This window comes from Pseudomonas sp. Nvir (assembly GCF_963778085.1).
In the GTDB taxonomy this organism is placed as follows: Bacteria; Pseudomonadota; Gammaproteobacteria; order Pseudomonadales; family Pseudomonadaceae; genus Aquipseudomonas; species Aquipseudomonas juntendi.
On the sequence record NZ_OY970405.1, the window covers coordinates 1,034,444 to 1,146,978 of the forward strand.

105 protein-coding genes (1 of these 105 cut by a window edge) are annotated in these 112,535 nt (G+C 63.2%); 57 read left to right on the forward strand and 48 right to left on the reverse strand.

The features are described from left to right. Positions 1-1,341: the 3' portion of a metalloprotease TldD gene (gene tldD / locus AACG97_RS05040; RefSeq protein WP_009683053.1), read on the forward strand. The gene continues 99 nt to the left of window position 1, outside the view; the window shows 1,341 of its 1,440 coding nt (coding positions 100-1,440); the start codon falls outside the window, past its left edge; its stop codon occupies positions 1,339-1,341. A gap of 114 nt (positions 1,342-1,455) precedes the next feature. Here the strand turns inward: tldD and yjgA are convergent, their stop codons facing one another. Next, positions 1,456-1,977, reverse strand: coding sequence for a ribosome biogenesis factor YjgA (yjgA, locus tag AACG97_RS05045; protein ID WP_009683052.1), 522 nt, complete (start codon positions 1,975-1,977; stop codon positions 1,456-1,458). A gap of 108 nt (positions 1,978-2,085) precedes the next feature. Here yjgA and pmbA point away from each other — a divergent pair, with 108 nt between their 5' ends. The 6 genes from pmbA to AACG97_RS05075 all read left to right on the forward strand — a co-directional run bounded on the left by pmbA (position 2,086) and on the right by AACG97_RS05075 (position 7,439). Further along, positions 2,086-3,432, forward strand: coding sequence for a metalloprotease PmbA (gene pmbA / locus AACG97_RS05050; RefSeq protein WP_047149961.1), 1,347 nt, complete (start codon positions 2,086-2,088; stop codon positions 3,430-3,432). A gap of 229 nt (positions 3,433-3,661) precedes the next feature. Further along, a complete protein-coding gene (locus AACG97_RS05055; RefSeq protein WP_029887554.1) occupies positions 3,662-4,063 on the forward strand; it encodes a hypothetical protein in 402 nt (133 codons plus the stop codon). Further along, on the forward strand, positions 4,056-5,432 hold the full coding sequence (locus AACG97_RS05060) for a class II fumarate hydratase (protein ID WP_232555136.1): 1,377 nt from the start codon (positions 4,056-4,058) through the stop codon (positions 5,430-5,432). The genes AACG97_RS05055 and AACG97_RS05060 overlap by 8 nt, the downstream gene beginning before the upstream one ends. Before the next feature lie 27 nt (positions 5,433-5,459). Then, complete coding sequence (locus AACG97_RS05065; protein WP_125854838.1) at positions 5,460-5,921, forward strand: hypothetical protein; 462 nt, start codon at positions 5,460-5,462, stop codon at positions 5,919-5,921. Position 5,922: 1 nt separating this feature from the next. Further along, positions 5,923-6,534, forward strand: a complete 612-nt coding sequence (locus AACG97_RS05070; RefSeq protein WP_054890014.1) for a superoxide dismutase — start codon at positions 5,923-5,925, stop codon at positions 6,532-6,534. A gap of 11 nt (positions 6,535-6,545) precedes the next feature. After that, positions 6,546-7,439: a ZIP family metal transporter gene (locus tag AACG97_RS05075; protein WP_125854840.1), complete on the forward strand. Its 894-nt coding sequence runs from the start codon at positions 6,546-6,548 to the stop codon at positions 7,437-7,439. A 55-nt stretch (positions 7,440-7,494) separates the two neighbouring features. On the opposite strand, the gene AACG97_RS05080 is transcribed toward AACG97_RS05075, so the two are convergent. The 10 genes from AACG97_RS05080 to AACG97_RS05125 all read right to left on the reverse strand — a co-directional run bounded on the left by AACG97_RS05080 (position 7,495) and on the right by AACG97_RS05125 (position 14,492). After that, entirely contained in the window at positions 7,495-7,767 is a 273-nt protein-coding gene (locus AACG97_RS05080; protein WP_009683043.1) for an HPr family phosphocarrier protein, read from the reverse strand. A gap of 19 nt (positions 7,768-7,786) precedes the next feature. Next, entirely contained in the window at positions 7,787-8,641 is an 855-nt protein-coding gene (gene rapZ / locus AACG97_RS05085) for an RNase adapter RapZ (protein ID WP_009683042.1), read from the reverse strand. A gap of 2 nt (positions 8,642-8,643) precedes the next feature. Continuing rightward, positions 8,644-9,108: a PTS IIA-like nitrogen regulatory protein PtsN gene (gene ptsN / locus AACG97_RS05090; protein ID WP_009683041.1), complete on the reverse strand. Its 465-nt coding sequence runs from the start codon at positions 9,106-9,108 to the stop codon at positions 8,644-8,646. Positions 9,109-9,120: 12 nt separating this feature from the next. After that, on the reverse strand, positions 9,121-9,429 hold the full coding sequence (gene hpf / locus AACG97_RS05095) for a ribosome hibernation-promoting factor, HPF/YfiA family (RefSeq protein WP_003255135.1): 309 nt from the start codon (positions 9,427-9,429) through the stop codon (positions 9,121-9,123). Between the two features lie 79 nt (positions 9,430-9,508). Then, positions 9,509-11,002: an RNA polymerase factor sigma-54 gene (locus tag AACG97_RS05100; RefSeq protein ID WP_054890012.1), complete on the reverse strand. Its 1,494-nt coding sequence runs from the start codon at positions 11,000-11,002 to the stop codon at positions 9,509-9,511. Positions 11,003-11,175: 173 nt separating this feature from the next. Beyond that, complete coding sequence (gene lptB, locus AACG97_RS05105) at positions 11,176-11,901, reverse strand: LPS export ABC transporter ATP-binding protein (RefSeq protein WP_010952146.1); 726 nt, start codon at positions 11,899-11,901, stop codon at positions 11,176-11,178. Next, complete coding sequence (gene lptA / locus AACG97_RS05110; protein ID WP_029887549.1) at positions 11,902-12,426, reverse strand: lipopolysaccharide transport periplasmic protein LptA; 525 nt, start codon at positions 12,424-12,426, stop codon at positions 11,902-11,904. Next, positions 12,413-12,985, reverse strand: a complete 573-nt coding sequence (lptC, locus tag AACG97_RS05115; protein ID WP_029887548.1) for an LPS export ABC transporter periplasmic protein LptC — start codon at positions 12,983-12,985, stop codon at positions 12,413-12,415. The genes lptA and lptC overlap by 14 nt, the downstream gene beginning before the upstream one ends. An 8-nt stretch (positions 12,986-12,993) precedes the next feature. Beyond that, positions 12,994-13,518 carry a KdsC family phosphatase gene (locus AACG97_RS05120; RefSeq protein WP_009683034.1) on the reverse strand — a complete coding sequence of 175 codons (525 nt, stop codon included), beginning with the start codon at positions 13,516-13,518 and terminating at the stop codon, positions 12,994-12,996. Then, positions 13,518-14,492, reverse strand: a complete 975-nt coding sequence (locus tag AACG97_RS05125) for a KpsF/GutQ family sugar-phosphate isomerase (RefSeq protein ID WP_009683033.1) — start codon at positions 14,490-14,492, stop codon at positions 13,518-13,520. Before AACG97_RS05125 ends, AACG97_RS05120 begins: the two co-directional genes overlap by 1 nt. A 247-nt stretch (positions 14,493-14,739) precedes the next feature. On the opposite strand from AACG97_RS05125, the gene AACG97_RS05130 reads away from it, so the two are divergent. The 12 genes from AACG97_RS05130 (at position 14,740) to AACG97_RS05185 (ending at position 24,754) form a co-directional block, all read left to right on the forward strand. Further along, a complete protein-coding gene (locus AACG97_RS05130) occupies positions 14,740-15,549 on the forward strand; it encodes an ATP-binding cassette domain-containing protein (RefSeq protein WP_009683032.1) in 810 nt (269 codons plus the stop codon). Next, on the forward strand, positions 15,549-16,346 hold the full coding sequence (gene mlaE / locus AACG97_RS05135) for a lipid asymmetry maintenance ABC transporter permease subunit MlaE (protein ID WP_009683031.1): 798 nt from the start codon (positions 15,549-15,551) through the stop codon (positions 16,344-16,346). Before AACG97_RS05130 ends, mlaE begins: the two co-directional genes overlap by 1 nt. Beyond that, complete coding sequence (gene mlaD / locus AACG97_RS05140) at positions 16,346-16,831, forward strand: outer membrane lipid asymmetry maintenance protein MlaD (RefSeq protein WP_009683030.1); 486 nt, start codon at positions 16,346-16,348, stop codon at positions 16,829-16,831. Before mlaE ends, mlaD begins: the two co-directional genes overlap by 1 nt. Positions 16,832-16,840: 9 nt before the next feature. Next, positions 16,841-17,488 (forward strand): MlaC/ttg2D family ABC transporter substrate-binding protein, encoded by a 648-nt coding sequence (locus tag AACG97_RS05145; RefSeq protein ID WP_009683029.1) that lies wholly within the window; start codon positions 16,841-16,843, stop codon positions 17,486-17,488. Next, on the forward strand, positions 17,485-17,787 hold the full coding sequence (locus AACG97_RS05150) for an STAS domain-containing protein (RefSeq protein ID WP_009683028.1): 303 nt from the start codon (positions 17,485-17,487) through the stop codon (positions 17,785-17,787). Before AACG97_RS05145 ends, AACG97_RS05150 begins: the two co-directional genes overlap by 4 nt. Positions 17,788-17,904: 117 nt before the next feature. Further along, positions 17,905-18,144: a BolA family protein gene (locus tag AACG97_RS05155; protein WP_003255121.1), complete on the forward strand. Its 240-nt coding sequence runs from the start codon at positions 17,905-17,907 to the stop codon at positions 18,142-18,144. Positions 18,145-18,167: 23 nt separating this feature from the next. After that, the gene (murA, locus tag AACG97_RS05160; protein ID WP_009683027.1) at positions 18,168-19,433 is read left to right on the forward strand and encodes a UDP-N-acetylglucosamine 1-carboxyvinyltransferase; all 1,266 of its coding nucleotides are present in this window, start codon (positions 18,168-18,170) and stop codon (positions 19,431-19,433) included. Between the two features lie 91 nt (positions 19,434-19,524). Beyond that, the gene (gene hisG, locus AACG97_RS05165) at positions 19,525-20,160 is read left to right on the forward strand and encodes an ATP phosphoribosyltransferase (protein WP_009683026.1); all 636 of its coding nucleotides are present in this window, start codon (positions 19,525-19,527) and stop codon (positions 20,158-20,160) included. A gap of 134 nt (positions 20,161-20,294) precedes the next feature. Next, a complete protein-coding gene (gene hisD / locus AACG97_RS05170; protein WP_029887545.1) occupies positions 20,295-21,620 on the forward strand; it encodes a histidinol dehydrogenase in 1,326 nt (441 codons plus the stop codon). A 2-nt stretch (positions 21,621-21,622) separates the two neighbouring features. Further along, a complete protein-coding gene (hisC, locus tag AACG97_RS05175) occupies positions 21,623-22,669 on the forward strand; it encodes a histidinol-phosphate transaminase (protein WP_009683023.1) in 1,047 nt (348 codons plus the stop codon). A 143-nt stretch (positions 22,670-22,812) separates the two neighbouring features. Continuing rightward, complete coding sequence (locus AACG97_RS05180; RefSeq protein ID WP_125920307.1) at positions 22,813-23,460, forward strand: FadR/GntR family transcriptional regulator; 648 nt, start codon at positions 22,813-22,815, stop codon at positions 23,458-23,460. A 13-nt stretch (positions 23,461-23,473) separates the two neighbouring features. Further along, entirely contained in the window at positions 23,474-24,754 is a 1,281-nt protein-coding gene (locus AACG97_RS05185; protein ID WP_110679329.1) for a CynX/NimT family MFS transporter, read from the forward strand. A gap of 80 nt (positions 24,755-24,834) precedes the next feature. Here the strand turns inward: AACG97_RS05185 and AACG97_RS05190 are convergent. Continuing rightward, a protein-coding gene (locus tag AACG97_RS05190) for an IS3 family transposase (protein WP_338463422.1) occupies positions 24,835-26,195 on the reverse strand; the annotation gives its coding sequence in 2 pieces (ribosomal slippage) (positions 24,835-25,727 and positions 25,727-26,195; 1,362 coding nt in all). A gap of 421 nt (positions 26,196-26,616) precedes the next feature. Here AACG97_RS05190 and AACG97_RS05195 point away from each other — a divergent pair. Next, positions 26,617-27,093, forward strand: a complete 477-nt coding sequence (locus tag AACG97_RS05195) for a nuclear transport factor 2 family protein (protein ID WP_054890528.1) — start codon at positions 26,617-26,619, stop codon at positions 27,091-27,093. Then, positions 27,086-27,376, forward strand: coding sequence for a GIY-YIG nuclease family protein (locus AACG97_RS05200; protein ID WP_009687047.1), 291 nt, complete (start codon positions 27,086-27,088; stop codon positions 27,374-27,376). Before AACG97_RS05195 ends, AACG97_RS05200 begins: the two co-directional genes overlap by 8 nt. Positions 27,377-27,472: 96 nt before the next feature. Here the strand turns inward: AACG97_RS05200 and yejK are convergent, their stop codons facing one another. Beyond that, the gene (yejK, locus tag AACG97_RS05205) at positions 27,473-28,480 is read right to left on the reverse strand and encodes a nucleoid-associated protein YejK (RefSeq protein WP_197886703.1); all 1,008 of its coding nucleotides are present in this window, start codon (positions 28,478-28,480) and stop codon (positions 27,473-27,475) included. A gap of 370 nt (positions 28,481-28,850) precedes the next feature. Here yejK and AACG97_RS05210 point away from each other — a divergent pair, with 370 nt between their 5' ends. Further along, complete coding sequence (locus AACG97_RS05210; RefSeq protein ID WP_003255106.1) at positions 28,851-29,132, forward strand: HU family DNA-binding protein; 282 nt, start codon at positions 28,851-28,853, stop codon at positions 29,130-29,132. 50 nt (positions 29,133-29,182) lie between these two features. Here AACG97_RS05210 and rlmF read toward each other — a convergent pair whose 3' ends face one another. The 5 genes from rlmF to AACG97_RS05235 all read right to left on the reverse strand — a co-directional run bounded on the left by rlmF (position 29,183) and on the right by AACG97_RS05235 (position 35,646). Continuing rightward, positions 29,183-30,133 carry a 23S rRNA (adenine(1618)-N(6))-methyltransferase RlmF gene (gene rlmF, locus AACG97_RS05215; RefSeq protein WP_115293429.1) on the reverse strand — a complete coding sequence of 317 codons (951 nt, stop codon included), beginning with the start codon at positions 30,131-30,133 and terminating at the stop codon, positions 29,183-29,185. Positions 30,134-30,295: 162 nt separating this feature from the next. Continuing rightward, positions 30,296-33,142, reverse strand: a complete 2,847-nt coding sequence (locus AACG97_RS05220; protein WP_009687044.1) for a valine--tRNA ligase — start codon at positions 33,140-33,142, stop codon at positions 30,296-30,298. Between the two features lie 184 nt (positions 33,143-33,326). Then, a complete protein-coding gene (locus AACG97_RS05225) occupies positions 33,327-33,668 on the reverse strand; it encodes a hypothetical protein (protein WP_009687043.1) in 342 nt (113 codons plus the stop codon). Positions 33,669-33,673: 5 nt separating this feature from the next. After that, the gene (locus AACG97_RS05230; RefSeq protein ID WP_009687042.1) at positions 33,674-34,102 is read right to left on the reverse strand and encodes a DNA polymerase III subunit chi; all 429 of its coding nucleotides are present in this window, start codon (positions 34,100-34,102) and stop codon (positions 33,674-33,676) included. Between the two features lie 50 nt (positions 34,103-34,152). After that, positions 34,153-35,646: a leucyl aminopeptidase gene (locus AACG97_RS05235; protein ID WP_009687041.1), complete on the reverse strand. Its 1,494-nt coding sequence runs from the start codon at positions 35,644-35,646 to the stop codon at positions 34,153-34,155. A gap of 301 nt (positions 35,647-35,947) precedes the next feature. Between AACG97_RS05235 and lptF the strand changes: the two genes are divergently transcribed. Both lptF and lptG read left to right on the forward strand, forming a co-directional pair. Then, the gene (gene lptF / locus AACG97_RS05240; protein WP_029886778.1) at positions 35,948-37,063 is read left to right on the forward strand and encodes an LPS export ABC transporter permease LptF; all 1,116 of its coding nucleotides are present in this window, start codon (positions 35,948-35,950) and stop codon (positions 37,061-37,063) included. After that, complete coding sequence (gene lptG, locus AACG97_RS05245) at positions 37,056-38,117, forward strand: LPS export ABC transporter permease LptG (protein ID WP_029886777.1); 1,062 nt, start codon at positions 37,056-37,058, stop codon at positions 38,115-38,117. The genes lptF and lptG overlap by 8 nt, the downstream gene beginning before the upstream one ends. Before the next feature lie 214 nt (positions 38,118-38,331). Here lptG and AACG97_RS05250 read toward each other — a convergent pair whose 3' ends face one another. The 13 genes from AACG97_RS05250 to arcD (AACG97_RS05310) all read right to left on the reverse strand — a co-directional run bounded on the left by AACG97_RS05250 (position 38,332) and on the right by arcD (AACG97_RS05310) (position 54,414). Further along, positions 38,332-38,820: an RDD family protein gene (locus tag AACG97_RS05250; protein ID WP_029886776.1), complete on the reverse strand. Its 489-nt coding sequence runs from the start codon at positions 38,818-38,820 to the stop codon at positions 38,332-38,334. Positions 38,821-38,908: 88 nt separating this feature from the next. Then, positions 38,909-39,121 carry a cold-shock protein gene (locus AACG97_RS05255; protein ID WP_003257941.1) on the reverse strand — a complete coding sequence of 71 codons (213 nt, stop codon included), beginning with the start codon at positions 39,119-39,121 and terminating at the stop codon, positions 38,909-38,911. Positions 39,122-39,480: 359 nt separating this feature from the next. After that, positions 39,481-40,602 (reverse strand): glycine cleavage system aminomethyltransferase GcvT, encoded by a 1,122-nt coding sequence (gcvT, locus tag AACG97_RS05260; protein WP_225785871.1) that lies wholly within the window; start codon positions 40,600-40,602, stop codon positions 39,481-39,483. A 27-nt stretch (positions 40,603-40,629) separates the two neighbouring features. Next, entirely contained in the window at positions 40,630-42,006 is a 1,377-nt protein-coding gene (locus AACG97_RS05265) for an L-serine ammonia-lyase (RefSeq protein ID WP_225785870.1), read from the reverse strand. 156 nt (positions 42,007-42,162) lie between these two features. After that, positions 42,163-45,018: an aminomethyl-transferring glycine dehydrogenase gene (gcvP, locus tag AACG97_RS05270; RefSeq protein ID WP_197886589.1), complete on the reverse strand. Its 2,856-nt coding sequence runs from the start codon at positions 45,016-45,018 to the stop codon at positions 42,163-42,165. 10 nt (positions 45,019-45,028) lie between these two features. Further along, on the reverse strand, positions 45,029-45,412 hold the full coding sequence (gcvH, locus tag AACG97_RS05275) for a glycine cleavage system protein GcvH (protein ID WP_009687031.1): 384 nt from the start codon (positions 45,410-45,412) through the stop codon (positions 45,029-45,031). A gap of 326 nt (positions 45,413-45,738) precedes the next feature. After that, on the reverse strand, positions 45,739-46,944 hold the full coding sequence (gltS, locus tag AACG97_RS05280; RefSeq protein ID WP_197886590.1) for a sodium/glutamate symporter: 1,206 nt from the start codon (positions 46,942-46,944) through the stop codon (positions 45,739-45,741). A gap of 166 nt (positions 46,945-47,110) precedes the next feature. Then, positions 47,111-48,619: a sigma-54-dependent transcriptional regulator gene (locus AACG97_RS05285; RefSeq protein WP_047150239.1), complete on the reverse strand. Its 1,509-nt coding sequence runs from the start codon at positions 48,617-48,619 to the stop codon at positions 47,111-47,113. A gap of 518 nt (positions 48,620-49,137) precedes the next feature. Next, positions 49,138-49,506, reverse strand: a complete 369-nt coding sequence (locus AACG97_RS05290) for a DUF5064 family protein (RefSeq protein WP_197886545.1) — start codon at positions 49,504-49,506, stop codon at positions 49,138-49,140. A gap of 56 nt (positions 49,507-49,562) precedes the next feature. After that, positions 49,563-50,492 (reverse strand): carbamate kinase, encoded by a 930-nt coding sequence (arcC, locus tag AACG97_RS05295; RefSeq protein ID WP_197886546.1) that lies wholly within the window; start codon positions 50,490-50,492, stop codon positions 49,563-49,565. A 129-nt stretch (positions 50,493-50,621) separates the two neighbouring features. Continuing rightward, the gene (locus AACG97_RS05300; protein ID WP_197886547.1) at positions 50,622-51,632 is read right to left on the reverse strand and encodes an ornithine carbamoyltransferase; all 1,011 of its coding nucleotides are present in this window, start codon (positions 51,630-51,632) and stop codon (positions 50,622-50,624) included. A 68-nt stretch (positions 51,633-51,700) separates the two neighbouring features. After that, positions 51,701-52,954, reverse strand: coding sequence for an arginine deiminase (gene arcA, locus AACG97_RS05305; protein ID WP_009683387.1), 1,254 nt, complete (start codon positions 52,952-52,954; stop codon positions 51,701-51,703). Between the two features lie 32 nt (positions 52,955-52,986). Next, the gene (arcD, locus tag AACG97_RS05310; protein WP_009683388.1) at positions 52,987-54,414 is read right to left on the reverse strand and encodes an arginine-ornithine antiporter; all 1,428 of its coding nucleotides are present in this window, start codon (positions 54,412-54,414) and stop codon (positions 52,987-52,989) included. Positions 54,415-54,848: 434 nt separating this feature from the next. Between arcD (AACG97_RS05310) and arcD (AACG97_RS05315) the strand changes: the two genes are divergently transcribed. Then, positions 54,849-56,276: an arginine-ornithine antiporter gene (arcD, locus tag AACG97_RS05315; RefSeq protein ID WP_054881592.1), complete on the forward strand. Its 1,428-nt coding sequence runs from the start codon at positions 54,849-54,851 to the stop codon at positions 56,274-56,276. On the opposite strand, the gene AACG97_RS05320 is transcribed toward arcD (AACG97_RS05315), so the two are convergent. The 6 genes from AACG97_RS05320 to gap all read right to left on the reverse strand — a co-directional run bounded on the left by AACG97_RS05320 (position 56,256) and on the right by gap (position 63,005). Beyond that, the gene (locus AACG97_RS05320) at positions 56,256-56,669 is read right to left on the reverse strand and encodes a YbaN family protein (RefSeq protein ID WP_009683390.1); all 414 of its coding nucleotides are present in this window, start codon (positions 56,667-56,669) and stop codon (positions 56,256-56,258) included. The genes arcD (AACG97_RS05315) and AACG97_RS05320 overlap by 21 nt on opposite strands. A 54-nt stretch (positions 56,670-56,723) precedes the next feature. Next, entirely contained in the window at positions 56,724-57,317 is a 594-nt protein-coding gene (locus AACG97_RS05325; protein WP_054881593.1) for a biliverdin-producing heme oxygenase, read from the reverse strand. A gap of 160 nt (positions 57,318-57,477) precedes the next feature. Beyond that, the gene (locus tag AACG97_RS05330; RefSeq protein ID WP_054881594.1) at positions 57,478-60,066 is read right to left on the reverse strand and encodes a TonB-dependent receptor; all 2,589 of its coding nucleotides are present in this window, start codon (positions 60,064-60,066) and stop codon (positions 57,478-57,480) included. Positions 60,067-60,246: 180 nt separating this feature from the next. Continuing rightward, a complete protein-coding gene (locus AACG97_RS05335; RefSeq protein WP_047150079.1) occupies positions 60,247-61,209 on the reverse strand; it encodes a FecR family protein in 963 nt (320 codons plus the stop codon). 90 nt (positions 61,210-61,299) lie between these two features. After that, positions 61,300-61,812, reverse strand: a complete 513-nt coding sequence (locus AACG97_RS05340) for an RNA polymerase sigma factor (RefSeq protein WP_009683395.1) — start codon at positions 61,810-61,812, stop codon at positions 61,300-61,302. A 191-nt stretch (positions 61,813-62,003) separates the two neighbouring features. Next, a complete protein-coding gene (gene gap, locus AACG97_RS05345; protein WP_054881597.1) occupies positions 62,004-63,005 on the reverse strand; it encodes a type I glyceraldehyde-3-phosphate dehydrogenase in 1,002 nt (333 codons plus the stop codon). Here gap and AACG97_RS05350 point away from each other — a divergent pair. The 12 genes from AACG97_RS05350 to AACG97_RS05405 all read left to right on the forward strand — a co-directional run bounded on the left by AACG97_RS05350 (position 63,004) and on the right by AACG97_RS05405 (position 76,569). Beyond that, the gene (locus tag AACG97_RS05350; protein WP_197886541.1) at positions 63,004-63,198 is read left to right on the forward strand and encodes a hypothetical protein; all 195 of its coding nucleotides are present in this window, start codon (positions 63,004-63,006) and stop codon (positions 63,196-63,198) included. The two genes, gap and AACG97_RS05350, sit on opposite strands and share 2 nt — an antisense overlap. A gap of 71 nt (positions 63,199-63,269) precedes the next feature. Continuing rightward, positions 63,270-65,096 carry a phosphogluconate dehydratase gene (gene edd, locus AACG97_RS05355; RefSeq protein WP_009683397.1) on the forward strand — a complete coding sequence of 609 codons (1,827 nt, stop codon included), beginning with the start codon at positions 63,270-63,272 and terminating at the stop codon, positions 65,094-65,096. Next, the gene (locus tag AACG97_RS05360) at positions 65,093-66,052 is read left to right on the forward strand and encodes a glucokinase (protein WP_125855528.1); all 960 of its coding nucleotides are present in this window, start codon (positions 65,093-65,095) and stop codon (positions 66,050-66,052) included. Before edd ends, AACG97_RS05360 begins: the two co-directional genes overlap by 4 nt. A 107-nt stretch (positions 66,053-66,159) precedes the next feature. Beyond that, positions 66,160-66,885 carry a two-component system response regulator GltR gene (gene gltR, locus AACG97_RS05365; RefSeq protein ID WP_054890322.1) on the forward strand — a complete coding sequence of 242 codons (726 nt, stop codon included), beginning with the start codon at positions 66,160-66,162 and terminating at the stop codon, positions 66,883-66,885. Beyond that, positions 66,866-68,320: an ATP-binding protein gene (locus AACG97_RS05370; RefSeq protein ID WP_197886370.1), complete on the forward strand. Its 1,455-nt coding sequence runs from the start codon at positions 66,866-66,868 to the stop codon at positions 68,318-68,320. The genes gltR and AACG97_RS05370 overlap by 20 nt, the downstream gene beginning before the upstream one ends. A 157-nt stretch (positions 68,321-68,477) precedes the next feature. Next, entirely contained in the window at positions 68,478-69,725 is a 1,248-nt protein-coding gene (locus tag AACG97_RS05375; RefSeq protein ID WP_225785869.1) for a D-mannose isomerase, read from the forward strand. Positions 69,726-69,831: 106 nt separating this feature from the next. Next, a complete protein-coding gene (locus tag AACG97_RS05380) occupies positions 69,832-71,118 on the forward strand; it encodes an ABC transporter substrate-binding protein (protein ID WP_054890320.1) in 1,287 nt (428 codons plus the stop codon). A 178-nt stretch (positions 71,119-71,296) separates the two neighbouring features. Beyond that, positions 71,297-72,205: a carbohydrate ABC transporter permease gene (locus tag AACG97_RS05385; protein WP_009683405.1), complete on the forward strand. Its 909-nt coding sequence runs from the start codon at positions 71,297-71,299 to the stop codon at positions 72,203-72,205. Continuing rightward, on the forward strand, positions 72,198-73,055 hold the full coding sequence (locus tag AACG97_RS05390; RefSeq protein ID WP_009683406.1) for a carbohydrate ABC transporter permease: 858 nt from the start codon (positions 72,198-72,200) through the stop codon (positions 73,053-73,055). Before AACG97_RS05385 ends, AACG97_RS05390 begins: the two co-directional genes overlap by 8 nt. A 3-nt stretch (positions 73,056-73,058) precedes the next feature. Further along, positions 73,059-74,213 carry an ABC transporter ATP-binding protein gene (locus tag AACG97_RS05395; RefSeq protein ID WP_047150078.1) on the forward strand — a complete coding sequence of 385 codons (1,155 nt, stop codon included), beginning with the start codon at positions 73,059-73,061 and terminating at the stop codon, positions 74,211-74,213. Positions 74,214-74,253: 40 nt separating this feature from the next. Beyond that, positions 74,254-75,597, forward strand: coding sequence for a carbohydrate porin (locus tag AACG97_RS05400; RefSeq protein ID WP_054890317.1), 1,344 nt, complete (start codon positions 74,254-74,256; stop codon positions 75,595-75,597). A gap of 117 nt (positions 75,598-75,714) precedes the next feature. Beyond that, the gene (locus AACG97_RS05405; RefSeq protein ID WP_115293440.1) at positions 75,715-76,569 is read left to right on the forward strand and encodes a D-hexose-6-phosphate mutarotase; all 855 of its coding nucleotides are present in this window, start codon (positions 75,715-75,717) and stop codon (positions 76,567-76,569) included. Here AACG97_RS05405 and hexR read toward each other — a convergent pair. Next, entirely contained in the window at positions 76,562-77,425 is an 864-nt protein-coding gene (gene hexR, locus AACG97_RS05410) for a DNA-binding transcriptional regulator HexR (protein ID WP_172828429.1), read from the reverse strand. The genes AACG97_RS05405 and hexR overlap by 8 nt on opposite strands. A gap of 211 nt (positions 77,426-77,636) precedes the next feature. Here hexR and zwf point away from each other — a divergent pair, with 211 nt between their 5' ends. The 4 genes from zwf to AACG97_RS05430 all read left to right on the forward strand — a co-directional run bounded on the left by zwf (position 77,637) and on the right by AACG97_RS05430 (position 82,031). After that, positions 77,637-79,106, forward strand: a complete 1,470-nt coding sequence (zwf, locus tag AACG97_RS05415; RefSeq protein ID WP_115293441.1) for a glucose-6-phosphate dehydrogenase — start codon at positions 77,637-77,639, stop codon at positions 79,104-79,106. Beyond that, entirely contained in the window at positions 79,093-79,806 is a 714-nt protein-coding gene (gene pgl, locus AACG97_RS05420; protein WP_054890315.1) for a 6-phosphogluconolactonase, read from the forward strand. The genes zwf and pgl overlap by 14 nt, the downstream gene beginning before the upstream one ends. 17 nt (positions 79,807-79,823) lie before the next feature. Continuing rightward, positions 79,824-80,504 carry a bifunctional 4-hydroxy-2-oxoglutarate aldolase/2-dehydro-3-deoxy-phosphogluconate aldolase gene (locus AACG97_RS05425; protein ID WP_182366766.1) on the forward strand — a complete coding sequence of 227 codons (681 nt, stop codon included), beginning with the start codon at positions 79,824-79,826 and terminating at the stop codon, positions 80,502-80,504. Between the two features lie 531 nt (positions 80,505-81,035). Further along, on the forward strand, positions 81,036-82,031 hold the full coding sequence (locus tag AACG97_RS05430; RefSeq protein ID WP_029887815.1) for an IS110 family transposase: 996 nt from the start codon (positions 81,036-81,038) through the stop codon (positions 82,029-82,031). Positions 82,032-82,372: 341 nt separating this feature from the next. Here the strand turns inward: AACG97_RS05430 and leuA are convergent, their stop codons facing one another. The 4 genes from leuA to AACG97_RS05450 all read right to left on the reverse strand — a co-directional run bounded on the left by leuA (position 82,373) and on the right by AACG97_RS05450 (position 87,595). Beyond that, positions 82,373-84,046: a 2-isopropylmalate synthase gene (gene leuA, locus AACG97_RS05435; RefSeq protein WP_009683414.1), complete on the reverse strand. Its 1,674-nt coding sequence runs from the start codon at positions 84,044-84,046 to the stop codon at positions 82,373-82,375. A 421-nt stretch (positions 84,047-84,467) separates the two neighbouring features. Continuing rightward, positions 84,468-85,295, reverse strand: coding sequence for a M23 family metallopeptidase (locus AACG97_RS05440; protein WP_054890226.1), 828 nt, complete (start codon positions 85,293-85,295; stop codon positions 84,468-84,470). A 3-nt stretch (positions 85,296-85,298) separates the two neighbouring features. Next, the gene (gene xseA / locus AACG97_RS05445) at positions 85,299-86,678 is read right to left on the reverse strand and encodes an exodeoxyribonuclease VII large subunit (RefSeq protein WP_054890230.1); all 1,380 of its coding nucleotides are present in this window, start codon (positions 86,676-86,678) and stop codon (positions 85,299-85,301) included. A gap of 32 nt (positions 86,679-86,710) precedes the next feature. Then, positions 86,711-87,595, reverse strand: coding sequence for a LysR family transcriptional regulator (locus tag AACG97_RS05450; protein WP_144187616.1), 885 nt, complete (start codon positions 87,593-87,595; stop codon positions 86,711-86,713). A 97-nt stretch (positions 87,596-87,692) separates the two neighbouring features. Between AACG97_RS05450 and AACG97_RS05455 the strand changes: the two genes are divergently transcribed. From AACG97_RS05455 to guaA, 4 genes are all read left to right on the forward strand, one after another. Beyond that, positions 87,693-88,448, forward strand: coding sequence for a sulfite exporter TauE/SafE family protein (locus AACG97_RS05455; RefSeq protein ID WP_054890224.1), 756 nt, complete (start codon positions 87,693-87,695; stop codon positions 88,446-88,448). 47 nt (positions 88,449-88,495) lie between these two features. Beyond that, positions 88,496-89,053 (forward strand): hypothetical protein, encoded by a 558-nt coding sequence (locus AACG97_RS05460; RefSeq protein ID WP_054890223.1) that lies wholly within the window; start codon positions 88,496-88,498, stop codon positions 89,051-89,053. Between the two features lie 86 nt (positions 89,054-89,139). Further along, the gene (gene guaB, locus AACG97_RS05465; RefSeq protein ID WP_003255025.1) at positions 89,140-90,609 is read left to right on the forward strand and encodes an IMP dehydrogenase; all 1,470 of its coding nucleotides are present in this window, start codon (positions 89,140-89,142) and stop codon (positions 90,607-90,609) included. Positions 90,610-90,687: 78 nt separating this feature from the next. Beyond that, complete coding sequence (gene guaA / locus AACG97_RS05470; RefSeq protein WP_009683420.1) at positions 90,688-92,265, forward strand: glutamine-hydrolyzing GMP synthase; 1,578 nt, start codon at positions 90,688-90,690, stop codon at positions 92,263-92,265. A gap of 66 nt (positions 92,266-92,331) precedes the next feature. Here guaA and AACG97_RS05475 read toward each other — a convergent pair whose 3' ends face one another. Further along, entirely contained in the window at positions 92,332-93,276 is a 945-nt protein-coding gene (locus tag AACG97_RS05475; protein ID WP_144187618.1) for a helix-turn-helix transcriptional regulator, read from the reverse strand. A 173-nt stretch (positions 93,277-93,449) separates the two neighbouring features. Between AACG97_RS05475 and AACG97_RS05480 the strand changes: the two genes are divergently transcribed. The 5 genes from AACG97_RS05480 (at position 93,450) to tadA (ending at position 97,986) form a co-directional block, all read left to right on the forward strand. Further along, positions 93,450-93,884, forward strand: coding sequence for a hypothetical protein (locus AACG97_RS05480; protein ID WP_144187620.1), 435 nt, complete (start codon positions 93,450-93,452; stop codon positions 93,882-93,884). 19 nt (positions 93,885-93,903) lie between these two features. Further along, positions 93,904-94,563: a hypothetical protein gene (locus AACG97_RS05485; RefSeq protein WP_144187622.1), complete on the forward strand. Its 660-nt coding sequence runs from the start codon at positions 93,904-93,906 to the stop codon at positions 94,561-94,563. Between the two features lie 12 nt (positions 94,564-94,575). Beyond that, a complete protein-coding gene (locus tag AACG97_RS05490; RefSeq protein WP_225785866.1) occupies positions 94,576-96,021 on the forward strand; it encodes a M48 family metallopeptidase in 1,446 nt (481 codons plus the stop codon). A 103-nt stretch (positions 96,022-96,124) separates the two neighbouring features. Then, positions 96,125-97,507, forward strand: a complete 1,383-nt coding sequence (locus AACG97_RS05495) for a multicopper oxidase family protein (RefSeq protein ID WP_182366753.1) — start codon at positions 96,125-96,127, stop codon at positions 97,505-97,507. Next, positions 97,507-97,986 (forward strand): tRNA adenosine(34) deaminase TadA, encoded by a 480-nt coding sequence (gene tadA / locus AACG97_RS05500; RefSeq protein WP_029885514.1) that lies wholly within the window; start codon positions 97,507-97,509, stop codon positions 97,984-97,986. Before AACG97_RS05495 ends, tadA begins: the two co-directional genes overlap by 1 nt. A gap of 109 nt (positions 97,987-98,095) precedes the next feature. Here tadA and mltF read toward each other — a convergent pair whose 3' ends face one another. After that, positions 98,096-99,553 (reverse strand): membrane-bound lytic murein transglycosylase MltF, encoded by a 1,458-nt coding sequence (mltF, locus tag AACG97_RS05505; protein WP_197886710.1) that lies wholly within the window; start codon positions 99,551-99,553, stop codon positions 98,096-98,098. Between the two features lie 356 nt (positions 99,554-99,909). Here mltF and purL point away from each other — a divergent pair, with 356 nt between their 5' ends. Both purL and AACG97_RS05515 read left to right on the forward strand, forming a co-directional pair. Then, positions 99,910-103,809 carry a phosphoribosylformylglycinamidine synthase gene (gene purL, locus AACG97_RS05510; protein ID WP_225785865.1) on the forward strand — a complete coding sequence of 1,300 codons (3,900 nt, stop codon included), beginning with the start codon at positions 99,910-99,912 and terminating at the stop codon, positions 103,807-103,809. 3 nt (positions 103,810-103,812) lie between these two features. Next, on the forward strand, positions 103,813-104,124 hold the full coding sequence (locus AACG97_RS05515) for an NIF3 1 (protein ID WP_009683429.1): 312 nt from the start codon (positions 103,813-103,815) through the stop codon (positions 104,122-104,124). A gap of 119 nt (positions 104,125-104,243) precedes the next feature. On the opposite strand, the gene AACG97_RS05520 is transcribed toward AACG97_RS05515, so the two are convergent. The 3 genes from AACG97_RS05520 to AACG97_RS05530 form a co-directional block, all read right to left on the reverse strand. Then, positions 104,244-106,304: a PhoX family protein gene (locus AACG97_RS05520; RefSeq protein ID WP_115293452.1), complete on the reverse strand. Its 2,061-nt coding sequence runs from the start codon at positions 106,302-106,304 to the stop codon at positions 104,244-104,246. A 143-nt stretch (positions 106,305-106,447) separates the two neighbouring features. Beyond that, positions 106,448-107,002 (reverse strand): L,D-transpeptidase family protein, encoded by a 555-nt coding sequence (locus AACG97_RS05525; protein ID WP_009683431.1) that lies wholly within the window; start codon positions 107,000-107,002, stop codon positions 106,448-106,450. A gap of 22 nt (positions 107,003-107,024) precedes the next feature. Continuing rightward, complete coding sequence (locus tag AACG97_RS05530) at positions 107,025-107,576, reverse strand: NUDIX hydrolase (RefSeq protein WP_029885510.1); 552 nt, start codon at positions 107,574-107,576, stop codon at positions 107,025-107,027. A 124-nt stretch (positions 107,577-107,700) separates the two neighbouring features. On the opposite strand from AACG97_RS05530, the gene AACG97_RS05535 reads away from it, so the two are divergent. The 5 genes from AACG97_RS05535 (at position 107,701) to purT (ending at position 110,984) form a co-directional block, all read left to right on the forward strand. After that, positions 107,701-108,300: a CoA pyrophosphatase gene (locus tag AACG97_RS05535; protein WP_009683433.1), complete on the forward strand. Its 600-nt coding sequence runs from the start codon at positions 107,701-107,703 to the stop codon at positions 108,298-108,300. A 44-nt stretch (positions 108,301-108,344) separates the two neighbouring features. Further along, positions 108,345-108,869, forward strand: a complete 525-nt coding sequence (locus AACG97_RS05540; RefSeq protein WP_029885508.1) for a gamma carbonic anhydrase family protein — start codon at positions 108,345-108,347, stop codon at positions 108,867-108,869. After that, positions 108,862-109,056 carry a DUF1289 domain-containing protein gene (locus AACG97_RS05545; protein ID WP_054914026.1) on the forward strand — a complete coding sequence of 65 codons (195 nt, stop codon included), beginning with the start codon at positions 108,862-108,864 and terminating at the stop codon, positions 109,054-109,056. Before AACG97_RS05540 ends, AACG97_RS05545 begins: the two co-directional genes overlap by 8 nt. Before the next feature lie 202 nt (positions 109,057-109,258). Further along, complete coding sequence (locus AACG97_RS05550; protein ID WP_047150237.1) at positions 109,259-109,726, forward strand: VUT family protein; 468 nt, start codon at positions 109,259-109,261, stop codon at positions 109,724-109,726. 76 nt (positions 109,727-109,802) lie between these two features. Next, positions 109,803-110,984, forward strand: coding sequence for a formate-dependent phosphoribosylglycinamide formyltransferase (purT, locus tag AACG97_RS05555; RefSeq protein WP_009683437.1), 1,182 nt, complete (start codon positions 109,803-109,805; stop codon positions 110,982-110,984). Between the two features lie 99 nt (positions 110,985-111,083). Here purT and AACG97_RS05560 read toward each other — a convergent pair whose 3' ends face one another. Beyond that, positions 111,084-112,382, reverse strand: a complete 1,299-nt coding sequence (locus AACG97_RS05560; RefSeq protein WP_144187637.1) for an MFS transporter — start codon at positions 112,380-112,382, stop codon at positions 111,084-111,086. Positions 112,383-112,535: the final 153 nt, after the last annotated feature.

Here is a 112,535-nt window from a genome sequence, read left to right on the forward strand (position 1 = left end):
GGCATCGACGCTGCCGACCTGTATTTCCAGGGCCAGATTTCGGAAACCTGGGCGCTGGAAGACGGCATCGTCAAAGAGGGCAGCTTCAACCTGGACCAAGGCGTGGGCGTGCGTGCCCAGTCCGGTGAAAAGACCGGCTTCGCCTACAGCAATGCCATCAACCTTGAAGCGCTGACGTCGGCCGCGCGCGCCGCGCGTTCGATTTCCCGCGCCGGGCAGAACGGCACCGTGCAGGCCTTCCGCAGCCCGTCAGTGACCGCGCTGTATGCGGCGGACAACCCGCTCGATGTACTCAGCCGTGCCGAAAAGGTCGAGTTGCTGAAGCGTGTCGATGCCGCGACCCGCGCGCTTGACCCGCGTATCCAGCAGGTCAGCGTGAGCATGGCCGGGGTCTGGGAGCGCATCCTCATCGCTGCAGCGGACGGCAGCCTGGCTGCAGATGTGCGGCCGCTGGTGCGTTTCAATGTGAGCGTCATCGTTGAGCAGAACGGTCGTCGCGAACGCGGCGGGCAGGGTGGTGGCGGGCGTACCGACTACCGTTTCTTCACCGAAGAGCGGGTCATGGGCTACGCCCGTGAGGCGCTGCGCCAGGCGCTGGTGAACCTCGAAGCGATCCCGGCGCCGGCCGGGACCTTGCCAGTGGTGCTGGGCTCGGGATGGTCGGGCGTGCTGCTGCACGAGGCGGTCGGCCATGGCCTGGAAGGTGACTTCAACCGCAAGGGCAGCTCGGCGTTCAGTGGCCGGGTTGGCGAGAAAGTGGCGTCGAGCCTGTGCACCATCGTCGATGACGGCACCCTGGAAGGCCGCCGCGGTTCGCTGAGCGTGGATGACGAAGGTACGCCGACCGAGTGCACCACCCTGATCGAGAACGGTGTGCTCAAGGGCTACATGCAGGACAAGCTGAACGCGCGGCTGATGGGCATGGCAGTGACCGGCAATGGTCGCCGCGAATCCTACGCTCACCTGCCGATGCCACGCATGACCAACACCTACATGCGTGCCGGCGAAAGCGACCCGCAGGAAATCATCGCCTCGGTGAAGAAGGGCATCTACTGCGCCAACCTCGGGGGTGGCCAGGTGGACATCACCAGCGGCAAGTTCGTGTTTTCGACCAGCGAGGCCTACCTGATCGAAGACGGCAAGATTACCGCACCGGTGAAGGGCGCGACCTTGATTGGCAATGGTCCGGAGGCGATGAGCCGGGTGTCGATGGTCGGCAACGACCTGGCGCTGGACAGCGGGGTAGGGACGTGCGGCAAGGACGGGCAATCGGTGCCGGTCGGGGTTGGGCAGCCGACCCTGAAGCTGGATGCGATCACCGTGGGCGGTACCGGCGCGTGATGGCCTTTGGGGCCGTTGTGGGAGCGGGCTTGCCCGCCAGCACCGGCGAAGCCGGTGCCGGGCACCGCGTCGCCTGCTTCGCGGGCACGCCCGCTCCCGCAGGGCCTCAGCCTGTCAGCGCAACCCGCGCTGCAACTCGTCGAGGTCGCGGATGTACTTGAACACCTTGCGCGCGGCGGCCGGCGGTTTGTTCCGCGCCTTCTCGTGCTGGGCATGGCGCACCAGCGAACGCAGTTGCTGGCGATCGGTGTCGGGGTATTCGTTGACGAAGCGTTCAAGGTCTTCGTCGTTACCGTCGATCAACCGGTCGCGCCAGCGCTCCAGGCCGTGGAAGCGTTCGTTGTACTGGCGAGTCGAGCTGTCCATCTGCTCGAGCAGGGCATGGATGGCATCCAGGTCCTGCACGCGCATCAGCTTGCCGACGAACGACATGTGGCGTTTACGCGCACCATGAGCAGTGTGCTTGCTGGCCTCGGCCAGGGCCTTGCGCAGCTCGTCGGTCAACGGCAGGCGGGCCAGGGTATCGGCCTTGAGCGTAGTCAGGCGCTCGCCGAGTTCGACCAGCGCATGCAGCTCGCGCTTGATCTGGGTTTTGCTTTTTTCGCCGTCGAAGGCGTCGTCGTTTGAATCAACCATGGTGGCAGTCCGCTAGAAATCGCCGCCATGATAACCAGTCGGGGGCCGCTTGTCCGGCCCGGTCGTAGAATGACCCTCGCCGAACGCAGAATTTGAGTGGAGAGAACCATGAGTGCAGTCCAGAGCGTAGGTCCGAAAGACCTGCCAGCATTGCAAGAGCAGGTCGAGGCGATCATCGCCGAAGCGCGCCGCCAAGGGGCCAGTGCCTGCGAAGTGGCCGTGTCGCTGGAGCAGGGCCTGTCCACCACGGTACGTCAGCGCGAGGTCGAAACGGTTGAATTCAACCGCGACCAGGGCTTTGGCATCACCCTCTATGTTGGCCAGCGCAAAGGCTCGGCCAGTACCTCGGCCAGTGGCCCGGAGGCGATCCGGGAAACCGTCGCGGCAGCGCTGGCCATTGCCAAGCACACCTCCGAGGACGACTGTTCGGGCCTGGCGGACGCGGCGTTGATGGCCCGGGAAATTCCGGACCTGGACCTGTATCACGACTGGGCTCTCGAGCCCGAGAAAGCCATCGAGATGGCGCTGGCGTGCGAAGCGGCGGCGTTCGATGCCGACCCGCGCATCCTCAATGCCGATGGCACCACCCTCAACACCCACCAGGGCTGCCGCGTGTATGGCAACAGCCACGGGTTCATCGGTGCTTACGCCTCGACCCGGCACAGCCTGAGCTGCGTGATGATCGCTGAAGGCGACGGGCAGATGCAGCGCGATTACTGGTATGACGTCAACCGCCAGGGCAACCTGCTGGCCGACCCGCGCAGCATTGGTGTGCGGGCCGCGCAGCGGGCCGCCAGCCGCCTCGGCGCGCGCCCGGTGCCAACCTGCGAAGTGCCGGTGCTGTTTTCCGCAGAACTGGCAGGCGGTTTGTTCGGCAGCTTCCTGTCGGCGATCTCCGGCGGCAATCTGTACCGCAAGTCGTCGTTCCTCGAAGGCAGCATCGGCCAGCGCCTGTTCCCGTCCTGGCTGACCCTCGACGAGCGCCCGCACATTCCGCGCGCGCTGGCCAGTGCAGCGTTCGACGCCGACGGCCTGGCGACCTATGCCAAACCGTTCGTCGACAAAGGCGAGCTGGTGTCGTATCTGCTGGGTACCTATTCGGGGCGCAAGCTGGGCTTGCCCAGCACGGCCAACGCGGGGGGTGTACACAACCTGTTCGTCAGCCACGGCGTCGAGGACCAGGCTGCCCTGATCCGGCGTATGGGGCGTGGGCTGTTGGTGACCGAGCTGATGGGCCATGGCCTGAACATGGTGACGGGTGATTACTCCCGAGGGGCAGCGGGTTTCTGGGTCGAGAATGGTGAAATCCAGCATGCGGTGCAGGAAGTGACGATTGCCGGCAACATGAAGGATATGTTCCAGCAGATTGTCGCGATTGGTAGCGATCTTGAAACACGCAGCAATATCCACACTGGGTCGGTGCTGATCGAGCGGATGACTGTGGCAGGTAGCTGATTCATTGCCTGTACGGCCCATTCGCGGGCTCGCCCGCTCCCACAGCTTGAAGCCTATGCAACCCCCTGTGGGGGCGGGCAAGCCCGCGAAGAGGCCGGTACAGGCAATAAAGAATTTCCAGTGGAATACAAGACCCGGCCCTCGCGCCGGGTTTTTTCTTTCATCAGCTCCCCTTGAAGTGATTCTATTTATCAATTAATAATGAATATCATTATCCAGTAACTCGGCGATGATGTTCATGAATTCCGTCCTCCGCGAACTGCCCTACCTGGAAAACTGGCGCTGGCTCAGCCGCCGGATCCGCTGCGCGCTCGAACCTGACGAGCCGCGCCTGATCGAGCACTACCTGGCCGAAGGCCGTTACCTGGTGTGCTGTACCGAAACCTCGCCATGGACGGTGGCGTTGACCTCCTTCCGCCTGCTGCTCGACACCGCCTGCGACCGCATGTTGCCCTGGCACTGGCGCTGCCTGTGCCTGGACCAGGCCTGGCGGCCGTTGCTGGACCTGCGCAACCTCGACCGCCAGGCCCAGAACCAGCGTTGGCAGCCCTACGCCATTCAGTTGGCCAACTGCAGCCTGCTGCCGTCGATTTCTCCCGATGAACTGATGCAAGGATTTGATGATGAGTGATACCCGTATCGAGCGCGACAGCATGGGTGAATTGCAGGTGCCGGCCCAAGCCCTGTATGGCGCCCAGACCCAGCGCGCGGTCGACAACTTCCCGATCAGCGGCCAGCGCATGCCGGCCCAGTTCATTCGTGCCTTGCTGCTGGCCAAAGCGGCTGCGGCCAAGGCCAACGTAGAGCTGGAGCAACTGTCCGCCGGCCATGGGCAGGCCATCGTCAAGGCGGTGGAACAGCTGCTGGCGCAGGACTACATCCAGCACTTCCCGGTCGACGTGTTTCAGACAGGCTCGGGCACCAGCTCGAACATGAACGCGAACGAGGTGATCGCCACCCTGGCCAGCCGTGTGCTCGGCGAGCCGGTCAATGCCAACGACCACGTCAATTGCGGCCAGAGCAGCAACGACATCATTCCCACCACCATTCACGCCAGCGCTGCCCTCGCCGTGCATGAGCAGCTGTTGCCTGCCCTGGCGCACCTGGTGCAGGTGATCGAGGTCAAGTCCAGGCAGGTGCATCAGTACGTGAAAACCGGCCGTACCCACCTGATGGATGCAATGCCCGTGCGCCTGAGCCAGGTGCTGGACGGTTGGGCAGCGCAGATCGAAGGTGCCAAGGCGCACATCGAAGCCACCCTGCCAAGCCTGCAGGCGCTGGCCCAGGGCGGCACCGCAGTGGGCACCGGCATCAATGCCCACCCGCAATTCGCTGCCGCTTTCGCGCGCCAGCTCAGCGGCCTGACCCAGGTCCAGTTCACGCCGGGGCACAACCTGTTTGCCCTGATCGGTTCGCAGGATACCGCGGTAGCCCTGTCCGGCCAGCTCAAGACCACAGCGGTGGCACTGATGAAGATTGCCAACGACCTGCGCTGGATGAACTCGGGCCCTCTGGCCGGCCTTGGGGAAATCGAACTGCAGGGTCTGCAGCCGGGCTCTTCGATCATGCCAGGCAAGGTCAACCCGGTCATCCCGGAGGCTACGGCCATGGTCGCCGCGCAGGTCATCGGCAACGACGCCACCATCGCCGTGGCTGGGCAGTCGGGCAACTTCGAACTGAACGTGATGTTGCCGCTGATCGCACGCAACCTGCTGGAGAGCATCGAGTTGATGGCCAACGTCAGCCGCCTGCTGGCCGACAAAGCCATTGCCAGCTTCAAGGTCAACGAGGCCAAGCTGAAGGAGGCGCTGGCGCGCAACCCGATCCTGGTCACTGCACTGAACCCGATCATCGGCTACCTGAAGGCCGCTGAAATTGCCAAGACCGCCTACCAGCAAGGTCGCCCGATCATTGATGTCGCCCTGGAGCATACCCACCTGTCGCGGGACCAGCTGGAAACGCTGCTGGACCCGGAAAAACTCACCGCTGGCGGCATCTGACACTGCCTTACCGCCGAGGAAACAGACATGCAGCACTGGAAACGCACCATGGAACTGGCCAACCGCCTGTTCGAACAAGGCGAGCTGGTCGATGCCCGGGAACATTACCTGCAAGCCCTGGCCCTGGCCCAGGTGCTGTTCGAGCGCTGGCATGACTTCGACGAAGCGGTGGCTGCCCTGGTCGTCGCTCACCATAACCTGGCCGACCTGCACCTGCGCCTGAACCAGCCGCATGAAAGTGCCGATTACCTCTGTGCCGCGCACCAGTGGCTGCTACAGGCCAGCCAGCAAGCCCGCTTGCCACAGGCGCTGCGGGACGCAGCCCTGCGCCACAGTGGGCGTACCTACACCGAACTGCTCGGTTTCATCGCGGAGTACGGCCAGTACCCGCGTACCGAGCGCCTGCTCAACCGCCACAACATCGGCGCCAGCGAACTCGCTGCCCCGGCCGGCGTGGTACCCAGTACTCAAGCCTACGGAATTCACTGACATGCCCCATACCTTGCCTGCTTTGCCTTACGCCTACGACGCGCTGGAGCCGCACATCGACGCGCAGACCATGGAGATCCACCACACCAGGCACCACCAGACTTACGTCAATGGCCTCAACGCCGCCGTCGAAGGCACCGAGTGGGCTGAGTGGCCAGTCGAAAAACTGGTCGCTGCGGTCGGGGACTTGCCGGAGCAGCTGCGTGGCGCCGTGACCAACCACGGTGGCGGTCACGCCAACCACAGCCTGTTCTGGACCGTGATGTCGCCGCAGGGCGGGGGTGAGCCCACGGGCGAGCTGGCACAAGCCATCACCACTCAACTGGGCGGTTTCGACGCGTTCAAGGAAGCCTTCACCAAGGCCGCCCTGACCCGCTTCGGCAGCGGCTGGGCCTGGCTCAGCGTAACGCCGCAGAAAACCCTGGTCGTGGAAAGCAGCGGCAACCAGGACAGCCCACTGATGCATGGCAACACGCCGATTCTCGGGTTGGACGTGTGGGAGCATGCGTATTACCTGAAATACCAGAACCGCCGCCCGGAATACATTGGTGCCTTCTACAACGTCATCGACTGGGCGCACGTGCAACACCGCTATCTCGAAGCCCTGAAGTGAGTCGGACCGGTATGCGCTCAGAGGTCATGTCGGTCAGCAGTGTGCGCCTGTTTCGCCAGGCGCTGGGTGCCTTGCTGTTGCTGGCGGGTACCGCGCTGCTGGCGGCGCGCGGTCTTGCCTGGCTGGACTTGGCGCCGCGCATGCTGCGCGCCCTGGAGGGCGGCGCTTTGTGCGCGCTGGGCACGGCGCTGGGCGCAGTACCGGTGCTGGTCATTCGTAACATGCCGGTGGCGTTGGCCGACACCTTGCTGGGCTTCGGCGCCGGGGTCATGCTGGCGGCTACGGCATTTTCATTGATCATGCCCGGGCTGGATGCGGCCCAGGCCATCGGCTTCAGCCCATGGGGTGCGGGTGGCTTGATCAGCTTCGGCTTGATGTTCGGCGCGTTGTGCCTGTTCCTTATCGACCTCAAGGTCTCCAACGCCTCGCCGCAAGCGCTGGTTGGCAGTACGCAGCAGCCGGTGATCGCCGCGCGGATCTGGCTTTTCGTCATTGCCATCATTGCCCACAACATTCCCGAAGGCATGGCGATTGGTGTGTCAGCCGGGGGTGGCATGGCCGACGCAGACAGCCTGGCCATGGGCATCGCGTTGCAGGATGTGCCCGAAGGGCTGGTGATTGCCCTGGTGTTGGCAGGGGCGGGCATGCCGCGCTTCAAGGCGTTCTTGATCGGCGCGGCTTCGGGGTTGGTCGAGCCTGTGGCTGCGGTGATCTGTGCCTGGCTGGTGAATGTCGCCGAATTGCTGCTGCCCCTGGGGCTCGCCTGCGCAGCCGGCGCAATGCTGCTGGTGGTAACCCAGGAAGTCATCCCCGAATCGCGCAGCAACGGCCATCACCGCCTGGCCAGCCTGGGGCTGTGCATCGGCTTCTGCCTGATGATGGTGATGGATACCGCGCTGTCCTGATCTTTGGTCAGGTTGAAGGGGTGCACACTGTGGGCGCGGTGCAGGGCTTGGAGGCTTACTCGCCTTCGTCGAAGTAGTTGTTGATCAACTCGACCAGCGCGTCCATGGCATCGTTGTCCTGCTCACCCTCGGTATGCAGGTGCACCTGGGTACCCTTGCCAGCCGCCAGCATCATCACGGCCATGATGCTTTTGCCGTCTACCAGTTTGTCCGGAGCGCGGCCGACCCGCACCTGGCAGGGAAAGCGGCCGGCCACGCCGACGAACTTCGCTGCCGCCCGGGCATGCAGGCCCAGCTTGTTGATGATGGTGATTTCGCGGGCGGGCATCGTGGGGCGGATCCTTGGGCTAGAGGTCGCGGTGGCGGACCTGGACGTTTTTCAGGGACTGTTGCAGCAACTGGCCGAGGCGTTCGGTGATGTACACCGAACGATGGTGGCCGCCGGTGCAGCCAATGGCAATGGTCACGTAGGCACGGTTACTGGCTGCGAAGCGGGGTAGCCACTTGAGCAGGTAGCTGGAAATATCGTTGAACATGTCCTCGACGTCTGGCTGCGCGGCCAGGTAGTCGATCACCGGCTGTTCCAGGCCGGAGTGCTCACGCAATTCGGGCTTCCAGTAGGGGTTGGGCAGGCAGCGTACGTCGAACACCAGATCGGCATCGACCGGCATGCCGCGTTTGAAGCCGAATGACTCGACCAGGAATGCGGTACCAGGCTCGGGCTTGTTGAGCAGGCGCAACTTGATCGTGTCGCGCAACTGGTAGAGGTTCAGGCTGGTGGTGTCGATCTTCAGGTCGGCCAGGTCGGCAATCGGCCCCAGCAGTTCGCTCTCCACGCGGATGGCCTCTGCCAGCGAGCGGTCGGCGTTGGTCAGCGGGTGGCGGCGGCGGGTTTCTGAAAACCGCTTGAGCAGGGTATCTTCATCGGCATCCAGGTACAGCACATCGCACTGGATGTGGCGGGCACGGGCGTCGGCTAGCAGCTCGGGGAAGCGCGACAGGTGGCTGGGCAGGTTGCGGGCGTCGATCGACACTGCCACTTTCGGCTGCAGCAGTTCGGTGTTGATCAGTGCATTTTCCGCGAGCTGCGGCAGCAGCCCGGCGGGCAGGTTGTCAATGCAATAGAAACCGTTGTCTTCCAGGACATCGAGGGCGGTGCTCTTGCCGGAGCCAGACCGGCCGCTGACGATGATCAGGCGCATGTTCAGTGCTCGTTCTGTACGTCCAGGACAACCTGGTACAAGGCCTCGTTGCTGGTGGCCGAACGCAGGCGATCACGCACGTCCTTGCGGTCGAGCATGCTGGCGATCTGGCGCAGCAGTTCCAGGTGGGCATCGGTGGCGGCTTCAGGGACCAGCAGGACGAACAGCAAGTCTACCGGCGCGCCATCGATGGCATCGTAATCGATGGGTGCTTCCAGGTGCAGCAGGGCGCTGACTGGCGCGGAGCAGCCTTCAAGCCGGCAGTGCGGAATGGCGATGCCATTGCCGAAACCGGTTGAACCGAGTTTTTCCCGGGCGACCAGCTTTTCGAAGACGACTTGCATCTCCAGTTCCGGCACTTGTTCGGCGATGATGGTGGCGACCTTTTCCAGGGCGCGCTTCTTACTGCCGCCCGGCACGTTCACGAGGGAACGGCCGGGGGTCAGGATGGTTTCAAGTCGGATCATGGATGAGGGGGATCAGCGGGCAGCTGCACCTTGCAGCAGGCTTTGCTGTTTTTCCTTGTGTTTTTTCAGTTGGCGGTCGAGCTTGTCGGCCAAGGCATCGATCGCTGCATACATATCTTCGTGTTCGGCGTTTGCTACCACTTCGCCGCCGGGAATCTGCAGGGTCGCCTCGACCTTCTGCTGCAGCTTCTCGACCTTCATGATGACCTGCACGTTGGTGATCTTGTCGAAGTGACTTTCCACGCGGGCGAGCTTTTCGAGCACGTAATCGCGCAGTGGCTGGGTGACTTCTACATGCTGTCCACTGATATTGACTTGCATACAGCTTCTCCTTTGTTGCCCGTGCATAAAGAGGCAGGTTTTGCACCTGCCCCGCAAACGCTGTGGCAGATCTCAGGGGCTACATCAGTCGCTTGCGCTCACTCGACGGTGCGATGCCGAGAGACTCGCGGTACTTGGCGACGGTGCGGCGGGCCACCTGGATGCCTTGTGCCTCCAGTAAACCAGCGATCTTGCTGTCACTCAATGGCTTTTTCTGATTTTCCGCTGCAACCAGTTTCTTGATGATCGCGCGGATCGCTGTAGACGAGCATTCTCCGCCTTCGGAGGTGCTGACGTGGCTGGAGAAAAAGTATTTCAGTTCGTAGATGCCGCGGGGCGTGTGCATGTATTTCTGCGTGGTCACCCGGGAAATGGTCGACTCGTGCATGCCCACCGCTTCGGCAATGTCATGCAGCACCAGCGGTTTCATCGCTTCGTCGCCATGATCGAGGAAGCCGCGCTGATGCTCGACGATCTGCGTGGCGACTTTCATCAGGGTTTCGTTGCGGCTTTGCAGGCTCTTGATGAACCAGCGCGCCTCCTGCAGTTGGTTGCGCATGAAGGTGTTGTCGGCACTGGTGTCGGCGCGGCGCACGAAGCCGGCGTATTGAGCGTTCACGCGCAGGCGCGGGATGGCTTCCTGGTTCAGTTCCACCAGCCAGCGGTCGCTGTCCTTGCGCACGATCACGTCCGGTACCACGTACTCGGGCTCGCTGGACTCGATCTGCGAACCCGGGCGCGGATTGAGGCTTTGCACCAGTTCGATCACCTGGCGCAGTTCGTCTTCCTTGATTTTCATGCGCCGCATGAGCTGGCTGTAGTCGCGGCTGCCGAGCAAGTCGATGAAATCGCAGACCAGCCGTTTCGCCTCGTTCAGCCACGGCGTGCTGGCAGGCAGTTGGCGCAGTTGCAGCAACAGGCACTCGCCAAGGGTGCGTGCCGCGACGCCTGCCGGTTCGAACTGCTGAATGCGGTGCAGCACCGCTTCGACTTCGTCCAGCTCGATATCCAGCTCCGGGTCGAAGCCAGCGCAGATTTCTTCGAGGGTGTCTTCCAGGTAGCCCTGGCCGTTGATGCTGTCGATCAGGGTCACGGCGATCAGGCGGTCGGTATCCGACATCGGCGCCAGGTTCAGTTGCCACAGTAGGTGGCTTTGCAGGCTTTCGCCGGCCGATGTCCGCGTGGTGAAGTCCCACTCGTCGTCATCGTTGCTCGGCAGGCTGCTGGCGCTGGTCTGGTAGATGTCTTCCCAGGCGGTGTCGACCGGCAGCTCGTTGGGGATACGCTCGCTCCATTCACCGTCTTCGAGGTTGTCGGCACTGACCGTGATTTCCTGGAAGCTGTTGTCCTGAACGTCGGCGGCCGGCTTGTTCTCGGCGTTGTCGGCCATCGGGTCGCTGTTGTCGAAGTCGTCGCCGTCTTCCTGGCGTTCGAGCATCGGGTTCGACTCCAGCGCCTCCTGGATTTCCTGTTGGAGGTCCAGGGTGGAAAGCTGGAGCAGGCGGATGGCCTGTTGCAACTGCGGTGTCATCGTCAGTTGCTGGCCCATTTTTAGGACGAGCGATGGTTTCATGGCTGGGGCTTAATACCTTGTTCGCCGGCGCGCATGCGCCATCCACTACACGAGGGCGCCGGGGCGCCAGATCAAGCAAGTTTTATGCCTTAAATTGTAGCGTTTGCCTAGAGTACGTAACAATTTTAACCCCGGCTTCAGGGCAGGTTGCCAGTACCCCAGGCAGGGGTGGGTCAGAGCCGGAACTCGTGGCCCAGGTAAACCTCTTTGACCAGTTCGTTGGCCAGGATGGTTTCGGCGTCGCCTTCGGCGATCAGCCGGCCATCGTTGACGATGTAGGCGGTCTCGCAGATATCCAGGGTTTCGCGCACGTTGTGGTCCGTGATCAGCACACCGATACCCTTGGCCTTGAGGTGGTGGATGATCTGCTTGATGTCACCGACCGAGATCGGGTCCACGCCGGCGAAGGGTTCGTCCAGCAGGATGAACTTGGGCGCGGTCGCCAGGGCGCGGGCGATCTCGACACGGCGGCGTTCGCCACCGGACAGGCTCATGCCGAGGTTGTCGCGGATGTGGCTGATGTGGAACTCCTGCAGCAGGCTTTCCAGTTCCTTGCGCCGGCCATCGCGGTCGAGGTCCTTGCGGGTCTCGAGGATGGCCATGATGTTGTCGGCCACCGAAAGCTTGCGGAAGATCGAGGCTTCCTGCGGCAGGTAGCCGATGCCGGCGCGCGCGCGGCCGTGCATGGGCTGGTGGCTGACATCGAGGTTGTCGATCAGGACACGACCCTGCTCGGCCTGGACCAGGCCGACGATCATGTAGAAGCAGGTGGTCTTGCCGGCACCGTTCGGGCCGAGCAATCCGACGATCTGGCCGCTGTCGATCGACAGGCTGACATCACGTACGACCTGGCGCCCCTTGTAGCTTTTGGCCAGGTGCTGGGCTTTTAGGGTTGCCATTTACTCGGCCTTCTTCTTGGGCTGGATCACCATGTCGATGCGCTGACGTGGCTGGGTCACGTTACCGCCACGGCCGGCGGTAGCCACCTGCGACTTGGTGTTGTAGACGATCTTCTCGCCCTCGGTGGTGTTGCCTTCGTTCTCGACCTTGGCGCGGTCGGTGAGGATCACGGTGTCTTTTTGCGCCTGGTATTGGATGGTCACTGCCCAGCCCTTCATCTTGTCGGGCTTGGCGGCGCTCTGCTGCTGCTCGAAGTAGGCCAGGTTGCCAACCGAAGTGACCACGTCGATGTCGCCGTTGGCGGCGCGGGTCATGGTCACGGTATTGCCTTTGATCATCATCGAGCCTTGAGTGATGATCACGTCACCGGTGTACGTCGCGACACCCTGCTTGTCGTCCAGATGCGCGTTGTCGGCCTGGATACGGATTGGCTGGTCACGGTCATTCGGCAGGGCGAAGGCGCTCGCGCTTCCCAGTGCTGCGCTCAGGCTGAGCAAAAGGGGGAGGGTTTTAACGAGCCTCATACTGTCCTCTTACGTTAGAGAGCAAGTCCATCTTGCCTTCTTTCAAATACGCTTTCATGCCCTTGCCCGTGGTTGTGCCACCGGCGCCGTCGATTCTAACGGCTTGCTCGGTCTGCGCATATTGCTTCTGCGGGAATACGGTCATGCGTGAGCTGGTGATGATGGTGTCGCGTTGCTTTTCGTCGGTGCGGGCAACGCGGACCTTGTTGATCAGTTCGACCTCGTTGCCGTCCGGGCTGACCTCGGCGCGCTCGCTCTGAACATGCCACGGGTATTCGGTGCCGCGGTAAAGGCGCAGGTCGGGCGTGGTCACCAGGGTAACTTCGGTCGCCTTGACGTGCTCGACCTTGTCGGCGGTCATTTCGTACTGCAATTTGCCGTCCGGCAAGAACTGCACACTATGGGCGTTGATCGCATAGTAGTCGATGGCGCTTTCGTCGACCTGGGCCACAGGCTGGTCGAGGAAGCTTTCAGGGCTGACATTCCAGTAGCCAATGGCAGCGAGCACGGCAGCAATCACCGCCAGCAGCGCAATATTGCGGACCTTCTTGCTGAACATGGGCGGCCTTACAAGTAGTTGGCGTTGGCAGCGTCCAGGGTGCCCTGGGCCTGCATGATCAGTTCGCAGAACTCGCGGGCAGCGCCTTCGCCGCCGCGCGCCTGGGTCACGCCGTGGGCATGCTGGCGAACGAAGGGCGCGGCGTTGGCCACTGCCATACCCAGACCGACGCGGCGAATCACCGGCAGGTCGGGCAGGTCGTCGCCCAGGTAGGCGACCTGTTCATAGCTTAGGCCGAGTTCGGCAAGCAGCCCGTCAAGAACCACCAATTTGTCTTCGCGGCCCTGAAACAGGTGCGCGATACCCAGGTTCGCAGCCCGCCGCTCGACCACCGGGGTCTTGCGCCCGCTGATGATGGCCGTGGTCACGCCCGACGCCATGAGCATCTTGATGCCCTGGCCGTCGAGGGTATTGAAGGTCTTGAATTCGCTGCCGTCTTCGAGAAAGTACAGTCGCCCATCGGTCAGTACGCCGTCGACATCGAACACGGCCAGCTTGATGGCCTGGCCACGTTGCATGAGATTCTGGCTCATCACATAACTCCTGCACGCAACAGGTCGTGCATGTTCAGGGCACCTGTCGGCCGGTCGTCCTGGTCGACGACCACCAGTGCGTTGATTTTGTTGTCTTCCATGATTTTAAGGGCCTCGGCGGCGAGCATTTCGGCCCGTGCAGTTTTGCCATGCACGGTCATGACGTGGTCGATCAACGTGGTATGCACGTCGATATTGCGGTCCAGGCTGCGGCGCAGGTCGCCATCGGTGAAGATACCGGCCAGCTTGCCGTCTGCCTCGAGCACAGCGGTCATGCCCAGCCCTTTGCGCGACATTTCCAGCAGGGCATCCTTGAGCAACGTGCCACGCAGCACCTTGGGCAACTGGTCACCGCTGTGCATCACATGCTCGACCTTCAGCAGCAGCCGCCGCCCCAAGGCGCCGCCAGGGTGCGAAAAGGCGAAGTCCTCGGCCGTGAACCCGCGCGCTTCGAGCAGAGCAATGGCCAGCGCGTCACCCAACACCAGTGCCGCAGTGGTCGAGGAGGTAGGGGCAAGGTTCAGCGGGCAGGCCTCCTGTGCGACCCGGGCATCCAGGTTAACCTCTGCTGCCTGGGCCAGGGTGGAATCCGGGTTGCCGGTAAGGCTGATGAGGGTGATGCCCAGGCGCTTGACCAGCGGCAGCAACGTGACGATCTCGGCCGTGCTGCCTGAGTTGGACAGCGCCAGGATGATATCGTTGCCGGTGATCATGCCCATGTCGCCATGGCTGGCTTCGGCCGGGTGCACGAAAAACGCGGGGGTGCCGGTGCTGGCGAGGGTCGCGGCAATTTTGTTGCCGATATGCCCGGACTTGCCCATGCCAAGCACCACGACGCGGCCCTGGCTGGCCAGGATCAGTTCGCAGGCTTTGACGAAATGCTCGTCGATGCGCGCCAGCAGGCCCTCTACGGCCTCGAGTTCCAGGCGCACGGTGCGCTGTGCGGATTGAATCAGCTCGCTGGATTGGCTCATGTCGATAAAGCACTGCCTGATGAAAAGTCGGCGATTATAGCCGCAATCGACGAAACCCTCACCTTTTCCATCTGCCTGGTCCCGGGCGCGCCAGCCTGTCTCGTAGCTGAACGGGGCATGCATGACCTTGGGGGCGCGCGGGCAGCGGTGCTATAGTTCGCCGCTATTCGGCCTGCCAAGGGCGCGTGTGCCTTCTGCAGGGAGGCTGGCGTCCATAAGGACGAGGCTGCATCAGCAAGGAGTCTAGATGAGTGTGGATAGCGCCTACGCGGTGGAATTGAAGGGTGTTACCTTCAAACGCGGTTCGCGTAGCATTTTCAGCAACGTCGATATTCGCATCCCGCGCGGCAAGGTCACCGGCATCATGGGGCCATCGGGTTGCGGCAAGACCACGTTGCTTCGCCTGATGGGCGCGCAGCTGCGCCCCGCCAGTGGTGAGGTATGGGTCGCCGGGCAGAACCTGCCGACGCTGTCGCGCAGCGACCTGTTCGACGCCCGCAAGCAGATGGGCGTGCTGTTTCAGAGCGGCGCGCTGTTCACCGACCTCGATGTGTTCGAGAACGTCGCATTTCCGCTGCGCGTGCATACCCAGCTTGCCGACGACATGATCCGTGACATCGTGTTGATGAAACTGCAGGCCGTGGGGCTTCGTGGGGCCATCGACCTGATGCCCGATGAGCTGTCCGGTGGCATGAAGCGCCGCGTGGCGCTGGCCCGGGCAATCGCCCTGGACCCGCAGATCCTCATGTACGACGAGCCGTTCGTCGGGCAGGACCCGATTGCCATGGGGGTACTGGTGCGCTTGATCCGCCTGCTCAACGATGCCTTGGGCATTACCAGCATCGTGGTGTCCCATGACCTCGCAGAAACCGCCAGCATCGCCGACTACATCTATGTGGTGGGCGACGGCCAGGTGCTGGGGCAGGGTACCCCCGATGAGCTGATGGGCTCGGACAACCCGCGGATCCGCCAGTTCATGAAAGGCGACCCGGATGGCCCGGTGCCGTTCCATTTCCCTGCGCCTGACTACAGCGCCGACCTGCTGGGGGCGCGTTGATGCGCAGAAAATCCTTACTCGAACGTGTCCGGCTGCTGGGCCGCTCGGCCATCGACGTGGTGGCGGTACTCGGGCGTTCCTGCCTGTTCCTGTTCCATGCTCTGGTCGGGCGCGGCGGCATTGGCGGTGGCTTCCAGCTGCTGATCAGGCAGCTGTACTCGGTGGGCGTGCTGTCGCTGGCGATCGTCGTCGTGTCCGGGGTGTTCATCGGCATGGTGCTGGCGCTGCAGGGCTACAGCATCCTCACCAAGTACGGCTCCGAGCAGGCCGTGGGCCAGATGGTGGCCCTGACCCTGTTGCGGGAACTTGGGCCGGTGGTCACGGCGTTGCTGTTCGCGGGCCGTGCCGGTTCTGCACTGACTGCCGAAATCGGCAACATGAAGTCCACCGAGCAGTTGTCCAGCCTGGAGATGATCGGCGTCGACCCGCTCAAGTACATCGTGGCGCCACGCTTGTGGGCCGGTTTCATCTCGTTGCCGCTGCTGGCGCTGATCTTCAGTGTGGTCGGTATCTGGGGGGGCTCGTGGGTCGCCGTGGACTGGCTGGGCGTATACGAGGGCTCGTTCTGGGCCAACATGCAGAACAGTGTTTCGTTCACTGACGACGTGCTCAACGGGCTGATCAAGAGCCTGGTGTTCGCATTCGTCGCGACCTGGATCGCCGTATTCCAGGGGTACGACTGTGAGCCCACTTCAGAAGGGATCAGCCGTGCAACCACCAAGACCGTGGTCTATGCCTCGTTGGCAGTGCTGGGTCTGGACTTTATTCTGACCGCCTTGATGTTTGGAGATTTCTGATGCAAAACCGCACCCTGGAAATCGGTGTCGGCCTGTTCCTGCTGGCCGGGATCCTGGCGCTGCTGCTGCTGGCCCTGCGTGTCAGCGGGCTGTCGGCCAGCCCGAGCAGCGATACCTATAAAGTTTATGCCTATTTCGACAATATCGCCGGTTTGACGGTCAGAGCCAAGGTGACCATGGCGGGCGTGACCATCGGCAAGGTCACCGCCATCGATCTGGACCGTGATTCCTATACCGGTCGGGTGACCCTGCAGCTGGACAAGTCGGTGGACAACCTGCCGACCGACTCCACTGCCTCGATCCTGACCGCCGGTCTGCTCGGCGAGAAGTACATCGGTATCAGCGTGGGCGGTGAGGAAGACGTGCTCAAGGATGGCTCGACCATTCACGACACCCAGTCTGCCCTGGTGCTGGAAGACCTGATAGGCAAGTTCCTGCTCAACTCCGTTGGCAAGGAACCGAAAGAAGCGCAACCGGCTAATTGAGGAGTTTCCATGATTTCGATCTTGCGACGTGGCCTGCTGGTGTTGCTGGCGGCTTTCCCCCTGATGACCTTGGCCGCGCAGTCGCCGCATGACGTGGTTCAGGGCACCACCACCGAGCTGCTGGGTGAACTCAAGGCCAACAAAGAGCAGTACAAGGCCAACCCACAAGCGTTCTACGACACCCTTGACCGGATTCTCGCGCCGGTGGTCGATGCCGACGGTATTTCCCGCAGCATCATGACCGTCAAGTACTCGCGCAAGGCCACGCCCGAGCAGATGCAGCGCTTCCAGGAAAACTTCAAGCGCAGCCTGTTCCAGTTCTACGGCAATGCGTTGCTGGAGTACAACAACCAGGGCATCGTCGTCGACCCGGCCAAGGCCGATGATGGCAAGCGCGCTTCGGTGGGCATGAAGGTTACCGGCAACAATGGCGCCGTGTACCCGGTGCAGTACACCCTGGAAAACCTGGGTGGCGAGTGGAAGGTGCGTAACGTCATCGTCAACGGCATCAACATCGGCAAGCTGTTCCGTGACCAGTTCGCCGACGCCATGCAGCGCAACGGCAACAACCTGGACAAGACCATCGACGGCTGGGCCGGCGAAGTGGCCAAGGCCAAGCAGGCCGCCGACAACTCGCCAGAAAAGGCGGTGAAATGAGTGAGGCCGCGGTAAGCATGGCTGAGCCGGGCGTGCTGAGCCTGTCCGGCGTGCTGGACTATCGCAGCGGGCCGCAGTTGCGCAAGCAAGGCAAGGCGCTGATCACTGCCAGCCGGGATGCGCAGTTGGTGCTCGATTGCTCGGGCGTGCTGCGCTCCACCAGTGTCGGCCTGTCGTTGCTGCTGTCGTTCATGCGCGATGCCCAGGCCGCAGGCAAGGCCTGTCGGGTGCGGGGCATGCCCGACGACATGCGGGAAATTGCCGAGGTCTACGACCTCGATCAAGTGCTGGCGACCTGATGGCCCGGCACGGATGACGGCCCCTCGGTCAGCGAAGCCCTCGTTGGGCTTCGCAGGCGAGGGGCTTTTTTGTATGATGGCCGACCCGTGCGCATCGGGCGCCGATTGAGGTTGAGCATGCAGGCCGTAGAAGTTAAAAGCTTCCTTGAAGAGAAATTGCCGGGTTCCCGGGTAGAAGTTGAAGGCGAAGGCTGCAACTTCCAGTTGAACGTGATCAGCGACGAGTTGGCTGGCCTGAGCCCGGTCAAACGCCAGCAGGCTATCTATGCTCATCTGAATCCGTGGATCGCCAATGGCAGCATCCATGCGGTAACCATGAAATTTTTCAGCAGCGCAGCCTGGGCTGAGCGCACCTGAGCCAACTTGGCGGCGAGATTCCAATGGACAAACTGATTATTACTGGCGGCGCTCGTCTTGACGGCGAGATCCGTATTTCGGGTGCGAAGAACGCGGCCCTGCCGATTCTGGCGGCGACCCTGCTGGCCGATGGCCCGGTCACCGTAGGCAACCTGCCGCACCTGCACGACATCACCACCATGATCGAGCTGTTCGGCCGCATGGGCATCGAGCCTGTGATCGACGAAAAGCTGGCGGTGGAAATCGACCCCCGCACCATCAAGACCCTGGTCGCGCCTTACGAACTGGTCAAGACCATGCGCGCCTCGATCCTGGTGCTGGGCCCGATGGTCGCCCGCTTCGGCGAGGCCGAGGTGGCGCTGCCCGGCGGTTGCGCGATCGGTTCGCGCCCGGTCGACCTGCACATCCGTGGCCTGGAGGCCATGGGTGCGAAGATCGAGGTCGAAGCTGGCTACATCAAGGCCAAGGCGCCTGAGGGCGGCCTGCGCGGTGCGCATTTCTTCTTCGACACCGTCAGCGTGACCGGTACCGAAAACATCATGATGGCCGCAGCGCTGGCCAAAGGCCGCAGCGTGCTGCAGAACGCTGCGCGTGAGCCGGAGGTGGTCGACCTGGCCAACTTCATCAACGCCATGGGCGGCAAGGTGCAAGGTGCCGGTACCGACACCATCACCATCGATGGCGTCGAGCGCCTGGCGTCGGCCAGCTACCGCGTGATGCCGGACCGTATCGAGACCGGTACCTACCTGGTTGCCGCTGCCGTGACCGGTGGCCGCGTCAAGGTCAAGGATACCGACCCGACCATCCTTGAGGCCGTGCTGGAAAAGCTCAAGGAAGCCGGCGCCGAGATCACCACCGGTGAAGACTGGATCGAGCTCGACATGCAGGGCAAGCGGCCAAAAGCCGTGAACCTGCGTACTGCGCCGTACCCGGCGTTCCCCACCGACATGCAGGCGCAGTTCATCTCGCTGAACGCCATTGCCGAAGGCACCGGTGCCGTCATCGAAACCATCTTCGAAAACCGTTTCATGCACGTGTACGAAATGCACCGCATGGGGGCGCAGATCCAGGTCGAAGGCAACACCGCGATCGTTACCGGTGTACCGGCCCTCAAAGGCGCCCCGGTCATGGCCACCGATCTGCGCGCGTCGGCCAGCCTGGTGCTCTCGGCGCTGGTGGCCGAAGGTGACACGCTGATCGACCGCATCTACCACATTGACCGTGGCTACGAGTGCATCGAAGAAAAACTGCAGATGCTCGGCGCGAAAATCCGCCGCGTACCGGGCTGATCGCCCTCTGGTGCAAGGACGCACCGTTCGAATTGAAAGCGGCCAGGTCCATGACCTGGCCAGCAGTAGCCGCTTAAGGACCGACGTTCCAATGTTGACCATCGCGCTTTCCAAAGGCCGTATTCTCGACGATACCTTGCCGTTGCTGGCCGAGGCCGGCATCGTGCCGACCGAGAACCCGGACAAGAGCCGCAAACTGATCATCCCTACCACGCAGGATGACGTACGCCTGCTGATCGTGCGTGCTACCGACGTGCCGACCTATGTCGAGCATGGTGCTGCCGACCTGGGTGTGGCCGGCAAGGACGTGCTGATGGAGTACGGCGGCCAGGGCCTGTACGAGCCACTGGACCTGCAGATTGCCCGCTGCAAGCTGATGACCGCAGGCGTGGTCGGCGCCCCTGAGCCCAAGGGCCGCCTGCGCGTGGCCACCAAGTTCGTCAACGTCGCCAAGCGTTACTACGCCGAACAGGGCCGCCAGGTCGACATCATCAAGCTGTACGGCTCGATGGAGCTGGCACCGCTGATCAACCTCGCCGACAAGATCATCGACGTGGTAGATACCGGCAACACCCTGCGGGCCAATGGCCTGGAGCCCCAGGAAATGATCGCCACGATCAGCTCGCGCCTGGTGGTCAACAAGGCTTCCATGAAGATGCAGCACGCCCGCATCCAGAGCCTTATCGACACGCTGCGCGCGGCGGTCGAATCGCGACACCGCGGTTAATTCCCTACCGATTGCGCGCGGCCGTTGCTGCCGCGCCCATCTATCCGCGTCATAGCCACTTTTCTCGGGTGCCCGCGCGGATGGACTGGTAGCCTAGGGCGCCTGAGCATTCGCTAATCATCGAGGCCCTCGCCATGACCGTGTCCACTGCAATTGCCCGTCTCAACGCTGCTGATCCGGATTTCGCCCGACATCTGGATCATCTGCTGAGCTGGGAAAGTGTGTCCGATGACGCGGTCAACCAGCGCGTGCTGGACATCATCAAGGCCGTGCGCGAGCGTGGCGACGCAGCGCTGGTGGAGTTCACCCAGCGTTTCGATGGCGTTCAGGCCACATCGATCGATGACCTGATCCTCGATCGCGAGCGCCTGGAGCTGGCGCTGACCCGTATCACCCCCGTACAGCGCCAGGCCCTGGAAAAGGCCGCCGAACGTGTGCGCATCTACCATGAGCGGCAGAAGCAGGATTCCTGGCAGTACACCGAAGCCGACGGCACCGTACTGGGGCAGAAGGTTACCCCGCTGGATCGGGCCGGCCTGTATGTGCCCGGTGGCAAGGCCTCGTACCCCTCGTCAGTGCTGATGAATGCCATCCCGGCCAAGGTGGCCGGCGTGGCCGAAGTGGTGATGGTGGTGCCGACCCCGCGCGGTGAGGTCAACGAGCTGGTGCTGGCCGCTGCCTGCATCGCCGGTGTCGACCGCGTGTTCACTGTCGGTGGCGCCCAGGCGGTCGCGGCACTGGCCTATGGCACCGAAAGCGTGCCACAGGTCGACAAGATCGTCGGCCCGGGCAACATCTACGTCGCCACTGCCAAGCGCCATGTATTTGGCCAGGTGGGCATCGACATGATCGCCGGGCCTTCGGAAATCCTGGTGGTGTGCGACGGTCAGACCGACCCGGACTGGATCGCCATGGACCTGTTCTCCCAGGCTGAACACGACGAAGACGCACAGGCCATTCTGGTCAGCCCGGATGCCGCCTTCCTCGACCGTGTCGCTGCCAGTATCGACAAGCTGCTGCCGACCATGGAGCGTGCGCAAATCATCCAGAAGTCGGTCAACGGCCGTGGTGCATTGATCCAGGTAAAAGACATGCAGCAGGCCATGGACGTGGCCAACCGCATTGCCCCCGAGCACCTGGAGCTGTCGGTGGCCGACCCGCAGGCCTGGCTGCCGCACATTCGCCACGCCGGGGCGATCTTCATGGGCCGCCACACCAGCGAAGCACTGGGTGATTACTGCGCCGGCCCCAACCACGTGTTGCCAACCTCCGGCACTGCACGCTTCTCGTCGCCGTTGGGTGTGTACGACTTCCAGAAGCGCTCGTCGATCATCTTCTGCTCCGAGCAAGGCGCGTCCGAACTGGGCCAGACTGCCTCCGTGCTGGCCCGTGGCGAATCGCTGACCGCGCACGCCCGAAGCGCTGAATACCGCATCCTGACCCAACAGAAGGGGAACTGAACATGAGCCGATTCTGGAGCCCCTTCGTCAAGGACCTGGTGCCTTACGTGCCGGGCGAGCAGCCCAAACTGGCGCGGCTGGTCAAGCTGAACACCAACGAGAACCCCTACGGCCCGTCGCCCAAGGCGCTGGAGGCCATGCGCGCGGAGCTGAACGACAACCTGCGCCTGTACCCCGATCCTAACGGTGACCGCCTGAAGCAGGCGGTGGCCGAGTATTACGGCGTTACCCCGGCGCAAGTGTTTGTCGGCAATGGTTCGGACGAGGTGCTGGCGCACATCTTCCACGGCCTGTTCCAGCACGATGCACCGTTGTTGTTCCCCGATATCAGCTACAGCTTCTACCCGGTCTACTGTGGTCTCTACGGCATCGCGTTCGAGCAGGTAGCCCTGGACGAGCAGTTCCAGATCCGTATCGAGGACTACAACAAGCCCAATGCCGGGATCATCTTCCCCAACCCCAACGCGCCTACGGGTTGCCTGATGCCACTGCAGGCGGTAGAGCAACTGCTGCAGGCCAACCGTGACTCGGTGGTGGTAGTGGATGAAGCGTACATCGACTTCGGCGGCGAAACCGCCATCAGCCTGGTCGACCGCTACGACAACCTGCTGGTGACCCAGACCTTGTCCAAATCGCGCTCGTTGGCGGGGCTGCGTGTCGGCTTGGCCGTGGGGCACCCGGACCTGATCGAAGCATTGGAGCGCATCAAGAACAGCTTCAACTCCTACCCGCTGGACCGTGCGGCCATTGTTGGCGCTGCCGCGGCTTTCGAGGACCGAGAGTACTTCGAGCAAACCTGCCGCAAGGTCATCGACAGCCGCGAGGCGTTGGTTGGCCAGCTACAGGCCAAGGGCTTCGAAGTGCTGCCGTCGGCGGCCAACTTCATTTTCGCGCGCCACCCGCAACAGGATGCCGCCGAGTTGGCAGCGCGCTTGCGCGAGCAGGGCGTCATCGTGCGCCACTTCAAGCAGGCACGTATCGCCCAATTCCTGCGGATCACCATTGGCACGCCGGAGATGAACCAGGCGCTGCTGGATGCCTTGAACTGACCGGGCCCTTTCTAGCGCCTGTCACACCGAGCGCCGCCCGCGCGGCGCCCGGTGCCTACTCAAAAACAATTCTGTGAAGCGTTGCAGCCTATTGATTCAGCGCTTATGGTTGGCCCTAATTCGTCCGATGACTGGATGTATCGATGTCGTTATTGATCAAACGCTCCCTCGTCGAGCAGGCCGTTGAGCAACTGCGTGAGCGCATCGCCCAGGGTGACTGGCAGATCGGCCAGCGCCTGCCGACCGAGCCGGAACTGGCCCTGCAACTGGGCATCAGCCGTAACACCGTGCGCGAAGCCATGCGCGTGCTGGCCTTCAGCGGCCTGGTCGAAGTACGCCAAGGCGACGGCAGCTACCTGCGTACCGCGCAGGACCCGTTGCTGGCGATGCAGGCCATGGCCCGCTGTACCGCCGAGCAGGCCCGTGAAACCCGCCACATTCTCGAGGCGGAGGCGATTGGCCTGGCCGCGCTGCGGCGCACCGATGCAGACCTGCAAGGGCTGCGCGAAGCGCTGGCCGGCAGCGCCGGGCATTTTCATGGTGATGTCGATCACTACATAAGGTGCGACCTGGTGTTTCACCAGCGGCTGGTCGATGCCGCCCACAACCCCGCCCTCAGCGAGCTTTACCGCTATTTCTCCGGCGTGGTCGCGGCGGCGCTGCAGCACAGCATGGCGACCGTGCCCCGCTGCCAGGCCACGTTCGATCTGCATGGGCAGATCCTCGACGCCATCGAACAGCGTGATGCGGACCGGGCCAAGCGCCTGAGCCGTACCCTCATCGAATCCTGACCCCGAGAACACCATGGCTGAGTCCCTACCCCGCAACACCCCACCGCACGCGCGTGACCTCGATGAACTGCTGATCGACGCCGAGGCCGACGACGAGCAAATCCAGCAGCAGCCGGTGCAATTACGTCGGCCGTGGCTGCTGTTGCTCGGCCTGGTGCTGGTGGCGCTGAACCTGCGCCCGGCGCTGTCGAGCATGGCGCCCGTGTTGGGCCAGGTGTCCGAAGGCCTGGGGCTGAACGCTTCGCAAGCCGGTTTGCTGACTACCTTGCCGGTGTTGTGCCTGGGGCTGTTTGCGCCGCTGGCACCGATGCTGGCAAGGCGCTTTGGCAGTGAGCGGGTGATCGTCGGCATTCTGCTCACCCTGGCTTTGGGCATTGTCGTGCGCAGCAGTTTGGGCGTGGCGGGGGTGTTTCTGGGCAGCCTGATGGCTGGCGCCAGCATCGGCATCATCGGGGTGTTGTTGCCCGGTATCGTCAAGCGCGACTTCCCCCAGCACGCAGGCACGCTGACCGGGGTGTACACCATGGCCTTGTGCCTGGGCGCGGCCATGGCGGCGGGTGCCACCGTGCCCTTGGCCAGCCATTTCGGTGGCAGCTGGGCGTTGGGCCTGGGCTTCTGGGTGCTCCCGGCGCTGCTGGCCATGCTGGTCTGGCTGCCACAAGCCCGCCAGGGGCACGGCCTGCACAAGGTGGCATACCGCGTGCGTGGCCTCTGGCGTGACCCGTTGGCCTGGCAGGTGACCCTGTACATGGGCCTGCAGTCGTCGCTGGCCTACATCGTGTTTGGCTGGCTGCCGTCGATCCTGATCGGTCGTGGCCTGAGCCCGACCCAGGCCGGCCTGGTACTTTCCGGATCGGTCATCGTGCAGTTGCTGAGTTCGCTGAGCGCGCCGTGGCTGGCCACTCGCGGCAAGGACCAGCGGCTGGCAATCGTGGTGGTCATGCTGACCACTCTGGCGGGCCTGTTCGGTTGCCTGTATGCCCCGCTTTCCGGGCTGTGGGGCTGGGCCGTGGTGCTGGGCCTGGGGCAGGGTGGTACATTTGCCCTGGCGCTGACCTTGATCGTGTTGCGCTCGAAGGATGCCCACGTGGCGGCCAACCTGTCGAGCATGGCCCAAGGCGTGGGTTATACCCTGGCGTCGATGGGGCCGTTCGCGGTGGGGTTGGTGCATGACCTGACGGGCGGCTGGGCGGCCGTGGGCTGGATCTTCGCTGTGCTTGGGGTCGGCGCCATCGTCTTCGGGTTGGGGGCCGGGCGGGCTTTGCATGTGCAGGTGACCAGCGAAAAAGTCTGAATCTGTGCTGGGCAGCACCGGCCCTGTCGCCGGCAAGCCAGCTCCCACAGGGTGGACTGCCCCCAATAAGTTGGACAGTTTCAGCTAGCAGCCCCTGCAGCATGAGCCCTGTATTTCACAGGGCTCATGCCATTGAGCTTTAGCTTGATGCGGTCATGGTTGTAGTAGTGGATGTACTCATCCAGACCGGCTTTCAGTTCTTCAACGCTCTTGAAGCGCTGCGGGTAGAAAAATTCGGACTTAAGCGTACCAAAAAAGCTCTCCATAGCCGCATTATCCAAGCAGTTTCCTTTACGTGACATGCTCTGCTTCACCCCTTGCTCGGCCAGCTTGTGGCGGTACTGCGAGTGTTGGTAGTGCCAGCCTTGATCCGAGTGGAGTACCAGTTTCGGCTTGTTTCCCAGGCGCTTGAAGGCCTTGCCCAGCATGTTGGTGACCAGCCCAAGGCATGGCCTGCTGGCCACTTCGTAGGCCACAATTTCGGCGTTGTACAAGTCCATCACGGGGGAGAGGTAGACTTTTTCCTGAGCCACTTTGAACTCGGTCACATCGGTCACCCACTTCTGATTCGGGCGCTGCGCGATAAAAGTTCGCTCCAGCAGGTTGGGCGCGATGGTGCCGACGACACCCTTGTACGACCGATATTTTTTCGGCCGCACGAGTGAGCGAAGATCAAGCTCGATCATCAAACGCTCCACCACTTTTTTGTTAACCAAGGTCCCGCCATTGCGGATCACGATCGCAACGCGCCGGTAACCGTAAAGCCCTTTTTCCTCGTGATAGACACGCTGAATCATCTGCTTCAGAGCAGCATGCTTATCAGGTTTGGCCTGCGCTTGAAGCTGGTAATAGAACGTACTGCGCGGCAGATCCGCCAACTCCAGAACAGCGGCCAAGGGAAACCTGTCCTTGAGCGCAGACACGATCAGGGTTTTTTGGGCTGCCTTCGCTCCTGCTTCTTCAACTCTTCCAGCTTTTTTAGGTAAGCGTTCTCCATGCGCAGCCATTCAAGCTCAGCCAGCAACTGGTCGCGGCTTTTATCGGTGTCATCAGAGGTTGTGGGTTTGATGGGGTAAGGCTTTTTCGACATGGCAGCAGGTTTTCTTCTCTTGGGAGCAGGCGAAGCCGGACTTCCACTGTAGTACTGCCGCGCCCAAATGCCTATCTGCGAAGACTGACCAAGACCGAAATGGGCGGCGGTCTGGCGCAAGGAAAGCTGATGCTTGTGCATGTACTCAAGGACTGAGCGCTTATAGGTCGCACTGTACCGCTGGCCTGGTTTACGCAGACTGAACTGGCCATGTTTCTGGAAGCTGGAGACCCAGCGCCGCAGCAGGCTGAAGTCCACTGCAAGTCGCTGGGCTACTTTTCGGAAACCTTCACCACCCTCCAGGTAGGCATGAACGGCGGTAAGCTTGAATTGGTCTGAGTACTTGCTCATATGGACACCCCAAGAAATTGGATTGGTGTCCAACTTCTTGGGGGCAGTCCAGGGATCGCCTTAGGGCTGACAGGTGTTTGTCAGAAGATATGCAGCGCCTGTTAGAGCGAGCGCCGCCCGCGCGGCGCAATCGCGAGCTGCGCTCGCTCCTACGTTTGTTTCGGGCCAATTATTCCTGTGGGATTCGCGCGCGAACGCCTTGGTGCATGCCTCAATATCGCGCCGTACAAACAAGGCGGGCGCGCGCGCCTGTCACAGGCGTTACTGGCCCGAAACAAACGTAGGAGCGAGCGCAGCTCGCGATTGCGCCGCGCGGGCGGCGCTCGATCTCACAGGCGCTGAAGATGCTGCGGCGGAAGCTGGCATAAGCAACCGGGTCAGATTATCGTGCTGCTTTCGACCCCAGGATGGACCAGCCCCCATGAGTGACGCCCACCGCGATTTGATTACGCGCTTCTACCAGGCCTTCCAGCGCCTGGACGCCGAGGCAATGATCGCCTGCTACAGCGACGATATCGTTTTCAGCGACCCGGTTTTCGGTACGCTGCGTGGCAAGGACGCGGGCGACATGTGGCGCATGCTGACCACGCGCGCCAAAGACTTCACCCTCACCTTCGACAGCGTACGCGCCGACGAGCGCAGCGGTGCCGCACACTGGGTGGCGACCTACCTGTTCAGCCAGACGGGGCGGGTGGTGGTCAATGATATCCAGGCACGCTTCATCATCCGCGATGGCTTGATCTGCCAGCACGACGATACGTTCGACCTGTGGCGCTGGTCGCGGCAGGCGTTGGGCATGCCAGGGGTATTGCTGGGTTGGTCGCCGCTGGTGCAGAACAAGGTTCGCGCACAGGCCTTCAAGGGGTTGCGCGCGTTCCAGCAGGCCCAGGGTGTGTGAAGCTGCCCCCGCAGGCGTTGGCAAGCCTTGGTATGTCTACCTGGTCAGGGCGGCCAACGGTTCGTTGTATTGCGGGGTCAGCGATGACCCGCAGCGGCGTTTTCTGGCCCATCAGAAAGGGCGGGGGGCACGGTACTTCAAGACCAGCCCGGCACAGGCGCTGGTGTATGTCGAGCAATGGCCGGACAAGGGCGAGGCATTGCGCCAGGAGCGGTTGGTGAAACGGCTGCGCAAGTCGGCGAAAGAGGCTTTGGTGGCGGCTTATCTGGTGGGTTCGGCTTGAGGGTGCCGGGGCCGCTTTGCGGCCCATCGCGACGCAAGGCCGCGCCTACAGGAGGTCGCGATGCGTGCAGGAGCAGGTCGCCCGGCCCATGGGCCGTCAGTCCTTGCGTCGCTTCAGCTGGTCCACCAGGGTGGTCGGCAGCCCCTTGATGATCAGGGTGCCGGCGGCCTCGTCATACTCCACCTTGTCGCCCAGCAGGTGCGCCTCGAAGCTGATCGACAGACCTTCGGCACGCCCGGTAAAGCGACGGAACTGGTTGAGGGTGCGTTTATCCGCCGGAATCTCCGGCGACAAGCCGTAGTCCTTGTTGCGGATATGGTCGTAAAACGCCTTGGGCCGGTCTTCGTCGATCAGGCTGGACAGCTCTTCCAGCGTCACCGGTTCACCCAGTTTGGTCTGGGTAGTGGCGTACTCGACCAGCGTCTGGGTCTTTTCGCGGGCGGATGCTTCCGGCAAGTCTTCGCTCTCGACGAAGTCGCTGAAAGCCTTGAGCAGGGTGCGGGTTTCACCCGGGCCGTCGACACCTTCCTGGCAGCCAATGAAATCGCGGAAATAGTCCGAGACTTTCTTGCCGTTCTTGCCCTTGATGAACGAGATGTACTGCTTGGAGTTCTGGTTGTTCTTCCACTCGGACAGGTTGATGCGCGCCGCCAGGTGCAACTGGCCAAGGTCAAGGTGACGGGATGGGGTGACGTCGAGTTCGGCATTCACCGCCACGCCTTCACTGTGGTGCAGCAGGGCGATGGCCAGGTATTGGGTCATGCCCTGTTGGTAATGGGCAAACAGCACGTGACCGCCGGTGGACAGGTTGGACTCCTCCATCAGCTTCTGCAGGTGTTCCACGGCCTGGCGGCTGAAGGCGGTAAAGTCTGTGTCGCCTTCCAGGTACTGCTTCAGCCAGCCGCTGAGCGGGTAGGCCCCCGACTCGCCGTGGAAGAAGCCCCAGGCCTTGCCTTGCTTGGCGTTGTAGCTGTCGTTCAGGTCTGCCAGCAGGTTTTCGATGGCGTCGGAAGCCGCCAGTTCGCTATCGCGGGCGTGCAGCACGGCGGGGCTGCCATCAGGCTTCTTGTCGATCAGGTGAACGATGCAATGACGGATAGGCATGAAATTCTCGGCGAGCTGCAAAAGTCGCCAAGTTTAACCCAGACACCCAGTGGTGCAGTGGCCGGATGTTGGCCGAAATGCCGGTTGTTCGTTTTTTGTTCATTTTTGTACGTTTTAAGCCAAAACCCCTGAAAAACCTGCATTTAATCGAAGTACGCTGCGGATATTTATCCACTCCTGTGGTAGCTTTGCGCGGTCTTGCGCCCCACGCGTGGCGCATTGCTGGCAGCGCGCTGCCGTCGTGTCGAACCAAACGCCGATTTAAGTATCTACATACCCAATTGGCGCGGCCCTCCACTACAAGGGGCTGGCCCGATAACGTCGTCGTTCGCTGCATAACCATCGAATTTGATAGGGAAGGAACACCACCATGGCATTGACCAAAGACCAACTGATTGCCGACATCGCCGAGTCGATCGCCGCGCCGAAAGCCACCGCCAAGAACGCACTGGAGCAACTGGGCCAGATCGTTGCTGACCAGCTGGAAAACGGCGCTGAAATCACCCTGCCAGGTATCGGCAAGCTGAAAGTCTCGGAGCGTCCTGCCCGCACTGGCCGCAACCCTTCGACTGGCGCTGCCATCGAAATCGCTGCCAAGAAAGTCGTCAAGTTCGTGCCAGCCAAAGTGCTGACCGACGCTATCAACAAGTAATTGTTGCTGCTTTGACGAAACCGCGCCCGGCTTGCCCGGGCGCGGTTTTTTCATGCCTGTGATCGGCCCTGGGCGTACCAGCCCTGGCGTGCCGCTTCGTCGTGGAAGCTCCAGGCAACCATGCGGCTCTGCTTCTGGCCCTGGCCCATTTCGACGACACGTACGGCCTTGGCACCGGCCTTCTTCAGTGCAGCCTCTATGCCCGGCAGGTTGCTGGCCTTTGACACCAGGCTGGTGAACCACAACACGCTTCCGGCGTACTGCACGCTTTCGCTCACCAGTTGGGTGACAAAGCGGATTTCGCCACCCTCGCACCACAATTCATTGTTCTGGCCACCAAAGTTCAGCAGCGGCAGCTTGCGTTTGGGGTCCTGCTTGCCCAGGTTTTTCCACTTGCGTTGGCTACCGCGGGTGGCTTCGTCGCGGGAGGCGTGGAAGGGTGGGTTGCACAGGGTCAGGTCGAAACGCTCCTCTGGCTGCAACAGACCGCTGAGGATATGGCCCCGGTTCGCCTGCTGGCGCAGGGCAATGGCCTTGCCCAGGCCGTTGGCCTGGACGATGGCCTTGGCCGAGGCCAGCGCTACCGGGTCGATATCCGAGCCGAGAAAGCGCCAGCGGTAGTCGCTGTGGCCCAGCAGCGGGTAAATGCAGTTGGCACCCACGCCGATGTCCAGCGCGCGTACCTGGGCGCCCTTGGGAATTTCCCCCGCGTTGTCCGTGGCCAGCAAGTCCGCGGCTACGTGGATGTAGTCGGCGCGGCCGGGAATGGGCGGGCACAGGTAGTCGGCGGGGATATCCCAGTGCTGGATGCCGTATTGGGCCTTGAGCAGGGCACGGTTGAATACCCTTACGGCTTCGGGGTTGGCGAAGTCGATGCTGGGTTTGCCGTGGGGGTTGGTAATGGTAAAGCGGGCCAGGTCAGGGTGGGCCTTGATCAGGCTGGGGAAGTCGTAGCGCCCCTGGTGCCGGTTGCGCGGGTGCAGGGTAGGTTTGTCGGTCATGGCGGGGTCCGGTGTTGCAGGCCTTGGGGCTGCTGTGCAGCCCTATCGCGACACAAGGCCGCCCCTAAAGGATAGCGGCGCCTGTGAAACCGGCACCGTCCTGTAGGGGCGGCCTTGTGTCGCGAAAGGGCCGCACAGCGGCTCCAGCGGTCTATCAGGTTGTCACAGCGCTGCAATGCGCGCGTGCTGCTCGGTGAAGTTGGCCAGGGCCTGTTCGGACTCGGCCAGCTTGGCGCGCTCCTTCTCGATCACCGCAGGCGGGGCCTTGTCGACGAAGGCAGCGTTGGACAGCTTGCCACCCACGCGTGCCACTTCGCCCTGCAGGCGCTGAATTTCCTTGTTCAGGCGCGCCAGCTCGGCATCCTTGTCGATCAGCCCGGCCATCGGTACCAGCACTTGCAGGTCACCCACCAGCGCAGTAGCCGACAGCGGTGCCTCTTCGGCATCGCTCAGCACGGTGAACGATTCGACCTTGGCCAGCTTCTTCAGCAAGGCTTCGTTCTCTTGCAGGCGGCGCTGGTCGTCGGCGTTGGCGTTCTTCAGGAACAGTGGCAGCGGCTTGCCCGGGCCAATGTTCATTTCGGCGCGGATGTTGCGCAGGCCGACCATCAGCTCTTTCAGCCATTCGATATCACCTTCGGCGGCAGCATCGATGCGGCTTTCATTGGCCACCGGCCATGGCTGCAGCATGATGGTCTTGCCTTCGATACCGGCCAGCGGTGCGATGCGCTGCCAGATTTCCTCGGTGATGAACGGCATGAACGGGTGTGCCAGGCGCAGCGCCACTTCCAGCACGCGCACCAGGGTGCGGCGGGTGCCGCGGGCGCGCTCGACCGGGGCATTTTCGTCCCACAGCACAGGCTTGGACAGCTCCAGGTACCAGTCGCAGTACTGGTTCCAGATGAACTCGTACAGCGCCTGGCTGGCCAGGTCGAAGCGGAACTGCTCCAGCTGGCGGGTCACTTCGGCTTCGGTGCGCTGCAGCTGCGAGATGATCCAGCGGTCAGCCAGGGACAGCTCATAGGCCTCGCCGTTCTGGCCACAATCCTCGCCCTTGTCCAGCACGTAGCGGGCAGCGTTCCAGATCTTGTTGCAGAAGTTGCGATAGCCTTCGACGCGGCCCATGTCGAACTTGATGTCGCGGCCTGTGGACGCCAGCGAGCAGAAGGTGAAGCGCAAGGCGTCGGTGCCGTAGCTGGCGATGCCTTCGGGGAATTCGGCCTTGGTCTGCTTGGCGATTTTCTCGGCCAGCTTGGGCTGCATCATGCCGCTGGTGCGTTTTTCCAGTAGGGCGTCGAGGGTGATGCCGTCGACGATGTCCAGCGGGTCCAGCACGTTGCCCTTGGACTTGGACATCTTCTGGCCCTGGCCATCACGCACCAGGCCGTGCACGTACACGGTCTTGAACGGAACCTGCGGGGTGCCATCCTCGTTCTTGATCAGGTGCATGGTCAGCATGATCATGCGCGCAACCCAGAAGAAGATGATGTCGAAGCCCGTCACCAGCACGTCGGTGGAGTGGAACTTCTTGAGGAATTCGGTCTGCTCCGGCCAGCCCAGGGTAGAGAAGGTCCACAGGCCCGAGCTGAACCAGGTGTCGAGCACGTCGTCGTCCTGGCGCAGCACCACGTCGGCGCCCAGTTGGTGCTTGGCGCGCACTTCCTGTTCGTTGCGGCCAACGTAGACCTGGCCGGCCTCGTCGTACCACGCCGGAATGCGGTGGCCCCACCACAGCTGGCGGCTGATGCACCAGTCCTGGATGTCGCGCATCCACGAGAAGTACATGTTCTCGTACTGTTTGGGCACGAACTGGATGCGGCCGTCTTCCACGGCAGCAATGGCAGGCTCTGCCAGCGGCTTGGTGGACACGTACCACTGGTCGGTCAGCCAGGGCTCGATCACGGTACCGGAACGGTCGCCTTTCGGCACTTTCAGGGCGTGGTCGTCGATGCTGACCAGCAGGCCCTGGGCGTCCAGGTCGGCCACGATCTGTTTGCGCGCCACGAAGCGGTCGAGGTTGGCGTACTGCGCCGGCAACTGGGTGTCGACCTGCTCGTTGACGCTGCCGTCGAGGTTGAAGGCCTGGGCATTGGCCAGCACGACGGCATTCTTGTCGAAGATGTTCAGCAGCGGCAGGTTGTGCCGCTTGCCGACTTCATAGTCGTTGAAGTCGTGGGCCGGGGTGATCTTCACGCAGCCGGTGCCGAACGCCGGGTCGCAGTAGTCGTCGGCGATGATCGGAATGCGGCGGCCCACCAGCGGCAGCTCGACGTACTTGCCGATCAGTGCCTGGTAGCGTTCGTCATTCGGGTTGACCGCCACGGCGGCGTCGCCCAGCAGGGTTTCCGGGCGGGTAGTGGCAACCACCAGGTAACCCTCGCCTTCGGCGGTCTTGGCGCCATCGGCCAGCGGGTAGCGCAGATTCCACAGGTGGCCTTTTTCGTCGTGGTTTTCCACTTCGAGGTCGGAGATGGCCGTGTGCAGCTTGGTGTCCCAGTTGACCAGGCGCTTGCCGCGGTAGATCAGGCCATCTTCGTGCAGGCGCACGAAGGCTTCCTTGACCGCTTCGGACAGGCCGTCGTCCATGGTGAAGCGCTCGCGGCTCCAGTCGACCGACGAGCCCAGGCGGCGGATTTGCCGGCTGATATTGCCGCCGGACTGATCCTTCCATTCCCAGACCTTCTCCAGGAACTTCTCGCGGCCCAGATCATGCCGGTTCTGGCCCTTGGCCTCGAGTTGGCGCTCGACCAGCATCTGGGTGGCGATACCGGCGTGGTCGGTGCCTGGCTGCCACAGGGTGTCGCGGCCTTGCATGCGGCGGAAACGGATCAGGGCATCCATGATCGCGTTGTTGAAACCGTGGCCCATGTGCAGGCTGCCGGTGACGTTCGGCGGCGGGATCATGATGGTGTAGGACTCGCCTGCACCTTGTGGAGCGAAATAGTTCTCGGACTCCCAGGTGTTGTACCAGGAAGTTTCGATGGCGTGCGGCTGGTAGGTCTTATCCATGCGCGGCGGGACCCTGTGCATTTATTCGGGAAAGCCGGGAAGTATAACCAAGCTGGGGGCCGCAGGCGACAAGCTGCTGACAACTGTCGGAACTGTGTTGCCTGCTGCAACAAGCCCACCACAGGCGTTGAGGTCCCTGTAGGAGCGGGCATGCCCGCGAAGCAGGCAACACCGATGTGCGGTTTTACTCGGAACGCTTGATCAACCGCTCGATGCGCGCATCCAGCCGGCGCTTGATTTCATTCTCGATATGCGGGGTAAAGTCGTTGATCACGTCCTGCATGATCATCTGCGCCGCGGCGCGCAGCTCACTCTCCAGGTGCAGCAGGGTGTCCTGGCGGCGCGTCTGCGGGTCTTCCTCGGGCGCAGCTGCTTCGGTAACCGGCGCGTCCGGCAACAACGGAAGTTGCTCGACCGTTTCGGTCAGCAGGGGGGGTTGCAGGTCGGCATCGCCGAGCAACTGGCGGATCGACTCAAGGTCGTCGAGCAGGTGAGCCGAGTCGGGCAGGGGGGAGTGCTTGTCCATCGTCGTCAAAGTCGCTGTAAGCGGTGGTCTTGCAGAGCATAGCCCTGTTCACGGTAGAAACGGAATCGCTCTCGCGCCGATTGGCGAATGTCGGGCGCCTCGACGACGATTTCCGCCACCCGCTCGAACTGGCCGACAAAGCCCGGCACGCTGGCGCCCAGGTTGATCAGCAGGTCGTGATGGTCACCGGCGTGTTCCGCCAGGCCCAGGGCCACGCCGGCGTCGGCATGCACCTCGGCCAGGTCGTGGGGCACGAAGGCTTCGCCCTTGAAGCGCCACAGGCGCAGGTCCAGTTCGTCGCGTTGCTCGGCATCCTGGCAATGCAGGTAGACCCGGTGGCCAAGGCGCCAGGCCTTTTCACACAGTTTGCAGGCGAAATCGAGCCGCGCCGACAGCGAGTCGGTAGGCAGAATATAGAAGTCGACTTTGCTCATGGTCGGTATGGCCGGCCGGTGGCGCGCCAGGCACCACCGGCGTCATAGCCTCAGGCGCCAGCGCGGTCCAGCAGGTACTGGGTCAGCAGCGGCACCGGGCGACCCGTGGCGCCCTTGTCCTTGCCGCCGCTGACCCACGCCGTACCGGCGATGTCCATGTGCGCCCAGTTATACGCCTTGGCGAAACGCGACAGGAAGCAGCCTGCGGTGATGGTGCCGGCCTTCGGCCCGCCGATGTTGCCCATGTCGGCGAACGGGCTGTCCAGTTGTTCCTGGTACTCGTCGAACAGCGGCAGTTGCCAGGCGCGGTCGTCTGCGCGCTTGCCCGCGTCGAGCAATTGACCGACCAGGTCGTCGTTGTTGCCCATCAGGCCGGAGGTATGGCTGCCCAGGGCGACGATGCAGGCGCCTGTCAGGGTAGCGACGTCGATCACCGCCTGTGGCTTGAAACGCTCGGCGTAGGTCAGGGTATCGCACAGCACCAGGCGGCCTTCGGCGTCGGTGTTGAGGATTTCCACGGTCTGGCCGCTCATGGTGGTGACGATGTCACCCGGGCGGGTGGCGCCGCCACTTGGCATGTTCTCGGCGCAGGCCAGCAGGCAGACCAGGTTGATGGGCAGTTGCAGTTCCAGCACCGCACGCAGGGTGCCCATGACGCTGGCGGCACCGCACATGTCGTACTTCATTTCGTCCATGCCGGCGCCGGGTTTCAGGCTGATGCCGCCGGTGTCGAAAGTGATGCCTTTACCTACCAGCACGAAAGGCTTGTCGGCCTTCTTGCCGCCCTGGTAGTTGAGCACGATCAGGCGTGGCGGCTGGTCGCTGCCCTGGCCCACGGCGTAGAAGGCGCCCATGCCCAGGTCCTTGATCTTCTTCTCGTCGAGCACTTCGACCTTCAGTGCCTTGTGCGCCTTGCCTAGGTCCTTGGCCTGCTCGGCAAGGAAGCTCGGGTGGCACAGGTTCGGTGGCAGATTGCCCAGGTCGCGGGTGAACGCCATGCCGGTGGCGATGGCGCTGGCGTGCTTCACCGCGCGCTCGACGTCGGCCTGGCCGGCCTTGTCTGCCAGCAGGGTGACTTTTTTCAGTGCGCGCGGCTCGACCTTCTGGCTCTTGAAGCGGTCGAACACGTATTCGCCGTCCTGCAGGGTTTCGGCCAGCAGGCGGTACTTGCCGTAATGGGCATCGCGGTTGCTGACGGCGATATCGTCCAGGGCCAGCACGGCATCGGCGCCGTTGAGCCCCTTGAGCACGCCGGCGACGCTGGCGACCAGCTTGCGCCAGGCGCGGTCGCCCAGGGCTTCGTCCTTGCCACTGCCGACCAGCAGGACGCGTTCGGCCTTGAGGCCCGGGAGGTTGTGCAGCAGCAAGGTCTGGCCCGGTTTGCCGGCCAGGTCGCCGCGCTTGAGTACCGCGCTGATGGCACCCTCGGTGGCCTGGTCGACGGCCTTGGCCACCGCGCCAAGCTTGCGATTTTCACCGACTGCAATGACCAGGGTGGCGGTTTTTACCGATGCAGCAGCTACGCTTTTTACAACCAGTTCCATGTCAGGGTCCCCGAATGATCGATACAAATGGCGCTGTACATTGCAGCGCTCTGGACGGGCCTGGCCGCGTCGTCGCGCGCCAGCGGAAAAGCTGCCAGTTTGAGCCTGCCGCCCGCGTGCTGACAACCCCGTTATGCGCCTTCACGCGCCGCCAAGTGACAGGCGCAGCCAATCACAGGATAATGCGCGCACTTTACATGGAGGTTCGCCTTTGGCGAACCGGCATTGGTCTTGGATGTACTAAGTCATTGTTTGGCGCCATTGCATGGCAGTCCACCCTGACAACCCAGGAGTGTCTGGTTTGATCGTCTTTCGTTATCTGTCCCGCGAGGTCCTGGTGACCTTGAGCGCCGTCAGCGCCGTGCTGCTGGTTATCATCATGAGTGGGCGCTTCATCAAGTACCTGGCCCAGGCCGCCCAGGGCGTGCTCGACCCGGGCGTATTGTTCCTGATCATGGGTTTCCGCCTGCCGGGTTTCCTGCAGCTGATCCTGCCCTTGGGGCTGTTCCTCGGCATTCTGCTGGCGTACGGCCGCCTGTACCTGGAAAGCGAAATGACCGTGCTCTCGGCCACTGGCATGAGCCAGCAGCGCCTGCTGGGCATGACCATGGCGCCGGCTGCACTGGTGGCGCTGCTGGTGGCCTGGCTGAGCCTGAGCCTGGCGCCACTGGGCGTGGCCCAGGTGCAGCAGATCATCGCCCAGCAGGACACCCTGACCGAGTTCGACACCTTGGTGCCAGGCCGTTTCCAGATGCTGCGTGACGGCTCGCGGGTCACCTACACCGAGCAACTGTCGGACGACCGCGTCAAGCTCGGTGGCGTGTTCATCTCCGAGAAACGCTTCAATCAGGACAAGACCAAGGACCGTGCGCCGTCGGTGCTGGTGGCGGAAAAGGGCCACCAGGAGATCCAGGCCGATGGCAACCGTTACCTGGTGCTGGAAAACGGTTACCGCTACGACGGTAACCCCGGCCAGGCCGACTACCGGGCCATCAAGTACGACACCTATGGCGTGTTGCTGCCCAAGCCGGAAGTGGCCGAGGAAGTGACCGAGCGCGAGGCCATTCCGACCCTCGACCTGTTCGGCAAGACCGACCTGCGCGAACGCGCCGAACTGCAATGGCGGCTGTCGTTGCCGATCCTGGTCTTCGTGGTGACCCTGCTGGCGGTGCCGCTGTCGCGGGTCAACCCGCGCCAGGGCCGCTTCCTCAAGTTGCTGCCGGCAATTCTTCTGTACATGGCCTACCTGACAATGCTGATTTCCGTACGTGGCGCCCTGGAGAAGGGCAAGTTGCCGATTGCCTTGGGCATGTGGTGGGTGCACGGGCTGTTCCTGCTCATCGGCCTTGGCCTGATGTACTGGGAGCCATTGCGCCTCAAGCGTGCCGCCCGCCGTGCGGAGGTGGCCCATGGCTAAGCTCGACCGCTACATCGGCCAGAGCGTGCTGCTGGCCATCCTGGCAGTGCTGGGGATCATCCTCGGCCTGGCCTCGTTGTTCGCGTTCATCGATGAGATGGGCGACCTGAGCGACACCTACACGGTGATGCAAGCCGGTTACTACGTCTTGCTCACCGCGCCACGGCGGCTGTACGAAATGCTGCCCATGGCTGCGCTGATCGGCTGCCTGATTGGCCTGGGCAGCCTGGCCAGCAGCAGCGAACTGACCATCATGCGTGCGGCCGGTGTGTCCATCGGGCGTATCGTCTGGGCGGTGATGAAGCCCATGCTAGTGCTGATGCTGGTCGGCCTGCTGATTGGCGAATACGTGGCGCCGGTCACCGAGAACAAGGCCCAGGCTGACCGCTCGCTGGCCCAGGGTGGGGGCGAGGCGCAGAGCTCCAAGCGTGGCATGTGGCATCGCCAGGGCGAGGAGTTCGTGCACATCAACGCCGTACAGCCCAACGGCCTGTTGCTCGGCGTGACCCGCTACCGCTTCGACAGCGAGCGCAAGATCCAGACGTCGAGCTTTGCCCGGCGTGCCCAGTACACCGACGATCACTGGTTGCTCAGCGACGTCAGCACGACCTTCTTCCGCGGGGACCACACCGAGGTGGTGAAGGCCCCCACCGAGCGCTGGGACGTGTCGCTGACCCCGCAACTGCTGAACACCGTGATCCTGGCGCCGGAGTCGCTGTCGATCACCGGCCTGTGGGACTACATCCACTACCTGTCCGACCAGGGCCTGAACAACGCCCGTTACTGGCTGGCGTTCTGGACCAAGGTCCTGCAGCCGATGGTGACTGCGGCACTGGTGTTGATGGCCATTTCATTCATCTTCGGCCCGCTGCGCTCGGTGACCTTGGGCCAGCGGGTGTTCACCGGCGTGCTGGTGGGCTTCGTATTCCGCATCGGCCAGGACCTGCTCGGGCCTTCGAGCCAGGTGTTCGGCTTCCCGCCCTTGCTGGCGGTGGTCATCCCGGCGGGCATTTGTGCCCTGGCCGGTGTGTGGTTGCTGCGCCGGGCGGGGTAATGGCTTGAGCTGGAGATAATGCTTGTCTGTTAAGCTTTACTGGGGCTGCTTTGCAGCCCTTCGCGGGCACGCCCTCTCCCACAGGTTTGGCGCTGAACTCAAGAAATGCGCGATCCCCTGTGGGAGCGGGCGTGCCCGCGAAGGGTCGCAAAGCGACCCCAAATTACTTAACTGACAGGCACTAACCCTAGGTCGGCTTTTTCATTGGGGCTTTCTATTTCTTCTGTTTCGGCACACGCACCAGCTGGCTTTCGGAATAGATGTCATGCCAGCCCCGCTTGCGTTTGTCGATCAGCGCCCAGAAGAAACCCAGCCCCAGGCACAACCACGACGCGATCGACACCACAAAGCGCAGCAGTGCCTGCCACAGGCTGATCGCCGAACCATCTGCGTTCTGTACCCGTACGCCCCACACCTGCATGCCCAGCGTCTGCCCGCCGTGGGTCCAGAACTTGGCGAAAAAGCCGAACAAGGCGAACAGCAGCACCGTGGACAGCAACGGGTCGCCGTCCAGTGCGCCTGCCTCGGTCAGCTCGCGCATGCGGGCTTCGCCAATGATCGCCATCTGGATCATCTTGTAGGCCCCAGCGGTCACGATCAGCAGCGCGGTGCACAACAGGAAGTCGTAGAACATCGCCGCCAGGCGTCGGCCCAGGCCGACCGGCGGAAAATCACCCTGGGGTGTGAGCAAAGGCTTGGACATGCAAAACGGCTCCAGAAGATGAAGCCGCTATTCTACGGGCAAAAAAAAGCCCCTGCACTTGGCAGGGGCTTTTGCAGTCGGGTTCGGCTTAGCCTGCAACCTGGACTTTGTCCGCTTGCATGCCTTTCTGGCCCTGCACGGCCTCGAAAGTGACCTTTTGGCCTTCTTTCAGGCTCTTGAAGCCGTTGCCTTCGATTGCGCGGAAGTGCACGAACAGATCCGGACCGCTTTCTGGGGTGATGAAACCGTAACCTTTTTCGTCATTGAACCACTTGACGGTACCGTTCTGACGTTCAGCCATTGTCTTATTTCCTATGGAGCTCGAATTTTGATGACAGTTACTTTCGCACGTTGTGTAAGCGAAAGATTACTGGGCTGGGTTGCAGGAAAGTAAGAGACGTCGAACGGGTTGTAGCAACGCTTGGCTACTGGCCCAGGTCACGAACTATTGCGACCCATGCAAACACAGTGGAATGACTCTACGCCAACTCCCGAGCGAAAAACAAGCCCTCGGCCATGCAGAAAAACGGGCCTTTTTTCACGCACCGATCACCGTCGTGCAAACGGCATGGTGGCTGGCCTGGCGCCATGTTCAAAAGTTACCGGGCAGGTTTCGGAAACGAATATGTCACGCCTGCCCGCCACCTTCACAATGCCGATTCACCCACGGTAGTAACGTTGCGCCACGAAAGGCATTTTGCTGACTTTCAAGGCCACCTTCTTGCCACGCACCACGGCAAATAGCGCGGTGTCGATTGCCGCATGTTCACTATCGATATAACCCATTGCAACGGGCGCCCCAAGTGTCGGGCCAAAACCGCCGCTGCACACTTTGCCGACCAGTTTATCGTTGGCATCGACAATGTCCGCGCCTTCGCGTACAGGCGTGCGCTCTTGCGGCAACAGGCCGACGCGTTTGCGTGCCACACCGTCGCGCTGCTGGGTGAAGATGGCCTCGGCGCCCGGGAACCCACCCGCGCGCTGGCCGTCGGCGCGGCGCACCTTGGAAACCGCCCACAGCAAGCTGGCCTCGACCGGGGTGGTTTCGCCGTTCATGTCGTGGCCATACAGGCACAGGCCGGCTTCCAGGCGCAGCGAATCACGGGCACCCAGCCCGATCGGCTGTACTTCCGGTTCGGCCAGCAGGCGGCGGGCCAAGGCTTCGGCGGCGCCGGCCGGCACCGAGATCTCGTAGCCATCTTCGCCGGTGTAGCCCGAGCGGCTGACGAAGCAGTCTTCGCCCAGCAGTTTTACCCCCCGCAACTGCATGAAGGTCATGTTGGCCACTTCCGGCGCCAGGCGCGCGAGTACACGCGCTGCCGCCGGGCCCTGCAGGGCCAGCAGCGCACGCGCCTCGAACAGCGGCTGCACGTCGCAGGCGTTGCCGATCTGCGCTTGCAGGTGAGCCAGGTCCTGCGCCTTGCAGGCCGCGTTGACTACCAGGAACAGCTTGTCGTCGCCCAGGTTGGCGACCATCAGGTCGTCAAGAATGCCGCCTTGCGCATCGGTGAACATGGCATAGCGCTGCATGCCCACTGGCAGGTCGATGATGTCTACCGGCACCAGGCTTTCAAGGGCTTTGGCAGCGTTGGCACCGTGCAGGATGATCTGGCCCATGTGCGACACATCGAACAGGCCGGCCTGTTCACGGGTATGCAGGTGCTCCTTGAGGACGCCCAGCGGGTACTGCACCGGCATGTCATAGCCCGCGAACGGCACCATGCGCGCCCCCAGCTCCAGGTGCAAGGCATGCAGTGGGGTCTTGAGCAGTGTTTCGGACATCGGTGACTCCTTGCTTTCGTTAGTGGGTCAACACTCGATGATGTTGACGGCCAGGCCGCCACGGGCGGTCTCTTTGTATTTGCTTTTCATGTCGGCGCCGGTCTGGCGCATGGTGCGGATGACCTTGTCGAGCGACACGTAGTGCTGCCCGTCGCCGCGCAAGGCCATGCGCACCGCATTGATCGCCTTTACCGAGCCCATGGCGTTGCGCTCGATGCAGGGCACCTGGACCAGCCCGCCAATGGGGTCGCAGGTCAGTCCCAGGTTGTGTTCCATGCCGATTTCGGCGGCGTTCTCCACTTGCTGCACACTGCCGCCCATCACCTCGCACAGCGCCCCTGCAGCCATCGAGCAGGCCACCCCGACTTCGCCCTGGCAGCCCACCTCGGCACCGGAGATGGAGGCGTTTTCCTTGTACAGGATGCCGATGGCCGCAGCCGTGAGCAGAAAACGCACCACCCCGTCTTCGCTGGCACCGGGCACGAAGCGCATGTAGTAGTGCAGCACCGCGGGGACGATACCGGCGGCGCCATTGGTGGGCGCGGTGACCACCCGCCCGCCATAGGCGTTTTCCTCGTTCACAGCCAGCGCATACAGGTTCACCCAGTCCAGTACCGACAGGGCATCGCGCAGGCTGGCCTCCGGGTGCCGGCTGAGCTGGCGGTACAGTGCCGGTGCCCGGCGCCTGACCTTGAGCCCACCCGGCAGAATGCCCTCATGCTGGCAGCCGGCTTCGACGCAGTCCTGCATCACTTGCCAGATGCGCAGCAGCCCGGCGCGGGTTTCTGCCTCTGGGCGCCAGGCCTGCTCGTTGGCCAGCATTACCTGGCTGACCGCCAGGTTGTGCGTGGTGCAGTGGCCGAGCAGCTGTTTGGCGGTGGTGAACGGGTAGGCCAGGGCGGTGCTGTCCTCGACAATGCGGTCGTGGCCGGCGGCGGCTTCGTCAACCACGAAGCCGCCGCCCACCGAGTAGTACTCGCGGCTGCGGATTTGAAGGCCGGCGTTGTCGAATGCGCGGAAGATCATGCCGTTGGGGTGGTATTCCAGTGGCTTGCGGATCATTGCCAGGTGCTGCTTTTCATTGAAGGCAATGGTGTGCTCGCCCAGCAGCTTGAGCTTGCCACTGCTGCGGATCGCCTGCAGGCGGGCGGGGATGCTGTCGGTATCGAGGGTGTCCGGCTGTTCGCCTTCAAGGCCGAGCAACACGGCCTTGTCACTGCCGTGGCCTTTGCCGGTGGCACCCAGCGAGCCATACAGCTCGGCCTTGACGCTGGCCGTTTTGGCCAGCAGGCCATCACGGCGCAGCCCTTCGGCAAACCGCGCAGCGGCGCGCATCGGGCCGACGGTGTGGGAACTGGAGGGGCCGATGCCGATCTTGAACAGGTCGAAGACGCTCAAAGCCATTGCTCGTTCCCTCCAGAAAGAAAAGGCGAGTGCTGCGCACTCGATCGCCGGCAAGCCAGCGCCCACAGGTACGACGTTCCTGTGAGAGCAGGCTTCTTACAGGTGCAGCACAACCCTTGCAGGCAGTGGAGCCCTTGTGGGAGCCGGCGAGCCGGATCAGGCGTCCTGATAGCTCTCGATCGACGGGCAGGCGCACACCAGGTTACGGTCGCCGAATACGTTGTCGACGCGGCCGACCGGTGGCCAGTACTTGCCTTCCACCAGGCCAGGCAGCGGGTACACCGCCTGCTCGCGGCTGTAACCGTGCGCCCATTCGCCAACCAGCTCGGCCGCGGTATGCGGGGCGTTTTTCAGCGGGTTGTCGTCTTTGTCCAGGCTACCGTCCTCGACCGCGCGGATTTCTGCGCGGATCTGGATCATGGCGTTGCAGAAGCGGTCCAGTTCTTCCTTGGACTCGCTTTCGGTCGGTTCGATCATCAGCGTGCCGGCCACCGGGAAGGACATGGTCGGGGCGTGGAAGCCGAAGTCGATCAGGCGCTTGGCCACGTCGTCGACGCTGATGCCGCTGGTGTCCTTCAGTGGGCGCAGATCGAGGATGCATTCGTGTGCTACCAGGCCATTGCCGCCGCTATACAGGACAGGATAGTGCTCTTCCAGGCGGCGGGCGATGTAGTTGGCGTTGAGGATCGCCATCTGCGACGCACGCTTGAGGCCGGCACCGCCCATCATGCGGATGTACATCCAGGTGATCGGCAGAATGCTGGCGCTGCCGAACGGCGCGGCGCACACCGCACCCTGGGTGTTTTGCAACTGCGCATGGCCGGGCAGGAACGGCGCCAGGTGCGACTTGACGCCAATCGGGCCCACCCCCGGGCCGCCGCCACCGTGCGGAATGCAGAAGGTCTTGTGCAGGTTCAGGTGCGACACGTCGCCGCCGAACTTGCCCGGCGCGCACAGGCCGACCATGGCGTTCATGTTGGCGCCGTCGATGTACACCTGGCCACCGTTGTCGTGAATGATCGCGCAGATTTCGCCGATCGCTTCCTCGAACACGCCGTGGGTCGATGGGTAGGTGATCATGATCGCGGCCAGGCGCTCGCGGTGTTCGATGGCTTTGGCGCGCAGGTCCTCGACATCGACGTTGCCGCGGGCGTCACAGGCGGTAACCACCACACGCATGCCGGCCATGTTGGCGGTAGCGGGGTTGGTGCCGTGGGCCGACGAGGGGATCAGGCAGATGTCGCGGTGGCTTTCGCCACGGCTGCGGTGGTAGGCACGTATGGCCAGCAACCCGGCGTACTCGCCCTGCGAGCCGGCGTTGGGCTGCAGCGACACGGCATCATAGCCGGTAGCAGCGCACAACATTGCTTCCAGCTCGGTGGTCATCTGCAGGTAGCCCTGGCTTTGCTCGGCCGGCGCAAAGGGGTGCAGGTTGCCGAACTCGGCCCAGGTCACTGGGATCATTTCGCTGGCTGCGTTCAGCTTCATGGTGCAGGAGCCCAGCGGGATCATGCTGCGGTCCAGCGCCAGGTCCTTGTCGGCCAGGCGGCGCAGGTAGCGCATCAGCTCGGTTTCGCTGTGGTATCGGTTGAATACCGGGTGTTCGAGGATGGCCGACTGGCGCAGCAGGGCCGCGGGCAGCAGCGAACCGGTGCTGGCGGCCAGCGCGGCGAAGTCAGGCAGGGGCTGGTTGCCAGCGAACAGTTGCCACAGGGCCTGCACGTCAGACTGGGTGCTGGTTTCGTCCAGCGACAGGCCCAGGTGGGCGGCGTCGACCTGGCGCAGGTTGATACCTTGGGCGCGGGCCTGCTCATGCAGGCTGGCAGTGGCGGTGCCGGTGGCCAGGGTCAAGGTGTCGAAGGCTGTTGCACCGACCACTTGCAAACCCAGGCGGTCCAGGCCGGCTGCCAGAACCGCGGTCAGCGCATGGGTGCGCTCGGCGATGCGCTTGAGGCCGGCCGGGCCGTGGTACACGGCGTACATGCTGGCGATATTGGCCAGCAGCACCTGGGCGGTGCAAATGTTGCTGGTGGCCTTCTCGCGGCGGATGTGCTGCTCGCGGGTTTGCATGGCCAGGCGCAGGGCGGTCTTGCCGAAGCGATCGATCGACACGCCGACCAGCCGGCCTGGCATGTCGCGCTTGAAGGCGTCACGGGTGGCGAAGTAGGCCGCGTGTGGGCCGCCGAAGCCCAGGGGCACGCCAAAACGCTGGGCGCTGCCGATGGCCACGTCGGCATCGAACTCACCCGGTGGGGTCAGCAGGGTCAGGGCCAGCAGGTCGGCTGCCACGGCGACCAGCGCGTTGGCGGCATGGAAGCGCTGCACCACTTCACGGTAGTCGAACACCTCGCCATTGCTGGCCGGGTATTGCAGCAGCGCGCCGAAGAAGGCACTGGCATCGCCCAGCTCGCGTTCGTCGCCGACCACCACGTCGATGCCCAACGGTTCGGCGCGGGTGCGCAGTACGTCCAGGGTTTGCGGGTGGCAGTGCACCGACGCGAAGAAGCTGTGGCTGGTCTTGTTCTTCGACAGGCGCTTGCAGAAGGTCATGGCCTCGGCTGCGGCGGTCGCTTCGTCGAGCAGCGAAGCGTTGGCGATCGGCAGGCCGGTGAGGTCGCTGATCAGGGTCTGGAAGTTCAGCAACGCTTCCAGGCGGCCCTGGGAGATTTCCGGCTGGTAGGGCGTGTAGGCGGTGTACCAGGCCGGGTTTTCCAGCAGGTTGCGCAGAATGGGGGCCGGGGTGTGAGTGTTGTAGTAGCCCTGGCCGATGAAGCTCTTGAACAGCTGGTTCTTGCCGGCGATGGCCTTGAGTGCTGCCAGCGCGTCGGCTTCACTCTGGCCGTCGTGCGCGCCGAGCACGCTGGTGCCCTTGATGCTGTCGGGGATGACCGCTGCGGTCATGGCGTCCAGCGATTCGAAACCGAGGGCGGCGAGCATGGCCTGCTCGTCGGCGGTGCGCGGGCCGATGTGCCGGGCGATGAATTCGTTGGCGGTGCTGAGGTTGATGGTCATGGCGCAGTCCTCAGGCTTCAGCGTTGGCTTTGATCAGGCGGTCATAGGCGTCCTGGTCGAGCAGGGCGCTGACTTCGCTGATGTTGGCCGGGGTGAAGCGGAAGAACCAGCCTTCGCCCATGGGGTCTTCGTTGACCAGCTCCGGGCTTGAGTCGAGCTGTGCGTTGACTGCAACCACCTCGCCGGTCAGGGGCATGTATACGCCGCTGGCAGCTTTCACCGACTCGACGGTGGATGCTTCGCTGCCTTTCTCGTACTGCTGCAACTCGGGCAGTTGCACGAACACCACATCGCCAAGGGCGTTCTGGGCGAAGGCGGTGATGCCCACGGTGACACTGCCATCGGCTTCGACGCGCAGCCATTCGTGATCTTCGGTGAAACGCAACTCGCTCATGCGGAATCCTCAGCGTTGGGCGCGGTGTGCCCGCGCTCTTGGGTTGGGATTCCCATAGCAATAATGCGGCCAATTTCAAAAAAGGCTTATAAAACAATAAGTTAAATTTTTACTGAGGCGCTCGATTTTTGGCGGTGGAACGAAAACGCTACATTACACGCGGGGTGAAAAAGCGTTTCTCTATCAAACCCTTGTATAACCGCATGCGCACACCCATGTAGCGTTTTCGATACGTTGTAATCAAAGCGTTACAGTGCCGCGGCGTCTGTTTGGCACGTTACTGCCAACTCTTTAGTCGGGCGACGCCACAGGTACGGTAAAAGGCATCAACCTGCCATGAACAGCGGCAGTGCCAGATAGAGTTTGATCACGATGACATTGATGATGTCGATGAAGAATGCCCCCACCATGGGTACCACCAGAAAGGCAATGTTCGAAGCGCCGTAGCGCTGGGTCACTGCCTGCATGTTGGCAATGGCAGTGGGCGTGGCCCCCAGGCCAAATCCGCAATGGCCGGCAGCCAATACGGCAGCATCGTAATTGCGACCCATGACCCGGAACGTCACGAAAATTGCGAACAGCGCCATGACCAGTGTCTGTGCGGCCAATAATGCGAAGAACGGCAAGGCCAGCGCTGCCAGGTCCCATAGTTTGAGCGACATCAAGGCAATGGCCAGGAACAGCGACAAGCTGACATTGCCCAGTACCGAAACTTCCCGTTCGAACACACGGTAGAAGCCGAATGCGGATAGCCCATTGCGCAGCAATACACCCACGAACAGCACACACACAAACGTCGGCAGTTCGAATGCAGTTCCTTTGAGTGCGCCATTGAGCAAAGAACCGGCAAGCAGGCTTACCGCAATCAGCGCCAGTGTTTCTACAAATGAAAACGATGTTATCAGGCGCTCTTTGTCAGGCCGCTCGAAACCCTGGGGCAATTGCGGCAGTTCCTCCTCGGCCCCCGGCGTTTTCACACGCTTGATCAGCAGCCGGGCAACCGGCCCGCCGATCAGGCCGCCCAGCACCAGCCCGAAGGTGGCCGAGGCCATCGCCAGTTCCGCAGCCGAGGCCAGGCCGAACTTTTCGCTGAACGTGGCGCCCCAGGCGGCGCCGGTGCCGTGGCCGCCGGACAGGGTGATCGAACCGGCCAGCAGGCCCATCAATGGGTCCAGCCCCAATGCCGAGGCCAGGCCGATGCCCATGGCGTTCTGCACCAGCAACAGGCTGGTGACTACCAGCAGGAAGACCACCACCACACGCCCGCCTTTTTTCAGGCTGGCAAAGTCTGCGCTCAAGCCGATGGTGGCGAAGAAGGCCAGCATCAAGGGTGTTTGCAGTGAGGTATCGAACTGCACCTGCACATCGAAACTGCGCAACGCCAGCAGGGCAAAGGCGACGACCAGGCCACCGGCAACGGGTTCCGGAATATTGTAGACGCGCAACAAACCAATCCGTGCAACCAGCCCGCGCCCCAATAACAGGACGAGAGAGGCGGCTACAAGTGTCCCGTAAAAATCGAGTTCAAACATCAGGTGCTCTCGTTATATCCAGTAGCGAACCACGCTCCGCACTTGGGCGGATCAGTGGGATGACAAGTGGCAATACACCGTCATCATTCTACGAGGCATATGTGGGAGAGTATCTTTCACTCGCGTAGGAAAGGTCTGAACAACTACCGGGTTATTGCAACGACTATCAGCCTTTGCCGGGTATTCCATATTTACGCAGGCGCTGGGCAATGGCGGTGTGCGAAGTGTGCAAGCGCGCAGCCAGTTGCCGGGTGGAGGGGTAGCTGGCGTACAGACGTTGCAGCAGCTCACGCTCGAAATCGCCCACGGCTTGCTCCAGGCTGGCCACTTCGCCATCTTGCCCGCGCGCCACCGAGGTGCCGGCAATGTCCAGGTCACCGATGTCCACCAGGTTGCTTTCGCAGATGGCCGCCGCACGGAAAATCACGTTCTGCAGTTGGCGCACGTTGCCCGGCCACGGGTTGGCCAGCAGCGCCGAATGGGTGGCCGGGGTCAACCGGCAGGCTGGGCGCTGGATCTGCGTGCAGGCCTGCTGCATGAAGAAGTGCGCCAGCATCAGGATGTCCTGGCCGCGGTCGCGCAGGGGCGGTACCTGCAGGTTGAGCACATTCAGGCGGTAGAACAGGTCTTCGCGGAAGCTGCCTTCGGCCACCATGCGCTCCAGGTCGCGGTGGGTGGCGCTGATGATGCGCACATCGACCTTCACTTCGCGGTCGCCGCCCACCCGGCGGAAGCTGCCGTCACTGAGGAAGCGCAGCAGCTTGGCCTGCAGGTACGGTGACATTTCGCCGATCTCATCCAGAAACACCGTGCCCTGGTTGGCCAGCTCCATCAGCCCCGGCTTGCCGCCGCGTTGCGCGCCGGTGAAGGCGCCGGGGGCGTAGCCGAACAGCTCGCTCTCGGCCAGGCTCTCGGGCAGGGCGGCGCAGTTCAGCGCCAGGAACGGTGCCGCCTGGCGGCTGCTGATGGCATGGCAGGCGCGGGCCACCAGCTCTTTGCCGGTGCCGGTTTCGCCATGCACCAGCAGCGGCGCATCGAGTGCGGCAACGCGCATGGCGCGTGCTTTGAGGGTACGGATGGCCGGTGACTCGCCCAGCAGGGCGTCGAAGCCCTCGGCGTGGTCGTGGTGCAGGGCCGACAGGCGTTCGCCCATGCGCGATGGCGGGTAAAGCGTCAGCAGGCCACCGGCGTTGGTAATGGGCATGGCATCGAGCAGCAGGCTGTGGCCGTTCAGTTGCATCTCGCGCATGGGCAGGTGGAAGTTGTTGTCCAGAAGCGCCTGCAGCAGCCCGGCGTCGCCGAACAGCTCGCCCACCGAGCGCCCGGCCGATTCGCGGCCGCACAGCTCGATCAGCGCCGGGTTGGCCAGCAACACCTTGCCGGCGCTGTCCACGGCCAGGACCGGGTCGCTCATCGCTGCCAGCAATGCATCCAGTTGCAGGTGCCGACGTTGCCCGGGAAGGATGTCGACCACGTCCACCGACTGAACCCCGTGCACTTCGAACAGTGCGTCGTGCAGCTCTTCGAGCACCGCGGGGCTGAGCGTCGGGGCGTCGATGTAGACGTTCGGCGGGACCATCTCCACGGCGTCCAGGTTGAGGTTGCGGGCACCGAGCAGGGCTAGCACTTCCTGAGTGATGCCGACGCGGTCGATGAAGCTGACGTGGATGCGCATGGGAACGTAGAGGGTGGTGGCCGGGGAGGGCGGTAGTATGCCTCAACATCGCCGGGGCCGCCTTGCGGCCCATCGCAGGCAAGCCAGCTCCCACAGGGATCGCGTCAGGGCTGATAGGTGTTTGTCACAAGATATGCAGCGCCTGTGAGATCGAGCGCCGCCCGCGCGGCGCATCGCGAGCTGCGCTCGCTCCTACGTTTGTTTCGGGCCAATTATTCCTGTGCGATTTGCGCGCGAACGCCTTGGTGCATGCCTCAATATCGCGCCGTACAAACAAGGCGGCCGCGCGCGCCTGTCACAGGCGTTACTGGCCCGAAACAAACGTAGGAGCGAGCGCAGCTCGCGATTGCGCCGCGCGGGCGGCGCTCGATCTCACAGGCGCTGAAGATGCTCCGGCTACCCTTGCCAGGAACCATAGTATCTCCCACAGGTACTGCACAGGCCTTGAGGCCGATGCGATCGAAGTGGGCGCTGGCTTGCCTGCGATGGGCTGCAAGGCAGCCCCAAACTTGGGAAAATCACTCCAGGTGTTCAGGCTTGACCGGGTCGCCCGACTTCACAGCCAGTTTTTCGCGAATGTCCGCGAACATATGGTCATAGAGCTTGTGCGGTGAACTCAGGTTTTCGAATTTCTTTGGCGACGGCAGGTACGCTTGCGCCCTGCGCGTCAGCAGCATGAGAAAGCTGGGCAGGGCCTGGTCCTTGGGCAGGAAGAACGCTTCATCGACTGCCTTGCCTTCGATGCTGCCATGCATGTGGAACTGAATGCCTCTACCTTCCTTGGGGTCCGACACTGCCTCGTATTCGATGTTCAGGTCATAGCTGTGGTCATCTTTGTTCAGCGCAATGCGCTCGATGTGTACATGACCGGGGTGGTACTGGGCCATGGAAAGCTCCTTGGGAAGGTCGAAAATGACGGGCCGCGCAGGCCCGCCCACTGCATTCAACGGTAGCTGATCCCCGGCTTCGCGGTCGAAACACGGGTGCCGGCTGTGCCTTTGACAATTTCTTCGATGTTTTCCAGCGAACTGATCACTGCCACCTTGCCGGTATGGCGGGCAAAATCACAGGCGGCCTGCACTTTCGGCCCCATGGACCCCGCGGCAAAACCCAGCCGCTGCAGTTCGTCGGGGTGCGCTTGGGCGATGGCTTTCTGCGTAGGTTTACCCCAGTCAATGTACGCCGCATCCACGTCGGTGGCGATGATCAGAAGGTCGGCTTCCAGTTGCTCTGCCAGCAGCGCCGAGCACAGGTCTTTGTCGATGACCGCCTCCACCCCTTTGAGCTTGTGGTTTTCATCGTACAGAGTGGGGATGCCGCCGCCGCCCGCGCAAATCACGATGCTGCTCTTTTCCAGCAGCCACTTGATCGGGCGGATTTCAAAGATGCGCTTGGGTTTCGGGCTGGCCACCACGCGTCGGTACTTGTCGCCGTCAGGCTTGACCACCCAGCCCTTCTCGTTGCCCAGGCGCTCGGCCTCGTCCTTGCTGTAGACCGGGCCGATGAACTTGGTCGGGTCCTTGAAGGCCGGATCGTTGGCGTCGACTTCAACCTGGGTCAGCAAGGTCGCGAACGGCACTTCGAAGGCCAGCAGGTTGCCCAGCTCCTGCTCGATCATATAGCCGATCATGCCCTCGGTCTCGGCGCCCAGCACGTCCAGCGGGTAAGCCTCGTCCGGTTTGTAGGAAAGGCCCTGCAACGACAGCAGGCCGACCTGCGGGCCGTTACCGTGGGCAATGACCAGCTCGTTGCCGGGGTGGATCTTGGCGATCTGTTCGGCGGCGGTGCGGATATTGGCACGCTGGTTGTCAGCGGTCATGGGTTCGCCGCGGCGCAGCAGGGCGTTGCCGCCCAATGCAACAACGATACGCATGGGGAATGTCCTTTTGAGGTGGGCTTGGGGCTGCAAGCTGCAAGCGGCAAGTTGCAAGTTGCAAGTCGTAAGCAGAAGCAGGCCGGTGTGATCAGCTGCTTTCAGCTTTCAGCTTGCCGCTTGCCGCTTTCAGAGGTCAGCCAGGGTCGAAACCAGGATCGCCTTGATCGTATGCATGCGGTTTTCCGCCTGCTCGAAGGCAATGCAAGCGGGCGACTCGAATACGTCGTCGGTCACTTCGATGCCGTTGGCCAAGTCCGGGTACTGTTCGGCAATCTGCTTGCCCACCTTGGTTTCGGAGTTGTGGAACGCCGGCAGGCAATGCATGAACTTGGTGCGGGGTTTGCCAGTGGCCTTCATCAGTTGCGCATTCACCTGGTAAGGCTTGAGCAGCTTGATACGCTCGCCCCAGGCCTCGATCGGTTCACCCATCGATACCCACACGTCGGTGTGCACGAAGTCCACGCCCTTGACCGCGGCCAGCGGGTCTTCGGTCAGGGTGATACGCGCGCCACTTTCTTCTGCGTACTGCTTGCAGCGCTCAACCAGGTCCTCATGTGGCCACAGCGCCTTGGGCGCGGCGATGCGCACGTCCATGCCGAGTTTGGCGCCGATCAGCAGCAGCGAGTTGCCCATGTTGTTGCGCGCATCGCCCAGGTAGGCGTAGCTGATGTCGTGCAACGGCTTGTCGCTGTGCTCGCGCATGGTCAGCACGTCGGCGATCATCTGGGTAGGGTGATACTCGTCGGTCAGGCCGTTGAACACCGGCACCCCGGCGAACTTGGCCAGCTCTTCGACGATTTCCTGCTTGAAGCCACGGTATTCGATGGCGTCGTACATGCGCCCGAGTACGCGGGCGGTGTCCTTCATGCTTTCCTTGTGGCCGATCTGCGATGAGTTGGGGTCGATATAGGTGACATTGGCACCCTGGTCGTAGGCCGCCACTTCGAAGGCGCAGCGGGTGCGGGTGGAGGTTTTTTCGAAGATCAGGGCAATGTTGTTGCCCTTCAGGTGTTGCTGTTCGGTGCCGGTGTACTTGGCGCGCTTGAGGTCGCGGGACAGGTCCAGCAGGTAGCGCAACTCGCGCGTGGTGTGGTGTTCCAGGCTCAGCAGGTTGCGGTTGTGAATGTTGAACGCCATGACTTTTCTCCTTGGGTAGGGTGAACGCACCGGCCGCCGCTGGGTAAGCGCGGCCGGGGTAATGGGCGTTAGTAATCGATGGGGTCACGAATGATCGGGCAGGTCATGCAGTGGCCGCCGCCCCGGCCCCGGCCCAGTTCGCCGGCGCTGATGGTGATGACCTCGATGCCAGCCTTGCGCAGCAGGGTGTTGGTGTAGGTATTACGGTCGTAGCCGATGACCACGCCTGGTTCGAGGGCCACCACGTTGTTGCCGTCATCCCACTGTTCGCGTTCGGCGGCGAAGCTGTTGCCGCCGGTTTCGACCACCCGCAGCTTGACCCCGAGCTGTTCGCCGACCACGTCGATGAACGACTTGTTCACGCGGCGCACGTCCATGCCGTACGGCTTGCTTTCGTCCGGGCGAATGATGAACGGCACGATTTCCTTGACCACTTCCGGGAAGACCGTGACCAGGTCGCGGTCGCAGAAACTGAACACGGTGTCCAGGTGCATGGCGGCGCGCGACTTGGGCAGGCCGGCGACCACCACTTCCCTGACCGCACCGTGGGCGAACAGGCTCTGGGCCAGCTGACCGATGGCCTGGCGCGAGGTGCGCTCGCCCATGCCGATCAGCACCACGCCATTACCGATCGGCATCACGTCGCCACCCTCGAGCGTGGCGTTGCCGTGGTCCTTGTCCGGGTCGCCATACCACACCTGGAAGTCGGCGCTGGTGAACGCCGGGTGGAATTTGTAGATGGCAGTGGTGAGTAGCGTTTCCTGGCGCCGTGCTGGCCAGTACATCGGGTTCAACGTGACGCCGCCGTAGATCCAGCAGGTGGTGTCACGGGTGAACTGGGTGTTGGGCAAAGGTGGCAGGATGAAGCTGGAGTGCCCCAGGTAGTCGTTGTACATCTTGACCACTTCGGCGCCTTCGCTCTGCGGCAGGTCCTGGCCGGCCACGCCGCCGATCAGGAATTCGGCCAAGTGGCGCGGTTCGAGACCTTCCAGCCAGCTGCGCACTTCATTGGTCAGGCCCACGCCGACGGTATCGGCGGTGATCTTGCGGTCCAGAATCCACTTCAGCGCTTCAGGTTGCTGCACGATGTCGGTCAGCAGGTTGTGCATTTCCAGCACATCCACGCCACGCTCACGCATCTTGGTGACAAAGTCGAAGTGGTCACGCTTGGCCTGGTCGACCCAGATCACATCGTCGAACAGCAGTTCGTCACAGTTGCTCGGCGTCAGGCGCTTGTGCGCCAGGCCCGGTGCGCACACCATGACTTTGCGCAGCTTGCCGGCCTCGGAGTGCACACCGTACTTCTGTTTTTCAGCGGACATGGTTTCATTCCTCCAATGGGACGAAAGCGTGGTCAAAGGGTCAGGAAGCCGTCGTACAGGCCATAGGCTGCCACCAGGGCGCCGATCACCACGGCGGCGAAGATCAGTTTTTCCACGTTGGTGAAGATGGGTTGGCCCACTTCACGCTTGGCCTTGGCGAACAGGATCGCGCCAGGGGCGTACAGCAATGCCGACAGCAGCAGGTATTTCACACCGCCGGCGTACAGCAGCCAGATGGCGTACAGCAGGGCGATAGCGCCGATGATCAAGTCTTTCTTGCGTTCGGCCAGGGCCTGCTCATAGGTTTCGCTGCGCAGCGCCAGCAGGAAGGCGTAGGCCGCCGACCACAGGTAGGGCACCAGAATCATCGAGGTGGCGAGGTAGATCAGCGACAGGTAGGTGCTGCTGGAAAACAGCGTGATCACCAGGAAGACCTGCACCATGGCGTTGGTCAGCCACAGCGCATTGGCAGGTACCTGGTTGGCGTTCTCGCGGCGCAGGAATGCCGGCATGGTGTGGTCCTTGGCGGCGGCGAACATGATTTCGGCGCACAGCAGCACCCACGACAGCAAGGCCCCCAGCAACGAGATGATCAGGCCGACACTGATCAGTACCGCCCCCCAGTGGCCGACCACATGCTCCAGCACGGCGGCCATCGACGGGTTCTGCAGCTTGGCCAGTTCCGGTTGGGTCATGATGCCCAGCGACAGCACATTGACCAGTACCAGGAACAACAGCACGGTCACGAAGCCGATGACCGTGGCCTTGCCCACGTCGGCGCGCTTTTCGGCGCGTGACGAGAAGATGCTCGCACCCTCGATACCGATGAACACCCATACGGTGACCAGCATCATGTTGCGGACCTGGTTCATCACACTGCCCAGTTCGGGCGTGCCCCGGCCCCAGATGTCGGCGGTGAAGATGTCCAGCTTGAAGGCGAACAGGCAGATCAGGGCGAACAGCACCAGCGGCACCACCTTGGCCACGGTGGTCACCAGGTTGATGAACGCCGCTTCCTTGATGCCGCGCAAGACCAGGAAATGCACGGCCCATAGCAGTAGCGAGGCGCCGATGATGGCGGCTGGCGTGTTGCCCTCGCCAAAGACCGGGAAGAAGTAGCCCAGGGTGCTGAACAGCAGCACGAAGTAGCCGACGTTGCCCAGCCAGGCACTGATCCAGTAGCCCCAGGCCGAAGAAAAGCCCATGTAGTCGCCAAAGCCGGCCTTGGCGTAGGCATACACCCCGCCATCGAGGTCTGGTTTGCGGTTGGCCAGGGTCTGGAACACGAAGGCCAGGGTCAGCATGCCCACGGCAGTGATGGCCCAGCCGATCAGTACCGCGCCAACCCCTGCGCTGGCCGCCATGTTCTGCGGCAGCGAGAATATGCCGCCGCCAATCATCGAGCCGACCACGAGTGCAACTAATGCACCGAGTTTCAATTTTCCGGATGAATCAGACATTTAACAACTCCTGCCAGGAGAAAGTTGACGACAGCATAAATCCGCCGTCTCAGCCATTCGCTGACGTGGGTCAGGTCATGGTGCCGTGAAGTAGGAAAAAACCTTCACGGTGCTCCTGGAGTGTGCCGACATCTCAAGCTGCAGGCCTTGCGCGCTGGCACCTCCATGTCATTCTAGAGCAAACGCTCTGTTCAGCCTGCGATGCTTGACGCTAGCCGCTTTCGCGGCTTTCGCCACTTTTTTACGCATATTTCAAGTTTTATCACTTTCTTTTCCAGTGACTATCTAGCTGCTAGTTTTTACAGAATCTATTTATAGATAAAACTGTTATTACCGCGCGTCTTTTTGTGAATGGGTTCACTATAAGCAAGCGTTTCTATATGGCCGCAAACGCTGTTGCATTCGTATGACATTGGCGAAAAAACGGGGGATACATGAGCGAACCGGGTCAGAAGCTACGCTTGGGCGCGCTGATCGCGTTGGTGGTCGGCTCGATGATTGGCGGCGGGATATTCTCGTTGCCGCAGAACATGGCGGCGCGTGCCGATGTAGGGGCGGTGCTGATCGGCTGGACCATCACTGCGGTGGGCATGCTGGCCCTGGCCTTCGTGTTCCAGACCCTGGCCAACCGCAAGCCGGAACTGGACTCGGGAGTATATGCCTACGCCAAAGCCGGTTTTGGCGACTACATGGGCTTCTCATCGGCCTGGGGCTACTGGATCAGCGCCTGGCTGGGCAACGTCGGTTACTTCGTATTGCTGTTCAGCACCCTGGGTTTCTACTTCCCTGTATTTGGCGAGGGCAATACGCCTGTCGCCATCGGTTGTGCCTCAGTCCTGCTGTGGGCGGTGCACTTTCTGGTCTTGCGCGGCATCAAGGAGGCGGCGTTCATCAACCAGGTGACCACCGTGGCCAAAGTGGTGCCCATCCTGATTTTCGTGGTGATTGCCGCATTCGCCTTCCGCGCCGATATCTTCACCCGGGATATCTGGGGGTTGAGCAACCCTCAGTTCGGAGGTGTGCTGGAGCAGGTGCGCAACATGATGCTGGTGACCGTATTCGTGTTCATCGGCATCGAGGGCGCCAGCGTCTACTCCGGGCGGGCCCAGCGCCGCTCCGATGTGGGCAAGGCCACGGTCATCGGCTTTCTCGGTGTGCTGGCGCTACTGGTGCTGGTCAACGTGCTGTCCCTCGGGGTGATGACCCAGCCGGAGCTTGCCGGTTTGCAGAACCCTTCGCTGGCGTCGGTGCTGGAGCATATCGTCGGCCCTTGGGGCGCATTGCTGATCAGTATCGGCCTGGCGGTTTCGCTGCTGGGGGCGTTGCTTTCCTGGGCATTGTTGTGTGCCGAGATTCTTTACGCCACCGCTCGTGACAAGACCATGCCGCGCTTCCTGGCCAAGGAAAACGCCAACCATGTACCGGCCAATGCCCTGTGGCTCACCAACTGCATGATCCAGGGTTTCCTGCTGATCACGTTGTTCTCGGCCGGCACTTACACCAGCCTGATCTACCTGGCGTCGTCGATGATCCTGGTGCCTTACCTGTGGTCGGCGGCCTATGCGCTGCTGCTGGCGGTGCGTGGCGAGAGCTACGCCGCGCAGCCACGGTTGCGGCGCAAAGACGTGCTGGTGGCGCTGGTTGCCTTGCTCTACGCCATCTGGCTGCTGTATGCCGGCGGGCTCAAGTACCTGCTGTTGTCGGCGTTGCTGTATGCCCCGGGCGTGATCCTGTTCGCCAGGGCCAAGCATGAGCAGCGGCAAACCCTGTTCACCACGTGGGAAAAGCTGATTTTCGCGGCCGTGCTGGCAGGCGCGGCGCTGGCCGCCTACGCCCTGTATTCAGGGTTGCTGAGCTTGTGATGGGGCTGCGCAGGCGTGCTCCGGGCGTGACCAGATCCACAGGTTGCCCAGGGTCATGCCGGCGATGGCGAGGAATACCGGCCAGTGGTGTTCGAGAAAGGTCAGCATCAGGCCTGCACAGAGCAGCATGCTGAGGGTAGCGCTGACCTTGGCGCGGCGCTGGATCACCTTGCCGTTGCGCCAGTTGTACAGAATCGGCCCGAACAGGCGGTGGTTTTCCAGCCAGGCCGACAACCGTGGCGAACTGCGCGTTGCAGCCCACGCTGCCAGCAGGATGAATTCGGTGGTTGGCAGGCCGGGAATGACGATCGCGACCAGGCCCACCCCCAGGCTCACGTAAGCCAGTATTCCATACAGCAGGCGGGCGAGTTTCGAGCGGGCGGGTCGGGTCATGGTCTCACTGCAAAAAACGGTGCGGCCACCGGAAGGGTGGCCGGCTAAGGCGTATCAAACCAGCGCAGCATCTGCAGCATAGGCATGCTTGAGCAGCTCGGTGAAGCGCTCGAATGCCGCTACTGCGCCGCGCTCGGCAGCCGCGTCTTCTTCGGCCGACAGGTCCAGGGCATCCAGGATGCGGGTGAACTGCTTCCAGCCTTCAGCACGGCCACCGGCCGGCTCGCCCAGGTGCCGGGCGCCGAAGCTGTCGGACAGGCCTAGCGCTGCGGCCCGTTTGATCAGAAACGCAGCGCCCAGTTTGGAGCCTTCGGAGACGAAGATCCAGCCCATTGCCTCGCCCAGGCTCGGATTGGCCAAGGCACCCGGCACCGCGGCCGGCACCTGGGTGTCGAGGTCGGCGAGGTCGAGGCGGGCTTGGTCGGCCCGGCAGCGCGCGGCCAGGTCGGGGACGATGGCAATCAGTTGCGGGTCGTTGTACAGGGCCTGCAGCTCGGATTGGAACAGGTACTGGGCGACCACGAAGCGGGCGAAACTTTCGCGGCTGTCGAATGGGGCGTGGGATTTGACCAGGGCATCCAGTTCGGCGTGCGGGGCGTGGGTGATCTGGTTCAGGCGCTGGGAGCGCAAGGCTGGGCGGTCGGTCATGGGGCAGTCCTTGGAAAGAGGGCGTCTAGAGACAAGACGAAGCAGCGGGGGCGGAACAGTAAAAAAACCGGGTATCTACCGACGGGTCATTGCGTTGCCTGTGGGATCAGGCGCCGCGCGGGCGGCGCCTGATCCCACAGGCGCTGCAAACCTGGTACCTTCAGATATCCCACACCACATTGATGCCGAAGTTGCGCCCCGGCATGCTCAAACGGTCGATGTTGGCCGGCTGGGTCACAGCCGCTTCACCCTGGCCGTCATAGCTGCGTACCGAGTCCCACTGCCAGTATTTCTTGTCGGTCAGGTTGTACAGCCCGGCGTTGATGGTGACGTCGTCGGTCACCTTGTAGAAACCGGTCAGGTCCAGCACGCCATAGCCTGGCGTGCGGAACTTCGTGCTCGAACCGTCTGGCGAGTAGAAGGTGCTGTCGTCGACCCGGGTCTTGCGCTTGACCAGCGTCCAGCTCAGCAAGCCACCATAGTTGTGTTGCTCGTAACCCAGGCCGAACACGCCTTTGAGCGGGTTGACCGTGTTCAGCGGTTCGCCGGTGTCATCGTTACGGCCATAGGTATAGGCAATCGAGCCCTGGGTATACAGGCCTTGTGGCGCTCCGAAGTGGTCAAGGTTGAGGCGGCCCTTGACCTCGGCGCCCTTGATGGTGGCGTGCTTGATGTTGTTGGCCTGGAAGGTCTGTTCCAGGTTGGCGCTCTGCACGGCGTCTTCGTCGATGAAGTCGCGGTACTTGTTGTAGAACACCGCCACGTCGAAGTTACCGGCGTCGAAGTTGCCGCGCAGGCCGGTTTCGTAGCCCTTGCTCTTTTCAGGCTCCAGCCCTGGGTTGCCTTCTACCCGGTAGCCTTGGTCTAGGTTGACGAATTTCCCGTACATGGACTTGGCGGTCGGCGTGCGGAAGCCCTCAGCGTACTGGCCGTACCAGGTGTAGTGGTCATCGAAGGCGTAGGTCAGGCCGAACTTGGGCGAGACGCGGTGCCACGTCTTGTCCGAGTCGTCCTGGGAGGTGGGCGCGGTGGCGGTGGACTCCAGGCCACGCAGGAACGCCTCGGTGAACTTGGGCTGCATGCGCGTGTAGTCGTAACGGGCGCCTGGCAGGAAGGTCCAGCGGTTCCAGCGGATTTCATCCTGCACGAACAGGCTGTAGGTGTTCACGGTCGGGTCCGGGAAATCACTGACCAGCACCTGGCCGTCGGCCGGGCGCGGCGCGCCGGCGGCAGCGCAACCCGAGCCTACGGCCAGGCAGGTGCCCGTGCCACTGCGCGACCCGGTGATTTTCTCGTGCTTGAGGGTGGTGCCGTAGGTCAGCAAGTGGTCGGTGCTGCCGATGCTGAAGGCTTTGTCCAGCTGGGCATCGAATACCCACTGGCGGTCCTTGTAACGTGTGTCGCGGGTGCGCAGTACCTGGCGGCCAGGTGGCGCATAGATTTCATCGGTGTGCTGGTCGGTCTTGGCGACCTGGTAGTTCAGGCTCCACTTCACCTGGTCAGCGAACAGCGTGTCCAGGCCGAATTCATGGTTGATGCCGAAGCGTTCGCGGGTGATGGTGTCGTTGCCGCTGCGCGCCTTGTAGTAGCCCATGCCCCCGAACCCGGGTATGAACGGCCCTCCCGCGGCGCTGAGGATGTTCTGGTCGCGGTCGTCCTTGTAGCGCTCGTAAGTAACGCCCAGGCGGGCGTCGTCAGCGTAGTTCCAGCCTGCCTTGGCCAGCACGTTGGTGGTCCGCACGTCCATCGGGTTGGCTTCGGTACGGGCCAGGCCGGCACCGCTGTGGTGGCCTTGGGTCTCGGTCTCGTGGCCATTGCGCTGGCTCAGGTGCAGCAGGCCGTCGACATCGCCCTGGCGCCCGGCGACGGTGGCCGAGGTCAGCCAGCTTTCGTCCGCCGAGCTGTAACCGCTTTTCAGGCGTGCACCAACATCCTTGCCTGGCTTGATGATGTCGTCGGGGTCGAGGGTGAAGTAGCTGACCGCGCCGCCGATCGCATTGCTGCCATACAGCACCGAGGCCGGGCCGCGCAGGATTTCCACGCGCTTGACGATTTCCGGGTCGACATAGTTGCGTTGGGTTTGCGCGTAGGGGCCGTAGAAGAAACTGTCGGGGATCGCCACACCGTCGACCTGGGTGAGAATCCGCTCGCCGTCGATACCGCGGATGTTGTAGCCGTTGAGGCCACTGCGCTGGCCGGTGCCGGCCACCGACACACCCGGTTCGTAACGCACCAGGTCCTGGATGTTGTTGACGTTCTGGCGGTCCAGTTGCGCTCGGGTCTGCACGCTGACCGTGCTCGGCACCTGGCTCACGTCCTGGGCACTGCGGGTGGCGCTGACGGTCACTTGCTGCAGCGCGATCACATTGTTCGCGGCCTGGCGTTCGAGTACCACATTGGCATTGCCGATCTTGCGAAAGCTCAGCCCGGTGCCCTGCAACAGGCGCTTGAGCGCGGCATCTGGCGGCAGAGCACCCTGTACACCGGGTGAGGCCACGCCTTCGGCCAACTCGGCGCTGAAGCCAACCTGCCAACCGGTGACCTGGCTGAAGGCGTTGATGGCCGACACCAGCGGTTGCTGGCCGATGCTGAAGCGGTAATCGCCCATGCGCGGGCTGCTGGCGCGGGCCGGTTCGGCAGCCAGCGCCGGCAGGCTGCAGGCGCCGCTGGCGAGCAATGCCAAGGTCAGCAGCGAAAGCTGCCCGGTACGGCGGGGAAGGGAAGACGAGCGGGTAATACCTGTGTACATCGGAAGCGCTCCCAAACGTGCAGACAGTTATAGGTGTCTGTTCTCGTTTGTTAAACAAGAATCAGTTGCATTGGCTATAACGAGACGGATGGGGGCGCAAAACCGCGTAAAAATAAATGCAAAAGCGTTGAACAGGCATGCCGGGCTGCGCGGCGGCGTGGCCGTAGGGGAGGCAAACAGTCAGTTCAGGATGACCAGCGCCGGGTACTCATGCAACTGGGCGGAGGTGATGTGAGCCAGCGCGCGCAGGGTTTCCAGCGGTTGGTCGAGGCGGTAGTTGCCGGTTACGGCAACGTCATCCAGCTGGGTATTGCGGTTGATGATCCAGCCGGGGTAATAGCGCCGGACTTCGGCCAGGACCTGGCTCAGCGGGCAGTTTTCGAACACCAGGCGGCCATCGACCCAGGCCAGGTCCTTGTGCATGTCGGGGCGCTGGCGCTGGCCAATGCCCTGGGGGCCCACACTGATGCTGTCGCCAGCGCTGAGGCGTATGCGCTGGTCACGCGCACCTTGCAGGTCGACATCGCCGCGCTGCACCCGCAGTTGCGCTTCACCGTTGAGGTAGCGCACGGCGAAATCGGTATCGCGTGCTTGCGCGCGCAATGGCCCGGCCTGGACTTCCAGCGGCATCGGCGCGTTCTGCGGCACCTGGAAGTAGGCTTCACCCTGCAGCAGGCGCGCGACCTGGCGGCCGCCGCGGCGGTCACTGGCGAACGCCGAATTGGTATTCAGCAGCACCTTCGCGCCATCGTCCAGTTGCAGGCGCTGGCGTTCGCCGACCACGGTCAGGTGGTCGGCCTGCAGGCGTGTCGGCAGGTTACCGAAGGTCACCAGCCCAACCAGCAGCACGGCTGCCGTCGCCAACGGCTTCCAGTGGCTGCGCAGGCGCCCGCGCCACGACCGACGCTGCTGCCGGTGCATCTGCGTGGCCACCTGGTGCAGCGGCATACCGTTCCACAGCGCTTCTGCCTCGACATAGGCTTCGGCGTTTTCTGGCGCTGCGCTCAACCAGGCCTGGAAGGCGAGGGTGTCGTCGGCATCGGCGCCTTGCAGGCGTACCAGCCATTCCAGCGCCTCGTCCATGGCACGCGCACGGGCATTGGGCCCGGCAGGTGACGGGCGAGGGGCGGGGCTGTCGGTCACGGGGAATCCTTGCGTGGTTTTTTGCAAATGATCAAGGCTACGGCGTGGTGTGGCAAGGGCTTTACGTTGAGGGGCTGGCCAGCGGCCGGTTTACTTCAGGCGCTCGGCGACGCCCATGCAGATGGCCATGATCAGCTTCAGTTCCTTTTGTACCGTACTGGCCGAAACATTCAGTTGCTGGGCAATTTCCAGGTAGGTGGCGCCATGCAGGCGGCTGAGAATGAAGATGCGCTGCTGGCGCTCGCTCAGCTGGTTCAGGCTGATGCTCAGGTGCTTGAGCAGTTGTTCGGCGTGCGCGGCATCCTCGCTGCTGCTGGCCGGTGCGGCCACGCTGTGCAGCACCTCGTCGGGCACGTCGTCGACCAGCATGCGGGCCTGCACCCGGCGGGCGCGCAAGTGGTCGAGCGCCAGGTTGCGGGCCGTCTGGAACACGAAGGGTTCGATGTGCTCGACAGGCCGCTCGCCCAGGGCGCGCGACACCCGCAGGTAGGTTTCCTGCAGCAGGTCCTCGGCGGTGCTGGGGTTGCCGACCATGCGCTGCAGGGTGCGCAGCAGGGAAAGGCGCTGGAGGAGGAAGACGGCGTTGAACCGGGACTGACTCACGAGAAGACCTGACCGACCAAAAGATAATGATAATGCTTATCATCTATGCGGAAGGTCAAGTCTGGAAATGTTAGGAAAAGGTAAAGATTGTGAGCCCGCTGGTGGCTGGGAGAGGATGTTCTGTGTATTCGAGACCGAGCGCCGCCCGCGCGGCGCCGGGTCTCACAGGCGCCCAAAGTGCCCCGTCAGGCTCACCGGGCCCTGCACAACGCCAGGCAGTTATCCAGCATGCGGTTGCTGAAGCCCCACTCGTTGTCATACCAGGCCAGCACCTTGAGCATGCGCCCGTTGGCGCGGGTGTGGTTGGCATCGAAGATCGACGACAGCGGGTTGTGGTTGAAATCGCAGGAAACCAATGGCAACGCGTTGTAGCCCAAGACCTTGGAATGCTTGCTCGCCTCGAGGAACAACTGGTTGACCTGCTCGGCGGTGGCCTCGCGCTTGAGGTTCACGGTCAGGTCCACCAGCGACACGTTGATCACTGGGACCCGCACTGCCATACCGGTCAGTTTGCCGGCCAGTTCCGGCAATACCAGGCCTACCGCCTCGGCCGCGCCGGTCTTGCTGGGGATCATCGACTGGGTTGCCGAGCGCGCGCGGTACGGGTCGCTGTGGTAAACGTCGGTCAGCACCTGGTCGTTGGTATAGGCGTGGATGGTCGTCATCAGGCCTTGCTCAATGCCGAACTCGCGGTGCAGCACCTGGGCGATCGGTGCCAGGCAGTTGGTGGTGCACGAGGCGTTGGAAATGACCTGGTGCGAAGCCCGCAGCACGTCATGGTTGACCCCGTACACCACGGTGGCATCAGCCCCTTTGGCCGGCGCCGAGACAATCACCTTGCCCGCCCCGGCAGCCAGGTGGGCAGCTGCCTTGGCCCGCTCGGTAAACAACCCGGTGCATTCGAACACCACATCGATCGCTTCGGCCTTCCACGGCAGTTCGGCCGGGTTGCGAATGGCACTGACCGCGATACGGTCACCATTGACCGTGAGGCTTTCGTGGTCGGCCTCGACCGTGGCGTCGAAGGTGCCGTGCACGCTGTCGTACTTGAGCAGGTGGGCGTTCATGGCGCTGTCGCCCAGGTCGTTGATGGCGACGACCTGCAGGTCCTGGCGGTAGCCTTGGGTATACAGTGCGCGCAGGACGTTGCGGCCGATGCGGCCGAATCCATTGATGGCGATGCGAAGGGTCATGGCAGTACCTCTGGCAGTCCGAGTGAAACCTGTGGCACAAAGGAGCTTCACTGAAACGGTTTTGTTGTTGGAATTACAAGATTATTCACTATCAGATAGAAAACAAGCCTTTTTAGTGGCAGTATTTTGTTTAAACATACAACGAGTGGTGGGGCAAGATGCCTCTACCGATGCAGCGGGCTCCTGGTATTGAGCCTAGGCGGCAATCGGTTGGAGGGGAAATGCCCGGTAAACCGCCCTTACAATTAGTCTGGAGTCCAGTACATGCATCCGCGCATCCTTGAGGTCACCCAGCGGCTGGTCGAACGCAGCCGAGCCACCCGCGAACGCTACCTGCAGCTGATTCGCGGCGCGGCCAGTGACGGGCCCATGCGCGCCAGCCTGCAGTGCGCCAACTTCGCCCACGGGGTGGCCGGTTGCGGCAGCGACGACAAGCAAACGCTGCGCCTGATGAACGCCGCCAACGTGGCCATCGTCTCGGCCTACAACGACATGCTGTCGGCCCACCAGCCGTACCTGCACTTCCCCGAGCAGATCAAGCAGGCCCTGCGCGAGGTCGGCTCGGTCGGCCAGTTCGCCGGTGGCGTGCCGGCCATGTGCGACGGCGTGACCCAGGGTGAGCCGGGCATGGAGCTGGCCATCGCCAGCCGGGAAGTGATTGCCATGTCCACCGCGGTAGCGCTGTCGCACAACATGTTCGACGCCGCGCTGATGCTGGGCATTTGCGACAAGATCGTCCCCGGGCTGATGATGGGCGCGTTGCGCTTTGGCCACTTGCCGACCATTTTCGTGCCGGGCGGGCCGATGGTTTCCGGCATTTCCAACAAGCAGAAGGCCGACGTGCGCCAGCGCTATGCCGAAGGCAAGGCCAGCCGCGAGGAGCTGCTGGAGTCGGAGATGAATTCCTACCACAGCCCGGGTACCTGCACCTTCTACGGCACCGCCAATACCAACCAGCTGGTGATGGAGGTGATGGGCCTGCATCTGCCTGGCGCGTCGTTCGTCAACCCGTACACGCCGCTGCGCGATGCGCTCACCGCCGAGGCCGCGCAACAGGTCACGCGCATGACCAAGGCCAGTGGCAGCTTCATGCCGCTGGGCGAAATCGTCGACGAGAAGGCGCTGGTCAACTCCATCGTTGCCCTGCACGCCACGGGTGGCTCCACCAACCATACCCTGCATATCCCGGCAATTGCCCAGGCTGCCGGCATACAGCTGACCTGGCAGGACATGGCCGACCTCTCCGAGGTCGTGCCCACCCTGTCGCATGTCTACCCCAACGGCAAGGCTGACATCAACCACTTCCAGGCCGCTGGCGGCATGGCCTTCCTGATCCGCGAGCTGCTCGATGCCGGCCTGTTGCACGAAGACGTCAACACCGTCGCCGGCCACGGCCTGCGCCGTTACACCCAGGAGCCGTTCCTCGATGATGGCAAGCTGGTATGGCGCGAAGGCCCGCTGCAAAGCCTGGACGAAAGCATCCTGCGCCCGGTCGCGCGGCCGTTCTCGGCCGAAGGCGGCCTGCGGGTGATGGAGGGCAACCTGGGGCGTGGCGTGATGAAGGTTTCGGCTGTAGCTGCCGAGCACCAGGTGGTCGAGGCCCCGGCGCGGGTGTTCCACGATCAGCAGTCGCTGGCCGATGCATTCAAGGCCGGTGAGCTGGAGTGTGATTTCGTGGCCGTGGTGCGCTTCCAGGGCCCCCGCTGCAATGGCATGCCCGAGCTGCACAAGCTCACGCCGTTCCTGGGCGTGCTGCAAGACCGCGGCTTCAAGGTGGCGCTGGTTACCGACGGGCGCATGTCCGGCGCCTCGGGCAAGATCCCGGCGGCGATCCACGTGTGCCCCGAAGCCTATGACGGTGGCCCGCTGGCACGGGTGCGCGATGGTGATATGGTGCGCGTTGATGGTGTCGAAGGCACGCTGCGGGTACTGGTATCGGCCGAAGAACTGGCCAGCCGCGACCTGCCGCCGGCGCCCCAGGGCAATGACCTGGGGTGCGGGCGCGAGCTGTTCGGCTTCATGCGCATGGCGTTCAGCCCGGCAGAGCAGGGCGCCAGTGCCTTCACCTCTGCCCTGGAGAACCTTAAATGAAGGACCTGCTGGTTGGCGATATCGGCGGCACCAACGCCCGTTTTGCGTTGTGGCGTGACAACCAGTTGCACGAGGTAAAAGTCTTCGCTACCGCGGACTACACCAGCCCGGAGCAGGCTATCGAGGCCTATCTGCATGGCCAGGGCATCGCCCGCGGCGGCCTGGCCGCGGTGTGCCTGGCGGTGGCAGGGCCGGTCGAGGGCGACGAGTTTCGCTTCACCAACAACCACTGGCGCCTGAGCCGCCTGGCGTTCTGCAAGACCTTGCAGGTCGAGCGGCTGGTGTTGATCAATGATTTCACCGCCATGGCGTTGGGCATGACCCGCCTGCAAGAAGGCGAAGTGCGCCAGGTGTGCCCCGGCCAGGCAGACCCCACGCGCCCGGCACTGGTGATCGGCCCGGGCACCGGCCTTGGCGTGGGTTCGCTGCTGCGCCTTGGCGGGCAGCACTGGCAGGCCTTGCCGGGCGAAGGCGGGCATGTGGACCTGCCGGTGGGCAACGCCCGCGAAGCGGCGATCCACCAGCAGATCCACCAGCAAATCGGCCATGTCAGTGCCGAGACGGTACTCAGCGGGGGTGGCCTGGTACGGCTTTACCAGGCCCTGTGTGCGCTGGACGGCGACACCCCACGGCACACGTCCCCGGCGCAGATCACCGATGCAGCACTGGGCGGCGAGCCACGGGCACTGGCGGTGATCGAGCAGTTCTGCCGGTTCCTGGGGCGCGTGGCCGGGAACAATGTGCTTACCCTGGGCGCGCGCGGTGGGGTCTATATCGTTGGCGGGGTCATCCCGCGGTTTGCCGATTTGTTCCTGCGCAGCGGGTTCGCCGCCAGCTTTGCCGACAAAGGCTGCATGAGCGGCTACTTTGCGGGTGTGCCGGTGTGGCTGGTGACGGCGGAGTTTTCCGGGTTGCTGGGGGCGGGTGTGGCGTTGCAGCAAGCGCTGGACCATTGACTGGGGTCGCTTTGCGGCCCATCGCGGGCAAGCCCGCGATGGGCTGCAAAGCAGCCCCAATAAAAACAGGCAGCAAAGACCTGTAACCAAGAAGAGGAAGGACCACCTTGAGCACTGCCGGCAAATCGATCCTGATGGTCGACGACGACCAGGAAATCCGTGAACTGCTGCAAACCTATTTGAGCCGCTCCGGCTTCCAGGTGCATGCCGAAGCCGACGGCGCGGGCTTTCGCCGCGCGCTGGACAGCAGCCCCTGCGACCTGGTCATTCTCGATGTCATGTTGCCCGATGAAGATGGTTTCAGCCTGTGCCGCTGGGTTCGGCAGCATCCGCGCCGGGCGCGTGTGCCAATCATCATGCTCACTGCCAGTTCCGATGAAGCCGACCGGGTCATCGGCCTGGAGCTGGGTGCCGACGACTACCTGGGCAAACCGTTCAGCCCGCGCGAGCTGCAGGCGCGGCTAAAGGCCCTGCTGCGCCGCGCCGAGTTTGGCCAGGCGGCGCCGGGGAACGCGGTGCTGGCCTTCGATGACTGGCGCCTGGACACGGTCAGCCACCGGCTGTTCCACCGCGATGGTGAGGAGGTGATTCTCTCCGGTGCCGACTTCGCACTGCTCAAGCTGTTCCTCGACCACCCACAGCAAATCCTCGACCGCGACACCATCGGCAACGCCACCCGCGGCCGCGAGCCGATGCCGCTGGACCGTATCGTCGACATGGCGGTCAGTCGCCTGCGCCAGCGCCTGCGCGACACCGATAAACCTCCCCGGCTGATCCGCACCGTGCGCGGCAGCGGTTACCTGTTGGCGGCGCATGTCTGCTGTGCGCCCTGAGCGGCGCTGGCGCTTGCTGCCCCGCTCACTGCTGGGGCGCATGCTGCTGCTGACCCTGCTGGTGGTGCTGCTGGCCCAGGGGTTGTCGAGCATCATCTGGGTTTCCCAACTGCGCGCCAGCCAGTTGCAGGGGTTGCGGGCCAGTGCCAGCAGCCTGGCCCATTCGATGAGCGCCAGCGTCAGTTACTTCCGGTCGTTGCCAGTGGCCTACCGGCCGCTGGTACTCGATCAGTTGCGCAGCATGGGCGGCACGCGGTTTTTCGTATCGCTCAACGCCACCCCGCTGGACATGCAGGCGTTGCCCGTCACGGCGCGCAAGCAGGCGGTGATCGATGTATTCCAGCAGGTGTTGCACGAGCGCCTGGGGTCGCAGATGGAAATTTCCGTCGAATTCGTCGGGCCTGACGACCTGCGTATCTTCAACAGCGGCCTCAAGCTCGACGAGCTGCCGCGCTCGTGGGCGCATTACTCGCTGACGCTCGAGCCCCTCAAGCCACCGGTGCTGGTCACGCAGATCCGCCTGGGTGAGGGGGAGTGGCTGTACATCGCCTCGTTGCTGCCCGAGCCGTATACCGGCCTGGAAGCCGAACGCCTGCCACGCCAGCAGGTGGGGTTCATGGTGCTGACCACGGCCTTGCTGTTGCTGTTCATCGGCTTGCTGGTGCACTGGCAAAGCTGGCCACTCAAACGCCTGGCCCGGGCCGCGCGGGAAATGTCGCTGGGCGCTGATGTGGCGCCGCTGGCGGAAGGTGGCGGCAGCGAAGTGGTCGAGGTGAGCCGGGCGTTCAACAGCATGCGCGAACGTATCAGCCGTTACCTGACCGAACGCAGCCAGTTGTTCAGCGCCATATCCCACGACCTGCGCACACCGATAACCCGCCTGCGCCTGCGTGTCGAGCTGTTGGAAGACGAGCGCCTGCAAGCCAAGTTCAGCCAGGACCTGGACGAGCTGGAGCTGCTGGTCAAAGGCGCCCTGCAATGCGTGAAGGACACCGACATCCACGAGAACATCGAGCCCGTCGACCTCAATCAGGTGCTGGATATCCTGGCCGAGCCTTACCTGGCCGATGGTCGCGTCACTGTGTACGGCAAGGCGCTTGCACCGTACCCGGGCAAACCTCTGGCCCTGCGGCGCTGCATCGGCAACCTGATCGACAACGCCATCAAGTACGGCGAACGGGCGCAACTGCGTATCATCGACAGCGCCGAGGGCTTTGTGCTACAGGTGGATGACCAAGGGCCGGGGGTACCCCAGCAGCAGCTGGAGCAGGTGTTCGAGCCACACTTCCGCCTGGCCGCCCAGCAACAGGGTTACGGGCTGGGGTTGGGGATTGCACGCAATATTGCCCATAGCCACGGCGGCGAGGTGAGTTTGCTGAACCTGCGCGACGGCGGGCTGCGGGTAACCTTGTTCCTGCCGCGAGGCATGGACTGATTTTCCGTGTTGCCTGCAAGGGCCGCACGGGTTTCAAGGTTTGCACTCAGGTCACTCAATTGTCACTGCCCAGTGACAATCCCAGCCTCCTTCGTGACATCTGCCTCGACCCCGCTGGCTAGAATTCGCACACGACTGGCAAGGATAAAGCTGGCTCATGATTACCCACCTACTGCCCTCCACCAGCTGGCTGAAAGCCCCGGCTCATACGGCCTGGCGCCTGGCCGAGGCCCAGCGGCTGCTGGCCTTTGCCAAAGCCGCGAAACGCCCGGACGGCTTCGGCAACCTGGATGCCAAAGGCCAACTCGCCGCTGGTGCCCGCGCCGAAACCATGAACACGGCGCGCATGACCCACTGTTTTGCCCTGGCTCACCTGCAAGGCATTCCAGGCTGCCTGGCCTACGCCGAGCACGGCGTGGCCGCCCTGCGCGGGGCCATGCAGGATGCCAGCTATGGGGGCTGGTTCGCTCACCCCGATGGCCAGCAGGACAGCGGCAAGGCCGCCTACCTGCATGCCTTCGTCGCCCTGGCCGCCAGCTCTGCCGTGGTGGCGGGCGCCGCCGGTGCCAGGGGCCTGCTGGCAGACGCCATCGAGGTGATCGAGCGGCATTTCTGGAGCGAAGCCGAAGGTGCCCTGCAAGAGGCTTACTCCCGTGCCTGGCAGTTGCCCGAGCCGTACCGTGGCGCCAACAGCAACATGCATGCGACCGAGGCGTTCCTGGCCCTGGCTGATGTCACCGGCAACACGCTGTGGCTGCAACGCGCGTTGCGTATCGCCGAACGCATCATCCATACCCATGCCGCCGGTAGCGGTTACCGGGTGATCGAACACTTCGACGTGCACTGGCAGCCCGTGGCGGACTACAACCACGACCACCCCGCCGATCATTTCCGGCCCTTTGGCACCACGCCTGGGCACGCCTTGGAATGGGCGCGTTTGCTACTGCAACTGGAGGCCAGCCTGCAACGTGCCGGGCTGCCGGCACCGCAGTGGCTGGCAGAAAGTGCCAGCGGGCTGTTCGAGGCCGCCTGCCAGCACGCCTGGAACGTCGATGGCGCAGAGGGTTTCGTCTACACCCTGGACTGGGCCAACCGCCCGGTGGTGAATGCGCGCCTGCACTGGGTGCACGCCGAAGCGTGCGCCGCCGCCGCGGCCTTGTTGCAGCGTACCGGCGAGGCCCGTTACGAGCAGTGGTACCGCACCCTCTGGGGGTTTATCGCCAACCACTTCATCGACCCTGTGGCGGGCAGCTGGCACCACGAACTCGATAGCAACAACCGGCCGGCCGGGACCATCTGGCCGGGCAAGCCCGACCTCTATCACGCCTATCAGGCGCTGCTGCTGCCAGGCTTGCCGCTGGCGCCCAGCCTGGCCAGCAACCTGGGCAGCAATGTAACCAAATGATGACATTCACGCATCGCTTCGTTACCTGACGGGGCGGGCACGCTGTTTAGACTCCATGCAACGCAAGCGTTTGACTTGCACGCATAACAACAAGAAAGGTGCTTCGATGAATTCCAAACTCTGTCTCGCCGCTGCTATCTCGCTCGCCTCCTTACTGCCGCTGGGCGCCAGCGCCGCCGAAAGCAAAGGCAGTGTAGAGGTGGTGCACTGGTGGACCTCTGGCGGTGAAAAAGCAGCGGTCGATGTGCTCAAGGCGCAAGTCGAGAAAGACGGCTTCACCTGGAAGGACGGCGCCGTTGCCGGCGGCGGCGGGGCCACCGCCATGACCGTACTCAAGAGCCGCGCAGTCGCCGGCAACCCACCCGGTGTGGCTCAGATCAAGGGGCCGGACATCCAGGACTGGGCGGCCACCGGCCTGCTCGATGCCGATGTGCTCAAGGACGTGGCCAAGGAAGAAAAGTGGGACTCGCTGCTCGACAAGAAGGTCGCCGATACCGTGAAGTACGACGGTGACTACGTTGCCGTGCCGGTCAACATCCACCGTATCAACTGGCTGTGGATCAACCCCGAAGTCTTCAAGAAAGCCGGCATCGACAAGGCGCCCAGCACCCTCGACGAATTCTATGCCGCTGCCGACAAGCTCAAGGCCGCCGGCTTCATTGCGCTTGCCCATGGCGGCCAGCCTTGGCAGGACAGCACCGTGTTCGAAAACGTGGTCCTGGCAGTGATGGGCGTCGATGGCTACAAGAAGGCCCTGGTCGACCTCGACAGCGCCACCCTGGCTGGCCCGCAAATGGTCAAGGCACTGACCGAGCTGAAAAAGGTGGCCACCTACATGGACCAGGATGGCAAGGGCCAGGACTGGAACCTGGAAGCGGCCAAGGTCATCAACGGCAAGGCCGGCATGCAGATCATGGGTGACTGGGCCAAGAGCGAATGGACCCTGGCGAAGAAAACCGCCGGCAAGGATTACCAGTGCGTCCCATTCCCCGGCACTGACGAGGCCTTCCTGTACAACATCGACTCGCTGGTGGTGTTCAAGCAGAACGACGCCGGAACATCCGCCGGGCAGCAGGACATCGCGCGCAAGGTGCTGGGCGAGGACTTCCAGAAGGTCTTCAGCATCAACAAAGGGTCGATTCCGGTGCGTAACGACATGCTCGGCAACATGGGCAAGTATGGCTTCGACAGCTGCGCGCAAACCTCCGCCAAGGACTTCCTCGCCGACGCCAAGACGGGCGGCCTGCAGCCAAGCATGGCGCACAACATGGCCACCACGCTGGCCGTGCAGGGCGCGTTCTTCGATGTGGTGACCAACTACATCAACGACCCCAAGGCCGACCCGGCCGATGCGGCGAAGAAGCTGGCGGCGGCGATCAAGGCGGCCCAGTAAAGGCTGACGCGGTCCCGTTGTAGGAGCGGCCTTGCGTCGCGATGGGCTGCGCAGCAGCCCCAAACCTGCGCACTCGATCTTTCAGGTAGGTGTCGAACTTGAGTCCTCAGGGCTGCGCAGCAGCCCATCGCGACGCAAGGCCGCTCCTACCCGGAGTGCAGCGCCTTTGAGGTGAACCATGACCACAACTACCGCCCAATTGCGGGCCTCACCCCTGGACGCGCTGCAGCGCTGGCTACCCAAGCTGGTGCTGGCACCAAGCATGTTCATTGTGCTGGTGGGCTTCTACGGCTACATCCTCTGGACGTTCGTGCTGTCCTTCACCACCTCGACCTTCCTGCCCACCTACAAGTGGGCGGGCCTGGCGCAATATGCCCGGCTGTTCGACAACGATCGCTGGTGGGTGGCCAGCAAGAACCTGCTGCTGTTCGGCGGCCTGTTCATCGCCATCAGCCTGGCCATTGGCGTGTTGCTGGCGGTACTGCTGGACCAGCGCATTCGCCGCGAAGGTTTTATCCGGACCATTTACCTGTACCCCATGGCCCTGTCGATGATCGTTACCGGCACCGCCTGGAAGTGGCTGCTCAACCCTGGCATGGGCCTGGACAAGCTGCTGCGCGACTGGGGCTGGGAGGGCTTCCGGCTGGACTGGCTGATCGACCCGGACCGGGTGGTGTACTGCCTGGTGATCGCCGCCGTGTGGCAGGCATCGGGCTTCATCATGGCCATGTTCCTGGCCGGGCTGCGCGGGGTTGACCAATCCATCATCCGCGCTGCGCAGATCGACGGTGCCAGCCTGCCACGCATTTACTGGACAGTGGTGCTGCCCAGCCTGCGCCCGGTGTTTTTCAGTGCGCTGATGATTCTTTCGCACATTGCCATCAAGAGCTTCGACCTGGTGGCGGCGATGACCGCCGGTGGCCCGGGTTACTCATCCGACCTGCCGGCCATGTTCATGTACTCGTTCACCTTCAGCCGCGGCCAGATGGGCATGGGGTCGGCCAGCGCCATCCTCATGCTGGGCGCGATTCTGGCGATCCTCGTGCCTTACCTGTACTCGGAGCTGCGGAGCAAACGCCATGCATAGCGCATCGAATAGCCCTGCCGAAAAACCGGCACTGAGCCTTGGCCGTATCGCCATCCATGGCGTGTTGCTGATCGCTGTGCTGCTGTACCTGGTGCCGCTGGTGGTGATGCTGCTGACCAGCTTCAAAACCCCGGAAGACATCAGCACCGGCAACCTGCTGAGCTGGCCCGCGGTGATCACTGGCATTGGCTGGGTCAAGGCCTGGGGTACCGTCAGCGGTTACTTCTGGAACTCGATCATGATCACCGTGCCGGCGGTGCTGATCTCCACTGCCATCGGCGCGTTGAACGGCTATGTGCTGTCGATGTGGCGCTTCCGCGGGTCGCAGCTGTTCTTCGGGCTGCTGTTGTTCGGCTGCTTCCTGCCATTCCAGACAGTGTTGCTGCCGGCCTCGTTCACCCTCGGCAAGCTCGGCCTGGCCAGCACCACCAGTGGCCTGGTGCTGGTGCACGTGGTCTACGGGCTGGCCTTCACCACCCTGTTCTTCCGCAACTTCTACGTGAGCATCCCGGATGCGCTGGTCAAGGCGGCGCGCCTGGATGGCGCCGGGTTCTTCACCATTTTCCGCCGCATCATCCTGCCGATGTCGACGCCGATCATCATGGTCTGCCTGATCTGGCAGTTCACCCAGATCTGGAACGATTTCCTGTTCGGCGTGGTGTTTTCCAGCGGCGACTCGCAACCGATCACCGTGGCCCTGAACAACCTGGTGAACACCAGCACCGGCGCCAAGGAATACAACGTCGACATGGCGGCTGCGATGATCGCCGGCCTTCCAACCCTGCTGGTCTACGTGGTGGCAGGCAAATATTTCGTGCGCGGGCTGACGGCCGGCGCAGTCAAGGGGTAAGTCATGGCAACGCTCGAACTGCGCAATGTAAACAAGACCTACGGCACCGGCCTGCCCGATACCCTCAAGGACATCCAGCTGTCGATCAGCGACGGCGAGTTCCTGATTTTGGTTGGCCCGTCGGGCTGTGGCAAATCGACCCTGATGAACTGCATCGCCGGCCTGGAGCAGATCACCGGTGGGGCCATTCTCATCGACGGGCAGGACGTCAGTGGCATGAGCCCCAAGGACCGCGACATCGCCATGGTGTTTCAGTCCTATGCGCTGTACCCGACCATGAGCGTGCGCGAAAACATCGAATTTGGCCTGAAAATCCGCAAGCTGCCGCAGGCGGCAATCGATGAAGAGGTGGCTCGGGTGGCCAAGCTGCTGCAGATCGAGCACCTGCTGGCGCGCAAACCGGCGCAGCTGTCGGGCGGCCAGCAGCAGCGCGTGGCCATGGGCCGGGCACTGGCGCGGCGGCCGAAGATCTACCTGTTCGACGAGCCGCTGTCCAACCTGGACGCCAAGCTGCGGGTCGAGATGCGTACCGAAATGAAGCTGATGCACCAGCGCCTGAAGACCACCACCGTGTACGTCACCCATGACCAGATCGAGGCCATGACCCTGGGCGACAAGGTTGCGGTGATGAAAGATGGCATCATCCAGCAGTTCGGTACCCCGCAACAGATCTACAACGACCCGGCCAACCAGTTTGTCGCCAGCTTCATCGGCTCGCCGCCAATGAACTTCATTCCGGCCCGCCTCAAGCAACGGGATGGCCGCCTGCTGGCGCTGCTCGACAGCGGCCAGGCGCGCTGCGAGCTGCCCTTGGGGCTGGCCGCCAATGAACAGGATGGCCGTGAAATCCTGCTGGGCATCCGCCCTGAGCAGATCGCCCTGGGGGCCAGCGAGGGCAACGGCCTGCCGGCCATTCGTGCCGAAGTGCAGGTCACCGAACCCACCGGGCCGGACCTGCTGGTGTTCGTCACCCTCAACCAGACCAAGGTGTGCTGCCGCCTGGCGCCCGATGTGGCCTGCGAGGTTGGCGACAACCTCAACCTGCAACTGGACCCGGCGCGGGTGCTGCTGTTCGACGCCAACAGCGGCGAGCGGCTGCACCTGGCCAGCACTGCCGCAGCCACCAAGGACAACGTGGCTCACTTCAAAGGCCGTTAATTCGTCTACATCATCAATAAGAAAAAGAGGACGCAAAGGGATGGAACAGCGCAAACGTATCAAGACATTGGGGTCGCTGGCATTGCTCGCCGTGGTTGGCAGCGCCAGTGCACAAGCTGCCGAGGCATTTTCCAGCGAATCGAAGTGGATGACCGGGGACTGGGGCGGCACCCGTACCGAGCTGCTGGACAAGGGCTACGATTTCACCCTCGATTACGTGGGCGAAGTGGCCGGTAACCTGCATGGCGGCTACAACGACGACAAAACCGCGCGCTACAGCGACCAGTTCGCCCTTGGCGCGCACTTGGACCTGCAAAAGATCTTCGGCTGGCACGATGCCGAATTCAAGCTGGCGATCACCGAACGTAGCGGCCGTAACCTGTCCAACGACCGCATCAGCGACCCGCGCGCCGGGCAGTTCAGCTCGGTGCAGGAGGTGTGGGGGCGCGGCCAGACCTGGCGCCTGACCCAGATGTGGGTCAAGCAGAAGTACTTCGACGGCGCACTGGATGTGAAAGTCGGCCGCTACGGCCCGGGCGAGGATTTCAACAGCTTCCCGTGCGACTTCCAGAACCTGGCCTTCTGCGGTTCGCAGGTGGGCAACTGGGTAGGCGGCATCTGGTACAACTGGCCGGTCAGCCAGTGGGCGCTGCGGGTGAAGTACAACATCACCCCGGACTTCTTCGTGCAGGTCGGTGCCTTCGAGCAGAACCCCTCCAACCTGGAAACCGGCAACGGCTTCAAACTCAGTGGCAGCGGCACCAAGGGCGCGATCCTGCCGGTGGAGGCGGTGTGGTCACCCAAGGTCAACGGCCTGCCGGGCGAGTACCGCCTGGGCTACTACTACAGCACCGCCAAGGCCGACGATGTCTACGACGACGTCAACGGCAACCCGCAGGGTCTCACCGGCAACGCGTTCAAGTCGCACTCCAGCAAGCATGGCTGGTGGGTGGTGGCGCAGCAGCAGGTCACCGCCCATGCCGGGGATGTGAACCGCGGCCTCAGCCTGTTCGCCAACTTCACCGTGCACGACAAGGCCACCAACGTGGTCGACAACTACCAGCAGGTGGGGTTGGTGTACAAAGGCGCGTTCGACGCCCGGCCCAAGGATGACATCGGCTTTGGCGTGGCACGCATCCATGTGAACGACGACGTGAAGAAGCGTGCCGAGCTGATCAACGCGCAGAACGGCATCGACGATTACGACAACCCAGGCTTCATGCCATTGCAGCGCACCGAGTACAACGCCGAGCTGTACTACGGCTTCCACGTCACCAACTGGTTGACCGTGCGGCCCAACCTGCAGTACATCAAGAGCCCGGGTGGGGTTGACCAGGTGGACAATGCGCTGGTCGCCGGCTTGAAGATTCAGTCGTCATTCTGAGGGCAATTGTTGTAAATTTACGCCAATCCATTTTCGGCGCCCGGCACCCACTGCCCTGCAGTGGGTGTTGGGGATAGGCCGAGACAGCGCTACCTCAAACAAAAAGAGCTCTGACCCATGCCTGAACATCCGCTCCATCGCTTCTTCACCTCGCAGCGGTCGCGGCCGACATTCGAGTGGGAGCGTTACCAGCAGCGCGATGTACTGATCATCGACCACCCCCGTTGCCAGGCGGTATTCAGCCGCCAGGGCGCGCAACTGCTGCATTTTCAGCCGTCGGGCGAGCGGCCTTGGCTGTGGTGCGCCGAGCAGTGGCCGCAAGTGGGGGCGATACGCGGTGGTGTGCCGGTGTGCTGGCCGTGGTATGGCCGCCACCCCAGCGAAGACCTGTGGCCGGCGCATGGCTGGGCGCGGTTGCTGGACTGGAAGCTGGTGGACAGCCGCGAGGACGAGGAGGGCGTAAGCCTGAAGTGGCAATTGGACCTGTGCGACTGGCAGGTCGACCTGCATGCCCGGTTGGGCAGCCGCATGGAGCTGAGCCTGAGCACCGAGCACCAGGACAGCCAACCCTGCCAGTTGAGCCATGCCTTGCTGGCCTACTGGCGTATCAGTCACGTTTCCGAGATAGCGCTGTCTGGGCTGGAGGATATCCAGGGTTATGACCGGCTCAACCGTCAGGCCTGCCGCGAGGGCGGTGCGCTGAAGCTCAAGGGCGGCTGCCAGAAGGTCTACCCGGGCACGCCGCGGGTACAACTTCAGGACCCGGCCTGGCAGCGCGAGCTGTGCATCGACACGGGCGACAGCGACGACACGGTGGTCTGGCACCCGGGCAATCGCCCGTTGATGGGCGTGACCGGGCGGGAATGCCAGGGCTTTGTCTGCGTCGAGGCGGCCAGTGGCAGCGGCGAGGGCCTGAGTCTGGCGCCGGGGCAGCGTGCCCACCTGCGTTTGCAGGCGCACCGGCTCAGTTGAGTTCGTCGTCCTCTATCGGGTAGCGGCTGGCGTTCAGGCTTTCCTTGATCTTGCGCAGGTGCGGCTGGAAATCCACGCCACGGCGCAGGGTCATGCCGGTAGCCAGGACATCGAGCACGGTCAGCTGAATGATGCGCGAGGTCATTGGCATGTAGATGTCGGTGTCTTCGGGCAGCGGGATATGCAGGCTCAGGCTGCAGGCGTTGGCCAGGGGCGAGCCGGCGGCAGTCAGGCCCAGTACCGAGGCACCGTTTTCGCGGGCCAGGCGTGCCACATCGACCAGTTCGCGGGTGCGCCCGGTGTAGGAAATGATCACGAACAGGTCACCGGTGTGGGCCACCGAGGCCAGCATGCGCTGCATCAGCACGTCGGCATGGGCCGATACCGCCAGGTTGAAGCGGAAGAACTTGTGCTGTGCATCGAGGGCCACCGGGGCGGAGGCGCCAAGGCCGAAAAAGTGGATTTGCCGGGCCTGGATCATCATGTCCACGGCACGGCTGACCTGCATCGGGTCCAGTTGCTGGCAGGCACTGTCGAGTGAGGCAATGGCGCTGGCGAAGATTTTCTGAGTATAGGCCGCCGGGTCATCGTCGGCCTCTACTGCGCGGCTGACATAGGCGGCGCCGCTGGCCAGGCTCTGTGCCAGTTGCAGCTTGAGCTCGGGGTAGCCGCTGACGCCGAACGAGCGGCAGAAACGGTTGACGGTCGGCTCGCTGACCTTGGCCGCCTGGGCCAGCGCAGCGATGCTGAAACGGGTGGCTTGTTGCGGGTTGAGCAGGATGACTTCGGCGACTTTGCGTTCGGCCTTGTTCAGCTCGTCGAGGCGTCCCTGGATCTGTTCCAGGAGGTTTCGCACGCGGTCCATGGGTATGTCCTTGGGTCGGGAAGACAGCCGGCTGTGGGAGCAGCAGGCTTTTTGCACGGTCGTCTATCGTACTGTCGGTGCGGTTGGTGTACCACTTGTCTGTAACACTTGTGTGTAATGTTGTGGTTTTTACTACATTTCCCCTTGAAAACCGTATGTGAAAGCGGTATTCCTAGACCAACTTTAGGAAAGAACCAACATCATGGCTGCAATCAGTGTCGAACCTTGCACCTTTGCCCTGTTTGGCGCCCTCGGCGACCTGGCGCTGCGCAAGCTGTTTCCTGCGCTGTACCAACTCGACCGCGCCAATCTGTTGCACCCCGACACCCGTCTGCTGGCGCTGGCGCGTGAGGCCGGCAGTGCGCAGGCGCACCTGGATCACATCGAAGCGCACCTGCGCCGGCATGTGCCCGAGGCCGATATCGAGCCGGCTGCACTGGGGCGCTTCCTCGGCCGGCTGAGCTACCTGCACCTGGACTTCCTGCAGCCTGAAGGCTATCAGGCGCTGGCCGAGCAGTTGCCCGGCGAGTTGCCGTTGATCGCCTACTTTGCCACCGCCGCGGCTGTATACGGGGCCATTTGCGAGAACCTCGACAAGGCCGGCCTGGTGGCGCGCACCCGGGTAGTGCTGGAAAAACCCATTGGCCACGACCTGGAATCGTCACGCCGGGTCAACGACGCTGTCGCCCGGTTCTTCCCGGAAAGCCGGGTCTACCGTATCGACCACTACCTGGGCAAGGAGACCGTGCAGAACCTCATTGCCCTGCGGTTTGCCAACAGCCTGTTCGAAACCCAGTGGAACCAGAATTCCATCTCCCATGTGGAGATCACCGTTGCCGAAAAGGTCGGTATCGAAGGCCGCTGGGGCTACTTCGACAAGGCCGGGCAACTGCGCGACATGATCCAGAACCACCTGCTGCAGCTGCTGTGCCTGATCGCCATGGACCCGCCCAGCGACTTGTCTGCCGATGCCATCCGCGACGAAAAGGTGAAGGTGTTGAAGGCACTTGCACCGATCACGGGCGACGCCCTGAGCACCCGCGTGGTGCGCGGCCAGTACATTGCCGGCTACAGCGACGGCAAGCCGGTACCGGGCTACCTGGAAGAAGACAATGCCAACGCGCAGAGCGATACCGAAACCTTCGTCGCCCTGCGTGCCGACATTCGCAACTGGCGTTGGTCGGGCGTGCCGTTCTACCTGCGTACCGGCAAGCGCATGCCGCAGAAGCTGTCGCAGATTGTTATCCACTTCAAGGAAACCCCGCACTACATCTTCGCCCCGGAACAGCGTTTGCAGGTGGGCAACAAGCTGATCATCCGCCTGCAGCCGGACGAAGGCATTTCGTTGCGGGTGATGACCAAGGAGCAGGGGCTGGACAAGGGCATGCAACTGCGCAGTGGCCCGCTGCAACTGAATTTTTCCGATACCTGGCGCAGTGCGCGGATTCCGGATGCCTACGAGCGGCTATTGCTCGAAGTGATGCGAGGCAACCAGAACCTGTTCGTGCGCAAGGATGAAATCGAGTATGCCTGGAAGTGGTGCGACCAGTTGATCGCCGGCTGGCGTAATGCGGGCGATGCGCCCAAGCCATACGCGGCCGGCTCCTGGGGGCCGATGAGCTCGATTGCACTGATCACACGCGATGGGAGGGCGTGGTATGGGGATATCTGAACTGAAACTGCCAGCGGTCGTGAACGTACACGAGTTGGCAGACGCCGAGGCGCTGGCCGCCACGCAGGCCCACGACGTGGCCGAGCGCCTGCGCGCGGCGGTCGCTGCCAAAGGGCATGCCTGCGTGGTGTTGTCCGGTGGCCGCAGCCCGGTGCCATTTCTGGAAAAACTGGCCAGCGAAGCGCTGGACTGGACCAAGGTCACCGTCAGCCTGGCCGACGAACGCTGGGTGCCGGTAGAGCACGCCGACAGCAATGCGGGCCTGCTGGCCCGTCACCTGTTCCAGGGTAATGCGGCCAAGGCCCGCTTCATTGGCCTGTACCAGCAGGCGGAAAACCTCGACGCCGCCGCACTCATGGCCGACCAGGCGTTGGCCGAGCTGCCGCAGATCGACGTGCTGGTGCTGGGCATGGGGGACGATGGCCATACCGCTTCGCTGTTCCCGGCCAGTCCCAACTTGGAAGCAGGCCTGGACCTGGCTAGCAAACGTCGCTGCCTGCCGTTGCTGGCGCCCAGCGTGCCGCACCAGCGCCTGTCGATGACCCGCGCTTTGCTGGCCAGTGCCGGCTTTACCGCGCTGGCCGTGCAGGGCCAGGGCAAACTCGCCACCCTGCGCGCCGCGCTGGCTGGCAACGACCTTACCGAAATGCCGATTCGCGCTTTTCTTCACGCCCCCCTGGACATCTACTGGTGCCCATGAGCCAAGGATCCACAGTCATGACCACCCTTGAACGCCCACAGTCCAAGCTCTCGATGGCCGACAAAGCCGCGCGGATCGACGCCATTTGCGAAAAGGCGCGCATCCTGCCGGTAATCACCATCGCCCGTGAGGAAGACATCCTGCCGCTGGCTGACGCACTGGCTGCTGGCGGTATCCGTACCCTCGAAGTGACCTTGCGCTCACCGCTTGGGCTGAAGGCCATCGAGGTACTGCGCAAGCAGCGCCCGGACCTCTGCGTGGGCGCCGGCACTGTCCTGGACCGCGGTATGTTCGCCGCCGTTGAAGCCGCAGGTGCGCAATTTGTCGTCACCCCAGGCATTACCCCGGAGCTCCTCCAGGCCGGGGTGGACAGCGAGATCCCGCTGCTGCCAGGCATCAGCACGCCGTCTGAAATCATGCTGGGGTATGCCCTGGGCTACCGTCGCTTCAAGCTGTTCCCCGCGGAAATCAGCGGTGGCGTGGCGGCGATCAAGGCGTTCGGCGGGCCTTTCGGCGATATCCGCTTCTGCCCAACCGGTGGTGTGAACCCGGCCAATGTGCGCAATTACATGGCCTTGCCCAACGTGATGTGTGTAGGGGGCACCTGGATGCTCGACAGCAGCTGGATCAAGAATGGCGATTGGGCGCGGATCGAAGCGTGCAGTGCCGAGGCGATGGCGCTAGTGGACGCCAACTGAATTTGTTGTGTGCTTTACGGCTTATGGGGCGCTTGGTCGGCGCCCCTTTTTTTTGCCTGGCTTTCTTGCAGCGCCGGGCTTATGGATCGAGTTCTCTGCGCGACAGCGCAGCCCTTAGGGCTGTGTGATCTCCCACGGGAATACCGCAGAACTCGAAGCCTGTGCAGTACCCTGTGGGAGATTCTATGGTTCCTGGCAAGGGTAGCCGCAGCATCTTCAGCGCCTGTGAGATCGAGCGCCGCCCGCGCGGCGCATCGCGAGCTGCGCTCGCTCCTTGTATGTTGTGACTGGCCTGGCGGGAGAAGTTATTCTCGTCAGGCTGAAGAAGCACTTCCGGGGAGGCCGATCGCTCCTGAAGGCAGGGTTTGCCCCTGACCTTGTACGTAGAGAGGCCCCCCGCCTCATTGCCCACCACGAAGAGTATCGAGAAGCCGACAAGTCGGACTTCGCATTACAAGGTTGCAGCGGCATGAAGTTCGAGGTCGGGGAACCGGAGGCCATTGTTACCTAATTCGCTTGGGAGAGGGAAGAATGAGTGTCTGGGTTGGCCTCGATATCGGCTCACGGACTTCGGTCGTTGGGGTGCGTAAAGATGGCCGCACTGCCGGTCAGTGGGATATCGCTCAAACCCCTGCCGGTCGCAAGGCTGCGGTGAAAAAGCTGCAGGCGCTCAAGCCTACGTCGATCGTGATGGAGGCGACCGGGATCTATTACCTGGACTTGGCCATTGAGCTGCACGCTGCTGACCTACCTGTTTCCGTGATCAACCCCAAGAGCTTCCACAACTTCGCCAAACTGATGCTGGTGAACAGCAAGACTGACGCAATAGATGCTCAGCTGCTGTCCGAGTACGGGGAGCGTATGACCCCGCGTTTGTGGACACCTCCAAGCACTGTACAGCTTGAACTCAGAGGCCTTGGCCGGCACATCAATCGTTTGGTGGGACACCGTATCAGGGCGAAGAACGAGCTGCATGCATTGCAGGCGACCGCCACGACTGCCTCGATGTTGATCGAGGATCAAGAAGAAGAGATTGCTTCACTAAGTAATCGAATCGAGCGCTTTCGTAAGGCAGGGCGCGAGTTAATCGCCCAATGTCCAAGGCTAACTCGACAGTACGAGCAACTCCTCGCAGGCCCTGGGATTGGAGAGGTCTCGGCGCTGGCCGCCCTGGCTGAGCTGACCACGCTGCCCGAAACGCTCAAGTCCTCTCAGGTCGCTCGTCATGCTGGCCTTGATGTTCGACAGACACAGTCTGGAACAAGCATTGATAAACCTGGTCGGCTCGGCAAAAGCGGGAATGCCTATTTACGGGCAGCCATGTACATGCCTGCGCTGACGGCGGTGCGCTGCGATCCTTATGCGAAGGCTTTTTATGAGTCGCTGATCAGCAGGGGCAAGAAAAAAATGCAAGCGATCGCCGCTGTCATGCGCAAGTACCTGACAGGCATCTGGGCGTGCATGAGCGGAGATGAGCCATTTGATACGGCCAAGCTTTTCAGCTCTGAACACCTCAGAAAAGCTTGACCGCCAACAGAGTATCTACGTTTGTTTCGGGCCAATTATTCCTGTGGGATTTGCGCGCGAACGCCTTGGAGCATGCCTCAAAATCGCGTCGTACGAACAAGGCGGCCGCGCGCATCTGGCACAGGGGTTACTGGCCCGAAACAAACGTAGGAGCGAGCGCAGCTCGCGATGCGCCGCGCGGGCGGCGCTCGCTCTAACAGGCGCTGCATACCTTGTGGCAAACACCTGTCAGCCCTGATGCGATCCCCGTGGGAGCTGGCTTGCCAGCGATAGGCCCAGTACAAGGCCAACAAAAAAGCCCGCATCAAACGATGCGGGCTTTCTCATTCAGCAGGCAGGGCTTAGGCCGCTTTGGCTTCCTGCTGGCTCAGCGAGCGGTTCAGGGCGCTGAACAGTGCCTTGAAGCTGGCGGTGGTGATGTTTTCGTCGATACCCACACCGTGCACCGGGCGGCCACCGGCCACGCGCAACTCGATGTAGGCCGCCGCCTTGGCGTTGGTGCCAGCACCAATCGCGTGCTCGTTGTAGTCCATGATTTCCACGGCAACCGGCAGGCCGGCAACCAGGGCTTCCAGGGCGCCATTGCCCTTGCCGCGCCAGTGCAGGGTGGTTTCGCCTTCGCCGGCGACTTCCACTTCCACGGCGCTGTGGCCGTTTTCTTCCTGCAGGCGGTGGCTGACCAGGGCGTATGGCGCGTTGGCCTGCAGGTATTCCTTGTGCAGCAGGCTGTAGATTTGCTGAGCGGTCATTTCCAGGCCCAAACGGTCGGTTTCACCCTGCACAACCTGGCTGAACTCGATCTGCATGCGGCGCGGCAGGCTGATACCGTACTCCTGCTCGAGCAGGTAGGTGATGCCGCCTTTGCCCGACTGGCTGTTGACGCGGATGACCGCCTCGTAGCTGCGGCCGATATCGGCCGGGTCGATCGGCAGGTACGGCACTTCCCACAGCTCGCCTTCCTGCTGCTTGGCGAAGCCCTTGCGGATGGCGTCCTGGTGCGAGCCGGAGAACGCAGTGTGTACCAGGTCGCCGACATAAGGGTGGCGTGGGTGCACGGGCAGCTGGTTGCACTCTTCGACCACCTTGCGCACGCCGTCGATGTCGGAGAAGTCCAGCAGCGGGTCGATACCTTGGGTGTACAGGTTCAGTGCCAAGGTCACCAGGTCGACGTTACCGGTCCGCTCGCCGTTGCCGAACAGGCAGCCTTCGGCGCGATCGGCGCCGGCCATCAGGCCCAGTTCGGTGGCGGCAATGCCGGTGCCACGGTCGTTGTGGCAGTGCAGGCTGATGATCACGCTGTCGCGGCGGCTGACATTGCGGCAGAACCATTCGATCTGGTCGGCGTAGATGTTCGGCGTGGAGACTTCCACGGTGGCCGGCAGGTTGAGGATGACCTTGTGCTCTGGCGTCGGGTTCCACACCTCGATGACCGCGTCGCACACTTCCTTGGCGAATTCCATTTCGGTCGCGCTGAAGGTTTCTGGCGAGTACTGGAACGTCCAGTGGGTTTCGGGCTGCTGGGCGGCATACTTGACGAACAGCTTGGCGGCATTCACCGCGATGTCTTTCACGCCTTGCTTGTCCTGGTTGAAGACAATGCGGCGGAACGCCGGGGAGGTGGCGTTATACAGGTGGACGATGGCCTTTTTCGCGCCACGCAGCGACTCGAAGGTGCGCGCGATCAGGTCTTCACGGGCTTGGGTGAGCACCTGGATCGTGGTGTCGTCCGGGATGTGGCCGTCTTCGATCAGGGTGCGCACGAAGTCGAAATCGGTCTGCGAGGCAGACGGGAACGCCGCTTCGATTTCCTTCACGCCCACCTGGACCAGGGTCTTCCAGAAGCGCAGTTTCTTCTCCGAATCCATCGGCTCGATCAGCGACTGGTTGCCATCACGCAAGTCGGAGCTGCACCAGATGGGCGCTGCGGTGATGGTCTTCGACGGCCAGGTGCGGTCAGGCAGGTCGATAGTCGGGAAGGCGCGGTATTTTTTCGAAGGGTCTTTGAGCATGGACATGGAAGCAATCCTTTTGTGTGCGGCCGAAATCGGGCCTGCCGAGCGATAACAAGATGAAGAGGCGAGGCGACGCGATTCAGCCTGGTAGTCGTGCGCTGACCAGGCTGAGGCTGCGATGTTGTCGGAGCAGGATGAGGGTGCTGAAGGTTTTCATGCCTTCAAACTTAACCAGTGGGGTGGGGGATGGCAAGCGTTCGGAAAAAATTGAGAGGAATGCTTAAAAAAAGCGTATGAGCGAGATTTTATGGCTGGATTCACCCGTGGGGTTGTTCATTGTTGCGCGGTAGTTTTAGCTGGCGCAACACAGTGGAACCCCGTTGACCTATTCTCGCCTCATCGCCGGCAAGCCAGCTTCCACAGCACTGTCACAGGGCTGGAACGCTGTGGAGGCGGGGGTTGTCGCAAGGCTGGCGCTGTGGTCTCAGGGCTGAAACGCCCCGATGAAAATCGCCGGATCCACCCGCGCGTCGTTCAGGCTCACGTTCCAGTGCATGTGCGGCCCGGTAGCCCGCCCGGTTGAGCCCACGCGCCCGACTACCTCGCCCCGGCGCAGTTGCTGCCCCACCTGCACATCGATCTTCGACATGTGGCAGAACATGCTGATGAAGCCCTGGCCGTGGTCCACGAATACCGTGCGGCCATTGAAGAAGTAATCCCCCACCAGAATCACCTTGCCATTGGCCGGGGTCTTGATGGGCGTACCTGCCGGCACCGCGAAGTCCAGCCCGGCATGCGGGTTGCGTTCCTCGCCATTGAAAAAGCGACGCACGCCGAACTTGCTCGACAACGGGCCGTTGACCGGCTTGTCGAGGATCAGGTTGCTGGGCAGGGTAGGGCTGAAACTGCGGTAGGCCTTGATCTGCTCAGCCAGCTCGCGGTCGATGCGCTTGAGGTCGGCGGGGTTCGGGTTGACCTGGCGGGTGTTCTTCAGGGTAATGCGCTGTTCGGGGTACTTTTTGCTACCCACGCTGAACGGCAGGTTGCGCCCGCCTTGGCTGAGCACGGCAGTACCCGGCTTCTGGGTCAGCGGGATTCCGACAATGGCCAGCCAGTTGTCCTGCTCCTTGACCACCAGCACCGGCTTGCCGTCGAAGCGCGCTTCGGGGGCGCTGGCGGCAGGGCCGAGGTTGACCACCGCCACGCCGCCGGGCACCGGCTTGTTCAGCGCACGCGTGATGTAACTGGCCTGGGCGCCGCCGGCCAGCAGTAACAGGGAAAGGGCGAACAGGGAGGGAAGCAGGCGGGGCATGTGTCAGTCCAGTAGCGAAAGGGTGACCGGAGTCAGGTGATTGTCTTCCACGCGCACCAGCAGCTCGCCCTGGGCCAGGCGTGCCGTAAGGCGTTGGCCGTTGCGGGTCTGTTCGGCGCTGCGAATCGCCTGGCCCTGGTCGTCGAGCAGGATGCTGTAGCCGCGCGCCAGCGTGGCCAGCGGGCTGACCACCTGCAGCGTCTGCAAGTGAGCCTGGAAGCGCTGGCGGCGGTCCTTGAGCAGTTCGCGCATGGCCCGTGGCAGGCGCTCGGCCAGGCTGTCCAGGCGCTGGGCCAGCAGTTTCAGGTTGCGCCCCGGGTGTTGCGCAGCCAGGCGGGTTTCTGCCCGCGCCAGACGCTCACGGCGCTGGTTGAGGCTGAGCAGGAACGCCCGGCGCAGGCGCATGTCCAGGTCGTCCAGGCGCTGGGCCTGCTGGCGCAAGCGCTCGCCTGGGTGGCGCAGGCGCCTGGTGAGCGAGTCCAGGCGCAGGCGGTCATGGCTCAGGCGGTTCTGCATGCGCAGCAACAAGCGCCGCTGCAGCCCCTCCAGGCGTTGGCGAATGCCGCTGCTGTCGGGCGCCAGCAACTCTGCGGCGGCAGACGGAGTGGGGGCGCGCACGTCTGCCACGAAGTCGCTGATGGACACATCGGTCTCATGGCCGACTGCGCTGACAATCGGTGTGACGCAGGCAGCCACGGCGCGGGCCACGGCTTCTTCGTTGAAGCACCACAGGTCTTCCAGCGAGCCTCCACCACGGGCCAGGATCAGCGCATCGAAGCCAAGGCCGTCGGCCAGGCGGATGGCACGCACGATCTGTGCGATGGCCTCGCGGCCCTGTACAGCCGTGGGAATCAGGTTCAGTTCCACCTGCGGGGCGCGGCGGCCGAACACACTGATGATGTCGCGGATCACCGCGCCGGTGGGGGAGGTGATGATACCGATGCGTTGCGGGTGGGCAGGCAAGGGCTTCTTGCGTTCGGCGCTGAACAGCCCTTCGGCACCGAGCTTTTCCTTCAAGGCCTCGAATGCCAGGCGCAGCGCGCCATCCCCCGCCGGCTCGACGGTGTCGAGAATCAGCTGATAATCACCCCGGCCCTCGAACAGCGAAACCTTGCCCCGCACCCGCACCGCCAGGCCATCGCGCAGCGCTTGGCGCACCCGCGTGGCGCTCTGCCGGAACAGGGCGCAGCGTACCTGGGCACCGCTGTCCTTGAGGGTGAAGTACATGTGGCCAGACGCCGGGCGGGCGAGGTTGGAAATCTCGCCTTCCACCCACACGCTGCGGAACACGTCTTCGAGCAGCACGCGGGCGCGGCCGTTGAGTTGGCTGACCGTCAGGACCTCGCGGTCCAGGCCGAGTCGTTCGAAAGGGTCTCTGATCATGGCCGGCATCATACCTTACCGGGCGTTGCGGGCTAGCCGTGATCTTTCATCGCGGCCACGAACTGGCGCACCAATTGCTCTGCATCGCGCCGGCACGCCAGGGCCACGGTACTTTCCCGGCCCCCCTCCAGGGTGACGAAACTGACCGAGGCCGGCGCAATGTCGCGCATGCATTGCGGCAGCAACGCCACGCCAAAACCTGCCTGGATCAGCTGCAGCTGGGTCGTTTTGCGCGACAGCACCTGCGCCGCCTGTGGGAAAAAGCCCGCATCCATGCACAACGAGGCCGCCAGGTAGCTCAGCCCGCCGCGCTCACGGTGCGGAATGGAAATGAAGCGCTCGTCGCGCAACTGCTGCAGCGCCACCTGCGCCACACCGGCCAACGGATGCCCGGCCGCCACCGCAAGCAGCACGGGCTCGCTGAACAGTTCATGCAGCACCACGCCTTCATGCTGGCGCAGCACCGGCAAGCGCAACAGGCCGATATCCAGCCGCCCCGCCGCGATGTCTTCCAGTTGGGCCTCCGAGGACTGCTGGGCGATGTCCAGTGCAACCCCCGGGTTAGCGTGCAGGTAACCGCTCAAACGCGCCAGCAGCGGGCCGGTCAACGGGACGGTGCTGGAGTGGTTCAGGCGCAAGCTGCCTTGCAACCCTTGGCCAATATCGCGGGTCACCCGCTCTGCCTGCGCCAGGTCGGCCAGCAGGCGCCGTGCCCGCTCCAGCAACGCCTGGCCGGCCGGGGTCAGGCGCGGCAGGCGGGCGGTGCGCTCGAACAATGGCGTGCCCAGTTGCTGCTCCAGCTCCTTGATCTGCCGGCTGAGTGCCGACTGCGCGATGAACAGGCGTTCAGCGGCACTGCTGAAGCTGCCGCACTCGGCGATTTCCACGAAGTAACGCAACTGGCGGAGGGACGTCATGTCATGCCTTTTCGAGATGGCTTTGGCGATAAAGCCATATTAGTCGGCATGGCTCTCAGCTGGCTAACCTTTGCCTATGCTCCCTGGAACTGCTGCCATGCTCACTGAACTGTCGCTCACCGGCCTTGACTGGCTGCCCATCCTGCTCGGCGTCGGCGTGGCCTACGTCGTCTTTGGCATTGCCGGTTTCGGTACGGCGCTGGTGGCGGGCCCGGTGCTGATCCATTTCATGCCGTTGTCACGGATCATCCCGCTGCTGGTGTTGCTCGATTTTGTCGCCGCCTTCGGCAACTTGCTGCCTTCGCGCCGTGATGTGGTGCGCGGCGAGTTGCTGCGGCTGTTGCCGTTCATGGCCCTGGGCTGCACGTTGGGCGTGGTGTTCCTGCTGCGTTTGCAGTCTGACGTGCTGTTGCTGTTGATGGGCCTGTTCGTTACGGCCTACGCGCTGTATAGCCTGTCGGTCAGAGTACGGCCGGCGAACCTGTCGGGTTTCTGGGCAGTGCCAATGGGTACGGCAGGCGGGCTGTTCGGGGCGCTGTTCGGCAGCGGCGGTTTTCTTTATGCGCTGTACCTGAGTGCACGCCTGGAACGAAAGGAACAGGTGCACGCCACCCAGAGCGCGCTGATCAGCTGCAGCACGGTGGTGCGCCTGGCATTGTTCCTGGTCGCCGGTGTTTACGCCGACCAGAGCCTGCTCTTGCTGGCTGCATGCCTGCTGCCGGTCATGTTCATCGGCTTGTGGGTCGGCCGTGGGCTGACCCACAGGCTGTCGCGCGAAGCCTTTGTGCGCCTGGTCACCTGGCTGGTGCTGGCCAGCGGCTTGGCGCTGATCGGTCGCTACCTCGGCGCCTGAGCGGTAGAATTGCGCCCTTACCGCAGTTTTGCAGGCTTGTACCGTTCATGAACACCCAGAGCATTATCGTTCCCAAGCTGTCTACCGTGCCGGTGCACGAAGCCCGCGCCCGTGCCATCGTGCGCTGGCTGGTACGCGAGAAAGTGGTCGAGGAGCAGCTGAGCACCTGTGGCCGTACCGGCAACCGCATGGGCCACGCCCTGGCGGCAGGCGCCCGCAAGGTGGCCCTGCGGCCTGAGTTGTTGCCTTTTGGCGAGCAGGCCAACGGCCTGGAAGTGATGCTCAAGCGTTGCATCTATACCCCCACCGAAGGGTTTCTTGAAGAAGCCGGCTGCCCGCAGTGCCGGCGCGAGGTGGGCGAGCCGCTGTTCGAAAGCCTGGAAGAATGGATGCCGGCGGTCAGTGACAACTTCACCTGCCCGCTGTGCGGCTTCGAAGATGACATCAATGGCTTCATTTACCTGCAGCCATGTGCCTTTTCCAACCTGGGGTTCATCTTCAACAACTGGGGCGAGGCCGGGTTTACCCAGGCCTTTCTCGACAGCTTCGCCGACTGGCTCGACCAGCCGGTGACGGTGGTGCAGGTAAAACTGCCACACGGCTGACCGAAGGCCCTTATTTTGCATTGAGCGGCGCGCCGTGCATGAGTATAATGGCGCGCTTCCATTTTTCCCGCCCGGGAGCCCCCGCGATGCTGCGTATCAGCCAAGAAGCCCTGACCTTCGACGATATCCTCCTTGTACCTGGCTATTCCGAGGTACTGCCCAATGAAGTCAGTCTCAAGACCCGTTTGACTCGTGGCATCGAGCTGAACATTCCGCTGGTTTCCGCCGCCATGGATACCGTGACCGAAGCGCGCCTGGCCATTGCCATGGCTCAGGAAGGCGGCATCGGCATCATCCACAAGAACATGACCATCGAGCAGCAGGCCGGCGAAGTTCGCAAGGTCAAGAAGTTCGAGGCTGGCGTGGTCAAGGACCCGATCACCATCGACGCCGACGCTACCGTGCGCGACCTGTTCGAGCTGACCCGCCTGAACAACATCTCCGGCGTGCCAGTGCTGGCCAACGGTGACCTGGTCGGCATCGTCACTTCCCGTGACGTACGCTTCGAAAACCGCCTGGACGCCAAGGTCCGCGACGTGATGACGCCAAAAGAGCGCCTGGTCACGGTGCGCGAAGGCGCCGACAAGAACGAAGTGCGCGAGCTGCTGCACAAGCACCGCCTGGAAAAAGTCCTGATCGTTGACGACAAGTTCAACCTCAAGGGCATGATGACCGTCAAGGACATCGAAAAGGCCAAGGCCTACCCGCTGGCCAGCAAGGACGACCAAGGTCGCCTGCGCGTCGGCGCTGCCGTCGGCACTGGCAAGGACACCGGCGAGCGCGTAGCCGCCCTGGTTGCTGCCGGGGTTGACGTGGTGGTGGTCGACACTGCCCACGGTCACTCCAAAGGTGTGATCGACCGCGTGCGCTGGGTGAAGGAAACCTACCCGCAGGTGCAGGTGATCGGCGGCAACATCGCCACCGGCGCTGCGGCCAAGGCCCTGGCCGAAGCCGGCGCTGACGCGGTCAAGGTCGGTATCGGCCCGGGCTCTATCTGCACCACCCGTATCGTTGCAGGCGTCGGCGTGCCGCAAATCAGCGCCATCGCCAACGTTGCCGCTGCACTGGAAGGCACCGGTGTGCCACTGATCGCCGACGGCGGCATCCGCTTCTCCGGTGACCTGTCCAAGGCCATCGTAGCCGGTGCTTCCTGCGTGATGATGGGTTCGATGTTCGCCGGTACCGAAGAGGCGCCAGGTGAAGTCGAGCTGTTCCAGGGCCGTTCCTACAAAGCCTACCGCGGCATGGGCTCGCTGGGTGCCATGGCACAGGCGCAAGGCTCGTCCGACCGTTACTTCCAGGACTCCTCGGCCGGTGCCGAGAAGCTGGTACCGGAAGGCATCGAAGGCCGTGTGCCGTACAAAGGTGCGCTGGCGGCGATCATCCACCAACTGATGGGCGGCCTGCGTTCGTCCATGGGCTACACCGGCAGCGCAACCATCGAAGAGATGCGCACCAAGCCGGAGTTCGTACGCATCACCGGCGCCGGCATGGCCGAGTCCCACGTGCATGACGTGCAGATCACCAAAGAAGCCCCTAACTACCGCGTAGGTTAAGGCTTCCAGCACTACAAGGATGCGGGGCTGTCACGACAGCCCCGCGTCGTTTCCGATTTCCACTGACGAGATTGAGTCATGGCCCTCGACATTCACGCTCACCGCATCCTGATCCTCGATTTCGGTTCCCAGTACACCCAGCTGATTGCCCGCCGCGTGCGCGAGATCGGCGTGTACTGCGAGCTGCACCCGTTCGACATGGACGATGAAGCGATCCGCGAATTCAACCCGCGCGGCATCATCCTCGCCGGCGGCCCCGAATCGGTCCACGAAGCCAACAGCCCGCGCGCGCCGCAGGCAGTATTCGACCTGAACGTGCCGGTGCTGGGCATCTGCTACGGCATGCAGACCATGGCCGAACAGATGGGCGGCAAGGTCGAAGGTTCCGACCTGCGTGAGTTCGGTTATGCCCGCGTGGACGTGGTCGGTAAGAGCCGCCTGCTCGACGGCATCGAAGATCACATCGACGCTGACGGCGTACTGGGCCTGGACGTGTGGATGAGCCACGGCGACAAAGTCACCCAGATGCCGGGCAATTTCCATGTATTGGCCAGCACCCCAAGCTGCCCGATCGCCGGCATGTTCGACGACACCCGCGGCTACTACGGCGTGCAGTTCCACCCGGAAGTGACCCACACCAAGCAGGGCGGTCGCATCCTGTCCCGCTTCGTGCAGGACATCTGTGGCTGCGAAGCCCTGTGGACCCCGTCCAACATCGTTGAAGACGCCATCGCCCAGGTGCGTGCACAAGTGGGTTCGGCCAACGTCCTGCTGGGCCTGTCTGGCGGCGTCGACAGCTCGGTGGTTGCCGCGCTGCTGCACCGCGCCATCGGCGACCAGCTGACCTGCGTATTTGTCGACAACGGCCTGCTGCGCCTGCACGAAGGTGACCAGGTGATGGCCATGTTCAAGGAGAACATGGGCGTCAAGGTCATTCGCGCCGACGCTGAAAAGCAGTTCCTCGACAACCTGGAAGGCGAAGCCGACCCGGAGAAGAAGCGCAAGATCATCGGCCGCACCTTCATCGACGTGTTCGATGCCGAGGCCAGCAAGCTGGAAAACATCCAGTTCCTTGCCCAGGGCACCATCTACCCGGACGTGATCGAGTCGGCTGGCGCCAAGAGCGGCAAGGCCCACGTGATCAAGTCGCACCACAACGTCGGTGGCCTGCCGGAGGAAATGAACCTCAAGCTGGTCGAGCCGCTGCGTGAACTGTTCAAGGACGAAGTGCGCAAGATCGGCCTGGAGCTGGGCCTGCCGTACGACATGGTCTACCGCCACCCGTTCCCGGGCCCGGGCCTGGGTGTGCGTATCCTTGGTGAAGTGAAGAAGGAATACGCCGACATCCTGCGTCGTGCCGACCACATCTTCATCGAAGAGCTGCGCAAAGCCGACTGGTACCACAAGACCAGCCAGGCCTTCGTGGTGTTCCAGCCGGTCAAGTCGGTCGGCGTCGTCGGCGACGGCCGTCGCTACGCCTGGGTCGTGGCCCTGCGTGCCGTCGAGACCGTGGACTTCATGACCGCGCGTTGGGCACACCTGCCGTACGAGCTGCTGGAAACCGTCAGCGGCCGTATCATCAATGAAATCGACGGCATCTCGCGCGTGACCTATGACGTGTCGAGCAAGCCGCCGGCGACGATTGAGTGGGAATGATGCCTCTCTGGCGTTGAACGAAAAGGGCCGCATTGCAGGCCCTTTTCTTTTGCCTGGGAAAACCTGCTATTCGCTGCCAGGCGGGTGGCCGAAATAGGCCTTGTAGGCATGGCAGAAATTGGCAGGGTTGGCATAACCGACCTGGTAGGCCACCTGCGACACCTGCCAGCGCCTTTCCAGCAGCAGGGTGCGGGCCTGCTCCAGGCGGTGCTGGCGCACGTACTGCAGCATTGGCCGGCCGAATTCGTCGCGGAACGCCCGGCGCAAGGTGGTCTCGCCCACGCCCAGTTGGCGTGCAAGGCTGGCGGCGGTGGGTGGGGTGGCCAATTGGGTGTCGAGCAGGCGCCGCGCTTCGATGGCCAGGTCGCGCAGCCCGCGGTCCGGGTTTTTCGTGCCTTGTACAGGGCCGATCAAGTGGCGCGCCAGCTCCAGCACCACGGCCACGCTCAGGCTTTCGCAATGCAGGCGCCGTAGCCCACCGGTATAGGGTGACAGGTACAGCTGCTGCAGCAAGCGGCTGACGGCGGGGCATTGGGGGAGTTGATCGAAGCGCATGCCGTCTGCGGTCAAGGCCAGCAGGGGTAGCAATTGCGCATCGTCCCGCGCCAGCTCATGCAGGTAGTCGCCGGCAATGCGCACGCCAGCCATGCGCGCATGGCTGTCTGCAGGCAACTGGTCCTGCGCTTCCAGGCTTTCGCCCAGGCCCAGCAGGTGCAAGTGGCCGGGGGCGTAATGGTTGAGCGTGCCGTCGACCTTGTGCTGCCAGGCACCGTCGAACACGTGGACGATGCACAGGCTTTGCGGCAGCAGTTTGTCGATTTGCAACGGTTCGGGAAACTGTAGGTTGCAATCGAAGTACTGCAGCCCCGCGTGCACGGTCTGCGCCCGATAATGCCCGGTTGCACGCCCCATGATCTGCGCCTTGCCGCTGTCCAACACGCCGGCGTCGGCGAGCGAGCCGGGGCTGTCGAAGGAAAAGGAGGTGTCCAGGTAGGGGCTGGTCGATCGCATGGGCGCTACGTCCTTGGTTGGCGGCGACATGAGCGTAAATGGTAACGCGCGCACATTTTTGGCAACAGCCATTGTGCGCGGCGGCCCATCTTTTGTGCGAACCGGCCACAGGGGTTGGCAGTGCCGGCGTAGCTGTCTTCAATGATCGATCGTTTCGCATCATGGTGGAAAAAATGTTCGCTTATCGTAAATGGGCTGCCTTGCTGGTGGCATCGCTCACGCTTTGGCTAGGCCAGGCACATGCCGAACAACGGCCTGCAGTAGCCGAACAGGTCAAGGCCTATATGGGCACCGAGGGCGTCAAGGTATGGACGCTGCGCATTGGCGAGCGGGCCGCCAATGAGGCGCTGGTCCAGGTCGAAGGCGTCGATCACGACTGGAACATGCGCATTCAGAAAATGCAGGTCGAGAAAACCGCCAAGGACACCCGCTACTGGACGACGGTCGATGGCAACAAGTTTGTCGTGTTGATCGTGCAGGGCGGCTGGGGCGGCGAGCTCTACCTGCCGGGTGAGCCGCAACCTTTGCCGGTTGGCTACTCCGAGGGGCTGTCGCGCCAAGGTGATGCGCAGGCTTTTCTGACCGATTATCTGGCCAAGCAGCGGTGAACGGGGAGCACATCTGATCATGGCTAAACCCGACGATCCGCTGGCCGACCTTTCCGGCGCGCTTGGCGAAGACTATGAGCAAGCCCGTGCCGCCCAGCGCGAGCGGGTGGTTGCCGAACTCAAACAGGTAATCGAGCGCGTCCCGGAGCAAAGCGAATTCACCAACTCCCGGCGTTACAAGGTCTGGGGGCCGATACTGCTGGTGGGCGCCCTGATTCTGCTGGTCGCCACGTTCAACCCGCAACGCCTGGGCGCGGTCGCACTGGTGCTGTTCGTGGTGTGCATGGCGGCCGCGGTGACCTGGCAGCACCGCAACGCGGGCACGCAGGTGTTCATGCGCCTGACTCGCCGACAGCTGTTCGTCGATACCCTGGACGCCCCTGTCGACATGGCTGAAGTCGAGGACATCGCGGTAAAGGACGAAGGCCTGGTCATGGTGCAGACGCTGGAGATGAGCAGCGAAGCTGTGCTGCCTAAGCATCGCGTGGTCAAGCTGCAGTTTTTCGGAAACCAGGCGATGGCCCTGAAAAAGCCGCGACCGCAGATTCGCATCATGTCTGCCGGCCTGGCCTTGAAGGGTCGCAAGCTGGGGAACGACGAAGTGCTCGAGCTGTTGGCGGCCTACCGCAATTCGGCCCATGCACAACGGCAACTGGAGTTGATGCAGGTAGATGTATAGCGGGGCGCTGCAATGAGGCGCCTGGGTTGGGGCCTGGTCATGCTGCTGTTGCCGTTGCTGCTGGTCGGCTGGGGCGGCGTGCAGCAATGGCGGGCCGAGACGGCGCAAGAGCAGGCGGGGATCATCCGGCAGTGGCTGGCAACGCCCAGCGAGGACTTGTTGCGCACACTGCCTTGGGCGGCGCGCAAGGAACTGGCAGGGCGCCTGGACACGCGTGAAGTGCTGCAACGGCAGTTGGATGAGCTCGATACCGACCGCCACTGGCTTAGCGTGCGTAGAACGCTGGCCGGTGTCGGCGGCTGGCTGGCATGGGGCGCGCTGGTCGCTGGCATCGGCGCTTGGCTCAGGCTCAGGTACGACGCCTGGCGGGCCCTGCGCTCGGCGCATTACCTGCACCAGCGCATGACCGCCAGCTGGCGGGTGCTGGGGCGTTGGCTAAGCGTCTACATGGGGCTGCTGGCTGGCTCGTTGGGCCTTCTGCTGCTGTATGAAGTCAGCGCCGGCTTCAGCCATGCGGCACAGGGCGGGGTTACCGTGCTGATCGTGGTGCTGCCGCTAGCGTCATTACTGCTCGTGTGCCTGCGTACGGCCTGGCGAATGCGCCAGCAATGGCCGCGCATCGGCGCGTCCAACGCGAGCTTTCTCGGCCGACAGCTTCACCGGCAGAGGGCTCCGGCGCTCTGGCAATGGGTTGAGGGCCTGGCCGCGCAGTTGCATGCGCCAGTACCGGACAATATCGTGGTCGGCATCGACCAAAGCTTTTTCGTCACCAGCGTTCCAGTCGTGCTGCAGCCCTGTCAGTCGGTACTCAATGGCCGAACCTTGTATCTGTCGTTACCGTGTCTCGGCGCCTTGAGCCAGCGGGAAGCCGCCGCGATCATTGGCCATGAGCTTGGCCATTTTCGCAGCCGCGACACGGAGCAGGGCAGTGCGACCAACGCACGCTTCAGCTTGATGTGCGCCCAGTTCTCGACTCTGGTCGACGCTGAGCGCGGCGCCGCCTGGGTCGCTCGCCCGGTGGTATGGGCAGCCGGTCAGTTCCTGCACCATTTTCAGGTCGCGGTCCATCACTGGGGGCGTGAGCAGGAATTGCTGGCTGACCGGGCCGGTGCCGAAGTGGCAGGGCCGGAGCTGTTCATGCAGGCGTTGTTGCGGGCGATCGCCCTGAGCAGCATGGTCGATGCCTTGCTGCACGAGTGCGGCGGCCAAGGCCTGCTGGCAGCGCTGCCCCGGCATTTGCAGCGCGTGCCGTTGCGCCTGGATGAGGACGTGCTGGGCCTGACCATGCCCCATCCATTCGACTCCCATCCGCCACTGGCTGCGCGCCTCGACAACCTTCGCGTCAGGCTGGACGGTGCACTGCTGCAGGCTGCCATGCGCCAACCTGGCGACCATGACCGGCAGTGGTTCAATCAGTTGTGGGGCGGCGCCGTGGAAGCGGAACGCCAGGGTCTCTAGAGACTTCACTTAATATTTCCCATTTGCAGGTGTATCGTATTCGCCCTTCATCGTCAGCCGAGGCTGGCAGCTTGATCGCACCGAACACGAGGTACCCGCACCGATGTCCTTCACCCGTCGACAAATGCTCAAGGGCCTGACCGGCCTGGTTGTGGTTGGCCTGGGCGCCGGTGGCGCGGCGCGTTACTGGCTGGGCAAGGTCGAGGACGACAACGCCGGCCACGACTACGAGCTGATCGCCGCGCCGCTTGACGTCGAGCTGGTGCCGGGCTTCAAGACCGAGGCCTGGGCGTTCGGGCCCTCTGCACCGGGCACCGAATTGCGTGTGCGCCAAGGCACCTGGCTGCGGGTGCGCTTCATCAACCACCTGCCGGTGGAAACCACCATCCACTGGCACGGTATCCGCCTGCCGCTGGAAATGGACGGCGTGCCTTATGTGTCGCAACTGCCGGTCAAGCCAGGCGAGTACTTCGACTACAAGTTCCGCGTACCGGATGCGGGCAGCTACTGGTACCACCCTCATGTCAGCAGTTCCGAAGAGCTGGGCCGTGGCCTGGTCGGCCCGCTGATCGTCGAGGAGCGCGAGCCCACCGGCTTCCGGCATGAGCGCACACTCAGCCTGAAGAACTGGCACGTGGACGAGGAGGGTGGCTGGCTGCCGTTCAGTATCCCGCGCGAGGCCGCGCGCAACGGCACCGCCGGGCGCCTGATCACCATCAATGGCCAGGCCGACGCGGTCACCGAACTGCCGGCCGGGCAGGTGGTGCGTGTGCGTCTGCTGAACCTGGACAACACCTGGACTTACCGGGTGAACCTCAAGGGCAACTGCGAGGCCCGGATCTACGCGCTCGATGGTAACCCGGTGACCCCTCGCACCCTGGAGGACGAGTACTGGCTCGGCCCTGGCATGCGCATCTGCCTGGCTATCCGCATTCCCCAGGCGGGGGAGGAAATTTCCTTGCGCGATGGCTTCGTGCGCCTGGGCACCCTGCGCTCGGTGGCCAGTACCGATGCCCCGGGGGACTGGCCGCCAGCGCTGCCGGCCAACCCGATAGCCGAACCGGACCTGGAGAATGCCGAAAAGCTCAACTTCAATTTCGAATGGGCGGCGAAGGTTTCGGTCACCTCCGACCAGGACAAGCCACCGAGCCTTTGGCAAATCAACGGCCAAGCCTGGGACATCACCGACAAGACCTGCGCCGACCGCCCCATCGCCACGCTGCAAAAAGGCAAAAGCTACATCTTCGAGTTGAAGAACATGACCCAGTACCAGCACCCGATCCACCTGCATGGCATGAGTTTCAAGGTGATCGCCTCCAACCGGCACGACATCAAGGAACCGTGGTTCACCGACACCTACCTGCTGGGCAAGAACGAGCGCGCGCAGGTGGCCCTGGTGGCGGATAACCCGGGCACCTGGATGTTCCACTGCCACGTCATCGACCACATGGAAACCGGCCTGATGGCCGCTATCGCGGTGGTGTGATGCGCCCGCAGATCATCGATCGCAGCCGCGATCAGGAATTCATGCGCCTGGCGTTGTCCCTGGCAGCCGAGGGTGCAGCGCTGGGCGAGGTACCGGTGGGGGCCGTGCTGGTGCAGCATGGCCAGGTGATTGGCCAGGGCTTCAACCGGCCGATCATCGACAGCGACCCCAGTGCCCATGCCGAGATGGTGGCGATTCGGGCGGCGGCCAAGGCGGCCAGCAACTACCGCCTGCCAGGCAGCACCCTGTACGTCACGCTGGAACCGTGCAGCATGTGTGCAGGCCTGATCGTACATTCACGGGTGATGCGGGTGGTGTTTGGCGCGCTGGAGCCCAAGGCGGGGATCGTGCAAAGCCAGGGGCAGTTCTTCGGCCAGGGCTTTCTCAACCACCGGGTGATGGTGGAGGGCGGGGTGCTGGCGCAGGAGTGTGGGCAGATCCTCAGCGACTTCTTCAAAGCCCGCCGGGCCAAGGGCTAGCCTGGGCCGGCCTGTTCGCGGGCACGCCCGCTCCCACAGGAATGCCACCCCCTCAGGCTTGTGGTGGACCTGTGGGAGCGGGCGTGCCCGCGAACAGGCCGCTACAGGCTCACATCGGCGGTGACTGGTCCGCAGGCTTGTCCTTGTTCACACCAGGCACATGAAGGTTGCCTTCGGCGACCTGGCCTTCGAGCTGCGGTTGGGTGACCCAGGTGAGGATGTCGTAGTAGCGGCGGATGTTGGCCACGAAGTGCACAGGCTCGCCACCGCGGGCATAGCCGTACTTGGTCTGCCGGTACCACTGTTTCTGCGACAGGCGCGGCAGCATTTTCTTCACGTCCAGCCACTTGTTCGGGTTGAGCTTTTCGCGCTTGGCCAGGGTACGGGCGTCTTCCAGGTGGCCGGTGCCGACGTTGTAGGCAGCCAGGGCGAACCAGGTGCGGTCGGGCTCCTTGATGCTGTCCTCGAGCTCTTCCTTGATTTTCATGAAGTACTTGGCGCCCCCCTGGATGCTCTGCCGCGGGTCCAGGCGGTTGGATACGCCCATCGCCTGGGCGGTGCGCTGGGTCAGCATCATCAGGCCGCGTACGCCGGTCTTGGAGGTAACCTCCGGTTGCCACATCGATTCCTGGTAACCAATGGCGGCCAGCAGGCGCCAGTCCACCTGCTCGACCTTGGCGTAGCTCTTGAAGTGCTTCTCGTACTTGGGCAGGCGTTGCTGCAGATGCTGGGCGAAGGTGTAGGCGCCCACGTAGCCCAGAACATCGACATGGCCGTAGTAGCGGTCCTTCAAGCGCTGCAGGGTGCCGTTTTTCTGCGCCTTGTCGAGGAATTCATTGATTTCGTTGAGCAGGCTGTTGTCTTCACCGGCCGCGACTGCCCAGCGTTGATCACGGGTGTCGCCCACGTCGAAGGCAACCCGCACGTTGGGGAAGTACACCTGGTTCATCGCCAGTTCGTTGGAGTCGACCAGGGTCAGGTCGATCTGGCCTTCGTCGACCATGCGCAGCAGGTCGACCACCTCGACCGCGTCGGACTCTTCATATTCCAGGCCTGGGTTCTGCTTTTTCAACTCGGCCAGAAGGTCGGCATGGCTGCTGCCCTTGAGCACCATGATTTTCTTGCCGACCAGGCCCTTGGCGTCGGTCGGGCGTGGGCGGCCGTTGCGATAGACCACCTGCGGGGTGACTTCCAGGTAGGGGTGCGAGTATTTCACCTGGGCCTTGCGCCGTTCACTGCTGACCAGGCCGGCCGCGGCCAGCACCGGGCCGGCGGGCTTGCCGAGCGAATCGTACAGTTCGTCGAGGTTGTCGGCGGTTTCGATCTGCAGTTTTACGCCGAGATCATCGGCGAAATGCTGGACAAGTTCGTACTCGAAGCCGGTTTCGCCGTTGCGGTCCTGGAAGTAGGTGGCCGGGCTGTTGCGGGTGATCACGCGCAGCACGCCGTCCTCCTTCACGCGCTCGAGGGTGCTGGGTTTTTCAACGCAGGCACCGAGCAGCAGAAAGAGTCCGGTTGCGAGGAGCCATTTGGCGCAACGCTGGCGCAAAGCAGTGTGGGCGAACATAGATTGCAGTATACGCAAAGGACCGGCGCAACCATATCTCGACAACTGTTAGGTTGTCTGGTAGCACATTCTGTGCAGTGCTGCGGCCTGATCCTCTGTAGGAGCGGCCTTGCGTCGCGATGGGCCGCGCAGCGGCCCCGGGGTACTGGCGGCGGTGCTGGAAAACTGGGGCCGCTGTGCGGCCCATCGCGACGCAAGGCCGCTCCTACAGGGCGTGGAGAACAGGGGGATTTTTTTGACCCCAAAGTCCGGTTCCGCCGCCCGGCAGCCATGGCTTAGAGCGGGTGCCGAAAGCCAACGATTTAGGCTAGAATGCACGGCCTCTAAGCACACCCCTTCCTGAGGCTGTCCCGACGATGTTGATCCTGCGCGGCGCTCCTGCCCTTTCTGCCTTTCGCCACGGTAAATTACTCGAGCAACTGAGCCAGAAAGTCCCCGCTGTTACTGGTTTGTATGCCGAATTTGCCCACTTTGCCGATGTTGTAGGCGAACTGACCGCCGACCAGCAGCAGGTGCTGGGCCGTCTGCTCAAGTACGGCCCGAGCGTGCCGGTACAGGAGCCGAGCGGCCGCCTGTTCCTGGTCGTACCGCGCCTGGGCACCATCTCGCCATGGGCCAGCAAGGCCAGCGACATCGCTCACAACTGCGGCCTGCAGGCCATCCAGCGCCTGGAGCGTGGTATCGCCTACTACGTTGCCGGCAACCTGAGCGACGCTGACGCCGCCCTGATCGCCGCCGAGCTGCACGACCGCATGACCCAGCGCGTGCTCGGCCAGCTGGAGCAGGCCGCTGACATGTTCAGCCACGCCCAGCCCAAGCCGATGACCTCGGTCGATATCCTCGGCGGCGGCCGCGACGCGCTGGCCAAGGCCAACATCGACCTCGGCCTGGCCCTGGCCGAAGACGAAATCGACTACCTGGTCAATGCGTTCCAGGGCCTCAAGCGCAACCCGAACGACATCGAACTGATGATGTTCGCCCAGGCCAACTCCGAGCACTGCCGCCACAAGATCTTCAACGCCAGTTGGGACATCGACGGCCAGGCGCAGGAAAAAAGCCTGTTCGGCATGATCAAGAACACCTACCAGATGCACAACGAAGGTGTGCTGTCTGCATACAAGGACAACGCCTCGGTGATCGTCGGCAACGTTGCCGGCCGCTTCTTCCCGAACCCTGAAACCCGCCAGTACGGCGCGGTGCAGGAGCCGGTGCACATCCTCATGAAGGTGGAAACCCACAACCACCCGACCGCCATCGCCCCGTTCTCCGGTGCGTCCACCGGCTCGGGTGGCGAAATCCGTGACGAAGGTGCTACTGGCCGTGGCGCCAAGCCCAAGGCGGGCCTGACCGGCTTCACCGTGTCCAACCTGCGCATTCCGGGCTTCGAGCAGCCCTGGGAGCAAGCCTACGGCAAGCCAGAGCGCATCGTCGACGCCCTCGACATCATGATCGAAGGCCCATTGGGCGGTGCTGCTTTCAACAACGAATTCGGTCGCCCGGCGCTGACCGGCTACTTCCGTACCTTCGAGCAGGCCATCAACACCCCGCACGGTGAAGAAGTACGCGGTTACCACAAGCCGATCATGCTCGCAGGCGGCATGGGCAACATCCGTGAAGACCACGTGCAGAAGGGCGAGATCACGGTCGGCGCCAAGCTGATCGTGCTCGGTGGCCCGGCCATGCTGATCGGCCTGGGCGGCGGCGCTGCTTCGTCGGTGGCCACCGGCGCCAGCTCCGCTGACCTGGACTTCGCCTCGGTACAGCGTGAAAACCCGGAAATGGAGCGCCGTTGCCAGGAGGTCATCGACCGCTGCTGGCAGCTGGGCGATGCCAACCCTATCGCCTTCATCCACGACGTAGGCGCCGGCGGCATCTCCAACGCCTTCCCGGAGCTGGTCAACGACGGCGGCCGTGGTGGCCGCTTCGAGCTGCGCAACGTGCCCAACGACGAGCCGGGCATGGCCCCGCACGAAATCTGGAGCAACGAGTCGCAGGAGCGTTACGTGCTGGCCGTCAGCGCCGTCGACTTCGAGCGCTTCAAGGCCATTTGCGAGCGCGAGCGTTGCCCGTTTGCCGTGGTCGGTGAAGCCACCGAAGAAAAGCACCTGACCGTCAGCGACAGCCACTTCGGCAACACCCCGGTGGACATGCCCCTCGACGTGCTGCTGGGCAAGCCGCCGCGCATGCACCGTTCGGTCACCCGTGAAGCCGAGCTGGGCGATGATTTCGACCCAAGCGAGCTGGACCTGGACAGCGCCGTGCAGCGCGTGCTGAACCACCCGGCAGTGGCCAGCAAGAGCTTCCTGATCACCATCGGCGACCGCACCATCACCGGCCTGGTTGCCCGCGACCAGATGGTCGGCCCGTGGCAGGTTCCGGTTGCCGACTGCGCCGTCACGGCCACCAGCTTCGATGTGTACACCGGTGAAGCCATGGCCATGGGCGAGCGAACCCCGCTGGCCTTGCTGGACGCCCCGGCATCCGGCCGCATGGCCATTGGCGAAACGCTGACCAACCTGGCGGCATCGCGCATCGAGAAACTGTCCGACGTCAAGCTATCGGCCAACTGGATGTCCGCTGCCGGCCACCCAGGTGAAGACGCGCGCTTGTACGACACCGTCAAGGCGGTCGGCATGGAGCTGTGCCCGGAGCTGGGCATTACCATTCCGGTCGGCAAAGACTCCATGTCGATGAAAACCAAGTGGAGCGACGAGGGCGTCGAGAAGAGCGTGACCTCGCCGATGTCGCTGATCATCACCGGCTTCGCCCCGGTCACCGATATTCGCAAGACCCTGACCCCGCAACTGCGCATGGACAAGGGTGAAACCGACCTGATCCTGGTCGACCTCGGCCGCGGCAAGAACCGCATGGGCGCCTCGATCCTGGCCCAGACCTACGGCAAGATCGCTGCCCAGGCACCGGATGTCGACGACGCCGAAGACCTCAAGGCCTTCTTCGCCGTGATCCAGGGCCTGAACGAAGATGGCCACCTGCTGGCCTACCACGACCGTTCCGACGGCGGCCTGGCCGCCACCGTGCTGGAAATGGCCTTTGCCGGCCACTGCGGCCTGGACTTGCACCTCGACCCGCTGACCGACAGCAAGGCCGATGTGGCGGCCATTCTGTTCAACGAAGAGCTGGGGGCGGTCATTCAGGTTCGCCAGGACGCCACCCCCGACGTACTGGCACAGTTCAGCGCCGCTGGCCTGGGCGAAGGTTGCGTGGCGGTGATCGGCAAGCCGGTCAACAACGCCGAAGTGTCCATCAGCCTCAATGGCGAAGTGCTGTTCGACGACGACCGCCGCATGCTGCAGCGCCAGTGGGCCGAGACCAGCTACCAGATCCAGCGCCTGCGCGACAACGCCGACTGCGCCGACCAGGAGTTCGACCTGCTGCTGGAGGAAGACAACCCGGGCCTGTCGGTCAAGCTGGGCTTCGACGTCAACGACGACATCGCCGCACCGTACATCAAGAAAGGCGTGCGCCCGCAAGTGGCCATCCTGCGTGAGCAGGGCGTCAACGGCCAGGTTGAAATGGCTGCAGCCTTCGACCGCGCCGGCTTCGCCGCCATCGACGTGCACATGAGCGATATCCTTGCCGGCCGCGTCGACTTCGAGGCCTTCAAGGGCCTGGTGGCCTGCGGTGGTTTCTCCTACGGTGACGTGCTGGGCGCCGGTGAGGGCTGGGCCAAGTCGGCGCTGTTCAACAGCCGCGCCCGTGATGCCTTCCAGGCCTTCTTCGAGCGTACCGACAGCTTCGCGCTGGGCGTGTGCAACGGTTGCCAGATGATGTCCAACCTGCACGAGCTGATCCCGGGCACCGAGCACTGGCCGCACTTCGTGCGCAACCGCTCGGAGCAGTTCGAGGCACGTGTGGCCATGGTCGAAGTGCAGAAGTCCAACTCGATCTTCCTGCAAGGCATGGCCGGTTCGCGCATGCCGATCGCCATCGCCCACGGTGAAGGCCATGCCGAGTTCGCCAGCGAAGAAGCGCTGCTGGCCGCCGACATGTCCGGTTGCGTGGCCCTGCGCTATGTCGATAACCACGGCAAGGTCACCGAAGCCTACCCGGCCAACCCGAACGGCTCGCCGCGCGGTATCACCGGCCTCACCAGCCGCGACGGTCGCGTGACCATCATGATGCCGCACCCGGAGCGTGTGTTCCGCGCCGTGCAGAACTCCTGGCGCCCTGACGAGTGGCACGAAGATGCCGCGCTGATGCGCATGTTCCGCAATGCGCGGGTGTGGGTGAACTAAGGCGTGTACAAGCTCGCCTTCTTCGTCCCCGCCAGTCATGTCGACGTGGTCAAGGCCGCTGTGTTCGCCGCTGGTGGCGGGCGCATCGGTGACTATGACCACTGCGCCTGGCAAACCCTGGGCCAGGGCCAGTTTCGCCCGCTGGACGGCAGCCAGCCGTTTCTCGGGCAAACGGGCCGGGTCGAGGTGGTGGAAGAGTGGAAGGTGGAGCTGGTGGTGGCAGACGAGCTGGTAGCCCAGGTCGTCGCTGCGCTCAAGCAAAGCCACCCGTACGAGGCGCCAGCCTATGAGGTGTGGCGGCTCGCCGAGTTCTAGACCGCATCAGGGCTATTCGCGGGCACGCCCGCTCCCACAGGGTTTACACAACTTGTGGGAGCGGGCGTGCCCGCGAACAGGCCAGTAAAGCCAGCGCAAGGCTAGCTGTACCACACCGGTCAGACGGTGCCGATCTCCCCGCCATCAACCCGCTGAATCACCACCGTCGCAGCCCGCGGCCTTACCTTGGTACCCGCTGGCGTCACATCCGTAGCGTTGTCGGTGCATGGCCAGTTCCCCGGGTGCTGAATGTTCACAAACAGCGTCTTGTTGTCCGGGGTAAAGGTAATCCCGGTCACTTCGCAACCATTCGGGCCAACGAAGAAGCGCCGCAGGTCCACCTGGTTCTGCGCGTTCACCGGCACCTGTTTGCCGCCGGCGTCCACCAGGTTGGTGGGGATCACCGCCAGTAGCTGGTCGTTGGTGTAGTCGGTGACAGTGCTTTCGCCGTTGTCGGTCTCGAACCACAGCACGCCACGGCTATCGAAGCTCATGCCATCCGGGCTGGCGAACTGGTTCAGTTCGGTGAGGCCGGAACGGTTGATGTCGGCGGTGCCGGCCGCGTTGGCGCCAAACACGAAGATGTCCCAGGCGAAGCTCAACTGGTCGTCGCTGTCGTGCCAGCGGATGATATGGCCATGGCGGTTCGGCCCGCGCGGGTTGGCGGCATCGGCTTTTTCCGGGGTGCGCGCACTGTTGTTGGTCAGTGTCAGGTACACGTCGCCGTTAAGCGGGTTGACCGTGGTCCACTCCGGGCGGTCCATTGGCGTTGCGCCCACGGCATCGCCGGCACCCCGGGTGTTGAGCAGGATGCCCGGCAGGTCGCCGTACAGCGCGCCCAAGGTGCCGCCGCCAGTGGTGGGGGTAGTCACGTCCAGCAGCAGCCAGACGCCGGTACCGTCGGCATTGAAGCGGGCGACGTACAGCTTGCCCTGGTCCAGGTACTTGGCACCAGTGGCCAGTCGGTCGGCCGGGTTGGCATCGGCGGCATCCCACACGGCGCTGGACACCCACTTGTACACGTATTCATTGTTGGAGTCGTCACCCATGTACCACACCAGTGGCTTGCCCGGCACCGGCAGGCCCGGGGCGCAGCCTTCGTGGCGGAAGCGGCCCAGTGCGGTACGTTTGGTCGCGAGGGTGCTGCTGTCGTAAGGGTCGATCTCGACGATGTAGCCATAGGTGCTGGCTTCGTTGCGGTAGTCGTCGGTGGCGCTGGCGCCCTTGGCGGTCACGTCGAAACGGGCAAACTCGTCGGCTTCCTCGCTGGCGTCGCCGGCTGCACTTTCCCATTTGAACTGGCCGCTGGAGGTGCCCACGCCAATGCGCTGCTGGTCTTCAGGGCGGGTGCCCTTGTTGACGAAAATGCCCGGCCAGTTTTCTTCACAGGTGAGGTAGGTGCCCCAGGGCGTATAGCCGTTGCCGCAGTTGTTGTTGGTGCCTCGGCAGTGGGTGCCGGCGGGGGAGTACTTGGTCTTGACGTGTTCGGTGCCACGCAGCGGGCCGCTGATGGCCATGCGCGATGCGGTAGTGAAGCGGCGGTTGAGCGGGTCGTTGTCGACCACCTGCCAGCGGCCATCGGTTTTCTGCAAGCGCACCACGCCAGCGCCGTGGGCGTTGATTTCCTTGCGCACTTCTTCGGCCGGGCGTTTGCCATTGATATCGGTCGTTGGGCCGGCCGGGTGCAGGGCGGCGGTGTCGATGTACTCGAAGTTGATCGCCAGCAGGCCGTCTTCGGAGCTGCCGTTGATGGGGAAGAAATGCATGCCGTCATGGTGCATGCCCATGGCGTTGGCCTGATCGGTCGAGGTGTTGCTGCCATCGGCTCGCCACGGCTTGGCGTTGCTGTTCAGCGGCGTACCCCATGGGGCGAGCACGTAGGCGCTGTAGCCGGCGGCCACTGCGCAGGCGTCGGTGCGCGACCCGGGGATGGATTGGAAACCCAGGGCCATTTTCGGGTTTTTCGGCTCGGTAACGGGCGGCTGGGTAACCGGGTCATCGTTGGCGGAGCCGCCGCTGTCGAAGCAGCCTGCCAGGCCTGTACCGGCGATCATGGCGATGGCAGCGCCCAGGCTGCCGCGCATCACACTGCGGCGGCTGAGGTAGACGTCCATGACGGAGGCCATCGGCGGGTTGCCGCTGTGGTTCCGGTCCAGATTGTCGCCGGTATCTCGACTCATCAGAGTGTCCTTGTATTCGCTGGCTTGAAACAAACCGCGACTGTAAGGCGCAAATGTGATGGTTCGTTGGCAGAAATGTTAACGAGCTTTTAAAGCAACCGGCTCTCGGCATTGCCTGGCCTGCGTGGCTGCGCTGGTAGGGCTCAGGGCCGGATTTCGATCAACGTCCCATCGCGTACCAGGTTCCACACCTCCTGCATGTCACGGTTACGCATGGCAATGCAGCCATCGGTCCAGTCCAGGGTGTGGAAATACCATTCCGGGTATTCATCGTTGATCGGTGTGCCGTGGATCATGATCATGCTGCCGGCACTCACCCCTTCACGGGTAGCGCGGGCGGCATCGTTGCTGTTCGGGTAATTGATGTGCATGGCCAGGTTGAAGCGATCGCTCTGCTTGCGCCAGTCCAGCCAGTACAGGCCCTCTGGGGTCTTCTTGTCGCCCTCGCGCTGCTTGGCGCCCTTGGGCTGCTTGCCCAGGGAAATGCGGTAGGTCTTCAGCGGCTCGCCACGGCTGATCAATTGCAGGCGCCGCTCGGACTTGATCACCAGCACCTTATCGATCAGCGGTTGCATCGCCTGCTGCGAGGGCGACGGGGATGGCGCGGCCTGCACAGGCTTACGAATGATGGTCTCGGTAAATGCCGCCTGGGACACCGAGGTAACGCAAAGGCAGAAAATGGCAAGCAACCAGCGCATGTAACGGTATCCCTGAAGGCGTCTAGGTATTGGGCGAAACGAGCATCGGCGGCAGGTACTCATGGCCTATGGGGTAGTGCGCCCCGATGCGGTCGCGATAGTAGCATTCTAGTGTGCGCGTGACTGTGCGGAAAGCCAGCTCGCCCCAGGGAATCTCGTGTTCCTCGAACAGCCGCACCTCCAGGCTCTCGACGCCCACAGCGAAATCCAGGTCTGCCAGTTCGGCGCGGAAGAACACATGCACCTGGTTGATGTGCGGCAGGTCGAACAGCTGGTACAGGCTGGTTGCGCCGACCCGGGCGCAGGCTTCCTCCACCGTTTCGCGACGGGCGGCCTGGTCGAGGGTTTCGCCGTTCTCCATGAAACCGGCGGGCAGGGTCCAGAAACCGCGGCGCGGCTCGATGGCGCGGCGGCACAGCAGCACTTGGCTGCCCCAGGTGGGCAGCACGCCGGCGACGACGTTGGGGTTCTGGTAGTGGATGGTCTGGCAAGCCTCGCAGACATACCGCAGGCGGCTGTCGCCTTCGGGGATCCGCAGGGTGACCGGGTGGCCGCACGCGCTGCAGTAGTTCATGGCACTATCCTTTATGTTCCGGGCTATCTTGGCGCGGCCGCAGGCGCGCCGCAAGCGCGGGGGCTTGGGTGCCGCGCGGCTTTGGTGCATCATGCAAGGCAGGCCTTGGATACGAGCGTGCGCAATGCTGGACGAGCTACTTCGCCGAATGAGCAACCACCAACCCGCATCACTGGAAACCGACCGGCGGTTCCCCGAAGCGGCGGTTCTTTTGCCCATTACCCGTAGCGAAGCGCCCGAACTGGTCTTGACCCTGCGCGCCCAAGGGCTGTCCACCCATGGCGGTGAAGTGGCTTTTCCCGGAGGCCGCCGCGACCCGGAAGACCCGGACCTGGTGTTCACCGCGCTGCGCGAAGCCGAAGAAGAAATTGGCTTGCCGCCGGGTCTGGTGGAGGTGGTCGGCCCGCTCAGCCCGCTGATTTCACTGCATGGCCTGAAAGTGACACCGTTCGTCGGCGTTATCCCCGACTTCGTCGAATACCGCGCCAACGACGCCGAGATCGCGGCAGTATTCACCGTGCCGCTGGAGTTTTTCCGCCAGGACCCGCGTGACCATACCCACCGTATCGATTACCAGGGCCGCAGCTGGTATGTACCCAGTTATCGCTATGGCGAATACAAGATCTGGGGCTTGTCGGCGATCATGATCGTCGAACTGGTCAACCTGCTGTTCGATGCCGGCATCAGCTTGCATCAGCCCCCTGAGCGGTACATCGAAAACTGAGCGGGGCCAACCCCGTCGTCTGCGTTCCAGCCTGAGGAGCAAGCATGAAGTACCGCCTGGGCGACCTGCGGGTCGAGAGCCACCCCACCAGTTGGGCAGCGCCTAACGCCACGCTGATCGGCAACGTGCGCCTGCAAGCCAATGCCAGTGTGTGGTTTGGCGCAGTGCTGCGCGGCGACAACGAGCTGATCGACATCGGCGAAGACAGCAACGTGCAGGACGGCACGGTGATGCACACCGACATGGGGTCGCCGCTGACCTTGGGCAAGGGCGTGACCGTCGGTCACAATGCCATGCTGCATGGCTGCACGGTCGGTGACTACAGCCTGGTGGGCATCAATGCGGTGATCCTCAATGGCGCGCGTATTGGCAAGCATTGCATCATCGGCGCCAACGCGCTGATTCCCGAAGGCAAGGAAATTCCTGACGGTTCGCTGGTGATGGGGTCGCCGGGCAAGGTGGTGCGCGAGCTGACCGAGCAGCAGAAGCGCCTGCTGGAAGCCAGCGCCGCCCATTACGTGCACAATGCCCGGCGTTATGCGCGGGAGTTGGTAATTGACGATGAGTAATGTTGTGGAACGGCCGGTGGCTTCGCCCTGCGTGAGCATCTGTGCGCTGGACGAGCAGGACATCTGCACCGGCTGCCAGCGCAGCGTGGCCGAGATCGGCCGCTGGGGGCGGATGGACAATGACGAGCGCCGCGCGGTGCTCAAGCGTTGCCATGAACGGGCAGTAGAGGCTGGCCTCATCCTCTAGTCTGATGCAGAACCCTGTGGGAGCGGGCATGCCCGCGAAACCGCCACCGCGGTACATGGCACCGGCTCCGCCGGTGTTCGCGGGCACGCCCGCTCCTACAGGTACAGCATGAGCCTGGAGGGTGACGGATCATCTTTAGGAGCGGGTTTACCCGCGAACGGCTCGACGGTAATCTGTACGGCTTGCCCACAGATTACCCGCCATGTTCTATCTGCTTGCCTATATCAGCAGCGTAGTGCTGATCAACTACGCCTTTTCCAGTGCCCCGCACCTGGACGTCATCTGGTCCGCCTGGGGCGGCCTGGTGTTCATCCTGCGCGACATGGTGCAAACCCGCTTCGGCCACGGCGCCCTGGTCGCTATGCTGGTAGCGCTGGTGCTGTCGTATGTGACCTCTGAGCCGGCCATCGCCCTGGCCAGCGCCACCGCGTTCTTCATTTCCGAACTGATCGACTGGCTGGTGTTCAGCGTCACCCGGCGGCCACTGCGTGACCGCCTGTGGTTGAGTTCGGCGTTGAGCATTCCGGTGGACACCTTCATCTTCTTCGGCATGATCGGTGCCTTGGCCCCGGCGGTGGTCGGCACGGCCATGGCCTCCAAGTTCACCGGCGTCACCGCGGTGTGGCTGGCCATGGCATTTCGCGCCCGGCGGGCTGCTGCGGCCAGCTGATGGTGTAGAATAGCGGTCCTTTTTCAGCGGGTCGCGCCAAGCCGGGTGCGGCCCCGGATGCCTTCGAGGACCTGAAATGACCCGTATCGGAACCCCCTTGTCGCCTACTGCGACCCGTGTATTGCTGTGCGGCTGTGGCGAGCTGGGCAAGGAAGTGGTGATCGAGCTGCAGCGCCTGGGCGTCGAAGTGATCGCCGTCGACCGCTATGCCAATGCCCCGGCCATGCAGGTTGCGCACCGCAGCCACGTGGTCAACATGCTCGATGGCGTGGCCTTGCGTGCCGTGATCGAGGCCGAGAAGCCGCACTACATCGTTCCGGAAATCGAAGCCATCGCCACCGCCACCCTGGTCGAGCTGGAAAACGAAGGCTTCAACGTGGTGCCCACCGCCCGCGCGACCCAGCTGACCATGAACCGCGAAGGTATCCGCCGCCTGGCCGCCGAAGAGCTGGAGCTGCCAACTTCGCCGTACCATTTCGCCGACACCTATGAAGACTTCGCCAAGGGCGTGGCCGATGTAGGCTACCCGTGCGTGGTCAAGCCGGTCATGAGCTCGTCGGGCAAGGGCCAGAGCCTGCTGCGCAGCGACGCCGACCTGCAGAAGGCCTGGGACTATGCCCAGGAAGGCGGCCGCGCCGGCAAGGGCCGGGTGATCGTCGAGGGCTTCATCGACTTCGACTACGAAATCACCCTGCTGACCGTGCGTCATGTGGGGGGCACCACCTTCCTCGAACCGGTCGGCCACCGCCAGGAGAAGGGGGACTACCAGGAGTCCTGGCAGCCCCAGGCCATGAGCGAGAAAGCGCTGGCCGAGTCGCAACGTGTGGCCAAGGCGGTCACCGATGCGCTGGGTGGCCGGGGCCTGTTTGGCGTGGAACTGTTCGTGAAAGGCGACCAGGTGTGGTTCAGCGAAGTCTCGCCGCGCCCGCATGACACCGGCCTTGTGACCCTGATTTCCCAGGACCTGTCGCAGTTCGCCCTGCACGCCCGCGCCATTCTCGGGCTGCCGATCCCGGTGGTGCGCCAGTTCGGCCCTTCGGCCTCGGCGGTGATCTTGCCGCAGGGGCAGTCGCAGCAGACCAGCTTCGCCAACCTGGGTGCAGCCTTGAGCGAGCCGGATACTGCCATCCGCCTGTTCGGCAAGCCGGAAATCAACGGTACCCGCCGCATGGGTGTGTGCCTGGCGCGCGACGAGTCGGTTGAAGCGGCGCGGGCCAAGGCGACCCGCGCTTCGCAGGCGGTCAAGGTCGAGTTCTAAGCTGGAAGCTTCAAGCTTCAAGCTGCAAGAGAATGCGCGTCGCTTGTAGCTTGTAGCTTGTAGCTTGTAGCTTGCAGCTTGCAGCTTGCAGCTTGAGACTCACAGCTGAGTATTGCGGGTCTCTTTCAGGCACAGCACAGCGATCAAGCTGATCATTGCGGCTGCCGACACGTAGCCCCCCACCCAGCTCAAACCGCCCATGCTCACCAGCTTCTGGGCGAAGAACGGGGCCGCCGAGGCGCCGACAATCCCACCCAGGTTATACGCCGCCGAAGCGCCGGTGTATCGCACATGGGTTGGGAACAGCTCCGGTAGCAAAGCCCCCATCGGTGCAAAGGTCACGCCCATCAGGAACAGCTCGATGGCCAGGAACAGTGCCACGCCGGCGGTAGAGCCCGAGGTCAGCAAAGGCTCCATGGTAAAGCCCGACGCCACCGCCAGCAGGCCGCCGACGATCAGCACCGGCTTGCGCCCGTAGCGGTCGCTGAGCCAGGCCGACAGCGGCGTCGCCAGCGCCATGAATACCACGGCAAAGCACAGCAGGCCGAGGAACGTCTCCCGGCTGTACCCCAGCGTGGTCACACCGTAGCTCAGCGAGAACACGGTGGAGATATAGAACAGCGCATAGCACACCACCATGGCGGCAGCGCCCAGCAGGGTAGGGCGCCAGTGCCTGGCGAACAGGTCGACCACCGGCATTTTCACCCGCTCATGGCGGGCAACAGCCTTGGCGAACACGGGGCTTTCCTCCAGCTTCAGGCGCACATAAAGGCCTACCAGCACCAGGGCGGCGCTGAGCAGGAACGGGATACGCCAGCCCCACTCACGGAACTGCTCGTCGCTCAGGGTCAGGGCCAAGGTCAGAAACAGGCCGTTGGCCGCCAGGAAGCCGATCGATGGCCCCAATTGCGGGAACATGCCGAACCAGGCGCGCTTGCCCTCCGGGGCGTTTTCGGTGGCCAGCAGTGCCGCGCCGCCCCATTCGCCGCCCAAGCCCAGGCCTTGGCCAAAGCGCAGCAGGCAGAGGATGATCGGTGCCCATACACCGATGCTGTCGTAGCCCGGCAGCACGCCGATGGCCGTGGTAGACACACCCATCAGCAGCAGCGAGGCGACCAGGGTCGATTTGCGGCCGATGCGGTCGCCAAAATGGCCGAACAGTGCCGAGCCCAGCGGCCGGGCAAGAAAGGCAATGCCAAAGGTCAGGAAGGCCGCCAGCATCTGTGCGGTGCCCGAGCCGGAGGGGAAAAACACCGGCCCGATGACCAGGGCGGCAGCCGTGGCGTAAACGTAGAAGTCGTAGAACTCGATGGCGGTGCCAATGAAACTGGCAGTGGCTACCCGCGCGGGCGAGTTGACCGGCGCCGCAGGGGCTTGGGCATAGGTGCTGCTTGTCATTAAGTAGGTCCCTAACAGTCTGGTCCGGCTCCGTGGGCTTGCTCCACGACGGGTGCGCTGCAAAGGCAGGCACGGCGGCGCGGGCGCCGGAGCGTTTTGTTGTTGTGTGCGCCCGACTGACGATAGCCCAAGGGGGATAGGGGCGGGGGCGGG

What these genes read in the sequence shown, in the direction of transcription:
- AACG97_RS05475 (WP_144187618.1), bottom strand. Translation starts at nt 93,276, where the DNA reads ATGCGATCGACCAGCCCCTACCTGGACACCTCCTTTTCCTTCGACAGC.
- AACG97_RS05405 (WP_115293440.1), top strand. Translation starts at nt 75,715, where the DNA reads ATGCCTGAACATCCGCTCCATCGCTTCTTCACCTCGCAGCGGTCGCGG.
- gap (WP_054881597.1), bottom strand. Translation starts at nt 63,005, where the DNA reads ATGACCCTTCGCATCGCCATCAATGGATTCGGCCGCATCGGCCGCAAC.
- xseA (WP_054890230.1), bottom strand. Translation starts at nt 86,678, where the DNA reads ATGATCAGAGACCCTTTCGAACGACTCGGCCTGGACCGCGAGGTCCTG.
- AACG97_RS05440 (WP_054890226.1), bottom strand. Translation starts at nt 85,295, where the DNA reads ATGCCCCGCCTGCTTCCCTCCCTGTTCGCCCTTTCCCTGTTACTGCTG.
- AACG97_RS05180 (WP_125920307.1), top strand. Translation starts at nt 22,813, where the DNA reads ATGTCGTTATTGATCAAACGCTCCCTCGTCGAGCAGGCCGTTGAGCAA.
- AACG97_RS05425 (WP_182366766.1), top strand. Translation starts at nt 79,824, where the DNA reads ATGACCACCCTTGAACGCCCACAGTCCAAGCTCTCGATGGCCGACAAA.
- pgl (WP_054890315.1), top strand. Translation starts at nt 79,093, where the DNA reads ATGGGGATATCTGAACTGAAACTGCCAGCGGTCGTGAACGTACACGAG.
- tadA (WP_029885514.1), top strand. Translation starts at nt 97,507, where the DNA reads ATGCGCCCGCAGATCATCGATCGCAGCCGCGATCAGGAATTCATGCGC.
- AACG97_RS05495 (WP_182366753.1), top strand. Translation starts at nt 96,125, where the DNA reads ATGTCCTTCACCCGTCGACAAATGCTCAAGGGCCTGACCGGCCTGGTT.
- AACG97_RS05380 (WP_054890320.1), top strand. Translation starts at nt 69,832, where the DNA reads ATGAATTCCAAACTCTGTCTCGCCGCTGCTATCTCGCTCGCCTCCTTA.
- AACG97_RS05075 (WP_125854840.1), top strand. Translation starts at nt 6,546, where the DNA reads ATGCGCTCAGAGGTCATGTCGGTCAGCAGTGTGCGCCTGTTTCGCCAG.
- hisC (WP_009683023.1), top strand. Translation starts at nt 21,623, where the DNA reads ATGAGCCGATTCTGGAGCCCCTTCGTCAAGGACCTGGTGCCTTACGTG.
- AACG97_RS05185 (WP_110679329.1), top strand. Translation starts at nt 23,474, where the DNA reads ATGGCTGAGTCCCTACCCCGCAACACCCCACCGCACGCGCGTGACCTC.
- zwf (WP_115293441.1), top strand. Translation starts at nt 77,637, where the DNA reads ATGGCTGCAATCAGTGTCGAACCTTGCACCTTTGCCCTGTTTGGCGCC.
- AACG97_RS05360 (WP_125855528.1), top strand. Translation starts at nt 65,093, where the DNA reads ATGAAGGACCTGCTGGTTGGCGATATCGGCGGCACCAACGCCCGTTTT.
- AACG97_RS05300 (WP_197886547.1), bottom strand. Translation starts at nt 51,632, where the DNA reads ATGGCGTTCAACATTCACAACCGCAACCTGCTGAGCCTGGAACACCAC.
- leuA (WP_009683414.1), bottom strand. Translation starts at nt 84,046, where the DNA reads ATGTCCATGCTCAAAGACCCTTCGAAAAAATACCGCGCCTTCCCGACT.
- guaB (WP_003255025.1), top strand. Translation starts at nt 89,140, where the DNA reads ATGCTGCGTATCAGCCAAGAAGCCCTGACCTTCGACGATATCCTCCTT.
- yejK (WP_197886703.1), bottom strand. Translation starts at nt 28,480, where the DNA reads ATGCCTATCCGTCATTGCATCGTTCACCTGATCGACAAGAAGCCTGAT.
- AACG97_RS05055 (WP_029887554.1), top strand. Translation starts at nt 3,662, where the DNA reads ATGATGTTCATGAATTCCGTCCTCCGCGAACTGCCCTACCTGGAAAAC.
- lptB (WP_010952146.1), bottom strand. Translation starts at nt 11,901, where the DNA reads ATGGCAACCCTAAAAGCCCAGCACCTGGCCAAAAGCTACAAGGGGCGC.
- rlmF (WP_115293429.1), bottom strand. Translation starts at nt 30,133, where the DNA reads ATGACCGACAAACCTACCCTGCACCCGCGCAACCGGCACCAGGGGCGC.
- AACG97_RS05225 (WP_009687043.1), bottom strand. Translation starts at nt 33,668, where the DNA reads ATGGACAAGCACTCCCCCCTGCCCGACTCGGCTCACCTGCTCGACGAC.
- AACG97_RS05230 (WP_009687042.1), bottom strand. Translation starts at nt 34,102, where the DNA reads ATGAGCAAAGTCGACTTCTATATTCTGCCTACCGACTCGCTGTCGGCG.
- gcvT (WP_225785871.1), bottom strand. Translation starts at nt 40,602, where the DNA reads ATGTCCGAAACACTGCTCAAGACCCCACTGCATGCCTTGCACCTGGAG.
- AACG97_RS05520 (WP_115293452.1), bottom strand. Translation starts at nt 106,304, where the DNA reads ATGAGTCGAGATACCGGCGACAATCTGGACCGGAACCACAGCGGCAAC.
- AACG97_RS05235 (WP_009687041.1), bottom strand. Translation starts at nt 35,646, where the DNA reads ATGGAACTGGTTGTAAAAAGCGTAGCTGCTGCATCGGTAAAAACCGCC.
- AACG97_RS05285 (WP_047150239.1), bottom strand. Translation starts at nt 48,619, where the DNA reads ATGCGCATCCACGTCAGCTTCATCGACCGCGTCGGCATCACTCAGGAA.
- AACG97_RS05545 (WP_054914026.1), top strand. Translation starts at nt 108,862, where the DNA reads ATGAGTAATGTTGTGGAACGGCCGGTGGCTTCGCCCTGCGTGAGCATC.
- AACG97_RS05560 (WP_144187637.1), bottom strand. Translation starts at nt 112,382, where the DNA reads ATGACAAGCAGCACCTATGCCCAAGCCCCTGCGGCGCCGGTCAACTCG.
- AACG97_RS05480 (WP_144187620.1), top strand. Translation starts at nt 93,450, where the DNA reads ATGTTCGCTTATCGTAAATGGGCTGCCTTGCTGGTGGCATCGCTCACG.
- arcD (WP_054881592.1), top strand. Translation starts at nt 54,849, where the DNA reads ATGAGCGAACCGGGTCAGAAGCTACGCTTGGGCGCGCTGATCGCGTTG.
- AACG97_RS05250 (WP_029886776.1), bottom strand. Translation starts at nt 38,820, where the DNA reads ATGTCCAAGCCTTTGCTCACACCCCAGGGTGATTTTCCGCCGGTCGGC.
- edd (WP_009683397.1), top strand. Translation starts at nt 63,270, where the DNA reads ATGCATCCGCGCATCCTTGAGGTCACCCAGCGGCTGGTCGAACGCAGC.
- lptC (WP_029887548.1), bottom strand. Translation starts at nt 12,985, where the DNA reads ATGTTCAGCAAGAAGGTCCGCAATATTGCGCTGCTGGCGGTGATTGCT.
- AACG97_RS05455 (WP_054890224.1), top strand. Translation starts at nt 87,693, where the DNA reads ATGCTCACTGAACTGTCGCTCACCGGCCTTGACTGGCTGCCCATCCTG.
- gltS (WP_197886590.1), bottom strand. Translation starts at nt 46,944, where the DNA reads ATGTTTGAACTCGATTTTTACGGGACACTTGTAGCCGCCTCTCTCGTC.
- AACG97_RS05350 (WP_197886541.1), top strand. Translation starts at nt 63,004, where the DNA reads ATGGCAGTACCTCTGGCAGTCCGAGTGAAACCTGTGGCACAAAGGAGC.
- AACG97_RS05450 (WP_144187616.1), bottom strand. Translation starts at nt 87,595, where the DNA reads ATGACGTCCCTCCGCCAGTTGCGTTACTTCGTGGAAATCGCCGAGTGC.
- AACG97_RS05530 (WP_029885510.1), bottom strand. Translation starts at nt 107,576, where the DNA reads ATGAACTACTGCAGCGCGTGCGGCCACCCGGTCACCCTGCGGATCCCC.
- AACG97_RS05320 (WP_009683390.1), bottom strand. Translation starts at nt 56,669, where the DNA reads ATGACCCGACCCGCCCGCTCGAAACTCGCCCGCCTGCTGTATGGAATA.
- AACG97_RS05220 (WP_009687044.1), bottom strand. Translation starts at nt 33,142, where the DNA reads ATGGATAAGACCTACCAGCCGCACGCCATCGAAACTTCCTGGTACAAC.
- AACG97_RS05265 (WP_225785870.1), bottom strand. Translation starts at nt 42,006, where the DNA reads ATGGCTTTGAGCGTCTTCGACCTGTTCAAGATCGGCATCGGCCCCTCC.
- murA (WP_009683027.1), top strand. Translation starts at nt 18,168, where the DNA reads ATGGACAAACTGATTATTACTGGCGGCGCTCGTCTTGACGGCGAGATC.
- mlaE (WP_009683031.1), top strand. Translation starts at nt 15,549, where the DNA reads ATGCGCAGAAAATCCTTACTCGAACGTGTCCGGCTGCTGGGCCGCTCG.
- AACG97_RS05255 (WP_003257941.1), bottom strand. Translation starts at nt 39,121, where the DNA reads ATGGCTGAACGTCAGAACGGTACCGTCAAGTGGTTCAATGACGAAAAA.
- AACG97_RS05485 (WP_144187622.1), top strand. Translation starts at nt 93,904, where the DNA reads ATGGCTAAACCCGACGATCCGCTGGCCGACCTTTCCGGCGCGCTTGGC.
- pmbA (WP_047149961.1), top strand. Translation starts at nt 2,086, where the DNA reads ATGAGTGCAGTCCAGAGCGTAGGTCCGAAAGACCTGCCAGCATTGCAA.
- AACG97_RS05290 (WP_197886545.1), bottom strand. Translation starts at nt 49,506, where the DNA reads ATGGCCCAGTACCACCCCGGTCATGTACACATCGAGCGCATTGCGCTG.
- arcD (WP_009683388.1), bottom strand. Translation starts at nt 54,414, where the DNA reads ATGTCTGATTCATCCGGAAAATTGAAACTCGGTGCATTAGTTGCACTC.
- AACG97_RS05525 (WP_009683431.1), bottom strand. Translation starts at nt 107,002, where the DNA reads ATGCGCTGGTTGCTTGCCATTTTCTGCCTTTGCGTTACCTCGGTGTCC.
- rapZ (WP_009683042.1), bottom strand. Translation starts at nt 8,641, where the DNA reads ATGCGCCTGATCATCGTCAGCGGCCGGTCTGGCTCCGGCAAGAGCACC.
- hisD (WP_029887545.1), top strand. Translation starts at nt 20,295, where the DNA reads ATGACCGTGTCCACTGCAATTGCCCGTCTCAACGCTGCTGATCCGGAT.
- AACG97_RS05540 (WP_029885508.1), top strand. Translation starts at nt 108,345, where the DNA reads ATGAAGTACCGCCTGGGCGACCTGCGGGTCGAGAGCCACCCCACCAGT.
- AACG97_RS05325 (WP_054881593.1), bottom strand. Translation starts at nt 57,317, where the DNA reads ATGACCGACCGCCCAGCCTTGCGCTCCCAGCGCCTGAACCAGATCACC.
- yjgA (WP_009683052.1), bottom strand. Translation starts at nt 1,977, where the DNA reads ATGGTTGATTCAAACGACGACGCCTTCGACGGCGAAAAAAGCAAAACC.
- AACG97_RS05195 (WP_054890528.1), top strand. Translation starts at nt 26,617, where the DNA reads ATGAGTGACGCCCACCGCGATTTGATTACGCGCTTCTACCAGGCCTTC.
- AACG97_RS05100 (WP_054890012.1), bottom strand. Translation starts at nt 11,002, where the DNA reads ATGAAACCATCGCTCGTCCTAAAAATGGGCCAGCAACTGACGATGACA.
- AACG97_RS05155 (WP_003255121.1), top strand. Translation starts at nt 17,905, where the DNA reads ATGCAGGCCGTAGAAGTTAAAAGCTTCCTTGAAGAGAAATTGCCGGGT.
- hpf (WP_003255135.1), bottom strand. Translation starts at nt 9,429, where the DNA reads ATGCAAGTCAATATCAGTGGACAGCATGTAGAAGTCACCCAGCCACTG.
- AACG97_RS05430 (WP_029887815.1), top strand. Translation starts at nt 81,036, where the DNA reads ATGAGTGTCTGGGTTGGCCTCGATATCGGCTCACGGACTTCGGTCGTT.
- hisG (WP_009683026.1), top strand. Translation starts at nt 19,525, where the DNA reads ATGTTGACCATCGCGCTTTCCAAAGGCCGTATTCTCGACGATACCTTG.
- AACG97_RS05550 (WP_047150237.1), top strand. Translation starts at nt 109,259, where the DNA reads ATGTTCTATCTGCTTGCCTATATCAGCAGCGTAGTGCTGATCAACTAC.
- AACG97_RS05370 (WP_197886370.1), top strand. Translation starts at nt 66,866, where the DNA reads ATGTCTGCTGTGCGCCCTGAGCGGCGCTGGCGCTTGCTGCCCCGCTCA.
- mltF (WP_197886710.1), bottom strand. Translation starts at nt 99,553, where the DNA reads ATGTTCGCCCACACTGCTTTGCGCCAGCGTTGCGCCAAATGGCTCCTC.
- gcvP (WP_197886589.1), bottom strand. Translation starts at nt 45,018, where the DNA reads ATGACCATCAACCTCAGCACCGCCAACGAATTCATCGCCCGGCACATC.
- AACG97_RS05070 (WP_054890014.1), top strand. Translation starts at nt 5,923, where the DNA reads ATGCCCCATACCTTGCCTGCTTTGCCTTACGCCTACGACGCGCTGGAG.
- AACG97_RS05065 (WP_125854838.1), top strand. Translation starts at nt 5,460, where the DNA reads ATGCAGCACTGGAAACGCACCATGGAACTGGCCAACCGCCTGTTCGAA.
- purT (WP_009683437.1), top strand. Translation starts at nt 109,803, where the DNA reads ATGACCCGTATCGGAACCCCCTTGTCGCCTACTGCGACCCGTGTATTG.
- AACG97_RS05375 (WP_225785869.1), top strand. Translation starts at nt 68,478, where the DNA reads ATGATTACCCACCTACTGCCCTCCACCAGCTGGCTGAAAGCCCCGGCT.
- guaA (WP_009683420.1), top strand. Translation starts at nt 90,688, where the DNA reads ATGGCCCTCGACATTCACGCTCACCGCATCCTGATCCTCGATTTCGGT.
- AACG97_RS05385 (WP_009683405.1), top strand. Translation starts at nt 71,297, where the DNA reads ATGACCACAACTACCGCCCAATTGCGGGCCTCACCCCTGGACGCGCTG.
- arcC (WP_197886546.1), bottom strand. Translation starts at nt 50,492, where the DNA reads ATGCGTATCGTTGTTGCATTGGGCGGCAACGCCCTGCTGCGCCGCGGC.
- arcA (WP_009683387.1), bottom strand. Translation starts at nt 52,954, where the DNA reads ATGTCCGCTGAAAAACAGAAGTACGGTGTGCACTCCGAGGCCGGCAAG.
- mlaD (WP_009683030.1), top strand. Translation starts at nt 16,346, where the DNA reads ATGCAAAACCGCACCCTGGAAATCGGTGTCGGCCTGTTCCTGCTGGCC.
- lptG (WP_029886777.1), top strand. Translation starts at nt 37,056, where the DNA reads ATGGCTAAGCTCGACCGCTACATCGGCCAGAGCGTGCTGCTGGCCATC.
- AACG97_RS05535 (WP_009683433.1), top strand. Translation starts at nt 107,701, where the DNA reads ATGCTGGACGAGCTACTTCGCCGAATGAGCAACCACCAACCCGCATCA.
- AACG97_RS05130 (WP_009683032.1), top strand. Translation starts at nt 14,740, where the DNA reads ATGAGTGTGGATAGCGCCTACGCGGTGGAATTGAAGGGTGTTACCTTC.
- AACG97_RS05395 (WP_047150078.1), top strand. Translation starts at nt 73,059, where the DNA reads ATGGCAACGCTCGAACTGCGCAATGTAAACAAGACCTACGGCACCGGC.
- AACG97_RS05145 (WP_009683029.1), top strand. Translation starts at nt 16,841, where the DNA reads ATGATTTCGATCTTGCGACGTGGCCTGCTGGTGTTGCTGGCGGCTTTC.
- gcvH (WP_009687031.1), bottom strand. Translation starts at nt 45,412, where the DNA reads ATGAGCGAGTTGCGTTTCACCGAAGATCACGAATGGCTGCGCGTCGAA.
- AACG97_RS05330 (WP_054881594.1), bottom strand. Translation starts at nt 60,066, where the DNA reads ATGTACACAGGTATTACCCGCTCGTCTTCCCTTCCCCGCCGTACCGGG.
- purL (WP_225785865.1), top strand. Translation starts at nt 99,910, where the DNA reads ATGTTGATCCTGCGCGGCGCTCCTGCCCTTTCTGCCTTTCGCCACGGT.
- AACG97_RS05080 (WP_009683043.1), bottom strand. Translation starts at nt 7,767, where the DNA reads ATGCCCGCCCGCGAAATCACCATCATCAACAAGCTGGGCCTGCATGCC.
- AACG97_RS05390 (WP_009683406.1), top strand. Translation starts at nt 72,198, where the DNA reads ATGCATAGCGCATCGAATAGCCCTGCCGAAAAACCGGCACTGAGCCTT.
- AACG97_RS05060 (WP_232555136.1), top strand. Translation starts at nt 4,056, where the DNA reads ATGAGTGATACCCGTATCGAGCGCGACAGCATGGGTGAATTGCAGGTG.
- ptsN (WP_009683041.1), bottom strand. Translation starts at nt 9,108, where the DNA reads ATGATCCGACTTGAAACCATCCTGACCCCCGGCCGTTCCCTCGTGAAC.
- AACG97_RS05120 (WP_009683034.1), bottom strand. Translation starts at nt 13,518, where the DNA reads ATGAGCCAGAATCTCATGCAACGTGGCCAGGCCATCAAGCTGGCCGTG.
- AACG97_RS05460 (WP_054890223.1), top strand. Translation starts at nt 88,496, where the DNA reads ATGAACACCCAGAGCATTATCGTTCCCAAGCTGTCTACCGTGCCGGTG.
- AACG97_RS05400 (WP_054890317.1), top strand. Translation starts at nt 74,254, where the DNA reads ATGGAACAGCGCAAACGTATCAAGACATTGGGGTCGCTGGCATTGCTC.
- AACG97_RS05210 (WP_003255106.1), top strand. Translation starts at nt 28,851, where the DNA reads ATGGCATTGACCAAAGACCAACTGATTGCCGACATCGCCGAGTCGATC.
- lptA (WP_029887549.1), bottom strand. Translation starts at nt 12,426, where the DNA reads ATGAGGCTCGTTAAAACCCTCCCCCTTTTGCTCAGCCTGAGCGCAGCA.
- AACG97_RS05150 (WP_009683028.1), top strand. Translation starts at nt 17,485, where the DNA reads ATGAGTGAGGCCGCGGTAAGCATGGCTGAGCCGGGCGTGCTGAGCCTG.
- AACG97_RS05125 (WP_009683033.1), bottom strand. Translation starts at nt 14,492, where the DNA reads ATGAGCCAATCCAGCGAGCTGATTCAATCCGCACAGCGCACCGTGCGC.
- AACG97_RS05490 (WP_225785866.1), top strand. Translation starts at nt 94,576, where the DNA reads ATGAGGCGCCTGGGTTGGGGCCTGGTCATGCTGCTGTTGCCGTTGCTG.